The sequence below is a fragment of the Aeromonas sp. S15(2024) genome (assembly GCF_041402265.1).
Classification (GTDB): domain Bacteria; phylum Pseudomonadota; class Gammaproteobacteria; order Enterobacterales; family Aeromonadaceae; genus Aeromonas; species Aeromonas dhakensis.
Window position 1 is genome coordinate 461,374 of the sequence record NZ_JBGLQY010000003.1, and the last position, 115,343, is coordinate 576,716.

Sequence of the window (115,343 nt, forward strand, 5' to 3'; positions counted from 1 at the left end):
AGCCTGTTCCTGCTGCCCTTTTTCGCTTACCAGCTGACGGCCGGCCCCGCGGTCGACTGGGCCGTGCCCACCGCCTGGGCCAGTGTGCTGGCGGTCGGCATAGTCTGCACCGCCCTCGCCTACCTGCTCTATTTTCGACTGATCGCCGATATCGGCCCGCTGCGCAGCCTCACCGTCACCTTCCTCATTCCCCCTTTTGGCATCTTGTGGGGCGCGCTGGTGCTGGGCGAGACCTTGAACCAGGGCTTCGTGCTGGGGGGCCTGGTCGTCTGCCTCTCGGTCTGGCTGGTGACCAGCCAGGCCATCCCCTCGGCCGTTCAGGCCCGGGCGCAGCCTCAGGATCCGGACGCACGCTGAACCCGACAGGGGCTGCGCCGCTCGGCGTTCGCCCCGAACTGCGTTAAGATAGCGCCATTGATTTATGCCCCCTCCCCCAAAACGGGGCACACAGTGCAGGACCAGCCTTGAACTACCGCAACGAACCGAGTCAAAGCAGACAACAGCAGGTCTTTACCGTCACCCGCCTCAACAGCGCCGTGCGCATGATCCTGGAGCAGGATCTGGGGCTGGTGTGGTTGACCGGCGAGCTCTCCAACCTGGCGATGCCAAGCTCCGGCCACTGGTACTTCTCCCTCAAGGACATGTCGGCCCAGGTGCGCTGTGCCATGTTCAAGGGCAACAACCGGCGGGTGGCCTTTCGCCCACAGGATGGCATGCAGGTGCTGGTGCAGGCGCGGGTCTCCCTCTATGAGCCGCGCGGCGATTACCAGCTGATCATCGAATCGATGCAGCCGGCAGGCGACGGTGTGCTGGCGCTGCGCTTTGAAGAGCTCAAGCGCCGCCTTGGCGCCGAGGGGCTGTTCGACGAGGGGCGCAAGCGACCGCTGCCTCGCGAACCGCGGGCGGTGGGCCTCATCACCTCCGCCACCGGTGCTGCCCTCCATGACATGCTGACGGTGCTAAAACGGCGCGCGCCGGATCTGCCGGTGTTTATCTACCCGACCCAGGTACAGGGCAGCGCCGCCATCGGCCAGATCGTCTCTGCCATTGCCCTGGCCAACCGCCGCGCCGAGGTGGATGTGCTGATCGTAGGGCGCGGCGGCGGGTCGCTCGAAGATCTCTGGTGCTTCAACGAAGAGGCGGTGGCGCGCGCCATCGCCCACTCCGCCATCCCGGTGGTGAGCGCGGTAGGCCACGAGGTGGACGTCACCATCAGCGACTTTGCCGCCGACTTGCGCGCCCCGACCCCGTCGGCGGCGGCCGAGCTGGTGGCGCCGGATCAGAGCGCCCGTGCCCAGCGCCTCGCCCATCTCAAGCAGCAACTGCTGCAGGCGATGAACCGCCAGCAGACCGCGGCCCGCCACGATTTCATCCTGCTGCAAAAGCGGCTCGACCATCAGGATCCGAAGCGGCGGCTGGAGCAGCAATCCCAGCGCCTCGACGAGCTCTCCACCCGTTTGCAGCAGCTGATGAACCACAGATTGCATCAAGGTGAGCGGCGCCTCGCCAATCTGGAGCTGCGCCTGCAGGGCAAGAGCCCGGAGCGCTTGCTGGCCGCCGGCAAGCGTCGCCACCAGCTGGCCGAGGAGCGGCTTCATGCCCTCATTGCCAAGCGCCAGGATCTGGCGAGCCACCGCCTCGCCATGCTCAGTGCCCGCCTCGATGGGGTGAGCCCGCTCGCCACCCTGGGCCGCGGCTACTCCATCACCCGCACCCAAAACGGTGAGGTGATCAGCCGGGCCGCCCAGGTCGATGCCGGCCAGACGCTGGTCACCCAGCTTGCAGAGGGACAGCTGCGGGTGCGGGTGGAAGAGGTCCACCAGCCATAACGAACAAGGGGGCACATCAGGAGCCCCCTTGTTTATCATCCTCTCTTTGTCAGGCCCGCTCGGCCAGCGCACTCACACCAGCGAATGGCGCACCGCCTGCGCCGGATCGGCTGGCGCCGTACCCGACCCCGCCAGCGGGTTGAGCTGCAAGTATTCAAACAGCCCGGCCTGCAGATTGACGTTCCAGAAGCGCCCCGCCAGGGTGAGCTCGAGCCGATCCTCGCTCAGCGTCGCCAGCCCGTGCTGCTGCCAGGCCTCGAACAAGGGTTGCAGATGTGCCCGCAGCGACGTCGGCAAACGGGCCAGCGCTAGCCAGCCGCTGTCGAGCGCACCGCGCAGCAGATCATCAAGGCGGCCATTGGGATTGCGCCCCATCACCATGCCGGGGGCCCGCAGATCCGCCGCCAGCGCCTCGTGCCAGAGCGCCAGATCCCGGCCATACATGAGGCCGTGCCCATGCACGTTGCCGCCAGCCCCGGCCCCGAAGGGGAGGATCTCGGCGCCGCGCTTGGCCATCTGGTTGTAGCGGCTCTGCTCGGCCTCGCCGCGCCGCCAGTGGCTGCAGGAGAGCCGCTGCCAACCCCCCTGCTCCAGCGTCTGGGCGCCATAGGCATACATGGTGGCCCTCTGCTGGCCGTCGGCGGCCCAGCCGAGCTTGCCCTTCGCCTCGGCACGGGCCAGATGGGTGCCGGCCATGGCGATGAGCTGATAGAGATCCACTCCGTGCACCCCGCTCGCCATCACATCCGCGATGTCCTGACGCCACACCGCATCATCCTGGCCCGGCAGGCCGAAGATGAGATCGGCCACGATCACCGCGTCGTCGTGACGGGTCAGCTCCCCCAGCCGGGTCAGCAGAGTCTCCCGGTCGTCGAAGCGAGCCGCCGCCTGGCGTACCTCGGTATCAAAGCTCTGCACCCCGAACGAGAAGCGGTTGAAGCCGCCCGCCAGCGCACTGTGCCACTTGGCATCATCAAAGCCATTGAGGCGCCCCTCCAGGGTCACCTCCGCATCCGGGGTCAGGGGAAAACGACGGATGGCGGCGGCCAGCATCGCCAGCTCGTCGGCGCTCATGTCCGTCGGTGTGCCGCCCCCCACATAGACGGCCGAGAAGGGGCGGCTCTGGACAAACGGTGTCTCGGCGGCCCGGGCAAGCGCGCCGCAGAGCGCGTTGACATAACGGGTGATGCGGGCCGGGTTGGCACCATTTTCAAAGAAATTGCAGAAGCTGCAGCGCTTGCGGCAAAACGGGATATGGATATAGAGCGCCCGCTCGTCCGCCTCGCTCTCGCGGCGCCACCAGGCTTGCCAGTCGGCATGGTCGAGGGTGAACGGACGCACGCCGCCGCGACTGGCGTGGGCCGAGGTCTTGGCGCCAAAGGCGAACTTGAGGGGATCCGGGGTGGCAAGACCTGTCATGGTCGGGGTCAGCAGTGGTGTCATCGCAGGCAGGCTATCGAGTGAAATAATGCAAATGATAACCACTATCAATAAATGCCAAATTTGTGCTGGATCAACTCAATGACGAACAGCCCTCGTTTGCTACGCACCATTAACCTCTATCATGGATCCAGTTAACAGTTAATTTACTCAAGATGAGGTAGGGTGAGCCGATAGAGAACCATCTCCCCCGTTCTGATGAGCAAACGCGGGGAGAGTCATCAACCATTGACGATCGCTCACCTGCGCATGGACCTGCCAACGATGCAAAATCTGTCTCTGAACTGGAAAATCTTTCTCCCCCTCGCCCTGGTCATCGGCTGCACCTTCGCCCTCAGCTTCGAGCTTTCCGCCTGGCTGCAACGGGATCTCGCCATCCGGCTGGCAGGTGAAAAGGTGGAGAGCGCCGCCAACACCTACATGGATCAGCTCAACGTGCTGATGATGACGGGGGCCATCGCCAATCGCCAGATCGTGCAGACCAAGCTCAAGAGCGAGGCCGGCATCGTCGAGGCCCGCCTGATCCGCGCCCCGGCAGTGACCAGCCTGTTCGGCCCAGGCCACCCGGATCAGCAGATTGAAGACAAGCTGGACGAGCGCGCCATCAACCAGGGCGAGACCATTCTCGAGCAGCAGGGCAACCAGCTCACCCTGATCAAGCCCTTCAAAGCCTACAAGGAGTATCGCGGTACCCAGTGCACCACCTGCCACCAGGTGGCGGAAGGCACCGTCATGGGGGCGGTGCGCATCAGTTACGATCTCAGCCACACCTTTGGCGAGATCCATCGCAACAACCTGATCCTGAGCGGCAGCCTGGTGGCGGTGTTTGGGCTGGGCTTCGGCCTGCTGGGCTGGGTGCTGCAGCGCTACATCAAGCGACCGGTACGCCACCTGCAGCTGGCCATGACCCGCATGGCCAAGGAGAGGGACCTCTCCCTCCCCCTGGAAAACCCCAACCGGGATGAGCTGGGCGAGATGACCCGTGCCGTCAGTGCCATGGTGCAGGGGTTTCGCCACAGCCTGCAGGAGGTGGAGAGCGCCACCCACCAGCTCTATCAGGAGTCCAACCAGATCCGCCAGGTGGCGACCCAGACCGAAGGCTCGGCCCGTCAGCAGGAGAGCATGACGGTACAGGTGGCCGCCGCCGTGAGCGAGCTGGCCGCCAGCTCTCACGAGGTGCGCGAACACGCCCGCAAGAGCGCCGAGCTCTCCGCCCTCACCAACCAGGATGCGGCCAACACCAGTCGCCTCGCCCAGCACTCCATCAACGACATGGGCGAGATGTCGGCTGAGATCGAGCGGGTCGACAAGGTGATCCAGCAGCTCGACAACCGCTGCCTGGCGGTCGACGGGGTGCTGGAGGTGATCAAGGGGATCGCGGATCAGACCAACCTGCTGGCTCTTAACGCCGCCATCGAGGCGGCCCGGGCCGGCGAGCAGGGCCGCGGCTTTGCGGTGGTGGCCGACGAGGTGCGCGCCCTCTCCAACCGCAGCCGCGCCGCCAGCGAGGAGATCTCCCAGATGATCGCCGCCCTGCAGAACGAGGCCCAGAGCGCGGTATCGGTGATCGGGGATGCCAAGGCCAAGGCGGACGAGAGCATCCACAAGACAGAGGCGACCCTGGCCGCCATGCAGAACATCATCGGCCGCATCAGCAGCATCAACGATCTCAATGCCCAGATGGCGCAGTCCGCCGAGGAGCAGGACAGGGTCTGCAGCGAGGTGGACGGCTCGGTGAGCGACATTCGCAACACCTCCAACGACACCCTGGGCCAGGCCCACGCCGCCAATCTCGCCAGCGTCCAGCTGGTGGAGCAGTGCCGCAAGCTCGAGCAGCTGCTCAAGACCTACCGCTGGTGATCATGCCTGCCGCCCGCAGCGGCCAATAAAAAAGCGCGACCCAGGGTCGCGCTTTTGTTTTGTGTGTCGTAGCTCAGGCGCGCCACGTGGCGCAGCCTGCCCGAAATTAGCCTGCGTTGCGGGTGGCCACCGCATCGGCCAGATTGCGCAGCAGGGTCTCGGTGTCGGCCCAGCCGATGCAAGCATCTGTGATGCTCTGACCGAAGGTGAGTTCGCACCCTTCCACCAGATCCTGACGACCCTCCACCAGGTGGCTCTCCACCATGACGCCGAACACCGCCTTGCTGCCGGCGCGCAGCTGACCGGCCACGTCCTCGGCCACCAGCATCTGGTTCTTGAACTGCTTGCTGCTGTTGGCGTGGCTGAAGTCGATCATCACCTTCTGCGGCAGACCGGCCTTGTCCAGCCCCTTCACCACTTCGTCCACGTGGGCGGCGCTGTAGTTTGGCTCACGGCCGCCGCGCAGGATGATGTGACAGTCCGGATTGCCCCGGGTCGCGACGATGGCGGAGTGGCCATATTTGGTCACCGACAGGAAGTGGTGCGGCGCGCTGGCGGCGCCGATGGCATCGATGGCCACCTTGATGGTGCCGTCGGTGCCGTTCTTGAAGCCCACCGGGCAGGAGAGACCGGAGGCCAGCTCGCGGTGCACCTGGGATTCGGTGGTGCGGGCCCCGATGGCGCCCCAGCTCATCAGATCCGCCACGTATTGCGGGGTGATCATGTCGAGGAACTCGGAGGCGGTCGGCAGCCCCATGTCGTTGAGATCCAGCAGCAGCTTGCGACCGATGCGCAGGCCATCGTTGATCTGGCAGCTGTTGTCGAGGTAAGGGTCGTTGATCAGCCCCTTCCAGCCCACCGTGGTGCGCGGCTTCTCGAAATAGACCCGCATCACTATCTCCAGCTGGCCCTTGAGTTCGTCACGCAGCACCTTGAGGCGCTTGCCGTACTCCAGCGCGGCGGCCGGGTCGTGAATGGAACAGGGGCCGATCACCACCAGCAGGCGCTGATCTTCACCGGCCAGGATCTGATGGATGGCCTGACGGGATTCAAAGACGGTATTGGATGCGACCTCGGTGGCCGGAAACTTCTCAAGCACCGCAACCGGGGGTAATAACTCTTTGATTTCACTAATACGAACGTCGTCGGTTTGATGCTGCATGATAAGGCTTCCTGCTAGATGACTGCGATAAAGAAACTTCAATCTAGCCCGCACAAGCAGCGGTGTAAATAGAAAATTACATTATCGAATAAGGAATTTTCTTAACCTACCTTGCAAGTTTGAATAATGCTGCTAGGCGAGGATGAAGAGAGGGGGGTAGCAGAGCGGGACAGCCCAAAGAAACAGGCCCGCAGCGAGGCGGGCCTGGTTGACTCATGCACGCTGGCTGATGCTGGCCAGCTTGTCGAAGTAGTCCGGGAAGGTCTTGGAGGTACAACCCGGATCATTGATGGTGACGGCAGTATCGGACAGCGCCACCAGCGAGAAGCACATGGCGATGCGGTGGTCGTTGTAGGTATCGATGGCCGCATGCTTGAGCTGCGCTGGCGGGGTGACGGTGATGAAGTCACGCCCCTCCTCCACCTCGACGCCCAGCTTGCGCAGCTCGGTCGCCATGGCGTGCAGGCGATCAGTCTCCTTCACCCGCCAGTTGTAGATGTTGCGAATGGAGGTGGGCCCCTCGGCGAACAGCGCTGCCACGGCGATGGTCATGGCCGCATCGGGGATGTGGTTCATGTCCATGTCGATGCCGTGCAGCGGCGCCTGCTCCGCCTCGATGAAGTCATCGCCCCAGGTGATGCGGGCGCCCATCTTCTCCAGCACGTCGGCGAAGTGGATGTCGCCCTGAATGCTGTGCTTGCCGATGCCGGTGACCCGCACCTTGCCCTTGATGGCGCCCGCCGCGAGGAAGTAGGAGGCGCTGGAGGCATCCCCTTCCACCAGGAAGTCACCCGGGCTGACGTAGCTCTGGTTGCCCTTGATGTAGAACAGCTTGTAGTTGTCGTGCTCGATGACCACCCCGAACTGCTTCATGATGTGCAGGGTGATGTCGATGTAGGGCTTGGAGACCAGCTCCCCCTTGATATGGATGCGGGTATCGCCCGCCGCCATCGGCGCCGCCATCAAAAACGCCGTCAGGAACTGGCTGGAGACGGAGCCGTCGACATGGACATCGCCGCCCCACAGCCCCTTGGCATCCACCACCAGCGGCGGATAGCCGTCTTTCTTCAGGTACTGGATATGGGCGCCCGCTTCGCGCAGGGCATCCACCAGATGGCCGATGGGACGCTCTTCCATGCGCGGTTCCCCGCCCAGGGTGTATTCGCCGGAGCCCAGACACAGGGCGGCACACAGCGGTCGCATGGCGGTGCCAGCGTTGCCGAGGAACAGATTGACCGGCTCCTTCACCGCAAAACTGCGGCCCAGACCGTGCACGGTGCACTCGGTCTTGTCGGCGGAGAGCTTGTACTTGACCCCGAGCTGGGTCAGCGCCGCCAGCATGTGACGAATGTCATCACTGTCGAGCAGGTTGGTGAGCCGGGTGGTGCCACGGGCCAGGGCTGCCAGCAGCAGGGCCCGGTTGGACACGCTCTTGGAGCCGGGCAGATTGACCTCACCGGCCACACGAGAAATGGGTTCCAAACGCAACGAATTCATAGACTTCCTGTACGATCTCAAAAAAATGACCTGACCGGACGTTAGCAGCCCGCGCCCTGCTCGGCAAGACTGCACGTGGCACAAAAGCGGGCCGCGGGGACGGCCGGTCCGGCATCAGGGAAAAAACAGACGCCGGGGAGTCCCCGGCGTCGGCAATCGGGGAATAACGCCTCAGCCGTGGCGCTTGGCAAAACCGTCCATAAAGCTGACCAGCGCCTTCACCCCTTCCAGCGGCATGGCGTTGTAGAGGCTGGCGCGCATGCCGCCGACGATGCGGTGTCCCTTGAGCGCCAGCAGGCCGGCGGCTTCCGATTCGGCCAGGAACAGCTTGTCCAGCTCGGCATTTTTCAGCTGGAACGGGATGTTCATCCGCGAACGGCAGCTGGCATCCACCTGGTTGCCATAGAAGCTGGACTGATCGAGATAGCCATAGAGGAAATCGGCCTTCGCCTTGTTGCGCGCTTCCATCGCCTCGAGGCCGCCCTGTTCTTTCAGCCACTCGAACACCAGCCCGGCCAGATACCAGGCGTAGGTGGGCGGGGTGTTGAACATGGAGTCGTTCTTGGCGGTGAGCTGGTAGTCAAAGATCGACGGCACATCGGCGCGGGCCTGATTCAGCAGATCGTCGCGCACGATGGCGATGGCCAGCCCAGAGGGGCCAATGTTTTTCTGCGCGCCGGCATAGATGATGCCAAAACGGCTCACGTCGATGGGACGGGAGAGAATGGTGGAGGAGAGATCCGCCACCAGCGGCACCTCGCCGGTGGCCGGGATGTCGAACATCTCGATGCCATCGATGGTTTCGTTCGGGCAGTAGTGCACATAGGCCGCATCGGCGCGAAACGCCGGGGTCGGCAGCAGGTGGGAGATCCCCTGCTCGTTCTTGGCAACACCCTGGAAGGTCTGGATGTCGCCATACTTTTTGGCCTCATCCACCGCGCTCTGGGACCAGACCCCGGTCAGCAGGAAGTCGGCCTTTTTGTTGACGCCTCCCAGCAGGTTCATGGGCACCGCGGAGAACTGGCCGCGGCCGCCGCCGTGCATGAACAGCACCTTGTAGTTGTCCGGCACCGCCAGCAGTTCGCGCAGATCCGCTTCGGCCTTCTCGGCGACCGCCATGTAGGGCTTGCCGCGGTGGGAGAGCTCCATGACCGAGGCTCCCAGCCCCTGGAAATTACAAAATTCGCGCTGGGCGCGCTCCATGACTTCGACCGGCAACATGGCGGGGCCAGCGCAGAAGTTGTAAATCTGTTTGCTCATGACGCTTTCCGTGAGTGGATGAGTGTGATCGGGGACTTGTCTGGTTTTACACAAGTGCAGCCCCCGGATCAAAGGCTTTTTGGGAGCTGGCTCAACCTTTTGCCGACCCGCCGCCAGTGCTCTTGGCAGAAAAGAGCCCTGAACGGGTCAGGGCTTGCAGAGAACATGCGTGGAAATGGGCGTCTGCCGGGGCTCAATGCCCCAGGCCCCCTTTTTTCACCAGGTTACAGCTTGGCGGTGAGCTCCGGCAGCAAGGTGAAGAGATCCCCCACCAGCCCGTAGTCGGCCACCTGGAAGATGGGGGCCTCGCTGTCCTTGTTGATGGCGACGATCACCTTGGACTCTTTCATCCCCGCCAGATGCTGAATGGCACCCGAGATGCCGACCGCGATGTAGAGCTCGGGGGCCACCACCTTGCCGGTCTGACCCACCTGCAGATCGTTGGCGACAAAGCCCGCATCCACCGCCGCCCGCGACGCGCCCACCGCGCCGCCCAGCTTGTCGGCCAGCGCCTCGATCAGGGCAAACTGCGCCTTGGAGCCCAGCGCCCGCCCGCCGGAGACCACCACCCGCGCCGCCGCGAGCTCAGGTCTGGCGGAGCGCACGGCGCGCCGCTCGATGAGGCGGGTACGGCAAGTCACCTCGCTCACCGGCAACCGCTCTACCTCTGCCTGGCCGCCGCTCGCCGCCTTGGCGAAGGCGGTAGGCCGGATGGTGAGCACCTTGATGGGGGCGCTGCTCGCCACCCGGGCGATGGCGTTGCCCGCATAGATGGGACGCAGGAAGGTGTCGGCCCCTTCGATGCCGGTCACCTCGGAGAGCATCTCCACCCCGAGCCTGGCCGCCACCCGCGGCAGCAGATCCTTGCCCTGGGTGCTGGCGGCCATCAGACAGTGCTGATAATCCCGCGCGATATGGGCCAGCAGCGGATCGACCCCGTCGCTCAGCCCCTCCGCCAGGATGGGGTGCTCGGCCAGCAGCACACGATTCACCCCCTGCAGGGCGGCGGCCTGTTCGCCCGCCTCGGTCAGCCCCTGCCCCAGCAACAGCAGATGCACCTCGCCGCCCAGCTGGCCCCCAGCGGTGACCAGACGGGCCACGTTGTCGGCCAACTGGCCCTGATGATGTTCGGCAATGATCAATACGCTCATGACTGCCCCTTGTTATCGTCCGTTGATGTCCCTGCCTGTGTGCCCATCACGCCCCCGAGCTTGCTGCCGGCGGGCGGGGTTCTGTTGATTGCTGGCAGCATCAGAGTACCTTCGCTTCGTGCTTGAGTTTGTCCAGCAGCTCGTCCACCGAGCTCACCATGATGCCGGCGCTGCGGGCAGCAGGAGCCATCACCCCGAGCAGCCGGGTCTGGCCGGCCGGCTCGACACCGAGGTCGGCGAAAGGCGCGCTCTCGAGTGGCTTGCGCTTGGCCTTCATGATGTTGGGGAGCGAGGCAAAGCGCGGCTCGTTGAGGCGCAGATCCACGGTCACCACCGCCGGCAGCGCCATGCCGAGGGTCTCGAGGCCGCCGTCAATCTCGCGGGTCACCTGCAATTCCCCCTCCACCAGCTTGATGGCGGAGGCGAAGGTGGCGAGCGGCCAGTCATTGAGGGCGGCGAGCATCTGGCCCACCTGGTTGTTGTCGGAATCGATGGACTGCTTGCCGAGCAGCACCAGATCGGGCTTTTCCTGCTCGCATACCTGTTGCAGGGCGCGCGCCACGGTGAGCGGGGTCAGGGTCTCGCCGGTCACATAATGACGGGCCCGATCCGCTCCCAGCGCCAGGGCGTGACGCAGTTGTTCGGCCGCCGCCTCGGGGCCGAAGGTCACCACCACCAGCTCGCTCGCCACGCCGGCTTCGCGCAGCCTGACGCCCTCTTCCACCGCAATTTCACAAAACGGGTTGATCCCCATCTTGACGTTGGCCAGCTCCACGTCCGAGCCATCGCTCTTGACCCGGACCTTGACGTTGTAATCCAGCACCCGCTTGACCGCGACCAGCAGCTTCATGACGCGCATCCCTCGCTTCTGTTGAGTGAATCCATGAAAACCCTCACATTTTTTGCTTACATTTACTTTACGTTTACGTAAACTACCAGCACTACCCTAGGCCAAGTCGAGCACAGAGGCAAGATGGAACGCGAAGCAATGGAATTTGATGTCGTCATCGTCGGTGGCGGCCCGGCGGGACTCAGTGCCGCCATCGCCCTCAAGCAGCACAATGCCGAGCTGTCGGTCTGCCTGCTGGAAAAGGGAGCGGAGATCGGCGCCCATCTGCTCTCCGGCGCCCTGCTGGATCCCGTCGCCCTCAAGGAGCTGCTGCCAGAGAGCTGGCAACAGGCCCCGCTCGGGGTCGAGGTCAACGACGATCAGGTGCACCTGCTGCAAAGCGACAGCCGCGCCCTGCAACTGCCCAACTGGGCGGTGCCGCCGCGCATGCACAACGAGGGCAGCCGCATCATCAGCCTCGGCAACCTCTGTCGCTGGCTCGGTCAGCAGGCCGAGCAGCTGGGAGTCGAAATATACCCGGGTTTTACCGCAAGCGAACTCATCATGGAAGCGGGACGGGTCAAGGGTGTGATCACCGGCGATCTCGGGCTGGATCGGGCGGGCAATCCGAAAGCGGATCACGTACCCGGCATGGCGCTGCTCGGTCGCTACACCCTGTTTGCCGAAGGGGCTCGTGGTCATCTTGGCAAACAGCTGATCGCCGACTTTCAGCTGGAAAGCGCTGCCCAGCCGCAGCACTACGCCATCGGCTTCAAGGAGCTGTGGCAGCTCCCCCCCGGTCAGGGCAAACCAGGCCAGGTGCTGCACGGCAGCGGCTGGCCGCTCTCCGAGGGGAAGGAGGACAAGAGCCAGGGCGGCTTCTATCTCTATCATCTGGAGCAGGATCAGGTGGCGGTCGGGCTGATTGTCGATCTCAACTACCGCAACCCCTGGCTCAGCCCGTTTGACGAGTTTCAGCGCCTCAAGCATCACCCGCTCATCGCCGCGGCATTGCAGGGGGGCGAGCGCATCAGTTACGGCGCCCGCGCCATCGCCAAGGGGGGCTGGCACTCCCTGCCCCGCATGCACTTTCCCGGCGGCCTGCTCATCGGTTGCGATGCCGGCACCCTCGACTTCTCCCGCATCAAGGGGATCCACACCGCCATGAAGTCCGGCATGCTGGCGGCCAAGACAGTTGCCATGAGTCTGCGCGGTGGCGATGAAGGGGGCCGGGATCTGGCCGAATACGGCGATGCGCTGCAACAGAGCTGGCTGGCCCATGAGCTCAAAACGGCGCGCAACTTCGGCGCCGCCCTGCACCGCTGGGGCCCCTGGCTCGGTGGCGCCTTCAACTGGCTGGAGCAGCGGTTGTTTGCTCGCTCCTCGCCGTTCACCCTGCTGGACAAGGAGCCGGACTACCGCCAGCTGCGCATGGCCAGCCGCTGCCAGCCCATCGACTATCCCAAGCCGGATGGCAAGCTCAGCTTCGACAAGCTCTCGTCCGTCTATCTCGCCAATACCAGCCACGACGAGGATCAGCCCTGCCACCTGAAGCTGCAGGATGAGACGATCCCGGTGGCGGTCAACCTGCCCACCTGGGCCGAACCGGCCCAGCGCTACTGCCCGGCCGGGGTGTTCGAGATCCTGGGTTCGGAGAGCCAGCCCCGCCTGCAGATCAACGCGGCCAACTGCATCCACTGCAAGACCTGCGACATCAAGGATCCGAGCCAGAACATCGTCTGGACGCCGCCGCAAGGCGGCTGCGGCCCCAACTATCCCAATATGTAACAGGCCGGCCCATGCAGACCTGTGCAGACCTGTGCAGACCTGTGCAGACAGCAAGGATGCACACCGCAGGGCGGCTACGGCCCCAACTATTGCAATGTATGTGATGAAAGACGCGCGGCCGGGGGCTGTCGCAGGGCGCTCGGGAGCCCGCCATCCCGGCCGGTGAACCCAAGCCCTCCCGCCTATCAGGTTGAATAAAGGAGGCGACGCCGGGATCGCCCGTTTCGAGGTCGGCGCGGCTGCTCCGACCTCGCTGTTTTTTTGAGCGAACAGGCTGAACCTCCGATGAATAGGCCCTGACAAGCGCGGCCCGCCCCTGTATAGTTCGCCGCATTCAGGTTTTCCATCGGCCCGTTCAGCTTGTCCACGGGATCGCTTTCTACGCGCTCTAAGGCCGCATGACCTGTGCAACCATCCCTGATTACCCATGACTTCTTAAGGGGGGACAGATGATCACCGCCTACATTCTCAATAACAAGGTACTGGACATAGTCACGCTCGGGCCTGACGACATAGTGCCTGACAACACCGTCTGGCTGGATGCCTACAAGCCGGACACGGCGGAACGAGAATGGTTGACGGGCCTGTTTCTGGAAGAGGTGCCCGACAAGGAGGAGCTCGATGACATCGAAGCATCCGCCCGTTTCTACTGGGATACCGACGGTCTGCACATTCACTCCCTGTTTCCCCAGCGGATCGGCCGTGACACCAAGGGTGTGCACGTCTCCTTTACCCTGCGCAACAATTTGCTGATCAGCATCCGCGAGGATGACATCGGCCTGGTGCGCCTGCTGCGCCACTACATGCGCCAGGACCGGCTGGAGGTGGAAGACGCCCTCGACATCCTGCTGGAGGTGCAGAACCTGAAAGTGGAGTACCTCTCCGATCTTATCGAGGATGGCTACAAGACCCTGGAAAACACCGCTGATCAGATCTTCGAGCCGGACCAGATCAATCCCATGCTCAAGGAGTTGATGGCCCAGGAAGAGGCCAACGGCCAGATCCGTCTCTCCCTGCACGATACCCGTCGCGCCCTGCGCTTCTTGAAACGCAGCCTGCGCCAGCGCATGACGGGCGAGCAGAACAAGTGGATCGACGAGATGCTGCACGACGTGGAGTCCCTGCTGCCCCACACCCAGTTCCTGTTCGACAAGATCAACTTCCAGCTGGAGGCCTCCATGGGGGTGACCAACCTGGAGCAGAACAAGGTGATCAAGATCTTCTCGGTGGCAGCTGTCATCTTTCTGCCGCCAACCCTTATCGCCAGCATCTACGGCATGAACTTTGGTCGCATGCCGGAGCTCGCCTGGGAGTACGGCTATCCCCTCTCCCTAGTACTGATGGTGATGTCATCGCTCGGCACCGGTCTCTTCTTCAAGCGAAAAGGCTGGCTGTAACGCTGCTGTCTGACAAATAAAGAGTCGCGGATTGGGGGGGCCTGGCCCCCCGATTAATTCCCGCTCCCTGCCCCGCCTTGCAAAGGGCGCCTCATCGCCCCATATCCCCTTCATCCTTTGCACAGACGAACCCGGGCAACCATGACCCTCTACCCCGAACACAGATATGACGATCACGGCCAGCTGCGTCCCCCGCTCTGGTTCTGGCCCATCGCCCTCTTGCTGACCCGCTCGGTCTGGCTGTTTCTGATGGCCGGCGTCACCCGCGAGAGCGGCAGCGCCATCCTGACCCTCTTCTACCCGGACCGGCTCACCCTCTACATCAGCCTGCTGACCGACGTGCCCGCCATACTGGCGCTGCTCGCCTGCGGCGGCACCTATCAGCAGACCCACAGCCTCCGGGCCAAGCTCAGGCGCCACAGCCCCTTGCTGCTGCTCTGCTCTGCCATCAGTGGCCTGCTGATGCAACTGCACAGCCTCAATCTGCAGAAGTGGTCGTTCAGCTGGCCCACCGCCCTGGTGCTGGTCGCCACCCTCTGGTCACTCTGGTATCTGCTGCGCAGCCGCCAGTTGCGTGAATACGCGGTGGATCAACCCCACTGAAGGGCGAGTCGGCTCACTGGCGCGTGACCCGGATCTGCAGGGTCTGGCGATCGCTCTGACTGCCACTGCCCCCCTGCAACTGGGTACCCAGGCTGCTGCCCTGCTGCGCCGCGCTGGTGGATAGCTCCCCCACCGTCAACCACTGACCGGGGGCACCGCTCACCTCGGTGGCACTCTGCCCCCGGTTGATGGTGCCCTGCTCCAGCCTGGCCTGCTCGCTGCTGAGCGCTATCTGTACCCTGTCGCCAATCAGGGTGGCGGTGGCATAGAGGCCGTTCACCAACGGCATCAGCCCCACCACCTGGCCACCGCGCCACTGATAGAAGGTGACCGGCTGATAGGTGCCCATCTGCAATAGCACGGGTCGACCCGACAGGCCGCGTACCTGCCAGCTGTCGTTCTGGCTGCGCTGATACTGCTGGGCATTGCCCTCCAGCAACCACTGCCGCTTGGCCGCATCCCGGCCCAGCCCCACACCGGCCTGCTGGCCGCTGGAAGCGCCATCCACCCGCCACTCAATGAGCAGGCTCTGGGGCGGCTGGTTGAATTTGGCCAGCGCCGCTTCGGCCTCCTGCAGCTGGGCAGCGCTGCCGCTCAGCACCAGCTGGTTGCCCATGGCGCTCACCCCCAGCTCTGGATAGAGATCCTTGAGGGTCTGCACCGCCGCCTGCGTCTCGAATACCGGGATCACCTTCACTTCGGCCCGCAGCGGCAGGCACCAGAGCCCCCACAGCAGCCAGAGTCCAAACCCGTGCCATCTTCTCATCTTCTCCTCCCGTCCCACTCTGCGACCCTTCACGTCATCGGCCTGATCATCACCTGGTCATCATGGGCCATCCCGCTCGCTTTTCAATGATTTTGCCCGTGAGCGGTGAACGCCGTGCAGGTCAGGTCCTTCATTTTTCGATGAAAAGAGCGGAGATAGATCAAATAACACAAATAAAAATGATTACCATTTGTTGTCACGAAAAAATCGCTCGGATACAATTCGGTCTCATTTTTTCGAGCTTGCCGTCGATGAAGCCAGTGACCACCACCCCCGCCGCCATCCACCTTGCCCTGCTGGTCAACATGCTCTCCATGGGCAGCATGATGATGGTGATGCCGCTCGGGCCGGATCTGGTCATCAGCCTCGGCATGCAGCCGGAGCAGACCGGCTACTTCAGCGGCGGCGCCACCTTGGGGGCCGCCCTGATGGGCCTCATCGCCGCCCCCTGGCTCGATCGGGTCAATCGCAAGCCCGCCCTGCTGGTACTGCTCACCCTGCGTTTTCTGCTGCTGATGGCCTGCGCCCTGGTGCAAAACAGCCAGCAACTGCTGGTGCTGTTCGTCCTGTCCGGCTGTGTGGCCGGGCCGCTCGCCGCCATCTTGATGGCGGCCGTGCTGGATCTGGTGCCGCCCGCCGAGCGGGGCCGCCGCCTCGCCTACGTGGGCATGGCGTTCTCCCTGGCCGCCATTTTGGTGGTGCCCATCGCCCTGGTGCTGGCCCAGTGGTTTGGCTGGCAGAGCCCCTTCCTGCTGTTTGGTGTCTGCGGCCTGCTGCTGGCCCTGCTCTGCGCCACCCTGCTGCCTTCGCTGCCGGTCAGCCGTGCCCCTCACGGCAGCGGTCTGCGCCAGTTGCTGGGATCGCCGCTCTGCCAGGGGGCCCTGTTCATCCTCTGTTTGCAGATGTTCGGCCACTTTCTGCTGATCCCGCACTTTGCCAACTACTTCCAGTTCAACCTCGCCTTCCCGCGCGAGCAGATCGCCGCCCTCTATCTGTGCGGCGGCCTCGCCAGCATGGCCACCATGCGGCTGTGCGGTGGCTGGATTGATCAGGGCCGTGCCCAGGCCGCCATTCTGATCACCAGCCTGCTGCTGACGCTGATCACTTTGCTCGGTTTCGCCATGCCGGTCGGCGTGCCCGTCTACCTGCTGTTCACCCTCTTCATGGCGCTGAGCTCGGCCCGATCCAGTTCGACCCTCGCCATCACCGCATCCATCCCGGCCCCTCATCAGCGCGCCGCCTTCATGTCTTTTCAGGGCACGGTCACCAATGTGGCGGCCGGGCTTGGCAGCCTGCTCTCGGCCAGGGTGCTGGTGTCGGATCAGAGCGGCGCCCTGCACGGCTTTGCTGGGCTCGCCTGGATCAATATCGGCTGCGGTCTGCTGGCCTGCGGCGGTGTCTGGCTCCTGCTCAAGGGGCTGGCACAGACAAGGAACAACAATAACCCCGAGTCTGGCCCCGCCAGACAAGGAAGTCAGTGAGCCACCGGTCCCAGAGCCGGACCCCATAACCTCTGTTTTATTCATGGAGTTTTGACTATGCAGTTGCAGCCCGGCGTCTTTCGCCTGAACCCCATCCTGCTCTCCCTCGGTCTTATCGCCCTGCCGGGCCTGGCCCAGGCCGAAGCGCCCAAAGCCAACGAGACCCTGGTGGTCACCGCCACCCAGACCAAGCACACCGAGCTCTCCGCGCCGGCCAGCGTCTCCGTGGTGACCCGCGCCGATCTGGACAAGATGAACGCCAACAACATCGGCGAAGCGCTCAAGCACGTGCCCGGCGTCAACGTCATCGGCACCAACCCCACCGGCCGCAACGAGATCAAGATCCGCGGCATGGGCGGCGACTACACCCTGCTGCTGATCAACGGCAAGCGGGTCAACGCCCGCGAGACCCTGGGCAGCTCGTTTGGCAATGACTTCGACTTGAGCTCCATCCCCATGGCTGCCATCGAGCGCATCGAGGTGATCCGCGGTCCCGTCTCCTCCCTCTATGGCGCCGACGCCCTCGGTGGCGTGGTCAACGTGATCCTGCGCCAGGCCAAGGAGCAGACCGAGGCCGCCTTCGGCTACACCCACACCATGCCCACCAAGGGTGATGGCGGTGATGCCAACCGTGGCAACGCCTTCGTCTCCGGCGCCCTGATCGACAACAAGCTGCTCGGCAGCCTGGTGGTGGAAGGCTATCAGCGCGACCGCTGGCACAGCGATCAGTCCAACAACAAGGACGCCGATGCGCTGGAGAAACGGGAAGTGGTCAACATGCTCTCCAGCCTGAAGTGGCTGGTCAGCGATAACCAGGATGTGGAGTTCGATCTGGGCTACAACCAGAACGACATGGACAGCTACTTCAACAACGTGCCGCGCGCCCCCACCGCCCCGGCCACTCCGCACAACGTGCAAAAACTCGATCGCCTGAGCCTGGGGGTCACCCACAACGGCCGTTGGGAGCACTTCGACAGCCGGGCCCGCTACTACTTCGAGCAGACCGATCTGATGGATGACTCCCAGCTCAACGGCGGCTCGGCCGACGTCACCCAGACCAACCACACGGTCGACGGCCAGCTGAGCGGCTACCTCGGGGATCACCTGCTGACTTCCGGCGCGGAATTCCGCAAAACCGAGCTGGAACACAGCCGCAGCATCACCAACGGCAGCGTGGATGCGAGCCAAAGCGCCCTCTACCTGCAAGACGAGTTCGGCTTTGGCGATCTGGCGCTGACCCTCTCCGGTCGTCTGGATCACCACGAAACCTATGGCAACGAGTTCAGCCCGCGTGCCTATGCACTCTACAAGCTGAGCGACGAGTGGGTGATCAAGGGCGGCGCCGGCAAGGCGTTCAAGGCCCCGACCCTGGCCCAGTCCAGCGAAGGCTTCGCCACCACCGCCTGCCGCGGCGCCTGCAAGGTAGTCGGCAACCCGGATCTGAAACCGGAAACCGCCGTCAGCTACGAGCTGGGCACCGCCTATGAGGCAGAGCGCTTTGGCGCCGGCCTCACCGGCTTCCACAACGACATCGAGGATCTGATCCAGAGCGATCAGTGGGGCCCGGGCTATCGTCCGAGCGTGATGACCTACCTCAACGTCAAGAAGGCTCGGGTCAAGGGGCTGGAGCTGACCGGCTGGGTCGATGTGATGGACGACGTCAAGCTGACCGGCAACTGGACCATGCTGGACTCCGAAGACAAGAGCACCGGCGACGATCTGGCCAAGACCCCGGATCACACCGGCAACCTGAGCCTGGATTGGCAAGCCACCGAGATCGTCAGCACCAACCTGGCCTGGCAGTACGTGGGCAGCCAGTTCATCAAGGTGCCGATGCACAACTCCCAGGCGCTCAAGTCCGACAGCTACCAGACCCTGGACGTCAACACCAAGTGGAAGGTCACCCCGGCGCTCGACTTCAAGCTGGGCATCACCAACCTCACCAACACCAAGCGTGACCAGGTCGCCACCGACGCCGACTTCATTCTGGAAGGTCGTACCGTCTACGCCGGCGTGGATTACAAGCTGTAAGCCCCGCAGGGGAGTCCGTCAGGGCTCCCCTCTTTCTGCTGTTATTGCCTCGACATGAAGGAGTAGCCGGGTGCAGAGACACCAAACACACCTGTTCTGGCTGGGAGTGATCCTCCTGTTCCTGCTGATCTGTCTGTCACTGGCCACTGGCGCCGGTGTCTATGGTGGCCGCGAGGTCGCCGGTTTTCTGCTGGGCGATCCCGCCCTCGTGGCCGATGAAAAACTCGCCATGATAGTTCATACCCTGCGTCTGCCCCGCACCCTGTGTGCCCTGGTGGTGGGCGTCTCCCTGGCGCTGGCGGCCTCCATGCTGCAAAGCGCCACCCGCAATCCGCTGGCCGAACCCGGCCTGCTCGGGGTCAACGCCGGCGCCGTGTTCGCCCTGGTGATTGGCCTCACCTATTTTGGCGTCGAATCCGCCTACGGTTACCTGCTCTGGTCCGGCATGGGGGCCCTGCTCGGCAACCTCATCGTGCTGGGCCTCGGCCTGATGGTGGGGCGCTCCAACCCCCTCAAGCTCATCCTGGTGGGGGTAGCCCTCTCCGCCACCTTCGGCGGCCTCTCCAACTTCCTGCTACTCTCCAACCAGGTAGTGCTGGAGCAGTTCCGCTTCTGGAATCTGGGGTCGCTGGCCGCCTCGGATCTCGATGCGGTGCTCACCGTGATGCCCTTTGCCCTGCTCGGCCTGCTGCTGACCCTGGCGCTCTGCCGCCAGCTCACCCTGATGCAGATGGGTGACAACCAGGCGCTGGCGCTCGGCATCCGGCCGACCCGGGTGCGCATCGGCGTGCTCTTGGCCGCCACCCTGTTTACCGCCTGCGCCATCGCCATCGCCGGCCCCATCGGCTTCGTCGGTTTTCTCGCCGCCTACTGCGCCCGCCTGGTGGAGCCGGTGCGCCTCGCCATTCAGGTGCGCTTCTCCGCCCTGTTCGGGGTGCTGTTTCTGCTCGGTGCCGACATCCTGGCGCGCTGGCTGATCCAGCCGTTCGAGCTGCCCAACGGGGTGATCCTGGCGCTGATCGGTGCCCCCGTGCTCATCCTGGTGGTGCGCAGCGGCGGCTTCCGCTCCCTGCTGGCCGTCAAATAAGGTTGCCTGCCTCATGAACAATTCCATCCATCCCTCCCCCAACACGGCGCTTCCCACCGGCACCATCTGCCTGCGCATTGGCAGCCGCACCCTGTTGCTGCACCGCCGCGCCTGGCTCATCACGCTGGGGCTCCTGGTGGCCCTGGTGCTGCTTTCTCTGCTGGCGCTGACCCTGGGCTCCGGTAAGCTCACCATGCTGGGGGTGATCCAGACCCTGCTTGGCGAGGGCAACCGGCTGAGCGAGGTGACCGTCTTCAAGATCCGGCTGCCGCGCATCGTCGCCGTGCTGGTAGCGGGAGCGGCCATGGGCCTCTCCGGCTGCCTGGTGCAGACCCTCATTCGCAACCGCCTCGCCACCCCGGACATGATCGGGGTCAACGAGGGGGCCTCCTTGGCCATCATCGCCTTCTCCCTCTACCTGACCCTCGGCAGCTGGCCCTGGTGGGCCGCGCCGCTCGGCGCCCTGTTTGCCGCCGCCGTGCTCTATGCCCTGTGCAACAAGCCGGGGGAACAGGGCTACCTGTTCGTGGTGATCGGCATCGGCGTCTCCGAGCTGATGAACGCCATCGGCCAGTTCGTGATGTCCACCCAGTCGCTGGTGCACCTCACCAGCCTCTACCTGTGGAACATGGGCAACTTCGTCGGCCAGGGTTACAGCACAGTGCTGCCGGTGGGGATCCTGATCCTGCTGGTCTGCCCCTGGATTATCTATCTCTCCCGGGCCCTCGGCGTGCTGCGCCTCGGCCCCGTCACCGCCCAGAGTCTGGGGGTGAACGTCAATCGGGTGCAGCTCGGCGTGCTGGCCCAGGCCATCGTCGTCGCGGCGCTCGGCACCGCCATCGGCGGCCCGGTGGTGTTCATCGCCATGGCGGCCCCTGTGCTCGCCTCCTGGCTCAGCCGGGATCGCATCGTGCCGCTGTGGATTGCCGCCCTGTGCGGCGCCCTGCTGCTGCTGGCCAGCGACACCCTGGTACGGGTGCTGGCCAGCCCCCACGAGGTGGCCACCGGCATCATGACCCGCATTCTCGGCGGCCTGCTGCTGCTGTTCATCCTGCTCAAAGACCGCCAGAAGGCCGACTGACGATGCCATTCATCCATTTTCAAGACAGACCGAGGGCCACCTGATGACGCTCACCATCAATCACCTGCAATTTGGCTATCAGCACAAGCCCGTCTTCAAGGACATCTCCTTCACCATTCCCCAGGGCAAGCTGGTGGGGATCGTTGGCCCCAACGGCGGCGGCAAGTCCACCCTGCTCAAACTGCTGGCGGGCCAGGAGCAACAGCAGGCCGGCGAGATCCTGCTCAAGGGCAAGCCGCTGGCAAGCTACGGCAAGAAGGCGCTGGCCCGCGAGCTCGCCTACCTGCCCCAGCGCCCGCTGGTGCCCGCCGGCATCCAGGTCGAGCAGCTGGTGCAGTACGGCCGCCATCCCCATCAGGGCTGGTTCAATCAGTGGAGCGAGGAGGATGCCCGCATGGTACGCTGGGCCTGCGAGCGGATGCAGCTGGGCGACATTCTGCAGCAGAGCGCCAGCTCCCTCTCCGGCGGCCAGGCCCAGCGGGTGTGGCTCGCCATGGTGCTGGCCCAGGATGCGGACATCATCCTGCTGGATGAACCCACCAGCGCCCTCGACATCGGTCACCAGACCGAGGTGATGGAGGCCATCCACCAGATCACCGCCGAGGGCAAGACGGTGCTCATCGTCATCCACGATCTCGCCACCGCCGCCCGCTACTGCGACGAGCTGATCGCGCTGGGGGATGGTGGCATCCAGGCCATGGGGCCGGCCCGCGAGGTGGTGACCAAGTCCCTCATCGACCGCCTCTACCAAACCGACGTGGACATACTGCACGCCCCCGGCGACGGCGCCCCCATCATAGTGCCGCGCCGCAGGCCGCACGCCTTTGCCATGAAGCAGCAGGCCTGAGCCCCATCCAAAAACCACCGAGAGGCGGTTTTTGGATGTTTGCAGCTCGGCGCACCGCCACTCACAGCAGCAGGCTGGTGAGCACCCCGCCCGGCCGTGTTTGCCAGTGCCCTGTTTGCCAATGCAGTGCCTGCCAGTACATTGGCTGCCAGTAGAGCGTACAGCGCCAACCGGCGGGCAGTGTCGGGGTCAGCGAGTCCACGAGTTCGAGGGTGAGGGTCTGCTCCGTCATGGTCAGCCAGCGGGCATCGAGAAAATCAAAATAGCGCCCCACCCTGGGGTAGAGCGCCTTGAACAGGCTCTCCTTGGCCGAAAAGATCAAGGTGAGCGCCTCAGCCCTGCTCAGGCCGATGGCAGGGGCAGCGGCCGCCAGCCGGGCCCACTCCTCCCCGCTGGCAATGCCGGGCCAGAGCTCGCTCGCCTGCCCCTCTGCCAGCCAGCCCTCCAGATCCAGCCCCATCCCCGCCCGGCCGGGGCGCGCCGCACACAGGGCCATGCCGCGCCCTTGCAACAGGCTGTGGCTGATGCTGCCCTCAAACCCCGCAGGCCAGCAGGGTTCGCGGGCGTTGCCGATGGCCACGGGGTGCTCCGCGAGGTTGAAGGGGCGCAGGGCTTCGCGGGCCGCAAGACGCCCCGCCAGAAACTCCCCCAGCCGCTTGGGGGCCGCGCGCTGCAAGCTGGCGGGCAGCACCATGCCGGCCGCATCGTAACAGGCCGGGGTGAAGGCGGCGGGGTCAAAGCAGACCCGTTGCAGCGCCAGATGCGCCGCGCCGGGCAGCGGCAGGCTGTCGGCCTGCACGATAAAGCGGTCCAGTGAACAGGCTGGCGCGGTGGCAATGAACATCACGAAGAGCCCTTGGTGGATGAGCCCGCATGGTAGCAAATTGCTCCCTCCACACACCACAAACACAAATGACAATTCTTATCATTTGAATTTGTGGTAGCATGAGTTCGCCCGTTTGGGACCCAGTGTTCCACTGATTTCACCAAGAAGGATGTAACGATGAAGATCTCCTCTCCCCTGGCTGCCGTGCTGATGCTGGCCAGCCTGGTCGGCTTCCAGGCACAGGCCGGCAGCGAGACCCGTCAGGTGACCGATGCCGACGGCAAGACTCAGGTCGTACCGGCCCAGCCCAAGCGGGTGGTGGTACTGAGCGAAATCGATCTGGACAGCGCCCTGACCCTGGGGCTGCAACCGGTCGGCACCGTCAATGGCCGTGGCCAGTCCACCCTGCCCCGCTACCTGCTGCAACAGGCAGGCAAGGAGATCGCCGTGGTCGGCGATCTGGACAACCCCAACCTGGAGAAGCTGATCGATCTGGAACCCGACCTCATCCTCACCGGCCAGACCAAGCCCGAGCTGCTGGCCCTGCTCAAGGAGATCGCCCCCACCGTGGTCACCGGCAACTGGGGTGACTCCTGGAAAGAGATCTTCAATCGCAGCGCCCACGTGCTGAACCGGGACGCCGAAGCCAAGACCTTCCTCGCCCAGTATGACGCCCGCCTGCACCAAGCCCGCAGCAAGCTCGCCAAGCATCAGGGCGAGCGCCTGAGCATAGTGCGCTGGAACCCCAAGGGCCCGAGCTACATGCACAGCGGCACCTTCGCCAGCAGCGTGGTGGAAGAGATGGGGCTGACCCGGCCGACCCACCAGATCGGTGACAAGACCCCCCACTCCCCGGCCCTGAGCCTCGAATCCCTCAACCTGCTGGACGGCGACTGGCTGGTGATCGGCACCCTGAGCGCCAGCGGCGATGCGGTGGATGCCATGAAGCAGGCCGAACAGACCCCGGCCTTCCAGCAGCTCGGCGCCATCAAGAGCAAGCGCTTCGGCGCCGTGGATGGGTCGCTCTGGACCTCCACCGGCGGCCCCCAGGCGGCCCTCAAGGTGATCGACGACGTCGAGCAGCTGCTGGCCAAACCCGATGCGGCCCCCATCACCCAATAAGCTCTTGCGATGAGCGCCCACAAAGAAGCCCGCATCTGCGGGCTTCTTTTTTATCCATGGCTTTTAACGTCCAACTTATTCCGGCAAGGGCAGCGCCTTTCTGTCCAGCTTGCCGCTGCCGGTCTTGGGCAGGGCATCCAGCAGGATGAGCCGCGCCGGCACCATGTAGTGCGGCAGCGTCGCCTGCAGCCCCTTGCGCAGGGCCAGCCGGTTGAGAGTCACCCCGCTTTTCGCCTCCACATAGCCCACCAGCATGGCCTCGTCCCCCTCGCCCACCAGACGCACCGCCGCCTCCTGCACCCCGGCCTGACGGCGCAGCCCCGCCTCCACCTCGCCGAGCTCGATGCGAAAACCGCGCAGCTTGACCTGATCGTCGCGCCGCCCCAGATAGAGGAAATGGTCCGTCCCCAGCCGCCGTACCCGATCGCCGGTGCGATAGAGGCGATGGGTGGCAAGGCGCAGGAAGGCGGCGCGGGTCAAGGCCGGCTTGCGCCAGTACCCCTCGCACAGGGCCGGGCTCTCGATGCAGAGCTCGCCGCACTCTCCCTCTGCCACCGGCCGCCCCGCCTCGTCCAGCACCCAGTGCCGATAGCCGGGCAGGCTGTGGTTGATGGTGATCTGGCCATCAGTCGGTGGCCAGCGCACCTCGCTCACCAGCGACCAGACGGTGGCCTCGGTGGGCCCATAGCAGTTCCACAGCCGCCGGGTGCGAGCACAGAGCTGCTCGGCCAATCCCAAATCCAGCGCCTCGCCACCGCACAGGGCGGTGAGGGAATTGCGCCCCTGCCAGCCGGCCTTGAGCAGCATGCGCCAGCAGGCCGGGGTGGCCTGCAGCCAGTTGATGGAGGGGTCGGCCTCGAGCAACGCCTGCATCCCCAGCGGATCCTTGTTGTGCTCGCCGCCGGCCACCGTCAGCCGGCCACCGCCCCAGAGCGGCCCCAGCATCTCCAGCAGGGAGATGTCGAAGGCCGGGGTGGTGATGAAGAGCCAGTGGCAGCTCGGTGAGAGCCCGAGCCGCTCGCGGATCCCGTCGAGGAAGCAGAGCAGGGCCCGCCGGCTGATGACCACCCCCTTGGGCTCACCGGTGGAGCCCGAGGTGAACATCATGTAGGCAGCCAGGGCGTCATCCACCTGGGGCCAGGAGACGGGCCCTGCCGCTGCCGGCCCATCGAGGGTGCGCAGCGGACAGCCGAAGACGGGGGCCAGCCTGTCGCCATCGCAGATCACCGCCGACAGGCGCGCCTGGCGGGCGATCCCCTGCAGCCGCTCCACCGGAAAATCCGGTTCAAGGGGCACGAAGGTGAGACCGAGGCGCAGGCAAGCCAGCAGGCTGGCCACCAGATCAGGGCTGCGGGAGAGATAGAGGCCGACCCGCTCCCCCACCGCCAGCCCCTGCAAGCGGGCGGCAATTTGGGCCACGCGATCATTGAGCGCGCCGTAGCTGAGCCACTGCTCATCTGAGCCGCCCTCACTGATCCCCTCCCCGCCCATACGAATGGCGGGGGCCAGCGGGGTGGCAGCGAGGCAAGCCGCCAGCCGCGTGCCCAGGTTGGCCACCCCCTTGGGGGCGCCTCTCAGGGGTGACACGGCCGGGGCCTTATGCTTGATGGTCACCGTCATAGCACGGCCTCCGTTTGGCGCACCAGCCAGTGCTGATAGAGCCGGCTGGGGGATGGATGAGCCTTGAGGGTTTGCAGGGTGAGCTGCGCCCGATCCTGGCCAAACGCCTCGTTGATGGCCGCCAGCAGGGCGAGCTGCTGTACCGAATCCACCCCGAGTTCACACAGGGTCTGCTGCCAGATGCCGGGCACGCCGCACTGGCGCTCCCACAGGGCCACCAGCGCGCGGGCCTCGGCCGGTGGCTGAGCCAGGCCGGGCTCAGCTCTGGTGGCGGCCACTTGCGTGACTGTCGCTGCAGTGGCTGTCGATGGTGTGGCAGCCCCTTTCGCTGGGAACGGCGCGGCCGTCGCCACTCTGGCCGGCTGGCCCAGATCCGCCTGCGCCAGCCAGCCAAGCTCGGCCAGCCAGTCAGCAAGCACCGCCTCGGCCCGGGCCTCGGGGATCTGCTCGCCATCGAACTCGAGGCGCAGCTGGAGCGTCTCGCCCCGGCTGCTGACCACGAGCGACAGAGGAAGCTCCACCTTCTCCACCACGGCGCCAAAGCGCGGCACCAGCTGGTGGGGTTCGGGGGCGGCAGGGGCCGCCGGCATGGGGTAGTTCTCGAACACGAACAGGCTCTGGAACAGGCGCGCCCGACCTTTGGTCAGTGCCGCCAGCGACTGGGTGCCGTGCTCATTAAGCGCCATCAGATCGGCCTGCAACCGGGCGATATGCTCGGCCAGGGTCAGCTCGGTGCGCCACGCCAGCGCCAGCGGTAGGCTGTTGATGTAGAGCCCGACGCACGCGGTGATCCCCTCGATGGGGTAATCCCGGCCCGGGGTCACGTTGCCCACCAGGGTGACGGCATCACCAGAGCGGCGTGCCAGCAGACGGTGCCAGGCATATTGGGCCAACAGGCCAGCAGTCACGCCAAGGTCGCGGGCACGGCTCGCGAGCAAGGTTGCCACCTCGGTCGGCAGCATCGTGGCACACAGCGCCGGTCGCTGCTGGGTATGGCGCCCGCTTGAGCTAGCGTCCAGCGTCACCCCGAACAGGCAGGCGAGATCGTTGGGCTTGGCCAAGAGCTCGCCCCGCCCCTGCCAGTAGGCGTCGGCGCTGCGGGCTTGGCTGGCGATATGGCGACCAAATTCGAGCCAGGCGGTATCCGGCTCGCCCTGAGGCAACAGGCCGTTCATCAGCGCCTGATAGCCGCGATGCAGGGAACCCAGCAACACGGGGCCGCTCCAGCCATCCAGCACGCCGTGATGGGCGCTGAAGATCACCTTGTGGTGATCGGGGGCCAATTTGAAGCAGGCAAGACGCAGCAGGGGTGCCTGCTCCAGCGGGATCGGGCGGGCCAGATCCTGCTCGCGGTAGGCCTGGACCCGTGCCTCTGCATTTCCCACTTCAGACAAGTCCTCATAGTGGAATGGCAACTCGGCGCACTTCATGATGCGCTGCAGCGCCACCCCGTCCGCCAGCACCAGTTCGCTGCGAAGGGCTGGCCAGCGGGCGATCTGCCCCTGCCAGGCCTGACGGTAGACCGCCACGTCCAGCGGCTGGTGATAGTCGAACTCGGTCTGCAGGTGATAGGCGTGATCCCGGGGCAGCAACGCCCTGTGATGGAACATGCTCTGCTGAAGCGAGGTCATGGGCAGCAGGGTCTCCACCTCGCGCCCGCTCAGCACCCGATCGAGCGCGGCTTGCGAGAGAGCGATCCCCGGGAAGTCGCTCGGGGTGTGGCGCGGAGCCTTCACCGCGCAGCAGTGCTCCACCAGCGCCGTCAGGTTGTCCGCCAGCCGCGCCATCAGGGCGTCGCTCGCCTGCTGGTTGAGGGCGCCCACCTGGCGCAGGGTGAGGCGGCCGTTGTAGACGCCACCGTGCAGGCTCACAAGTTCGCGCGGCAGGTTGTCAGGGGACGTGGGAGCCCCCGGTGCCATCGGCAGGGGCTGCCAGGGCTGAGCAACCTCGCCCTGATGACTGACCCCCAGATAGTTGAAGACCACCAGGGCTTCGGGCAGCTCCCAACCACGTGGGTGGTGCAGCCGCAGGGCGTTGAAACCCACCCCCTTGTTCGGCACGGCGCGCAGCTGCTCCTTGGTGGCGCACACCAGCGCATCCCACGCCCCGGCATCCGCTAGCGCCAGCGGATAGGTGCTGGTGAACCAGCCGAGGGTACGGCTCACGTCCAGTTCCGCATCGATGGCCTCACGGCCGTGTCCTTCCAGCATCACGCAATGACGGCTGCCGTAACCCTGCTCGCTCAGGGTACGAGTCAGGGCCGCCAGCAACAGGTCGGGCACCCGGGTGAAGTAGGCCTGGTTGGCGGTGTCGATGAGACGAGCCGTGGTCTCCTGACTCAGCTGCAGCAGGCTGGCGGCGGCGCGGCCATCGGCGGCGCGCGCCGCTTCCAGCAGCTGACCCTGGCTGCCCTCCCCCTGCGCCAGCCAGAAGCCAAGCTGATCCTCTTCCCGTTTGGCGTAGGCCGCGAGCCCCTCACCCCACTGGCGATAGCTGCTGCCCTTGGCGGGCAGCGGCTCGCCCCTGCTCACCCGGGCCAGATCTTCGGCCAGAATGCGCCAGGAGACCGCATCGATCACCAGGTGATGGAAGGCGAGGAAGAGCCCCTCCACCGTCTCGCGATCCCCCTCGCGATCGCCCTCCAAGGAGAGATTGCGCAGGCGGGCCCAGGCCAGGGTGTGGCCGCTGGCAGGGTCGAAATCTCCCTGCAGCTCGGTCAGGCGGGCCTGCAGTTCGGCCTCATCGAGATTGGCGGCATCCAGGGTCGGTAGCGGCGGCAGCGCCAGCTCGGCCAGGTAGCGCTGGCCGGTCGGGGTCACCGCCAGGCGCAGGGCATCGTGGTGCTGGCGCAGGGTATCCAGCCAGCCGCGCAGGGCCTCATCGTCCACCCCGGCCGGCAGGCGCAGGATCACCCCCTGGTTCCAGTGACCGGGCCTGGCAAAGCCCTGCTCGAAGAACCAGTGCTGAATGGGGTGGAGCGGGAACTCGCCGGTCAGGCTGCCCTGCTCGCTCCTGTGGCTGACGGCCTGCTGCTGGCAGAGCTGGCGGCAGAGGCGGCGCACCGTCTTGGCTTCGAACACGTCCTTCACGCTGCAGTGCAGCCCCGCATCCCGCAACCGGGTAGTGAGCTGGATGCTGAGGATGGAGTCACCGCCCAAGCGGAAGAAGTCATCCTCCACCCCGAGCGGCTGCTTGAGCACCCCTTGCCAGATGGCAAGCACGGTCTGCTCCAGTGCGTTTTGCGGCTCGCCCTTGCTCTGCTGCCAGACGATGGCGGGCAGGCGGCGCAAGTCCAGCTTGCCGTTGGGGGTGAGTGGCATCTCGGGCAGCCAGCAGAGGCGCGCCGGCACCATGTATTCGGGCAGGCACTCGCCGGCCCGCTGCAGCAGGGCATCGCCGTCGGGCTCGCTCGCCCCGGCCTGCAAACAGGCATACGCCAGCAGGCGCCCCTCCTGCACCACCACCTTGATCTGACGAATGGACGGGCACAATTCGGCAAGCCGGGTCTCTATCTCCCCCGGCTCGATGCGATAGCCGCGCAGCTTGATCTGCTCGTCTATCCGGCCCAGATACTGGATGTTGCCATCGCGGCGCAGCAGGGCCCGATCGCCGGTGCGATAGAGGCGATATGTGCGTTCCTCATTCGTTGCATCAAAGGCCAGCTCGATAAAGGCCTCCTGGGTGCGCTCCGGCAGATTGAGGTAACCGCGGGCCAGCCCCAGCCCCGCCAGGCAGAGCTCGCCGGGCACCCCCACCGGGCAGAGGTTGCCCGCCTCATCCAGGATCAACGCCTTCAGGTGGTTGACGGGTCGACCTATGGTGATGGGCGCCCCCGGGGTGAGCCGCGCGCAGAGCGCGGTGACGGTGCACTCGGTCGGGCCGTACATGTTAAACAGCGCCACCCGCTCCCCCCAACGCTCCACCAGGCTGCTCGGGCACGCCTCGCCGCCAAAACCGATGGCCTTGAGGGAGCCGAGCTCCACCGGTGGCAGCAGGTTCGCGAGCAGGGCGGTCGGCAAAATCATATGGCTGGCACCCCGAGCGATCGCGGCACCGATCACCCCCTCGCCCGGCTCGCCGAAGTGCAGGGCCGCGCCGCAGTAGAGCGGCAACAAGGCGGTCATGTTGCCCGCATCGAACGAGAGGGACATGCAGTTGAACATGGCGCCACTCTGATCAATGGCGATGCGCTCGCCGTGATCCGCCATCAGGTTGACCAGGCTGCCCTGCTCCACCATGACTCCCTTGGGCAGGCCGGTGCTGCCGGAGGTGTAGATGATCTGGGCCAGCATGGCGGCGTCCCGAGGCAGTGCGGGCATGCTGGTTGGCATCTTGTCCAGCGCCAGCCCGTGCAGATCGTGATATTCGGCCGTCGTGCCCTTGATGGCCTCGGCAAGCCGCGGATCCGGCACGCCCCCCAGCACCAGGCTGATGGATGCATCGCCGAGGATATGAGCCAGCCGCTCAGCGGGATAGGCAGGATCCAGCGGCACATAGGCCGCCCCCGCCTTCCAGCAGGCGAGCAGGGCGATGACGAAGGCGACATCGCGTCTGGCCTGGATGCCGATGGCGGCGCCCGGGGTGACGCCCTGAGCCAGCAGCCAGTGAGCCAGCCGGTTGGCACGCACCTCCAGCTCGCCATAGGTCAACGATTGCGCGCCGTCGCTCACCGCCAGCGCGCCCGGCAACTGCGTGGCCCGCCGCTCGATATGGCAGAGCAGGGTGTCGCGGCTCGGGTAGTCCGGCGGCAGGTCGGCAAGCTGTGCGGCCAGCGCGGCTTGGTCGGTGCCCGCCTCCAGCGGCAGTTGCCAGATGTCGGTCTCGGGGGCCGCCACCACGGCGCGCATCAGGTGCAGCAGGCGATCGGCATAAGCCTGGATAGTCTCTCGCTCGAACAGGGCGGTGGCAAACAGCCAGTCCACCCGGACGGAGTCCATCAGCTCGGTCACCTTGACCGAGATGTCGGTCTTTGCCGGCAGCACAGGCGAGGTCTCCTCCACCAGCTGGCAGCCGGGGATGAGATCGTTGAAGTCCACCTTGGCCTGATAGACCAGCATGATCTGGAAGATGGGGTTGATGGCGGTGGTACGATCAGCGCCGATGGCCTCGGCCAGCGCCTCGAAGCGGTAGAGCTGGTGATCGAAGGCCGCCAGATCTTCCTCCCGGCACTGCTGCAGATAGTCAACAAAGCTGGGCTTGCCGCTGAGTTGAGTGCGCAGCACCAGGGTGTTGACGAAAAAGCCCACCAGCGACTCGATCTCGTGGCGCTCACGATAGGCGAGCGGGGTGCCGATCACCACCTCCTTCTCGCCGCTCTGGCGTACCATCAGCAGGGCAAACAGGGCGTGCAGACCGATGAAGTTGGAGGTGCTGTGGCGCTGACAGAGGCGCTTGAAGCTCTCCCACAGCTCATTGTCGATGGTGGAGAAGACCAGCTCGCCGCCACTGTCTTGATGGGCCGGACGCGGCTTGTCGAGCGGCAGACCGTGCACCTCGGGGCTGCCACCGAGCCGGTCGACCCAGAACGGCTTGAACTCGGCGTGATAATCGAGAAAACGCGGTGAGTTGAACCAGCGGGCATAGTCGATGTAGGTGAGCGGCAGCTCGCTCACTTGCAGGGGTTCGCGGTTCTGGTGGGCAAGAAAGGCGCGCTTGAGATCCGCGAACATGTTCTTGACCGACCAGCCGTCTGAGATGATGTGATGCTGGGTGATCAGCAGCACGTGCTCGCGGCTGCCCAGCCGAATAAGATGCACCCGGCTGAGATCCCCTTTGGTCAGGGAGAAGGGGCGGCCTATCTCCTCGCGCACTCGGCGGGCCACATAGGCCTCGCGCTCGGCTGCGGGCTCTGCGCTCACATCCTCAATCTGCAACTTGAAGGGCGTGTGGGGCAGGATCTCCTGCGCGCCCCTGCCCGCCTCGTCCTTGATGAAGCGGGTGCGCATGCTGGGGTGGCGCGCAAACAGGTGGTCGAAGGCAAACTCCAGCGCCGCCGTGTCCAGCTCTCCCTTGACGCGAAAATAGACCGGCATGTTGTAGAGGTGGGAGGCCTCTTCATACTGTTCGATAAACCAGAGCCCGCTCTGGGAGGACGAGAGCGGCCCCTGCCGGGCACCCTCGGCATCACGTTGCGCAAGAATGGGCGCCTCGAAGGCGGCACGGGCCGCCAGGCAGCGCACCAGCTCATCCTTGTGGGCCTTGATGGTGGCGCCGATGGCCGGCGTCACCGCCTCCTTGCTCGACTGGGAGATAAGCTGGCCCTTGTCGTTCAGCGCCAGCTTGACCCCCTGCCGTTCCAGCTGTTTCAACAGCAAAATCATATTGTTCATCTGTTTCTCAAGCCTCAGGCACTCAGGGTGGCGCCGCCGTCGACGACCAGATCCTGCAGCGTGATGTGGCTGGCCAGATCCGAGGCCAGGAAGAGGACGGTATGGGCGATCTCCGCCGGAGTGGCGACCTTGCGCAGGGGGATGCCGAGCTTGAACTGCTCCGGCAGCCCGGCAATGGTGCGGGCCATGGCCTCCTCGCTTGGCAGCATGCCGCGCAGCATGGGAGTATCCGTCGAGCCCGGCGACACCAGGTTGGCGCGCACGCCGAAGGGGGCCAGCTCCAGTCCCACCGTCTGGGTCAGGCTGGTGACCGCCGCCTTGGAGGCGCAGTAGGCCGCCATCTGCATGCGCGGCACATGGGCGGCGTTGGAGCCGATGGTGACGATGGCACCGTGCTGCTGCCCCTTGAAGTGGGGCACCAGGGCCCGCAGCAGATAGAAGACGCCGCTGGCGTTAACCGTCATGCAGTCGTGCCAGTCGTCATCGCTTAAGGTTTCGGTGGGGCCGAGGCGCAGTACCCCGGCCCCGTTGACCAGCACATCGAGCCCGCCGTCCGCCAGCAGCGCTGCGCAGCAGGCGTTGACCGCCTTCGAGTCGCCAATATCGAGCAGCCGGGTGGCATAGGGGTAGTCGGCTTCGGGAAACGCCAGATCCAGCCCCACCACGGCGGCGCCGGCCGCCACGAACTGCGTCGCCACCTCGCGGCCGATGCCGCGCCCGGCCCCGGTCACCCAGACCCGCTTGCCAGTGAAATCAAAGGCCATTGCTTGTTGCTCCTTATCCATCACCACACCATCTCCACGCTCTCTTCGTCCTCGGCAAGCAGGCCGTCGAGGAAACGGCAGAAGTCATCCAGCCGAGGGTGATCGAACACGTCGGAGACCTTGACCTGCACCCCGAACTCGGCGCCGAGCCGGTTGACTATCTGGATGGTCTGCAGGGACTGGCCCCCCAGTTCGAAGAAGTTGTCGGCAGGCGACATGGTGGCGAGCCCCAGGATCTGCTGCCAGGTGGCGCCGACCCGGTTCTCGGTCTCGCTGCCCAGGGTCAGGGCTTCGCCGCCCGCCTGGTAGGCGGCCAGCAGGGCCTTGCGATCCAGCTTGTTGGAGCCGGTGCGGGGCAGCTGGTCATAGTGGCGATAGTCGGTGGGGATCATGGCGGCAGGCAGCACCCTGGCCAACTGCGCCTTGATGACCCGGCTGTCGCGCTCCGCCCCCGCCACGAAGGCCACCAGCCGGCGCACGCTGCCGATGCTCACCCCCTGCACGCAGGCCTCATCCACCCCGGGCAGGGCCAGCAGCTGGGCCTCCACTTCGCCGGGCTGGATGCGATAGCCGCTTATCTTGAATTCGTTATCGCGCCGACCGAGGTAGACCAGCCGGCCGTCTACCAGCCGCACCTGATCGCCGGTGCGATAGACGGGCATCGGCTCAGCACCGACACGCAGGGTGCCAAAGCTCCCTTGTACGCCCCCCACATAGCCATTGGCCAGCTGCGGGCCGAGCAGCACCAGCTCGCCTTCCTCGGCAGGTTGCTCCCCCGCCCCCAGGATGAGCGCCTGCATGCCGGGCAACGGCAGGCCGATGGGCAACTGGGTCTGGCTCGGATCTTCCTGCTGCAGCTCCTGGGTGGTCACCACCACGGTCGTCTCGGTGGGGCCGTAGGTGTTGAAGAGGCGCACATCGGAGCGGCCCTGACGCTGCCACTGGACCAGCTGCTCGGGATAGACCGCCTCGCCGCCGATGATGACGGTGGTAAGCCCGGCAGGAATGTGGGCCTGACCCGCCGTCAGCGCCACCACCCACTCGTTCCAGAACGCGGTGGGCAGGTCGAGGTGGGTGATCCCCATCTGCTCCACCCCGGCTGCAAAGGCGGGCATGGATTCGAGCAGGGCGTCGGTGCGCAGCACCAGGGTGGCGCCGGCGCTCAGGGTGGCGAACACCTCCTCGATGCTGGCGTCGAAGTTGAAGGGGGCAAATTGCAGCATCCGCGCCTCTTCATCCAGAAGATAACGGCAGCGGGCCGCGGCGGCGAAGTGATCCAGCGCGCCGTGGCTCACCGCTACCCCCTTGGGCAGACCGGTCGAGCCCGAGGTGAACATCAGGTAGGCGACGGCGCGGCCGGCGGCCGGCTGGTTCAAGCGGTTATCGCTCACCAGATCCCCCGCCAGCAGGGTGCGCCCCTCAAACAGGCTGGCCAGCTTGTGACGGTACTCGGCCTGGGTGATCAGGGTCTTGACCTCCCCCAGCCGCAGAATATGGCCCTGGCGCTCCAGCGGCTGCTCGGGATCGAGCGGCACGTAGACGGCGCCCACCAGCAGCACCGCCAGCTGGGCGAAGATGGCCTGGGGGGTCCGGGCCAGCATGACCCCCACCTTGTCGCCAGGGGCAACGCCTGCGGCTTGCAGGGCAGCCGCCATCTGCTCGCAGCGGGCCAGCAGCGCCTCGTAGCTGAAGCGGGCCTCTCCCTGCGCCGTGCTCTGAATCAAGGCAATCTTGTCCGGGGTCTGGGCGGCGAAGTGGCAGAGCGCCTCCAGCACCGGCCGCGCCTTGATCACTTCATGGGCGGGGCCGGCGATCAGGCCGCTGGCTCGCTGCTCGGCCAGCCAGTCGGCCTTGAGCGCACCCAGGGTCTGGACGGGCTCGGCCAGCCAGCGCCCCAGCAGGGCAAACAGAGTATCGGCGATGGCCGCCAGATCCCCCTGCTGGTAGCAGCCGGGGTTGGCGTCCAGATCCAGTCTGGGCTGACCATCGACGCCGACCTGCACCTCTATGGTGAGATCCTCCACCGGGCCGGCGCTGATGTTGAGAATATGGGCAGATAGCGGCCCGAAGCGGCGAGCGTGATCGAACGGCATGATGTTGACCAGGGGGCCGAACAGGCGCTTGTCGCCCCCCACCAGGCCAAGGTCGCGGCGCAGCAGCTCGTAGCGGTAGTGCTGGTGCTTGCGCACCCCGCGCTTGGCCTTGGCCACGGCGCCGGCGGCTCCCGCCAGATCCAGCGTCTCATCAAGCGCAAGAGCCAAGGGGGTGATATTCATCTGCATGCAGGGCACGGTCAGCGACGCCGAGCCGATGCGGTTCATCATCATCAGGCCGAGCAGGGTCTTATCCTGGCCGCTCGCAAGCGACAGCTGGGCAGAGAGGCCAGCCAGCAGCAGATCGGGCCAGCCCAGCTTGTGCTCGTCGGCAAAGCCGGTCAGGGATTGCCAGAGCGCCGCTGGCAGCGGGCGGCTCTCGCGGATAAAGTCGGCGGCAATCGGCGCGCGGGTCTCGCCAAAGGACTTCACCTCGGGCCAGCCTTGCAGCTGCTCCTGCCAGAAGGCGCGGGCGGCGTCGTTCTTGCCGCTCTGCTCGCGGCTCGCCTCTTCGGCCAGCACCTCAGCCAACGAACCGAAGGGCGATGGGGAGTTCATCTCACCGGCCAGCCCCTCTGCATAGAGCTCGGCGATGCGCTGGAACAGCAAGGTGGTGCCAAAGCCGTCGAGGGCGATATGGTGCACGCAGCTGTAGAGATAATCGCGGCCGGGACCGCGCAGCAGGGCAAAACGGCAGGGCGCTTCTTGGGTCAGCTCGAACGGGCGGCGCAGATCGGCCCAGGCCCAGGCGCGGGCCAGCGTCTCGTCATCGCGCTCGAGGGAGACCTCTTCATAGGCCAGGGGCAGATCGGCCGGGACGAAGCAGACCGCCTCCTTATCGTCTTCGAAGTGGCCCTTGAGCGCCTCGCACTCCCCCACCGCCTTGGCAAGGGCTGCGACCAGCACGGCCGCCTCGACCTTGCCGTCGAAGGCGATGCACTCGGCGGTGTTGAACATCGCCTTGTCGTCATTGAGCAGATGTCCGGACCAGAGCCCCTGTTGGGGGATGGTCAAGGGGAAGCGGTTCATGGGGTCACCTCCAGCGCCTGAGCTGCCAGCTTGGCCTCGATGAGGCGCCACCAGCCGTTGAGGGTCGGCAGCTTGGCGAGATCCACGAAGCCGAGCTCCACCCCGGCGGCGCGCCACTCGGTGAGCAGGGCCATGATCCGTACCGAATCCAGACCGTAGTCGATGAGGTTCTCGTCAGGATCAAACTCCCCTTCGTCCTCGTCGATATGACTCAGCAGCCGCGCCTTGAGCCCCTCGTAGGTCAGTAATGGATTGGTCAGCAACGGATTGGCGGACAACGAATTGCTCTGGGCAGCAGAAGCGGACGCCGGGGCGAGCGCCAGCACCTCCTCGCAGCGGATCACCTTGCCGCAGCGGGTCGCCACGTAGTCGAGCGCCATCTGGTGATCGGCCAGGGAGAAGTCCGCCACCCCGTCCGCCAGGAAGAAGGGCTGGATGTCGCGCATGAAGGCGTCGCAGGCGGTCATCATGCAGCCGATATGGCCGTAGATGCCGCCGATGATCAGCTGATCCCGTCCCAACTCTTTGAGCATCTGCTCCAGCTCGGAGCGCTGGAAGGCGCTGTAGCGCCACTTGACCAGCACGGTGTCGTCACGCTCTGGGCAGAGTGCTGCCACCACCTGCTGCTGCTCGGGCCGCTTGTTGAGCCCCGGGCCCCACATGTCGTTGAGCAGGGCGCGATCTTCAGGGGATTGATCCTTGGGCTGGGCGGTGTAGAAGACCGGAATGCCGAGGGCCTTGCACTGCTTGCGCACGGCGGCCAGGCGCTCGGTGAGGGCTGCGATCAGCGGGCTGTTTTCACCATAGAAGGCGGTGAAGTACTCCTGCATGTCGTGGATCAGCAAGGCGGCGCGTTTGGGTTCCAGGGTCCAGTCGACCTTGTTGGCCTTCCACTGGCTGGGCATGGCGTAATTGTTCAGGGTTGGGATAGCCATAACGTCATGATTCCTTTTTAGTTTTATGCTGTTGTCAGGGACTGGTTGGCGGCGATGGCGTGCGCGATGCGCGCCCGCAGCCCCTGCTTGTCAATCTTGCCCACCGCCGTCATGGGCAGGGCGTCCAGGGTTTCGAAACGGTCGGGCAGCTTGAAGTCCGCCACCCCGCGCTCACGCAGAAACTTGCGCAAGGCCAGCGGCTTGAGCCCCGGCTCTGTGGTGACGATAAAGGCGCAGCTCTTCTCCCCCATGGCGCTGTCGGGCATGGAGACCAGGGCCGCATGGGTGATGGCCGGGTGGTGCAGCAGCTGGTTTTCCACCTCTTCCGCCGCGATCTTCTCGCCGCCCCGGTTTATCTGATCCTTCTGCCGCCCCACCACTGTGAGGTAGCCATCAGCATCCTGTACCACCAGGTCGCCGGAGCAGTAGAAGCCCTCGCTATCGAACACCCGGGCGTTGTGGGCCGGGCTCTGGTAATAGCCGCGGAAGGTATAGGGGCCGCGGGTGTGCAGGGCGCCAGGCTCGCCGGGGGCGACCGGGTTGCCCGCCTCATCGAGGATGCGCACCTCGTCGTCCGGGCTCATGGGGCGGCCCTGGGTGTGAATGACCTTCTCGTCGGGATCAGAGAGCTGGGTGTAGTTGACCAGCCCCTCCGCCATGCCGAACACCTGCTGTAGCCGGCAGCCAAGCAGCGGCCCAATCTTGCTGGCCACCGCCTCCCCCAGCTTGGCGCCGCCCACTTGCAACAAGTCGAGGCTCTCGAGCTGAGTGCGCGCGGTGGGGTCCGCTTCCGCGGCCTGCAGCCAGAGCGAGACCGCCGGCGGCACCAGCGAGGTGAGGTTGACCCGGTGGCGGGCGATCAGCGGGAAACAGCTGATGGGGCTGGGATCGGGCGCCAGCACCACGGTGCCGCCCGCCTCGAACACCCCCAAAGCGCCAGGGGAGCTCAGGGGGAAGTTGTGGGGCGCCGGCAGGGCGCACAGATAGCGGGTATGGGGGCCGAGGCCACATATTTCGTTGCTGCGGCGCACGCTGTAGTAATAGTCGTCATGGGTACGGGGAATGAGCTTGGGAGTGCCTGTGCTGCCGCCGGAGAGCTGGAAGAAGGCCACCTCGTCCGCGGGGGTCGGGGCAAAGGAGACGGATGGGGAGCTCCCCTCATCCCCCTCGCCGAACCAGCGGCTCAGCCCCAGCTCCCCCTCATCGCCATCCAGCAGCACCAGTTCGGCGCCTATGCTTGTCAGCAGCTCGCTCTCGCGACCCTTGCTCGCAAACAGTGGATGGGCCAGCGAGCCGACAAAGAGGCGCGGTGTGATCTGCTCGGCATAAGAGATGAGTTCCAGCCGGTTGTGGCTAAAGAGCGCATTGACCGGCGCAATGCCGGCCTTGAGCAGGGCGAAGAACACCAGATAGAACTCGGCCACGTTGGGGAGCTGCACCAGTGCGGTATCCCCAACCCCCAGGCCGTGGCGGGCCAGATTTGCGGCCAGCCGGCTCGAGGCGGCGTCCAGCTCGCCATAGCTGAAGCGCCGCTCACCGCAGAGGATGGCCTCGGCGTCGGGGGCCAGCTCGCACTGGCGCGCCAGCATGGCGGTCAGCGACTCGCCGCGCCAATAGCCCTTGGCGCGGTAGCGCTGGGCCAATTCGTCGGGCCAGCGGGTATAGGGCAGGAAGCGGTTGGTATCGCTCATTGCGCGACCTCCGGACTCAGGTCTAGGGCTTTCAGATTTGGCTGCCCACTCGGCCAGCCCAGATATTGAAGCTGCGTCATTGCGCCACCTCCAAATCCAGGCCCAGGGCCTTGAGCATGGTCCCCAGCTTGGTGCCGGTCTCGGCCCACTCCATGGCGGGATCCGAGCCCGCGACGATGCCGGCGCCGGCAAACAGCTCCACCTGATGGCCATCGAGTACGCCGCAGCGGATCACCACGGCCCACTCACCGTTGCCCTGGCTGTCGCACCAGCCGACGATGCCGCTGAACAGGGCACGCCGGAAGGGCTCCTGCTCGCGGATAAACTGGCGGGCAAGTTCGGTGGGATAGCCGCACAGGGCCGGGGTGGGATGCAGCTGGCAGGCCAAGGAGAGCACCGATGCCTCGCCGCCATTGAGCCGGCCGGCGATGGGAGTGCCCAGATGCCAGAGGGTATCCGTGCTCATCAGCGAGGGATGAGCGGGAATGGCCAGCTCGCGGCAGTGGGGGGTCAGCACCCGGCGGATCTCGTCGATCACCAACTTGTGTTCATGCTGATCCTTGCGGGAGGCCAGCAGATCTCGGGCGACCATTTCGTCTTGCGCCGGCTCGCTCGCCCGTCTGGCGGAACCCGCCAGCGGATGGGTGAACACCTCTCCCCCGCTGACCCGCAGCAGCAGCTCCGGACTGGCACCGAGCAGGCGGCGGCCCTGGCCGAGCGGCAGGGAGAAGTGGAAGGCGTAGGGATTCTGGGCCATCAGACGGCTCATCACCCGTTTCGGATCGGCGGGCTGATGCAAGGTGAGCGTCAGCTTGCGCGACAACACCACCTTGGACAGCCGGCCTTGTGCAAACGCATCCAGCGCCGCGCTGACCGAAGCCTGGAATTCGCTGGCCGGCGGGGTGCTCTGCACCGAGATGACCCGGTTGGCCTCGGCGGCCTGCTCGGCCGCTGTCACCGATGACGGCTCTGTCGGGGCCAGTTTATCGCCCCGCTTATAGCGGCCGGGCACATAGAGGCAGGAGGCCTCCGCCGGGTCGAACGCAAAGGCACCGATCAGCAGGGGGTTGCTCTGGCCGGCGGCGCTGGCCGCTGCCAGCGCGTCGGCAATCTGTTGTTCCAGCAAGGGCCATTCACAGGCGGGGGTGGTGATAGGCAGGCCCAGGTCAGTGGCACTGATCGTGCCCTGCCCCGAGGTAAACAAGAAATCGGGCGGTGACGCAGCCTGGGCAGGCGCGCTATTTTCCATCACAAGAGTATCCACGTTACACCCTCAAATATGATTCAAAATGATAATGATTATCAATTTGTATTTGTGCGGCGGTAAAATACTCGCTTTGAAATCCCCCGGTCAATGGGATTTTTGTGCCGATAAAACTGGAACTTATCTGTGGATATTGCCCGTCGTGGCCCGCCGTGCAGGGCCGACCCCTCTTGCCCGTATGAGCACCGCTGCCAACACCCCATATGAGGCTGCGACAAAAACCGCGGACTCACCGCCCGCGCTGGCAGCGAGCGCCATTTACCCCTAAGATGGCGCCATCTTCATGACCATTGTTTCAACCCACGGGATCCTCGATGTTAAAGCACCTGCTTCTGCTCCCCCTCAGCCTGCTGCTGGCGGCTTGTTCACTCACCCAGTACAACGTCAGCGAAGGGGAGATCAACCAGTACCTCAAAGAGAGGGTCGCCTTCGAAAAACAGCTGGGGATCCCCGGCATCATGTCGAGCAAGATCCGCCTCGATGAGATGCAAAGCCGCATCGGTCGCCGCCAGGCTGACCGGGTCGAGCTGGATGCCGCCGGCGACCTGCAGGTGATGAGCCCGCTCGGCAGCCAGCAGATGAAGATCCGCTTCTCCCTGAGCGCCCGCCCCGACTACGTGGCCGAGCAGGGGGCCATCTATCTGCGCGATCTCGAGCTGCTCTCGGTCAAGACCGAGCCGGCCGACGTGGGCACCGCCCTCACCCCGCTGCTGCCCACCTTCAACCAGTCCCTCTCCCTCTTCCTCTCCCAGACCCCCGTCTATCGGCTCGATGGCAGCCGTCAGAACGAGGCGCGGATCAAGGAGAAGGTCGAAGCGCTCAAGGTAGAGCCGGGTCGACTGGTGATCCCCTTCAAACTGATGTGATGCCTGCCGCCGCGCCCCTCTTCTCTTCAACTCCAGGGGCGCGGTTTTTTCTTCTCAAGCTCCCCCCTTTGCCTCATAATGCACACCATTCTCATTTAGATTCATGAGAAGCGTCATAATAAAATCAAACATATGGTGAGAAGGGACATGAGAAAAACCGTACTGGTCCAGGCGATCGCCTGCGCCCTCCTGAGCGGCGCCGCACACGCCGCCGTCAAGGTAGAAGACAAGACATTCAACACCGCCGCCAACATGCTGGCCTACACCGAATTCGAGCTCTCCGGCGAGCCGCTGGCCGAAGCCCTCGGTCTGGATCTGGATGTGCTGGACGCCAACCGCGCCGACGAGCCGACTCCGTTCGACTTCGCCGCCGGCATCGAATCCTATGAATACTCCGAAGAGGCGATGTACGCCCTCAACTATCAATCCGGCATGGGCCCGCACCTGGTGAACGGGCCGCAAAACCTGGCCCGTGGCGGCACCATGGCCACCCTTGGCCAGCGGGTGCTGGCCATGGCCGATGCGGTCGGCTTCCCGGCCGATGAAGTGCCGCAAGGCATGTATCCCCTCTCCCTGCCCTACGCCTCCGCCAATCCGGAGTTCGCGCAAGCCGTGAACGCCACCCCGGTCAACGGCGACCAGATCACCATCAAGACCGCCAAGGGCAACGAGAAGAGCGTCAAGACCCAGGTCCCCGCCTACTTCCGCGACTACGCCACCCTGCGCTGGAGCGGCAGTGACAACCTGCTGGTACCGGCAGCCGTGGGCGGCATCCTGCTCAAAGAGGTGATGTGGTCCCAGGACTTCCTCGGCGGCATGCACGTGGCCGAGACCGATGAAGAGGTGGAAGCCGCGTCCGCCACCATGGATCAGGACGGCAAGCACAAGCTGGGGGTCTCTGCCGCCGATGGCTTCAACGGCATGATGCTGACCGAGCAGTCCATCGACAAGCTGGCCATCCTGCAGGGTCAGCTCGGCTTTGACGGCAAGCAGCTGGGCGCCAAAATCACTCCGCAATACGATCCGGCCAAGGGCATCGTCTACTTCCCCCATCAGGTGAAAGTGACCGAGACGGCCAAGAACGAGGTCGGCGCCATCGGCAAATTGGAGGTGGTAGATGGCTCCGCCCAGCTGCGCGACGCCTGGATGATGCTGTGGCCGCTCTCCGAGTTCTACGCCTTCACCGATCAGCGCAGCGCCAACACCAACCAGAACCCGGCCTTCCACGCCGTGTTTGACGGTGCTCCGTTCGCCGCCGCACCGGCCGCCAACAAGGGCAGCGATGCCGCCAAGCTGGTAGCGGGTGACGATGCCTTCTCTCTGGCGCTGAACCTCTCCGGCATGGTGTTCAAGAACCTCAATGCCCTCCACTTCGAGCCCAAGGCCGGCACCCTGGTGGACAGCTGGCAGGCCGGCAAACAGGCCAAGCACGTCACCACCTTTGACGCTGCCTACAGCCTGGTCGCCCTGCAGATCTTCCAGCGCGCCCAGGATGCGCTGCCGGTGGGCTACGCCGCCGGTGACAATGGCGAGCTGAATCTGAAAACCGCCCAGGGCCAGCAGGCGCTGGTGCTGATCCGTCAGCAGGCCGACTTCATCCTCGCCAATCTCAAGGGCAAAAATGGGCTGGTGCACGATGGGATCACCCTGGGTGGCAAGCTCGATGCCGGCCAGTCCATCGACGCCCAGTTTGCCGCCATCCGCGGCCTGACCGCCACCTTCCTGGCCACCTCGGATGCCAAGTACCGCACCGCTGCGCGCGAGCTGTTCATCGCCGCCGACAAGGCCTACTTCAACCAGAAGGCCGGTACCTGGCTCGCAGGCAAACAGGGTGAATACACCCCCTGGACCCAGGCCGCCATCTCCGGCGCCCTGCGCTCCGCCATGCTGAACCTGCGCAACGAAGGCAGCGAGAAGGCCCCGGCGCTGGAGCTGGCCCAGCTGACCCAGCGCTACGTGAGCTGGTTCCGCGGCACCGTCAACGGCGGCATGCAGATGGCCGAGTGGATCGGCGACTCCGGCGAGAACGTCATCGAAGGGGCCGGTGGTGACACCGACGAAGATGGCGTCCCGCAAGTCACCGCCGCCGGTGGCAAGCACGGCACCGCCATGGTGATGGCCGCCAAGGCGCTGATCACCGAGAAATAATCAGCCACCGGCTGAACAGCAAAAGGGAGCCTTATCGGCTCCCTTTTTAATTGTGGCGTCTGGCGTTGGCAGTGACATCACCCCAGCTTGGCCAGCATCTCCTTGGTCACCAGCACTATGCCCTGCTCGGAGCGATAGAAGCGGCGGCTATCCTCGTCCGCGTTCTCCCCCACCACCAGGCCATCGGGCAGCTTGCAGCCCTTGTCCACCACCACCCGGCGCAAGCGGCAGCCGGAACCTATCTCGACCCCGGGGAAGATCACCGCCTGATCCAGGGTGCAGAAGGAGTGCACCCGCACATGGGTGAACAGCACGGAGTTGAGCACGAAGGAGCCGCTGACAATCGACCCCCCCGCAAACATGGAGTTGATGGTCATGCCGTGCTGGCCGTTGCGGTCCTGCACGAACTTGGCTGGCGGCGTCATGGTCTGGCTGGTCCAGATGGGCCAGTTCTCGTCATAGATGTCCAACTCGGGCACCACGGAAGCGAGATCCATGTTGGCCTCCCAGAACGAATCCAGGGTACCCACGTCCCGCCAGTAGGGTTTCAGCCCCTCCTTGGCCCCCACGCAGGACATGGTGAACGGGTGAGCAAACGCCTTGCCCTCCCCCACGATGCGCGGGATCACGTCCATGCCGAAGTCATGCTTGGACTCCTGGTTGTGGATGTCCTCCTCCAGCAGTTGATAGAGGTACTCCGCCTCGAAGATGTAGATGCCCATGGAGGCCAGGGAGACGTGCTCGTTACCCGGCATGGCGGGCGGATTGGCCGGCTTCTCCACGAAGGCGCGGATCTTGCGCTGCTCGTCGATGTCCATCACCCCGAAGGCGGAAGCCTCCGCCCGCGGCACCTCGATGCAGGCCACCGTCACCTTGGCGCCGAGGCGCACGTGATCGAGCAGCATGGCGGCATAGTCCATCTTGTAGATGTGATCCCCCGCCAGCACCACTATGTATTTGGGGCCGTAGTCACGGATGATGTCGACGTTCTGGTAGATGGCATCGGCGGTGCCGCGATACCAGTGCACCTCGTCCACCCGCTGCTGGGCAGGCAGCAGGTCGATGAACTCGTTCATCTGATAGCGCAGGAAAGACCAGCCCGATTGCAGGTGACGCAGCAGGCTGTGGGACTTGTACTGGGTCACCACCCCCACCCGGCGAATGCCTGAGTTGATGCAGTTGGAGAGCACGAAATCGATGATGCGGAACTTGCCGCCAAAATGGACGGCAGGCTTGGCGCGGTTGTCGGTCAACTGCTTCAGGCGACTGCCCCGTCCCCCCGCGAGCACCAAGGCCATACTCTGGTTCAATAGTTGCCGTGCTTTGGCAGTATTTACGGGTTCTAACAACATAATTACCTCTGCCTTGTTTTGATCCATTCTCGATTCATCTTCGCCTGTTTCCGGCGTCATGAAAGTGGTTTCACTCACATTTAACTGATTTCAATTGGCCCTTTTCCAGGAGTTGAGCAGGATCGCATGCTTTGCGATGCGAGCTTGGTTAGAATTTCAGCATCAACGACATCATCAAGGATGACACCATGTTGAACAAGCTCGGGAGCAACCAGCTGATGGTGATGGCTCTCATCTGTGCTCCCCTGCTGATGCTGCAGGGGCTCTGGCTCGCCTTCGTGAGCACGCCGCTCACCCTGCTGCTCATCCTCGCCACCAGCCTGCTCGGCTTTGGCCTGCTGATCCGGCTGGTGATGAGGCTGCAACAGGCGGATCGGGAGAGACAGGAGCAGGTGTGGTGCCGGGCGCTGCAACTGCGCGACCCCACCTGCCTGGAGACCCCGACAGCCCAGGCCGCCCTGCAGCAACTGCTCGCCCATTTCAACGAAGCCGAGCTCGATGCCCACCGCCAGATCAATGAACTGCACCACCAGGCGACCCAGGACGAACTGACCCAGTTGCAAAACCGTCACGCCTTTCGGCGCGACATGACCGAGCTGCTGCAGCGGGATCAGGATACCCAGACCGCCACCCTGGTGCTGGTCCGCGCCACCGAGCTTGGCAAGCTCAACGCCCAGCGCGGCTTTCAGTCGGGGGATGCCTACATCAAGGATATTGCCAACCTCATCACCAGGGTGGTGAACCGCTTTCCTGGCCATCAGGTCTACCGCATCTCGGGGGCCGACTTCGCCGTGCTGGTTCGGCCGGAGGCCAACATACCGCCTCCCCTGCTCGGGCGGGATCTGAAGATCGCCTTCGATCACTACCAGCAGGAGCATGAGCTGGAGAGCGCCGCCTACTCGGGGCTGACCCGGCTCAGCAGCGGCCAGAAGGTAGAAGCCATTCTGGCCCGGGCGGATCTGGCGCTGGCCCGCGCCCAGACCGAGGCGGTCAATGGTTGGGCCATCCAGCAGGATGACAACGTGGTGGAGCTGCAGGGGCAGCATCACTGGAAGCTGGTGCTGACCGAGCTGCTGGAGCAGGAGCGGATCGACTTTACCTATCAGCCAATCCAGCCGATGCACCGCAGCATGCTGGCCTACAACGAGATCTACCCCCGCTTCAGCAGCGCCGACGGTACCGTGCTGCCCACCGACACCCTGTTTGCCATGGCCCAGCGGCTGGACATGGTGATGCGGCTGGAGCAGATGCTGGTGACCCACTTCATGCGCCAGTACCGGGCCTTTGGCTCCAACCAGAGTCGCTGGGGCATCAACCTCTCCAGCAATCTGCTGCAAAACAGCGCCTTTCTGATCTGGCTGGACCGACAGCTGCTCAACGATCCCAACACCAGTGCCAACCTGGTGTTCGAGCTGGATGAGGAGCACCTGGAGCGCAACCTGACCGGGGCCAAGCGGGTGTTCGAGCTGCTCAGACGCAACGGCAGCCGCTCCGCCATCTGCAACTTCGGCAAGGGGATCGGCTCGTTCAATCTGTTTCGTGAGCTCAAGCCCGACTACATCAAGCTGGATCCTGCCCTCATCACCGGGCTGGAGCAGGATCTCACCAATCAGCAGTTCGTGCGGATGATCGTCGACGTGTCACACCGGATGGGGTGCCAGGTGATTGCGGAAGGGGTCGAGCAACTGGGCCAGAAGCAGCTGCTGCAGGGCATGTATGTGGACGGCTTGCAGGGCTATCTCATCGCCAGGCCCCAGCCGCTTCGGCCGGACATCAGCCAGCTCGGGCTCTTTACTGAGGATGCTTCAACTTCAACAGAGTCAGAATGATGTCGTTGAGCTGGCGATAGCGCTCCAGCTCCTTCTGATCGTAGCGGGTCGCCAGGGCGGTGGGATTGTGGCGATTCTTGAGGTAACGGTTGATTTGCAACCGGTTGAAGCCCGCCACCTGATAGACCTGCCCCAACAGGGCATTGAGCTCCTCGTTCTCAAGACCGGCCTTGGCGAGGTAATCCTCCTGGGCCGGGCTCTCCAGCTGGCAGCTCTGCTTGGCGATGCGGCCGGTCTCCTGCAGATAGCTGAGCCACTGCTCCAGATAGAGCGGCTTGCAACCCGCCAGCAGATTGAAGAAGCCCACCGCATCGCAGCGGCAGTCGGTCAGCAGCAGTACCGCCAGTCGATCGTCATCACAGTGAAAGGTGACGGGGCCGCTCTGTCCCCAGTCCAGCGCCTGAACCCGGATCTCGGCCCGCTCCCCCGCAGCGCCGGTGACGTCGAATACAAACATGGCTCCTCCCGCTCGGCAAAAGGTTGATGATGGACCATCCCTTTGGCGGGTGCAAAGGCAAATCGCCTTTTCATTCAGTATTCTGCAAGCCGGCCATAAAAAAACCGACATCCATTACGATATCGGTTCTCGTCACGCGGGCCAAGGCCCGGTTCAATGCAGCCTGGTTCAGGCGTCCAGTTCCACCAGCGCCTTGGCCAGCTCGATGGGTTCGAGCTCCTGCCCTTCCAGATCGGCGTTCCAGTTCGGGCCGACCAGCACGTCGTCTTCGTCCAGATCGTTGATCCAGATGTCGAGGAACTCTTCCAACTCGATCACTTCCGGCTCGTAGTCGGCCCACTCGTCCACGCAGTGCAGACGGGCGTCCTCTTCGGCGGACCAGAGCGGCATCACGTCCGCATCTTCGAATTCGGCAGAGCGGCAGACCACCCAGTCTTCACCGTAGCGCAGACCCCACACCTGACCCGACTCGCGGACTTCTTCGATGAACAGTTGGAAATTGGCGTCAAGATTGTCAGTTAACTTACTCATGGGGCTCTCTCTTTAATCGGGTGCTGCGGCCACGGCAGTGCCGAGTGGCAATGCGGTGGCCAAATGGTGTCGCAAAAGCGACATGGACTCAAGCATCTTGGGGGTTATCACACAAAAAACTGCCCGATGGCGGGTTTTACCTGACAAAACGCCTCCCGAAGGAGGCGTTTTCAGCGCAGAGGGCGGGATCAACGCTCCCAGTACACCTCTTCCAGGCTGTCTTCCTTCTCCGGCAGACCGCGCGACAGGCGCGGGCTGCTCTGGGCCAGCACCTCGTAGCTCACCCGGTTGGCGTACTTGCACACCTGGGAGAGGGAGGAGTAGGTGAGGAACTCGGCCACGTGCTTGGCGGAGTTGGGCACGGCACTGCGGTGATAGGCGTTGGCCACCATGTCGTGCAGCACGGCGGAGAGCGCCCCGTCCCCTGCCCCGTTGGTGTTCTTGATCTTCTCCGGCCCGCCCATGTAGGGGGAAATGTGGGAGTAGATGCGCTTGGGCACGCGGCAGCCGCTGCGGGTCATGGGGCGGCTGAACTCGTACATGTTGAACTCGGGGATGACGCCGGGCAGCAGCGGCAGCGTGGTTTCGCGCTTGAAGTCATCTTCGGTGTAGGCAGCCATGTAGAGCCCCACCGGACCTGCGGTGCAGAGCACCATGTCGGCCCAGTCCAGCGCCTTGTCGGCGGCGGCCAGGGGATCGGAGAAACCGGTCAGAGCCTCGCCCTCCTCCTCGTTCATGGCGAGCACGGTGACGTTCTCGCTGATGAAGTCGCGCCACCACTGGGGATCGGACTCGATGACGAAGCGGGTACCCAGGGTCAGCACCACAGGCACGCCGGCCTCGCGGGCATAGCGCACCGCAGCCATGGCCGCTTCCTTCATCGGAGTGCCATCTTCACCACGCACCAGGTAGGCGGTGATGACCAGGGCGGAGGACTCCTTGATGATCTCCTCAGGGATGTGGGCCACATCCAGATGGTCCATCTTGCCGGCATTGATGCCAAAGCTGCGTTCGCCCCCTTCGGTGATGAAGGTGAAGCAGCGGCCGACCGGGCCGTCTACCGGTTGCAGGTAGTCCAGGTTGACCCGCGACGAGGTGTTGCACAGATAGCGGTAGGCGTAGCTGCCAATGCGGATGTCCTGGCTCATGACGCCGAGCAGGATGGAGTGGGAGTCCGCCAGTACCGAGTAGTTGTGCATGGTGTTGCCGATGGTGCCACCGGCAAACTCGCTCACCACCATGTTGTTGCTCTTGAGCTCGTCGTATATCTGCTCCGCCACCTCGTCGGATATGAGCATGGAGTGGCCGCGGCTCAGGCCGTAACGCTCGAGAAACGCCAGGTCAACGTGCGCTTCAATGTCGACCAGCGTCTGGTCAATCCCGACCACATAGGCCTTGCCCCGCTCCGAGAGCTCCGCACTCTGGGAGATGAGGGGATCACGACGATCCACTGGAAAGTAGTGTTTGGACTTGCGCTGACCGGGAAATTTCATGGCAATGTTCTTGTGCTCTGGGGGAAAGAGGGGCGGGATTTTAACACAATCCGCCGCGCCGAAAAGTCGCCTGATTAAAATATGAAGTCAGTATAGACAAGGGTTGCAGAGGAAAACGTTTACCAAAACCCATCAAAAAAACCACCTCGCGAGGAGGTGGTTTTGGGGTCGGAGAAGACTCAGCCGGCGGCGAGCCCGCTGGCCAGTGCCAGCACCGAGAAGAGCCCGAGCGAGAGCCAGAAGAAGAGGGTGCCGAAGAGGCGCGGCATGTTCGGCGCCTTGGGGATCTGGATGCCGATGGCGTGCAGGATGCGCCCCACCAGCAACAGCACGCCGCCAAGGTGCAGCCAGAAGGCACCGACTCCCGCCAGCTCGCACAGCGCCATCAGCAGCAGGGTGAGCGGCACGTACTCGGCGAAGTTGCCATGGGCCCGGATGGCGGCGCGCATCTCCGGCGCCTCCCCTTCCCCAATCATCACCTTGAACTGGGCGCGGCGCTTGACCACCCAGAAGGAGAGCAGCAGAAACAGCAGCCCCAAGAGGCCGGCGTAAATCAGGGTGATATGCATCATGATGACACTCCTTCTCCTTGGATAACGAACAAAACACGGCCCGCTCCGGGGTACGGCACGGGCGGCGTGTCGATCAGGCCAGCTCGCGGCAGATCAGCGACACCATCATGCGGATGTGGGCCTGATCGCTGTTGAGGGCCGGAATGTATTCAAACTGCTCGCCACCAGCGGCCATGAAGATCTCCCGGTTCTGCACCTGGATCTCCTCCAGGGTCTCGAGGCAGTCGGCGGCAAAGGCGGGGCAGATCACATCGAGCCGCTTGATCCCGGTTGCCGGCAGGCCGCCGATGGTCACGTCGGTGTAGGGCTTGAGCCACTCCTCTTTGCCAAAACGGGACTGGAAGCTGGCGGTCCACTGGCTGGCCTCCAGCCCGAGCGCCTCGGCCAGCAGGGCTGCGGTGCGCCGGCACTGCTGACCATAGGGATCCCCTTCCCGCTCATAGCGCTCGGGAATGCCGTGGAACGACATCAGCAGGTGCTCGCCCTGGCCGTGCTGTTCCCAGTGGCGGCGCACGCTCATGGCCAGCGCCTGGATATATTCGGGGTGAGCATGGTAATCACGAATGAGCCGCACCACCGGCAGGTTGCGCTCTTTTTTCATCGCCCGGCTCCAGCCATCGAACACCGAGGCGGTGGTGCTGACCGAATACTGGGGATAGAGCGGCAACAGGATCACCCGGTTGACCCCCTTGGCCTTGAGCGCCTGCCAGCCCTCCTCCAGCGAAGGGGAGCCGTAGGTCATGGCCAGCTCCACCGGCACCTCGACCCCTTCGCGCCTAAGCTCCTGCTCCAGCGCCGCGCGCTGCTGCTGGCTTATCACCATCAGCGGCGAGCCCTGCTCGGTCCACACCTGCTGATAGAGCTTGGCCACCTTGGGGGAGCGGGTCGGCAGGATGATGAAGTGGAGCAGCGGGCACCAGAGGTAGCGCGGCAGGTCGACGACCCGCTGATCGTGCAGAAACTGGCTGAGAAACGCCTTGACGGCGGCCGTGGTGGGCGCGGCTGGGGTACCCAGATTGACCAGCAAGATCCCGGTTTTCGTGGTCACGTTTGCTTCCTGTCTTTCTGTTGTTATGTCTTATATGCAAGAAAGGGCCCTGTCGGGCCCTTGTCTCAATAGCACATTGCCGCTGGCCCCTGGGGGACGATGGCAATGGCGGGCTTAGCCCAGGATGGTCGCCAGCTGCTTGCTGACCAGTTCCACCGGCTGGGTGCCATCAATCTTGACGTAACGGGTGTTGCCCGCTTCCGCTTCCTTGCCGTAGAAGCCGATGAGCGGTGCGGTCTGCTGATGGTACACATCCAGACGCTTGCGCACTGTGGTCTCTTCATCGTCGGCACGGATCACCAGATCTTCACCGGTCACGTCGTCCTTGCCTTCCACTTTCGGCGGGTTGAACACCACGTGGTAGGTACGGCCGGAGCCGGAGTGAACGCGACGACCGCTCATGCGCTTGACGATCTCTTCGTCCGGCACGTCGAATTCCAGTACGAAATCCACGGCAACACCGGCGTCCTTCATGGCTTGCGCCTGGGGAATGGTGCGCGGGAAACCGTCCAGCAGGAAGCCGTTGGCGCAATCCGGTTGGGCAATACGCTCTTTGACCAGGCCGATGATGATGTCGTCAGAGACGAGCTGACCTGCGTCCATCACGGCTTTGGCCTTGAGGCCCAGCTCGGTGCCCGCCTTGATCGCGGCACGCAGCATGTCGCCGGTGGAGATCTGCGGAATACCGTGTTTTTCCATGATGAACTGAGCCTGAGTACCCTTGCCGGCACCCGGAGCCCCCAACAGAACAATGCGCATACACGCTCCTATTGATTGGTTATTCAATTCTTGAGAAGGCAAAAAACTACACGGTTTCGCTCATTTCCACAAGCTTGCCCCGTGTGAGTGACTTATTTTTCACCATTTTCCCGTCACGGCAATACGACCATTGGCGCAGATCCGTTTACGAAAAATGAGTGAAAATGCAGCAGCGCTGCACGCAACTGGCGCCCGCCCCAAACGGGGCAGGCGCCAGAAAAGAAAGAGCCCACTGCACGCAGTGGGCCCAAACATCATGCCTGGAGTAACAGACGGTTGATACGGGAGACGAAGCTCGCCGGATCATTGAGCCCGCCCTGCTCGGCCAGCTGAGCCTGTTCGTGCAAGAGGGTGACCCACTCGCCGAACAGTGCCTCGTCCTGGATGGTGTCGAGTTTCTTCACCAGGGCGTGGTCGGGGTTCAGTTCCAGAATGTACTTCTGCTCCGGCACCGGCTGACCGGCGGCGCGCATCAGCTTGATCATCTGGGTGCTCATGCCGTGGGCATCGGTGACGATGCAGGACGGCGAGTCGGTCAGACGGTGGGTGACGCGCACCTCTTTCACCGCCTCGCCCAGGCTCTGCTTGACCCGCTCCACCAGACCGGCGTTGGCCTTCTCGGCCTCTTCCTGTGCCTGTTTGGAGGCTTCGTCTTCCAGATCGCCGAGATCCAGCTCGCCACGGGTGACGGAGACCAGCTGCTTGCCGTCGAACTCGGTCAGGTGGCTCATCAGCCACTCGTCGACCCGCTCCCACATCAGCAGCACTTCGACGCCCTTCTTGCGGAAGATCTCGAGGTGCGGGCTGTTCTTGGCGGCAGCGTAGGAGTCGGCGGTGATGTAGTAAATCTTCTGCTGGCCTTCCTTCATGCGGCCAACGTAATCCTCAAGGGACACGGTCTGGGCTTCGCCCTCGCCGACAGTGCTGGCAAAGCGCAGCAGTTTAGCGATCTCTTCGCGGTTGGCGTAATCCTCGGCCGGACCTTCTTTCAGCACATTGCCGAACTCGCTCCAGAACTTGGCGTACTTCTCGGCATCGTCCTTGGCCAGCTTGGCCAGCATGGTCAGCACGCGCTTGGAGCAGGCCTTGCGCAGGGAGACGGTCACCTTGTTGTCTTGCAGGATCTCGCGGCTGACGTTGAGCGGCAGATCGTTGGAGTCCAGCACCCCTTTGACGAAGCGCAGGTAGGTCGGCATGAACTGCTCGGCGTCGTCCATGATGAAGACGCGCTGCACGTAGAGCTTGAGGCCATGCTTCTGCTCCCGGTTGTAGAGGTCAAACGGTGCACGGGCCGGCACGTAGAGCAGGCTGGTGTACTCCTGCGCCCCTTCCACCCGGTTGTGACCCCACAAGAGCGGATCTTCGAAGTCGTGGGCAACGTGCTTGTAGAACTCCTGATACTCCTCGTCCTTGATGTCCTTCGGGTTGCGGGTCCAGAGCGCAGTGGCGCGGTTGACCTGCTCCCACTCGCCCGGGGTGCCGACGATGATTTCACCGTCTTCTTCCCGATCCGGGGTGCCCTCTTTGAACATCTCCACCGGCACGCTGATGTGGTCGGAATATTTGCTGACCACGGAGCGCAGACGCCAGTCGTCGAGGAACTCGTCCTCTTCGGCACGCAGGTGCAGGATGACATCGGTACCGCGACCCTCTTTGGTCACGTCAGCCACGGTGAAGGAGCCTTCCCCTTCCGATTCCCACTGCACGCCCTGGCCCGGTTCGGTACCGGCGGCGCGGGAGACCACGGTCACCTTGTCGGCGACGATGAAGGCGGAGTAGAAGCCCACCCCGAACTGACCGATCAGCTGGGAGTCGCGGCCCTGATCACCGGAGAGGTTCTTGAAGAACTCGGCGGTGCCGGACTTGGCGATGGTGCCCAGGTGCTCAATCACCTGATCCCGGGTCATACCGATCCCGTTATCGGAGATGGTCAGGGTCCGTTTTTCTTTATCAACCACCAGGCGAACGCGCAACTGGCCGTCGTTTTCGAACAAAGAGGCATCGGAAAGCGCCTTGAAGCGCAGCTTGTCCGCCGCATCGGAGGCGTTGGAGATCAGCTCACGCAGGAATACTTCTTTGTTGGAATAGAGGCTGTGGGCCATCAGGCTCAGCAGTTGTTTGACTTCAGTCTGAAACCCGTGGGTTTCGGCATGAACGCTTTGGGTCATCGACACTATCCTCAGGCTATTCGGGTTGAACATATTCACGATCCAAGATGGGGCCGGCGATCGCCATTTCAAGGGGACAAATGCAACGAGCTGTGCGAGTGGCGATTTTTGCGCCAATCGAGGCCGTGGCCCCATCCTGCGCAAACAAAAAACCCGCCGAGGCGGGTTCTGGTATCGCAGGCTGAGTCGCGACGCAGGGCCTGTTGAAGAACAGATGCTGACTCAGTTGAGGGACTGACGCTGACTCAGTTGAGGGGCTGACGCTGACTCAGTTCAGGGGCTGGCGCCCCATCAGGGAGTGGGAGAGCGTGGTGCCATCCACCAGCTCCAGCTCGCCACCCACCGGCACCCCGTGGGCAATCCGGCTCACCTTGACGCCGGCGGCGCGGGCCATGTCGGCGATGTACCAGGCGGTGGCGTCCCCTTCGATGGTGGGGTTGGTGGCCAGGATCAGCTCGCTGATCGCCTCGTCTTTCAAGCGTCGCTCCAGGATCTCCAGCCCCAGCTCCTCGGGGCCAATGCCGTCCAGCGGCGAGAGGTGGCCCATCAGCACGAAGTAGCGGCCGGAGAACTGGCCGGTCTGCTCGATGGCGGCCACGTCCGCCGGGCTCTCCACCACGCACAGCAGGCCGTTCTCTTCGCGCTTGGGATTGGCGCAGATCTCGCAGCGCTCGTTCTCGGTGAAGGTGCGGCAGTGGCTGCAGTGGCCAATCTCGGTCAGGGCGCGAGAGAGCAGCTGGGCCAGCCGCAGGCCGCCGCTGCGCTCACGTTCGAGCAGGGTAAACGCCATGCGCTGGGCCGACTTGGGGCCGACACCCGGCAGCACCTGCAGGGCTTTCATCATCTCATCCAGCAGCGGGCTGAATTTCATGGGCTTGGTATCCTTTGACGCTGTGTCGGCCGCTGCGCCCTGACAAACAAGGAGCGCGACCGAACCTATCTTGTTGGCGCAGGACTATACCCGAGCCAACCCCGAGCGCCAATGGCCTTGTGCCCTCAGCCCTCTGCCGAAACGAGGGATGACGCCGCGCTCGCCAGCAGGATGCGCTGGCGGCCGCTGTAGATCTCGGCCCGCCCCGGGCGGCAAAAGCCCACCAGGGTAAGCCCGGTCTGCTCGGCCCGCTCCACCGCGAGCTCGGTGGCGGCCGAGATGGCGAGCAGGATCTCCACCCCGGCGCTGGCGCACTTTTGCACCATCTCGAAGCTGGCGCGGCTGGTCACCAGGATGGCGCCGTCGCGCCGGCCACTGCGCTGCAGGTGCCCCACCAGCTTGTCCAGCGCGATATGGCGCCCCACGTCCTCGCGAATGGCGAGGATGTTGCCCTCGCCGTCCACGTGCACGGCGGCATGGGTCGCCCCCGTGCTCTGCCCCAGCAGCTGGAGCGGGCGCAGTGCCGCCAGCACCTTGTCGATATGACCCACCGCAAAGCGTTGGCTGTCGGGCAGCCTTGGCTGGGCGCGCACCACCTGCTCCAGGCTCTCGCTGCCGCAGATGCCGCAGCCGGTGCGCCCGGCCAGGGTGCGCCGTTTCTCTTTCAGGCGATGAATGCAGCGATTGGCCAGGGTGATGTGCAGCTCGATGCCGCGGCAGGCGCGCTGCTGCTCGATGTCGTGGATATCGAGCAGGCTGTCGATGATCCCCTCGGAGAGCGAGAAGCCGATGGCGAAATCCTCCAGATCGGCGGCCGAGCACATCATCACGCTGTGGGCTATGCCGTTGTAGACCAGCGCCACCGGGGTTTCGCAGGGCAGCTGCATGGCGCTGTCGGTGGTGACGCCGCGCTGATGGTAATGGACCACCTCGCGATGGGCGCTGAGCGCCTGCGGGGTGTCGGGGTCGAGTTCAAGCAACATCTGGGGGCCCCTTAATTGAGGGTGCGGGGATCTTTGGCCGAGATCCCGAGCCGTTTCATTTTCGACAGCAAGGTGGTGCGCTTCATGCCGAGACGCTGGGCCGCGCCCCGCTCGCCGGCAACGATGCCGTTACACGCCTTCAGTGCCCGGATGATGCTGACCCGCTCATCCTCCCCTTGAGCCTCTTCACCCTGCGGCAAGGCGGGCAGCGGCTCGCGAAACAGCTCCCGGGCCGGCTCGTCATAGACCAGGGTCTCTATCTTGTGAAAGCCCTTGAGGGGCAGCAGCTCGTCCGGCGAGAGGTTGAGCACGTGGCCGCGGGTCATCACCACCGCCCGCTCGATGATGTTTTCGAGCTCGCGGATGTTGCCGTACCAGGGGAGCGACACCAGCATCTTCATGGCGTCGGCCGGGATGGAGGTGATGGTGCGGCGCATCCGCTTGGCGATCTTCTTGATGAAGAAGTTGACCAAGAGCGGAATATCCTCGCGTCGCTCGCGCAGGGGCGGCAGCTCGATGGGAAAGACGTTGAGCCGGTAATAGAGGTCGCTTCTAAAGCGCTTGTTCTTGACCATGGAGAGCAGATCGCAGTTGGTGGCCGCCACCAGCCGCACATCGATGGCAATGGGGTTGCTGTTGCCCACCCGCTCCAGCTCGTGCTCCTGCAAGACCCGCAACAGTTTGGGCTGCAGATCGAGCGGCATGTCCCCCACCTCGTCGAGGAACAAAGTGCCCTTGTGGGCCCGCTCGAAGCGGCCGATGCGCTGGGTCAGCGCCCCGGTGAAAGCCCCCTTCTCGTGGCCGAACAGATCGCTCTCGATAAGGCCGGTGGGAATGGCGGCGCAGTTCACCTTGACCATCTCGTGATCGTGGCGGGTACTCAGGGCGTGAATCGCCTGGGCGATCAACTCCTTGCCGGTGCCGGTCTCCCCCAGAATGAGCACCGTGCAATCGCTCTGGGCCACCAGCTTCACCTTCTCCAGCACCCTCTCCATCACGGCGCTCTGGTAGATGATGTTGGCAAAGTCCCCCTGCGGCGCGGGCCCGTCGACCCGAAGGGTCTTCTCCCTGGCACCGGTGGTGTTGGAGATCTCCTGCTGCGCCTGCACGTTGTTCATGGCAATCGCCGTGCGCGCCGCCACTTGTTCGAGCAGCGAGATGTCGAGGTCGGCGAAGAAATCCGCCTCGGGGTGGGAGAGGATCAACACCCCCAGCAGGTTGCCCCGATAGCGCAGCGGCAGGATGCAGGAGCTGTCGGCATCGGGGGGCAGGATCTGGGAGGTGAAGCGGCAGCTCGACTGACAGCCGTGGCCCTGCTCGCGATAGAGGAAAAAGGGCTCGCTGTGACCGAGTGCCCCCTGCAGACAGTTCTTCTCAAAACACGAATGGTTGATGATGCCGGGCTGTTCACGCTGCTGCTGATTGACCAGGTAGCTCTTGAAGCTGTCGGAGGTGGCGTTGTACTCGGCCAGGCACAGGCTGCTGATGCCAAAGTGGTGGTGCAGTATGGTGAACAGGCTCTGGGGCAGCTCGGCGATGCGCACCAGTTTGATCACCGCGTTGGTCACGTCCACCAGGATCTTGCAGCTGTCGCGCTCAAGGCGCAGGGAGTTGGCCTGCTCCAGGGTGCGCTCCTTGTCCAGCACGTTCTCCAGCGCAATGGCGACGATGGCCGCCAGCTGGGTCAGCTTGGCCAGGGTCTCCATCGGGAAGGCATTGGCCTCGCGGCTGATGAACTCCACCCCGCCCAGGTGGCTGCGGGCGGTGGTGATGGGCAGCTGGCAGTAGGAGTGCAAACCGTCATAGACAGGAGTGCTCGCCAGCTGTTCGCAGCGGTGGCGAAAGCGGCTTGCCGGCAGCACGATGGCCTGCTCGCGGGAAAAATGGAGATCGGCCTTGCGGCAGATGAGGTGAGCCGGCCCCTGCTCCCCCAGGTAGTAGAAGACCGCCTCCTCCCCCGTCCCCAGGTTGAGGATGAGGTTGACCCGATCCACCTGGCGAAAGCAGGGCTGGATCCGGTTCAGCTTCTTGATGAAGTCATCCAGGGTGACGGCGGAGAGCAGGTTCTTGGAGAGGAAGAGAAAGCCGTCATCCCAGATGGGTGAGATGTCGGTCAACGGAATGGCACTCACATTCAGCATTCAGGCCTCGCATTACATCTAGATGGGTACCCTTGCCGGCCAATTGCAGCACGGCAACAACGGTAAACAATGCATCAGCCATCGCAGTCAGATGTTATAATTAATTTTTAAAAAATTAACGCTTAATTATAAAAACTAACATGCAGCGAAATAGCATCGCGCAGATTATCGCAGGATGGCTGGCATAATAAGTTAGCCCCATCCCCATTACAACCAAGCCGGCCCTGGCACATATTACAGCTCCGTCAGCGGATATTTCCCGCCGCGCCCAAATATGGCGTCACTATCGCCGTCATTCGCCGCATATCGCCGCCAACTGGCCCATCCTCTGCCCCTGTTGCCGCTGTCGCAGGCTCATGAGGAGAGCAGCCGGTAGTTGTGCAGCTTCAGTCCGCCGAAGATGAAGGCGGCCGAAAAGAGCTGAAGCCCCAGCAATAACCCACTGATATTGTCAGCTATTTCCACCGACACCACCCGATGGGTGAGGTAGACCCCGAGCCCCAGCACGCCCGCCAGCAGGCAGTTGACCAGGGTGGTGGAGAGAAAGGCGATGAGCCAGGCCGCCTGCACGCTCAATGCTGCCAGCACGGCGCTCATGGCGATGCGCGCGGCGATAAAACAGCCGAAGAAGGCAAACCCCAGCAGAAATATCAATTCGTCGTGCCATAGAAAACACCCAACCCCTAACAACATCACCAGCAAATAAGCGGAGACATAAAAGATCCCGAACGAAATATTTAATTCATTTTTCATGATGGACACCTGCCAGCTGAAAAAAGGATGAGCGGATCCGGGCCCTGTATACAGAGCCTGGATCCACTTTATTAACGACGATTACCCTTTGGCGGCGCTGCGCAATTTCGCCTTGAGCGCGCTGTATTCAGTCTGGACGTACACTTCTGCCCCCGGCTGATCCTCGATACGCTCAATTTTCACTGCGCAGTACTTGTACTCCGGCGTGTAGGAGACGGGGTCCACGTGCTCGATGGTGAGCTCGTTGCAGGCCCCGATCCACCACTGGTAGGTCATGTAGACCACCCCGGCGTTGACCCGCTCGTTGTAGTTGGCCCGGGTGATCACCTTGCCACGGCGAGACGAGATCCAGACCAGCGCCTGATCCTTCACCCCCAGCTTCTTGGCATCGCTCGGGTGGATCTGCACATAGCCAGGCTCATCGGCCAGGGTTTGCAGCGCCGAGCAGTTGCCGGTCATGGAGCGGCAGGAGTAGTGGCCCACTTCGCGCACGGTGGAGAGCACCAACGGGTACTCGGCACAGGGCTGCTCCAGCGGCGGCCGCCACTCGGAAGCAATCAGCTGACCCTTGCCGCTCGGGGTGGTGAACACATTCCCCTCGAACAGGGTGCTGGTGCCCGGGTGATCCTCGGTCGGACAGGGCCACTGCACGCTCTTGAGATCGGCCATCTTGTCGTAGCTGACTCCGGCGTAGAGCGGGCAGAGTCCGCGCAGTTCGTCCCAGATCTGCTCGGTGTTGTGGTACTCCATGGGATACCCCATGGCGGTCGCCATCAGCGAGAAGATGGCCCAGTCGGGCTTCACGTTGTCCGGCGGCGTCACCGCCTTGTAGAAGCGCTGGAAGCCGCGATCCGCCGAGCTGTAGACCCCCTCGTGCTCGCCCCAACTGGTGGCGGGCAGAATGACGTCGGCCATCTCGGCGGTCTGGGTCATGAAGATATCCTGCACGATCACCAGCTCCATCCCCGCCAGGGTACGGCGGAACTGACCGAGGTCGGCCTCGGTCTGGGCCGGATCTTCCCCGAAGATGTAGAAGGCCTTGCACTTGCCCTCCTCCACCTTGTGACCAAGCTCGGTCAGCCGATAGCCGGGTTTCTGGGACAGAGACTCCACGCCCCACGCCTTGGCAAACTTGGCGCTGATGGCAGGGTCGCTCACCGACTGATAACCGGGGAACTGGTGGGGCAGCATCCCCATGTCGCAGGTGCCCTGCACGTTGTTCTGACCGCGTACCGGCCCGCAGCCGGTGCCACGGCGACCAAAGTTGCCGGTCAGCAGCGCAATCCCCGCAAGCCCCTTGACCACGTCCACCGCCTGACCGTACTGGGTCACCCCCATGCCCCACAGGATCATGGAAGCAGGCGATGCGGCATAGGTGCGAATGGCGGCGCGGATATCGGCGGCCTTGAGGCCGGTGATCCCCTCCACGTATTCCGGGGTGTACTTGGCCACAGTGGCCTTGAAGGTGTCGAACCCTTCGGTGTAGTTGGCGACGAACTCCTTGTTGTAGAGCCTTTCATTGATCAAGACGTTGGCGAAGGCGTTGACCAGCGCCATGTTGGAACCGTTTTTGAGCGGCAGCCACTGATCGGCGATACGGGCGGTCTCCACCATGCGGGGATCACACACAATCACCTTGGCCCCGTTGGCCTTCGCCTTGAGGATATGGCGGGCGACGATGGGGTGAGAGTCAGCAGCGTTGTAACCAAACACCAGCAGGCACTTGGTCTCTTGAATTTCGGGAATGGCGTTGCTCATGGCGCCGTTGCCAACAGTTGTCTCCAGACCGGAGACTGAGGGTGCGTGTCACACCCTCGCGCAGTGATCGACGTTGTTCGTCCCCAGCACCGCACGGGCAAATTTCTGCATCACATAGTTGGCTTCATTGCCGGGGCCACGGGCAGAGCCGGTGGTCATGATGGCGTCCGGGCCATATTTCGCCTTGATGGCAGAGAGGCGGCTGCTGGCAAACTCGATGGCTTCGTCCCAGGAGACGGCTTCGAGCTTGCCACCGCGCTCGCGGCGGATCATCGGGCTCTTGAGGCGGGGGGTCAGCAGGTTGGTGTCGTTCAAGAAATCCCAACCGTAATAGCCCTTGAGGCAGAGCTGCCCCTCGTTGGTCCGGCCGTTGGCGCCTTCGGCCCCCACCACCTTGTCGTTTTCAACCAGCAGGTTGATTTTGCAACCGGTGCCGCAATAGGGGCACACGGTAATGACTTTTTTCATGACTCACACTCTTGTTTGTTAACGAAAAACGGCTCGGCAAGCCCGCTCACACCCGGGCCGGCATTGCCAGCAGGGCCTCGGCACTGGCCAGCTGCTTCTGCCGGTTCAGGGTGTCAAGATGCGCCGGCGTGACCAGCCGCAGCGCCTGGGTCGGGCACACCTCGACACAGGCCGGGCCCGCCTCGCGGTGCTGGCAGAGATCGCACTTGAGCGCCTGCGCCTTGGTCTGCGGCCGCTTGAAGAGCGAATCGGCCGTGGGGGCCACCTCTTTCACCACCACCGCCATGGCGCCGTAAGGACAGGCCACCACGCAGGACTTGCAGCCGATGCAGCGCGCCTGCAGCACCTTGACGCAGCCATCCTCGGTGACGATGGCGTTGTTGGGGCAGGCCATGGCGCACGGCTTGTCTTCACACTGGCGGCAGAGCACCGGTGTAGTCACCTTGCTGCCCACGATCACCTTCAGGCGCGGCTGAAAATGGCTGTCCTTGGAGACCAGATGTCCATCCTCGATGGCAAGATGCAGGCCGCCCTCCCGCTCAAGGGTCCCGCTGCAGGACCCTGACTGGTGTGAAACGGCGCAGGCCACCTCACAGGTACGACACCCAATACAGAGACTGGGATCTGCAATCACGAAGCTGTTCATAGAGAGGGATCCTAAATGGTTCGTTACACCCGACCGCCCTCACCTGGCAGGCGACAACGCGGTCTGCCCCCACGAAGCATTTATCAGACCAACACCGGCAGATGGCCCGTCATAAAATCACAAGCATATGAAAATAAAGAGATAATCTTGATGATAAAGGCGGTATTAGTCGCAACTGACGAGGGTGACGAAGGGGCCAGCCTTCTGATCGACATGACAAAAGTGACGAGGTCGACACTGGCTGATAAAGAGGTACCACCCGGCGCTTTTTCAGCTAATGCGCACAAAAACGCGCCCATAAATAACAGATTTGTTGATCTTGGCCAGATTTCGCGCAGATCGCCCTTTTTACCCCTTACCCGATTGGATAGCATGCTTCAGTTGGCAACCAGCTCATTTCCATGCAGATAAGCGATCCGATTGAGCAGGTTAAAACAGCAGGTTGGAAGCTGGAACTTAGGGACCGAACTAAAGACGACTTTTCTATGTATGACATGTGCTACCAGTTATGTACTAGATTCACCAACTACATAATTTGTTTCCTTAAAAAGGATATAAATGTTCTCCCATTTAAAATCTAATCCCCCTCTATGTAGGATCAAAAACACAATGAGGTAGAAATGGAAAACCCAGGTAAATTAATTTGGAATATTGCATGTGATGAATCTGGTGTTGATGGTGCTAGATATTATGGTTTTGGTAGTATTTGGATGAAATGGCAACGTCGAGGTGACTTTTCAAAGTTAGTTTCAGATTTAAGAGAAAAACACAACTACCATGATGAAATAAAATGGCAGAAGGCACATAGTAAACAATTTAGAAGCTTTTACCTAGAGTTAATAGAACTGTTTTTTAAAAGAGAATGGCTTGCTTTTCATTGTATAATTATTAAAAAGTCAGATGTAAAGAAAGAATATCACCAAGGTGACTACGATTTAGCACGGCGCAAACACTTTAATTTATTACTAAACTCAAAAATTAAATCTGTATTAAAAGCGCATCCTAATCGAGAGTGCCAGTTTCGCGTAGTTGTAGATCCTATTGCATCAAGATATAAAAAAGCAGATGAAGCCTCCCACATTATTGTAAATAATCAGATAAACCAAGTAACCAGACTCTCCGATGTCATAGATAGCTATGTAACTAAAGACTCCAAAACGTCTGTTCAAATACAGTTGTGTGATTTACTACTTGGTGCTGTCATGGCTGCATGGCAAAAGAAAGCCACCTCTGAAGGTAAAATTTTAATTCAAAGAGAAATTTCAGATTATCTTGGATGGATAGATCTTGAGGCAGATACGAATCCATCCGAGCGTAAATTCAACATTTGGTATTTCTACGATAAGAACTTAGGGCCTAGAGAAGTTAAAACTAGAACCGTCAGATTGAAGTATCCACTACCACAGCGAGATACAAAGAATAAAATTCTGATAGATAATATCTGACACAGATACAACTCAACCTTCAAAATTATGGAGAACAGAATTTTATGGCAGTTACCTATTTAGAAATTTTAGATACCACCATCAAAATTGGACTTGGCGCACTAATTAGTGGCATAACAACTTGGCGAATCACTAAGCTTCAGCATAGAAATGATGATGAGAAGCAAAGAAAAATTAGAAGATTTGAGAACCTTGAACATGTAGCTGAACAGGTAGAATATTTTTCACATCATTCCATGATTTATTGGACAAAAATAGTAGATTTCACTCGTCGCCAAGAAAATAATGCTGAACACAGCGATGAACAACTAAAAGAGTTACGTGATGCTCGAACAAACGTGTATGGTTCATATAAAAATCTGAATAGTGCGGAGTCAAAGCTTCTACTACTTGGCCTATCCGAGTGCCAACAAACATTGCGGTCATTTGGCCAGTCTGTATCCAATTTTTATGCTGAAGTATATATTGGTGAGCATGGCAAGTCCCTAAATGAGGTAAAGCTCTGGCGTGAAGATATTCTAGAAAACCGCAGGATATTTTTTAAATATTTAAGCCTCGCTTACACTCACTCATGAAATCTCTTAAATATAAATTTATGTGATGCTAATAGACATTAAATTATGAATATCGTAGTAGCCGTAGGGTGCAATAAGCGCAGCGCATTGCACCTCTTGCATTTTTTAATTAGTGGTGCAATTCACTTCGTTCATTGCACCCTACTTGCTGTCTCTTGATAAATAAAGACTCCATCGCAGCCTTACTCCCTCTCTTTTACTGCCAGAGCCCCTCTTTATTGGCCAGCATTTTATCTTTTATTTCTTAGCCAGCTTGATGCAAAACGCTGGCAAAAATGGATAGCCAGCTAAAACAATCACTTGCAAGGGTCTGGACGGGGTATTTCAATCAGCGGCCAATTAATAATTTCGTTAGCCACCCCTTTTTGATTATTTATACCTGAGCATAAACCCACGACGGGTGTGTCATTATACCCTTAACGGCAGATGAACAGACTGTGTCCCATGATGAGCCTCTTTATATCCAGTTAGCTCCCTTTCCCATCGCAATCCATTAATGCGTTCCTGCGGCACCTGCCGCACGCCCGATAGACGGGGGCGACCCGTGCTGGCCAATCGTCACCATCAAACTGACAGACAACTTCATGAACGGTAATCACAAACAAGCCCTGTCCGGCGTTACGCTGGCGGCGATCGGCGTGGTCTATGGCGACATCGGCACCAGCCCGCTCTATACCCTGCGCGAGTGCCTCTCCGGCCAGTTCGGTTTCGGGGTGGAGCCCGCCTCCATCCTGGGCTTTCTTTCACTAATCTTCTGGCTGCTGATCCTGGTGGTCTCGGTCAAGTACCTCTCCTTCGTGATGCGGGCCGACAACGCCGGCGAAGGGGGCATCCTCACCCTGATGTCGCTGGCCACCCGCAACACCCCGGCCAAGTGGACCCCCTTGCTGATCATCCTGGGGCTGATTGGCGGCAGCTTCTTCTATGGCGAGGTGGTGATCACCCCGGCCATGTCGGTGATGTCGGCCATCGAGGGCTTGAACATCGCCGCACCCTCCCTCGACCCTTATATAGTGCCGCTCTCGGTGCTGGTGCTGACCCTGCTGTTCGCAATCCAGAAACACGGCACCGCCACCGTGGGCAAGCTGTTCGCCCCCATCATGCTCACCTGGTTCATCACCTTGGCGGTGCTGGGTCTGAACAGCATCTTCCAGCATCCCGAGGTGCTGGGGGCGCTCAACCCCGTCTGGGCGCTGCGCTTCTTTGCCAGGTACCAGAGCGCCTCCTTCTTTGCCCTCGGCGCCGTGGTGCTGGCCATCACCGGGGTGGAGGCGCTCTACGCCGACATGGGCCACTTTGGCAAGAGCCCGATCCGGCGCGCCTGGTTTATGGTGGTGTTGCCCTCCCTGGTGCTCAACTACTTCGGCCAGGGTGCGCTGCTGCTGAGCAATCCGGCGGCCATTGCCAACCCCTTCTTCCTGCTCGCCCCGAAATGGGCGCTGCTGCCATTGCTGCTCTTGGCGACCCTGGCGACGGTGATCGCCTCGCAGGCCGTGATCTCCGGTGTCTTCTCGCTCACCCGGCAGGCGGTGCGGCTCGGTTATCTCTCACCCATTCGCATCGTGCACACCTCAGAGCAGGAGTCCGGCCAGATCTATATTCCGGTCATCAACTGGATGCTCTATATCTCGGTGGTGATCGTCATCATGAGCTTCGAGCACTCCAGCAATCTGGCGGCGGCCTACGGCATCGCGGTGACCGGCACCATGGTGCTCACCTCCATCCTCTCCTGCTCGGTGGCCCGCCACAGCTGGCACTGGCACAAGTACCTGGTGGCCGCGCTGTTTATCGCGCTGCTGGCCATCGACGTGCCGCTGTTTGCCGCCAACCTCGCCAAGATCTTCTCCGGCGGCTGGCTGCCGCTCACTCTGGGGGCGGTGATGTTCACCGTGATGACCAGCTGGAAGAGCGAGCGCTTTCAGCTTATTCGCCGCCTCAACGAGCACGGAAACTCGCTGGAGCCGATGATCGCCTCGCTGGAAAAATCCCCGCCGACCCGGGTGGCCGGCACTGCGGTCTATATGTCGCGGGTGGTCAACGTGATCCCCCACGCGCTCCTGCACAACCTCAAGCACAACAAGGTGCTGCACGAGCGGATCATCCTGCTCACCCTGCGGGTGGAAGAGGTGCCCTACGTTCACAACGTGCGCCGGGTCTGCATCGAGCAGCTCTCCCCCACCTTTTGGCGGGTGGTGGCAAGCTACGGCTGGCGCGAGACCCCGAACGTGGAGGAGATCTTCCACCGCTGCAACGCCGAGGGGCTGAGCTGCCGGATGATGGAGACCTCGTTTTTCATGGCCCACGAGTCGCTGATCATGAAGGAGCGCCCCTGGTATCTCTACCTGCGCGGCAAGCTCTTTATGCTGCTGCAGCGCAACGCCCTGCGCGCGCCGGATCAGTTCGAGATCCCGCCCAACCGGGTTATCGAGCTGGGATCCCAGGTGGATATCTGATGGTGTGAGTTGCGCTAAAGAGAGAGGGAGGTATTGGCCTCCCTCTCTTGTTTCCGTTAACCACAATTACCGCCCCTCATCCCCGGCCCTTCTCCCGCAAGGGGAGAAGGGAGCACACCACCGCGAACATATTTGCAGAGCGGTGCAATTCACTTCGTTCTTTGCACCCTACTCCCGGCATGCTGCCGATATGTTTCCGTTCTCGTGCGTCCGATTACGCTTCGCTAATCGAACCTACGGTTTCAAAACAGACGGGCTCTATGCGAACAGACTCGCCGCCGTAGGGTGCAACAAGCGCAGCGCCGTGCACCGCAGCCATATGTAGGGGATCGGTGCAATTCACTTCGTTCTTGGCCCCCTGCTCCCCCCGATGCCCTACCGCAGACCCGTAACCCTTTCGCCCCTTGTCACGACCCCGCATTCAGCCATGCCGATACCGTTTTGCGGGGGTGACGAACCCTCTCCTACCCTTCGTCACAAGTGACGAACGTCACCCTTCGACAGTGGGACAAGCCCTCGACGCCCGTCGACGCTATTTTTAACATCATTTAAAAACAAACACTTACACACATCCAGCCAGGCAAAACCAAGCTGGCCCGTATCTTGCCAACCTGCCCCTATTCACTCCGTTCGCGACACGACAAGGTAGGCTATGAACCGCTTCGTTATCGCTGACCCCAAGCTTTGTATCGGCTGTGGCACCTGTATGGCGGCCTGCAGCGAGGTACACAAGGCGCAAGGTTTGCAACAAGCCCCCCGTTTAACCGTTATGCGACACGAGCAGGCGACCATGCCAGTTCAGTGCCGTCACTGTGACGATGCCCCCTGCAGCAAGGTGTGCCCGGTCGAGGCTATTCGCCAGACCGGTGATTGCGTGCAACTCAACGAGTCGCTCTGCATCGGCTGCAACCTCTGCGCCGTGGCCTGTCCCTTTGGCGCCATCCAGAGCGGCGGCAGCCGTCCGGTGGCCATGGCCACCAGTTACGACACCTATATTCCCAGCTCCATCCGCTCCAGCAACCCCTCCACCTCCGCGGGCCTGCGCTGCTTTGGCGAGGATCTGCTGAGCTGGGAGCCGGGGGTGCGCAGCATAGCTATCAAGTGCGACCTGTGCGAGTTTCGCGCCGACGGCCCGGCCTGTGTCGGTGCCTGCCCCTCCCAGGCGCTGAAGCTGGTCAATGACGGCGACACCGAACGCGCCGCCCGTATCCGTCGCCAGCAAGCGGCCAACACCAACCCGCAAGGGGCCTCCGCCTTCTCGGCGCCTGCCACGGCGCTCCCTGCATCCGATTTATCCACTACAGAGGGAGCGTGCTGATGTTGTCCCCCCTTGTTATGGCCACGCTCCTGCTCTTTTTGCTGGGCGCTGCTGCCGGTTTGCTCCTGCAAAAACTGCCCGCACTGGCCAACCGTCTCAATAGCGGTTTTGCCCTGCTGGGCTCGCTCGCGGGCCTCATCGCCGCCATCCAGACCTTTGCCCAAGGCGCCCCCGTCGACGGCCAGCTCTGGCTGCTGGGCTCGGTGCATCTCGGCTCTTTTTATCTAGACACGCTCTCCGCGCTGATGCTGCTGGTGATCAGCACGGTCGGCGTCGCCGTCGCCCTCTACTCCTTTGCCTATATCCGCGAATATCAGGGCAAGGGGGATGTGACCATCGGCGCGCTGATGAACCTCTTCCTCTTTGCCATGGTGGGCATGGTGCTGGCCGACAACGCGCTCGGTTTCTTGCTCTGCTACGAGCTGGTGACCCTCACCACCTACTGGCTGGTCAAAACCAACCCGGAGGCCGCCAAGCAGAGCAGGCTTTACCTGGTGATGAACCATATCGGCATGGCACTGGTGCTGATCGCCTTCTGGCTGCTCTGCCGCGACAGCGGCTCGCTGGAGTTCGCCGCGCTGCGCGAGCACCATCTGGCGGGCCCCCTGGCCTCCCTGGTGTTCCTGCTCAGCTTCTGCGGCTTTGGCCTGCGCGCCGGTTTCGTGCCGCTGCACGGCTGGCTGCCGGTGGCCGAGCCCGTCGCCCCCTCCCATATCTCGGCGCTGATGTCAGGTGTGATGGTGAAGCTGGGTCTGTTTGGCATCTTGCGGGTCAGCATCGATTTTCTCGGCGCCAGCCAACTCTGGTGGGGCTATGTGGTGCTGATCTTCGGTGCCTGCTCGGCAGTGCTCGGGGTACTGTTTGCGCTGGCCGAGCACGACCTCAAGCGGCTGCTCGCCTACCACACGGTGGAGAACATCGGCATCATCCTGATGGGGATAGGCATCGGCATGATCGGCATCGCCAACCAGCAACCGGCACTGGTGGTGCTGGGGCTGCTCGGCGCGCTTTATCACCTGCTCAACCACGCCATCTTCAAGAGCCTGCTCTTTATGGGCACCGGCTCTGTGATGTTCCGCCTGCACACCCGCGACATGGACAAGATGGGGGGTCTTGCCAAGCTGATGCCCTGGACTGCGCTGGCGTTCCTCATCGGCGCCATGGCCATCTCGGCGCTGCCGCCGCTCAACGGCTTTGTCAGCGAGTGGTTTATCTATCAATCCTTGCTCTCCATGACCAAACTCGGCACCTCTGTCGTTGCGCCGCTCGCGGTAGTGATGCTGGCGGTGACCGGCGCCATGGCGGTGATGTGTTTCGTCAAGGTGTATGGCATCTGCTTCTGCGGCGCACCGCGCAGCGAACACGCGAGCCACGCCCGCGAAGTACCGGGCGCCATGGTGGCAGGCACCCTGCTGCTGGCCGCCGTCTGTCTGGTACTGGGTCTGGGCGCCCCCTGGATTGCCCCCCATATCGCCAGCTATGGCCAAGCCTTGGTAAGCGGCCAAATGAACGTGGCCAGCGGCGCCACCCTGCTGCCGCTCGATAGCTCACAAGCGATCCTCTCACCACCCGTTATCGCCATCACCCTGCTGGGGCTGTTCCTGATTCCGCTGCTGGTACTGGCCATCTTCAAGGGGCCCAAGCTCGGTCGTCGTCACGCCGGCACGCCGTGGGCCTGTGGTTACGCCTATGAGGAGCGCATGAGCCTCACCTCCGGCGGTGTCACCCATACCTTGCGCCAACTCTGCGCGCCGCTCTATCGCAAGCAGCCGCAGCTCGATCTGGCCAGCGCCCTGCACGGGGTGAGCGATGCCAACGGCAACACCGGCTGGCCGCTGCTCTCTTTAATAAATGGCATTGTGCTGGTGCTCTTTATCCTGATGGCTGTAGGAGTCTGATATGCCTGTTCTTGAAATGCCGAGCTGGGGCATGGTTGCCCTCGCCCTGACCCAGGCCATCGCCATGCTGGCGCTGGCGCCGCTCGCCACCGGTTTCAACCGGGTGCTGCGAGCCAGGATGCACTCCCGTCAGGGGCCGGGCCTGCTGCAGGATTACCGGGATATCGCCAAGCTCCTGCGCCGTCAGGAGGTGACCCCCGAGCCTGCCGGCATCCTCTTCAACCTGATGCCTGCGCTGCTGATCGCCGCCCTCTTGCTGGTAGGGATGGCGCTGCCAACCCTGACTCACGAGTCCCCCTTCCCCATCGCCGGGGATCTCATCACCGACATCTATCTGTTCGCCATCTTCCGCTTCTTCTTTTCGCTCTCGGGGCTCGACAGCGGCAGCATGTTTGCAGGTATTGGTGCCCGCCGCGAACTGACCCTCGGCATTCTGGTGGAGCCCATTCTGGTGCTCGCCTGCTTCATCATGGCGATGATGGTGGGCAGCTCGGATCTGGGCAATATCAGCAGCTATGTGGCGACCCGGCCGCTGGCCGCGCCCATCGCCACCCTGTTGGCGGGCGCCGCCTGCGCCTTCGCGGTGTTTGTCGAGATGGGCAAGCTGCCCTTTGACTGCGCCGAAGCCGAGCAGGAGCTACAGGAAGGGCCGCTCACCGAGTATTCCGGTGCGGGACTGGCCCTGCTCAAGCTCTCCATCGGCCTCAAGCAACTGGTAGTGGTGCAGCTCTTTCTGGTGATTTTCCTGCCCTTCGGCAAGGCGGCCAACTGGAGTCTGCCGGCGCTCATCGGCGCGGCGCTGATCCTCGCCTGCAAGCTGCTGGTGGCCTTTTTGCTGGCTGGCATCATCGAAAACGCCATGGCCCGCACCCAGTTCGTGCGCACCCACAAGCTCACCCGCTACGGGTTGGGGCTGGCCCTGCTGGCGCTGCTCGCCTATCTGGTCGGGGTCTGAGCCATGCCCGCCAGCACAGCAACTTTTTCCGATTTCATCATTTTCGAATGCTCATTCCCGAACATTAAAGTGAGAACTGCATGACCATCGCCATTTCGGATCGCATCGGCTGTGACTACATCCAGCAGGTGCGAGCACAACTGCCCCACGCCATCGTCGACGAGGAGTGGCAAACCGCCGATCAGGCCACCATTACCGTCAAGCCCACCAGTCTGGTCGAAACGGCCAGCCTGATCTTCCATCAGCTGGGGGGCTGGCTTCCGCTCTCCTTTGCCAATGACGAGCGCAGCCTCAACGGCCACTTCGCCGTCTACCACGTCTTCTCCATGGAGGGCGACACCAAGTGCTGGATCACAGTCCGGGTGCTGGTGGATGCCGATACCCAGGAGTACCCCTCCATCACCCCGACCATTCCGGCGGCGGTGTGGGGCGAGCGGGAGATCCGCGACATGTACGGCCTGCGCGCCATCGGTCTGCCGGATGAACGCCGTCTGGTGCTGCCGGATGACTGGCCGGAGGATATCCATCCCCTTCGCAAGGACGCCATGGATTACCGCCAGCGCCCGATGCCCACCACCGACACCGAGACCTACCCCTTCGTCAACGAACTCGGCAGTGATGCCAACCGCATCGTGCCGGTCGGCCCGCTGCACATCACCTCGGATGAACCGGGCCACTTTCGCCTGTTCGTCGATGGCGAAGACATCATCGATGCCGACTACCGCCTCTTCTATGTCCATCGCGGCATGGAGAAGCTGGCGGAAACCCGCATGGGCTACAACGAAGTGGCGTTTCTGACCGACCGGGTCTGCGGCATCTGCGGCTTTACCCACAGCGTCGCCTACACCACCTCGGTGGAGAACGCCATGGGCATTGTGGTACCCGAGCGGGCCAAGATGATCCGCGCCGTGCTGCTGGAGGTGGAGCGCCTGCACAGCCATATCCTCAACATCGGCCTGTCGAGCCACTTCACCGGTTTCGACACCGGCTTCATGCAGTTCTTCCGGGTGCGGGAGAAATCCATGACCCTGGCCGAACTGCTGACCGGCGCGCGCAAGACCTACGGCCTCAACCTGATTGGCGGGGTACGCCGCGACATCTTCAAGGAAGATCGCATCAAGGGTGCCCAGCTGGTGCGGGAGCTCCGTGATGAGCTCAAACCCCTGGTGGCCATGCTGCTGGATACCGCCAACATCTCCTCCCGCCTCATCGGTATCGGCAAGCTCGACCCGCAAATAGCCCGCGATTTCAGCTGCGTCGGCCCAATGGTGCGGGCAAGCGGCTTCAAGCGCGACGTGCGTCGGGTCCACGACTTTGCCGGTTACCGCGAGCTGCCGATGGAGATCCAGACCAAGGCGGGTTGCGACGTGCAATCCCGGGTGCTGGTGCGCATCCACGAGCTCTACGACTCCCTCGACATGATTGAGTTTGGTCTTGAGCACCTGCCGGAAGGGCCACTGCTCACCGAAGGGTTCACCTACCAGCCGGGCAAGTTTGCGCTGGGCTTTACCGAGGCGCCCCGCGGCGAGAACGTCCACTGGAGCATGACCGGGGACAACCAGAAGCTGTTCCGCTGGCGCTGCCGCGCCGCCACCTACGCCAACTGGCCCGCCCTGCGCTACATGCTGCGCGGCAATACCGTGGCGGATGCACCGCTCATCATCGGCAGTCTGGATCCCTGCTACTCCTGTACCGACCGGGTCACCCTGGTCGACCCCAGGAAGGGCAAATCCACCGTGGTCTCCTACAAGGAGATCGAGCGCTACGGCATCGATCGCAAAAACTCTCCGCTGAAATAAGGGGTCATCATGATCAAGCTGTTCAAGACCATCCTCAAGGCTGGCACCCCAACCGCCAAGTACCCCTTCGCCCCTATTGAGGTGAACCGGGATTTTCGCGGCAAACCCAAATATCAGGCGGATCAGTGCATCGCCTGCGCCGCCTGCACCAAGGCCTGCCCGGCCAACGCGCTGGTGATGGAAGTGGACATGGAGACCGGCGAACGGCGCTGGGAGATCTCCATGGCGCGCTGCATCTTCTGCGGCCGCTGCGAAGAGGTCTGCCCGACCCGCGCCATCGCTCTCTCCCCCGAGTTCGAACTGGCGGTAACCAACAAGGCGGATCTCTATGAGGAAGCCCGCTTCGCGCTGGCCCCCTGCACCCTGTGCGGCACCTACTTTGCCCCGAGCAAGCTGGTGGCGCTGGTGGAGGACACCCTCAAGCAGGCGGGTACACCGCTCGCTCGCGATGCCAAGCCGCTGGCGCCGCCAGAGCGACTGCACCACTGCCCCGACTGCAAACGAAAACAGAGCATGCTGAGCCAGCCTGACTCGGCCCTGATCACACCGATAGCCACACCGATGGCCGCACAAAAGGAGTGGATGTGATGAGCAAGATCAAAGGCATAGAACCGGTTGTCGGCCATGCCCATACCCGCGCCGTGCCGCTGGCACAGGATCCCGAGATCACCAAACTCAAAAAAACCCTGCTCAAAGACATTCGCCGCTCGGCCTATGTCTACCGGGTCGATTGTGGCGGCTGCAACGCCTGCGAGATCGAGATCTTCGCCACCATCACCCCGCTGTTCGATGCCGAGCGTTTCGGCATCAAGGTGGTCGCCTCCCCCCGTCACGCCGACATCCTGCTCTTTACCGGCGCGGTGACACGGGCGATGCGGGTACCGGCCCTGCGCGCCTACGAGGCGGCGCCCGATCCCAAGATCTGCATCGCCTACGGCGCCTGTGGCTGTGACGGCGGCATCTTCCACGATCTCTACTGCGTCTGGGGCGGCACCGACAAAATCGTGCCGGTGGACGTCTATATCCCGGGCTGCCCACCGACGCCGGCAGCCACCATCTACGGCTTTGCGGTGGCGCTCGGTCTGCTTGAGCAGAAACTCAAAGCCACCAGCCACGAGGTGCAACCGGGTGAGCGGGTCGAGCTGCGCCACACCGGCATCCCGAGCGAAATTCGGGTGATGATCGAGCGCGAAGCGCGCCGCATGGCCGGTTACCGGCAGGGGCGGATCATCGCCGACGAATTCATGGCCCTGCTCGAAGGGGCGACCCAGCAGGATGTGGATCTGCGCATCCAGAGCTACCTCGATCAACACGACGACCCGCGCCTGGCGGAGATCGTCAACAACCTGGCGAACGCCTGCCTCAACCGGGCAGCCGGCAAGGGAGAGGCGCTGCATGGCTGACGAGGTTTTCTTCTATCGCCTCTCGCGCAAGTTCGTCGACGAGCAGTTCGACGTGCCGGAAGAGGCCAGGGAGGTGATGTACTACAGCCTCGCCATCGGCCACCACCTCGGCATCGTCGATTGCCTGCGAGCAGACCTGGTCTGCTCGCTGACCGGTTATCGCAACTGGGTGGCCAAGCTGCCAGAGGGGAGCGAAGCGCGCCGCAAGATGGAGGGGTTTCTCACCTTTGGCGAGATCACCATCTATCGCGAGCACTGCCATATGCTGGCCTGCGCCTTCGACCGACTGCGCAAAGCCGACAATGTGCTCGATGAGCAGGAGCTGGGCTGGACCAACATTTTTATGGATCAGCTCACCGCCCTCTATAACGACCCCCATATGTACCTGATGGTAAGGAGCCGCTGATGGGCTGCAATCTCGTGTTGACCGTGGGCAATGCCATGATGGGGGACGACGGTGCCGGCCCCTATCTCGCTGACAAACTGCAGGCCGCCCCCCTGCCCGGCTGGACTCATATCGACGGCGGTATCGCGCCGGAAAATGTGGTCCATAAGGTGCGGGAGCTGCAACCGGAGCGGGTGGTGCTGGTGGATGCCGCCGAGATCGGCGAGAAGGCGGGAACCCTGCAGGTGATCCCCCCCGAGACCATCGCCGAGATGTTTATCTTCTCGACCCACAACATGCCGCTCAATTTCCTGATCGACGAGATCAAGACCTTTGTGCCCGAGGTGATCTTTGTCGGGGTGCAACCGGCCATCGTGGCGTTCTCCTTCCCGATGACCGAGATGGTGAGTGAGGCGATAGATTATCTTTATCAGCACCTTGATACTGCCAAGGATACCAGCTTGTTAATAGAGAGACTGGACCATTGGAATATCACCAACGCGGAGTCAGATTATTTGCCAGCTTGTTAACAGCAGCGTTGAATTATCCAGGTAAAGGCATATAAAAACGCCCGATGTTAAATTAAAAACATCGGGCTAATTGCCATGAAATTGATATACATCAACGCGCAGACATTTTTCATAAAATCAGCCAACTCGCTATTTTTAAACATAAAAAATCGTTGCCAGTCACGAAAAATTGCCACAAAATGGTGGCTATTGCGGAAGCTGATGGGGTCTGGTGGCCTCCTCGGTCTTCAAAACCGATGAGAGCCGAGAAGGCTTTGGCAGGTTCGATTCCTGCCTCTTCCGCCAAATTTCATATATTGGAGAGAAACCGTCAACTCTGTTTCAGGCTGGTTGACGACTGTTTCACACATTGTTCTAACAAGGCGCCTGTCGCATTGCCAATATAATCTGAATGCGCTCCAACACGCTTATTACTCTGCTCAACAATTAATTTATCCATTCGCCTTTTTTATTAATTCATGAATGGTGGACAGCAGCAAATAAGCAGCGTCGAAGCGGCCTTCCCCGGCAAGGCGGCGTGCATGTCACTCCCACGCACAGCCCGGGTCATCCCATGCCAACTCCGTCTGACGTATCCTCCCTCGCCCCCAGCGCCTCTTATGCCGCGACTCAAGCAAACCAGCGCCGCCTACCACAAGTGGAACAGCTGCTGCAGCAACCCTTTCTCGCCGGTTTTATTGATGAACTGAGCCGCCCGCTGGTGACCCAGGCGGTGCGCGACACCCTGAGCGAGCTGCGCCAGAGCGAGGATTTTCGCCAGCACGGCGTTGCCCCCGAGCAGATCGAGGCGCTGATTGCCAAACGCTGCCGACAGCAGTTGCGCCAGCGTCAGACCCGGGTGATCAACGCCACCGGCACCCTGGTGCATACCAATCTGGGCCGTTCGCCGCTCTGTAGCGAACTGTGGGACGAGGTGCGCGACCTCAACACCGGCTACAACAATCTGGAGCTGGATCTCGCCACCGGCAAGCGCGGCGGGCGCAAGGGGCTGATCGCCCCTCTGCTCCGTTGCCTCACCCAGGCCGAGGATTCACTGGTGGTCAACAACAACGCCGCGTCGCTCTTTCTGTTGCTGCAGGAGGTGGCCAAGGGGCGCGAGGTGATCGTCTCGCGCGGTGAGCAGATCCAGATTGGCGGCGGCTTTCGCATTCCCGACATTCTGGCGCTCTCCGGCGCCAAACTGGTGGAGGTGGGTACCACCAATATCACTACCGCCAAAGACTACCTCGATGCCATCACCGATCAGACCGCGCTGGTGCTGATGGTACACAGATCCAATTTCGCCATTCGCGGCTTTACCGAATCCGCCGACATCGGCGAGCTGGCCCGCGCCCTGCCCGAGCAGGTGGTGCTGGCAGTGGATCAGGGCTCGGGCTTGACCACCGAGGAGTTTGCACCGGACGAAACCTCGGTGCGCCAGTACATCAAGGCGGGGGCGGATCTGGTCTGCTACTCCGGCGACAAGCTGATGGGCGGGCCTCAGTGCGGCATCATCAGCGGCCGTGCGGACCTTATCAAGCGGTTGGAAAAACACCCCATGATGCGCACCTTCCGCTCGAGCCGCATCATCCACTCCCTGCTGGAACGCCTGCTCATCCACAAGCTCAACAAGTCCCCCGTCGGCGAGGGTATCGCCCAACGGACTTTAAGCAACCCGGCCGCCATGCAGGCCAGAGCCTCCCAGCTGATGGCCACCCTGCCCGACTGCTTTGTGCCGGTTCCCGCCCAGCTGGTGGTGGGCGGCGGCACCTTGCCGGACGAGTTTTATCCAGCCCCTGCGCTGGAGTGCACCGACCCGCGTCCGGCCCAACAGTTGCTCGATGATTTGCGCGAACTGCCAGTACCGGTCATCGCCACCGTGCGCCAGCAGAAGGTACTGCTCAATATGGCCACCCTGCTCGACGAGGACATGGAGCTGCTGATCGCCCAGCTTAAGCAACTGCTGCTACCCACCCCGATCACTGCGAGCCAGGAGCCTTGATCCCATGACTTCCTATCGCGCCGTTATCGGCCTTGCCGGTCACGTGGATCACGGCAAGACCTTGCTTATCAAGGCTCTCACCGGCATCACCACCGCCCGCGCCCATGAGCAGGCCATCGGCATGACCCAGGATCTCGGCTTTGCCCACTTTAACGACGGTCAGGGCAACACCATAGGCGTCATCGACGTGCCCGGCCACGAGCGCTATATCCGCAATATGGTGGCGGGGCTCTGGAGTCTGGATCTGGTGTTGCTGGTGATTGCCGCCGACGAGGGGTGGATGCCGATGACTGGCGATCACCTGCGCCTGCTCAAGGCGATGGGGGTGCCGCGCCTCTTGGTCTGCATCAACAAGTGCGATCTGGTAACGCCCGACGAGCTGGAACTCCTTGAAGAGAGCCTGCTGGAGCGGGTGATGGACGAGAGCGGCATGGTGCCCGATATCGTCAGCGTCAGCGCCAAAACCGGCGAGCATATCGACGCCCTGCACGCCGCCATCGTGCGCCAGCTGGCCGATCTGCCAGCATCGCTCGCGGCCCTCGAACAGGGCGCCCCCCGCCGCGATCGTGAAGAGGCGCCACCCCGCCTCTATGTGGATCGGGTCTTTACCGCCAGCGGCACCGGTACCGTGCTTACCGGCACCCTGCAGCAGGGCAGCCTCAAGGTGGGGGACAAGCTCCTGCTCCAGCCCGCCGGCCGCGAGGTGCAGATCCGTTCCCTGCAGGCCTATCACCAGAGCGTCGATGAGATCGGCGCCGTCTGCCGGGTGGCCGTGGGATTGAAAAAGGTGCCCCACAAAGAGGTGGCCCGCGGTCACTGCCTGACCCGCGCCGATGGCCAGTGCGAGGCGGCCACCCACCTTATCGTGCGGCTAAATGAGGTCGGCGGCAGCATCCGGGAACAGCGCAACCGCGAGGTCGAAGTGGCCCTCGGCAGCTGGCATGGCCGGGCCCGTTTCGTGCCCATCAAGGATACCCGGCTGGCACGGCTGATCTTTACCAGCCCCATTCCCTGCTTCTTCGGCCAGCCGCTTGCCATCATTCGCCACGGCAGCAGCGAACTACTGCACGGCGCCCGCATCGTCTGGTGCGGTGACATCCACCCCGCCAGACGCAAGGCTCTGCACGCCCTGCTGGGCGAGCTGCCAGATGAGCTCGAGCACTACAACCCCGCCACCCTGCAGCTGGGGCTCAATGGCTATGTGCTGGCCAGCCGTTTTGATCAGCGGCCAGAGCAGGTCACCCCCCTCGGTGAGTGGTTGCTGGATAGCTGCTGGCTGGCCCAGAGCCGCGATCAACTGCTGGCAACGCTGGCAAACGAACCGCTGAGCACCGCCGAGCTCACGACCCGCTTTGGCATCGCCCTGCCGGTCACTCAGGCCCTGCTCCAGCAGCTCAAAAGCGAGCAGCTTGTTCGCCTGCACCATGACAAGTGGCAGCCGGGCAGCGGCGAGTCGGAAGATGATCTGGGAGAAGAGGCGCTGCTGGTGCTCAAGGTGGTGCGAGATCAAGGCAAGGAGGGTTACGAGCCCGGTAAACTGGGCCCCGGCGGCGTGGCGCTGGACCCCTTTATCACCCAGAAACTGCCCGCCGCCCTGCAGCAGGGTTTGCAGCAAAAAGGCGCTTTGCAAAAGCAGCTGCGCAACTTGGCGCGACTCAAGTATCTGGTGCAGCTCGATGGCCCCATCTACTACGACGCCGCCCTTTACAACCAGATGGTCGCCGCCGTGCTGGCGGGCCAGCAGGTGGGAGATCTGATCGACATGGCATCCTTCAAGGAGATCACCGGTTTGTCGCGCAAATACGCCATTCCGTTCTGCCTGCGCATGGAGATGGATGGCTGGGTGCGGCGCGAGGAGAACGAACGCCGGGTGCTGCGTCTGCCAGCCACTCAAGATGAGATGGAGCCGGCATGAGCGCCACCATCGCCCCCTCTTGCTCCCCCAATCCTGTGGCCAGCCGGCTGCGCCGCGAATTTCATATCGATGGTATCGTGCAGGGGGTCGGCTTTCGCCCCTTCGTCTATGGGCTGGCGCTGCGCCACGGCCTTGCCGGTTATGTGTTGAACGATTCCAATGGCGTCACTATCGGCGCCGAAGGATCGCCTGAGCAGCTCGCCGCCTTTGCCCGCGAACTGCGGGAACTGGCGCCGCCACTTAGCCGCATCGATCATTTCAGCGAGCGGGAACTGCCCCAAGAAGATAATCCCGACTACGACGGAGCCTTTCATATCAAGGCCAGCCAGCAGCAGAGCGCCGCCACGGTGGCCATCTCGCCGGATCAGGGGATGTGCGAGGCGTGCGCCCGGGATGTGGCCAACCCCAACGATCGCCACCACTGCTACCCCTTTACCAACTGCACCCACTGCGGCCCGCGCTACACCATCATCCGCCGCCTCCCTTACGACCGCCCCCACACCGCCATGGCCGACTTTGCCATGTGCCCGCGCTGCGCGGCGGCCTATGAAAATCCGCTGGACAGACGCTACCACGCCCAGCCGGTGAGCTGCCCCGAGTGCGGGCCCCACCTCATTTGGCGCAGCGGCCGCGGCGATGCCCTGGCCGAGCGCGAGGATGCGCTGCAAGCAGCAGCAAGCGCTCTGCAAGCGGGAGCTCTGATTGCGGTCAAGGGAATGGGGGGGTATCACCTGATATGTGATGCCCGCAGTGAGTCTGCTGTGGCGCGGCTTCGCCAGCTCAAGCGGCGCGCGCGCAAGCCGCTGGCGGTGATGATGGGCTCCCTTGCCGAGGCCAAACTGCATGTCACCGGCAGCGAAGACGAGTGGCAACTGCTCGCCTCTCAGGCCAGGCCCATCACCTTGCTGCGCAAGCGCATTAACGATGATTGGCTCTCAGAATCCAGACAATCAGCCGCGCCGCTGGCCGAGGGGATAGCCCCCGGTATCCCCTACCTCGGTGTCATGCTCCCCTATACCCCGCTCCACCAGCTGTTGCTGGACGCCTGCGCCATGCCGCTGGTGGCCACCAGCGCCAATGGGCGCGGCAGCCCGATCCTTATCGAGTGCGAGGCGGTGGTCAGGGAACTCGGGGGCGAGATTGACGGCATCCTGGATCACAACCGCCCCATCCTGCACCCCTGCGACGACAGTCTGGTGCAGTGGGCCGGCAGGCGACGCCAGACGTTGCGGCTCGCCCGGGGCTATGCCCCCTGCACCCCCAGCCTGAAAGAGGCGGTCAGGGTGCCGCTCTTGGCGGTCGGGGCGCAGCAGAAGAACCAGCTGGCGCTCGCCTTCGGCCGCCAGCGCATCTACAGCCCCTATATCGGCGATCTGCACAGCCTGCCGATGCAGGGCCACTTCGAGCAGACCCTGGCGACCTTTCGCGATCTCTACGATCTCAAACCCGAAGTTCTGGTCTCGGATCGCCACCCGGGCTATCTCAGCCATCAGTGGGCCAGGGACTACAGCCGCGATCAGGGGGCAACCCACCTCGAGGTACAGCACCATCACGCCCACCTGCTGGGAGTGATGGCCGAGCACAACATCACAGGCCCTGTGCTGGGGGTTGCCTTCGATGGCACCGGCCTTGGCGATGACGGCACCCTCTGGGGTGGCGAGCTGCTGCTGGCCGATGTGAAGGGCTTCGAGCGCGTTGCCCACCTCAAACCCTTCAAACTGATCGGCGGCGAGGCGGCGATCCGCGAGCCGGTGCGCCAGTTGCTGGGGCTGCTGTTCGAGTCGCACTGTCCTGAAGAGATCAGCGCCCTCGATATTCCGTTGATCAAGCAACTGCCACTTAAGCGGAGCAGCAACCTGTACCAGCTCTGGCAGCTGGGTCGCAACGCCCCCCATACCAGCTCCATCGGTCGGTTGTTCGATGCGGTGGCGGCGCTCTTGGGGGTGATCGATACCCCGGATTACGAGGGCGAGGCCGGGCTCCTGCTGGAGGCGGCCGCCCTCACGCTGACCCCCGATGAACAGCCCTTCCCCCTCGCCTTTGATCTCAGCCAATCAGCAGAGGGACCACTGCAGATCCAGTGGGCCGAGCTCATCAATACCCTTGTCTGCGAGCGGCGCAAAGGCACCCCCACCGCCAGCCTGGCCGCCGGTTTTATCCGCGCCATCAGCAATCTGGTGGTTGCCCTTGCCGAGCGCTTCCCCGGCTATCCGGTGGCGCTGGGGGGCGGCGTGTTTCAAAACCGGGTGCTGATGGACCAGCTGGTGCCCGCTCTCGAAGCCGCCGGCCGGCAGGTATTGACCAGCGAAACCCTGCCGCTCAATGACGGTGGCATCGCCGCCGGTCAGCTCTGGTTTGCCATCCATCATATTGCCACGCATCAGCCTGTCACCACCGGTTGTGCCACCTTGTCGGAGTCCTGAAATTCATGTGTCTATCCATCCCCTCTCAGGTGGTGCAACTGCACCCCGAAGATAACTGCGTCACCGTCGACACCCTGGGGGTGCAGCGGCGCGTCAGCTGCATGCTGCTCGAAGAGCCCCTCCAGGTGGGCGACTATGTGCTGCTCCATATCGGCTTTGTGATGAGCAAGATTGACGAAGCGGAGGCGCAGGCCAGCCTCGAGAGCTTCCGCCAGATGGTGGCCCTTATCCCTGCGCAGGATATCTTGCCATGCTGACCTTGAATGATCTGTTTCAGGGCTTTCGCCAACCCGAGGTGATCCGCGCCCTCGCCGCCCAGATCACCGAACTGGCCAACGATCTGCCCGAACCGCTGCGGGTGATGGAGGTGTGCGGCGGCCATACCCATACCATCATGAAGTACGGCCTGCACCAGCTGCTGCCGGCCAGCATAGAGTTTGTCCACGGCCCCGGCTGCCCGGTCTGCATCATGCCCAAAGAGCGCATCGATCAGGCCATCGAGCTGGCTTGCCAACCGAACGTCATTCTGGTCACCCTGGGGGACATGATCCGGGTGCCGGGCTCCAAAGGCACATTGGCCCAACAGCGCGCCAAGGGGAGCGATATCCGACCCGTCTATGACCCCCTCGACGCCCTGCGTATCGCCAAAGAAAACCCGGACAAAACCGTGGTCTTCTTCGCCATCGGTTTCGAGACCTCTACCCCGATGACAGCAGCGCTGCTGGCAGCCGCTGAAGAGCAAGGGATTGAGAACCTCTTGTTTCATATCAACCATGTGCTGGTGCCCCCCGCCATTCATGCGGTGATGGCCGACGGGGTGGCCAAGGTGAACGCCTTTATCGGCCCCTCCCACGTCAGCGTCATCACCGGCGCCGATATCTACCTGCCTATAGTCGATCGCTATCAGGTGCCGGTGGTGGTGAGCGGCTTCGAGCCGGTGGATGTGATGGAGGCGCTCTTGATGATGGTGCGCCAGAAGGTGGAGGGTCGCTACGCGCTGGAGGTGCAGTACAGCCGCGCCGTCACCGCCAGTGGCAATAAAGCCGCCCAGCGGCTGGTCGAGCGCTTTTTCGAGACCCGCGAGCACTTTCGCTGGCGAGGTCTGGGCGATATCAACGCCTCCGCCCTGCGCCTGCGCGATGCCTTTGCCAAACGCGATGCGGAGCACCACTTTCAACTCAATCAGACTCCCATCGATGACCACAAGGCATGCCAGTGCGCCGATATCCTGCGCGGCCTGGCCAAACCGAATCAGTGCAAGGTCTTTGGCCGGGGCTGCACCCCGACCCAGCCCATGGGCAGTTGCATGGTCAGCTCCGAGGGGGCCTGCAATGCCTACTACCGATATATGGGGATCCAGGAACGATGAGAGAAATCCAACTTAGCCACGGTGGTGGCGGCGTCGAGATGAACCAGCTGATCAATCAGCTCTTCTTTCGCCACTTTGGTAACGAGATCCTGCTGCGCGGTGAAGATGCCGCCCTGCTGCCGGTAGAGGGCCCCGTCGCCTTTACCACCGACAGCTTTACCGTCTCGCCGCTGTTCTTCGAGGGGGGCGATATCGGCAAGCTGGCCATCGCCGGCACGGTCAACGATCTCGCCATGATGGGGGCCAAGCCCGAGTATTTGAGCTGCAGCTTTATTATCGAGGAGGGGTTCCCCTACGCCGATCTCGCCCGCATCGTCGAGTCGATGGCAGCAGAGCTTGCCAAGAGCGGCGCCCGCATCGTCTGCGGCGACACCAAGGTGGTTCCCAAGGGAGCCGCCGACAAGATCTTCATCAACACCAGTGGGGTCGGCACCTTCCCGCTGCCTGAGCAGAGCCGGGGCATCTCGGTACGCAACCTCAAGGCCGGTGACGCCATCCTGGTATCGCGGGATATCGGCAGCCACGGCGCCTGCATCCTGATGGCCCGCGACGCCCTGCAACTGGGATCTGATCTCAAGAGCGACTGCACCACCCTCTGGCCGCAGGTAGAAGCGCTCCTGCAGGCCGGCATTACCCCGCACGCCCTGCGCGACGCCACCCGCGGTGGCCTTGCCGCCGTGCTCAACGAATGGAGCTGCGCCTCCGGTGTTGCCATCGAGCTGGAGGAGTCTGCCATTCCGGTGTGCGATCCGGTGCGCGGCCTGTGCGAGCTCTACGGTTTCGAGCCCCATGATCTCGCCAATGAAGGAACCATGGTGCTGGCCCTGCCTGCCGAACAGGCGCAGGACGCGCTGGGCATCTTGAGGCAATTCAACTCCGCCGCCAGCCAGATCGGCGTTGTGCAGGCGAGCGATCGCCACAAGGTGATCCTCAACAACCCCTGGGGAAGCCGCCGCTATCTGGAGCTGCCGCAGGGGGAGCTGCTGCCGCGGATCTGTTGAGCAACCATGCCGTTCCGTCAATTACAGGGAGGAGTCACTGCTCCTCCCCATATCGGTTAAGGAGCCACCATGCACGAAATGTCTCTGGCCATGGCCGCCATCGATCTGGCGGCCGAGCAGGCCACCCAGCGGGGCTTTACCAGGGTGACCGCCCTCTGGCTCGAGGTCGGCAGCTTCTCCTGCGTCGACCCGGACACCATTGCCTTCTGTTTCGAGGCTGCCGCCAAGGGCACCGTGGCCCAAGGCGCCCAGCTGCACTTTCAGCACCAGGCGGCAGAGGCCTGGTGTTACGACTGCAACCAGACGGTCACCCTCACCGAGCGCGGGCAGGCCTGTCCCGAGTGTGGCGGATGCAAATTACGAGTCGCGCAAGGGAACAGCCTGCGCATCACCGACATCGAGGTAAGTTGATATGTGTAGCGTATGCGGATGCGGCCAGGCGCGGATCGCCGGCCATGAGCACGATCATGAGCATCATCACGAACATGAACATCACCATGAACATGGTCATGAACACGACCATCATCATGCTCATGACGCCCAGCACCATCATGGCCATGAGCAGAGTGCGCCGCGCACCCTGATCATTCACCACCACTATCACCATCAGGGGGATGTCCATCACCACTACCACGTGGTGCGGGCTCCCATAAGCCATGAGGGACATAATCACCCCCACGACCATCATCATGAACATGCCCACTCTCATGACCACGGGCATTCCCACGTGCATCCCCATGACCACAGCCATGACCATCATCAGGGTGATCTTCACTACGGCAAGGGGGGAGCGGGATTGTCGGTGCCCGGCATGGGGCAGCGCCAGCTGATCGCCATCGAGATGGATGTGCTGGCCAAAAACAACGCGCTGGCGGCCCACAACCGCGAACACTTCACAACCGCAGACCAGCTGGTGCTCAATCTGGTATCTAGCCCGGGTTCAGGCAAAACCACCTTGCTGTGCGAAACCCTGCGCCTGCTGGCCGACAAGCGCCCTTGCGCGGTAATCGAAGGGGATCAGCAGACCAGCGCCGATGCGGATCGCATCCGTGCCACAGGCGTTCCTGCCGTGCAGATCAACACCGGCAAGGGCTGCCATCTGGACGCCAAGATGGTTCACGATGCCTGCCACCAGCTGCCCGCCAATCCCGGGGGCATCCTCTTTATCGAGAACGTGGGCAATCTGGTCTGCCCCGCCAGCTTCGATCTCGGCGAGAAGTACAAGGTGGCGATCCTCTCTGTCACCGAGGGGGAAGAGAAGCCGCTGAAATACCCGGACATGTTCGCCGCCGCCCAGCTGATGGTGATCAACAAGATCGATCTGCTGCCCTACGTCAGCTTTGACGTGGCCCGCTGCATCGAGAACGCCAAACGGGTCAACCCCTATATTCAGGTGATCCAGGTCAGCGCCACCACGGGTGAAGGGATGGATGCCTGGCTCAACTGGCTGGCCACGGCCTGAACCAGAACCGGTTAAATGCCGCTGATAACGGTAGAAAACAAGAGAGGGAGGCTGATGCCTCCCTCACTTTTATCTGCGCGCTTTGCCAACGATTCTCTCTGTACAGAATGGCCAGTGTTTCATCCTCGCGCCCCCTCACCCTAGCCCTCTCCCCAGGGAGAGGGAACCGGTTCATGGATGCCGCATTCCGTTCCCGTCTCAACATGGAAAAGGGAACCTATTCGTGGATACAGGCAATATGCTGCAACAATACGACTCCCTCAACCCCCTCAGGGAGGCTTCGAGCATAACAACCAGCCATATTTTCAAACCCCGAATTTTTCCAAACCCTAACTCCGGGCGGGTGAGATGGCACCGTCTGCCCCCTTCTCCCCTTGCGGGAGAAGGGCTGGGGATGAGGGGGAACTAACCCTCAGGCCGCATTTTCAGCCAATACACCAGTCACGGGCTGCATCTCACCAAAGCGCAGCACCCGATGACAGATCTGGCGCAGCAGCGCCTGCTGGTGACTGAAGACAAGCATGCCAAGCCCGCGCTGCTCGCACTCCATCATCAACTCCCGCCAGAGTTGACGCTGGATTTGCGGATCCAGCTGGGCGGTCACCTCGTCGGCAATCAGCAGACGGGTGCGGGGATCGAGGGCGCGCAGCAGCGCGATACGGGCCAGCTCGCCGCCGGAGAGCTGACCGGGTTTACGAGCAAGCCACTCGGGTTTGACCATAAAGCGGGCCAGCATGGCGTCATCGGGGCGCCATACATCCCACAGCGCCTGCCCGGTGGTGCGATAGGGATTGAAGGTGAGTTCCGGGTGCTGGGGTACCAGCTGGATGGGGTTATAACCTTTTCCCTGTTCAGGCACAGGCTGCCCATCCAGCAGGATCTGCCCGCCAGTCCCAATCGGTTGCCAACCGGCCAATACCCGCCCCAGCGTGGTTTTACCATAACCGCTAGGCGCAGAGATGCCGAGCCGCTCCCCCGCTTTCACCGTCAGCGATAACCCCTGCCAGAGGGGGCGTTCCCCCTGGGCGATGGTGAGATTTCGTACTTCAAACATCAGGAAACCTCCGGCACAGAGAAGAGTGCATTGAACTCCGGCAGCGCCTGCCAGTGGGCTCTGAGCATCTCGCTCCCCTGTCCCTGGCGCAGATGGTGACAGCTCAAGGTGTCGCTCACCTGGCCCTGATGCAGCGCCACGATGCGATCGGCAAAGCGGGCCGCCAGCGCCAGATCGTGGGTGACCCAGAGGATACCGCTGTCCTGATTGGCCAATTCACGCAACTGGCTGAGCAGCTGGCAGGCCAGCCCCTCGTCGAGCCAGGCGGTGATCTCGTCCGCCAGAATGTAGCGGGCGCCGCCAAGGGCCGCGGTGCAGGCCAGAATGCGCTTGGCCATGCCGCCGGAGAGCTGGCGCGGATAGCTGTCCAGGGTGGTCGCGGGCAACTGGTAGCGCAGCAGCTGCTGGCCGAGCCGCTCGCGAGAACCGCTCTGGCCGCAGAGGCGCGCCGCACGGCCCAACTGACGCTCCACCGTCAGCAACGGATTGAGGGCACTCACCCCCTGCGGCACATAGCAGAGGGTGTGGCCGCGCAGACGGGCCCGGCTGGCATCACACAGGGGCACACCATCGAGGGAGATGGTGCCGCGCATCCGCAGATTGTCCGGCAGCAATGTCAGAGCGCTTTGCAGCAGCAGGCTCTTGCCCTCGCCGCTCCCCCCCACCAGCGCCACGATTTCGCCGGGCGCCAGTTGCAGGCTGATATCGGTCAACAGCGGCCGCCAGCTGCGCCGCCCCAGCCAGGAGTAGTGAGCCGCCTCTATGGTCACCTGGTCAAAACTCAGCATGGTTCACCCCCAAACCAGAGTTGTTGCAATGCTCGGGTAGCCTGATCAAACAGCAGGACCAACGTCAGCAGCATCAGCCCGGGGAAGAGGGCCAGCCACCAGCCGCCGCCTGCCAGATAACGCAGGGCATCGGCCAGCAGCAGACCCAGCGAGGCCTCGTGGGCCGCCAGACCGAATCCCAAAAAACTGAGCGCCGCGCTGTGCAGCACCGCATGGGGAAACATCAGCAAGGTGCCGATAAACCACTGGGGCAACAGCCCCGGCAGCAAGTGGGTGCGCCAGCGACGCAGCGCCCCCATCCCCTGACAGCGGGCCAGCACCACATAGTCGCTGCAGGCGATCCGCCGCGCTTCTGCGCAAAGAATGAGTGCCAACTTGGGCCAGTGGGTCAGTGCCACCGCCAGGATCACTCCGCGCATGCCGCCCCCTGCGGTAAAGCAGATCAGGATCAACAGCAGCATATGGGGCAGCGCCAGCATGGCGTCGATCACCATTCGCACCGCCGCATCACATCTGGGGTGAATGAGCGACACGCTTGCCGCCACCATGGCCAGCAGGCCACTGCAGAGCGCCGTGCTGATGCCAAGCTCCAGACTGGTGAGGGTGCCCTGAAAGGCCCGCAACCAGAGATCCCGTCCCATCTGATCGGTGCCGAACCAGTGGGTCAGCGAGGGGGGCTGCTGGCGCGCCAGCAGATCCATCGGCACATCCTGATGAGAGAGGCTCCAGCCATAGCTGGCCAGCAGCAGCAGGCAGATCAGCGCAAAGCCAAGACGCAGCAAGGAGGGGAGCGGATTAAACAGCATGCACACCCTCCCAGCCGCGGTTGATGCGGGCCAGCAGTACCCGCGCCGCCATGTTGCCCAAAAAGACCAGCAGGGTGCAGAAGAGCACGATTCCCATCAGCAGGGGGATATCCCCTCTCAACCCCGCATCCACGGTGGCCTGGCCGAGCCCCGGATAGGAGAAAACCTTCTCTGCCAAGAGCGATCCACCGATAAGCTCACCCAGCGAGGCAAACTGCAGGCAGATCGCCGGGGTCAGGGCGTGGCGCAGCACGTGAAAGCGCAGCATGGGCCAGCCCCCATCCCCCTGGGCGCGGGCGTAGCGAATAAAATCGCTCGCCAGCACCTCGGCCACCCGCTCCCGGGTGTGCAGGGCGATATTGCCAAGCCCCAGCAGCGCCAGGGTGGTCACCGGCAGCAACAGATGACGCAACCGCATCAGCCAGTCCACCTCATCGGCAGCGAGCCCCGGCGTCCAGGCGCAGCAGACCGGAAGCCAAGGCCAGTGCACCGCAAATAGCGCCAGCAGCAACAGGCCGACCCAGAAGGTGGGCAAGGAGGCGAGCAGGTAGGCAAAGCGGCAGATAAGGCGATCGGGCCCGCGGTTGAGATAGCGACCGGCGCAGAGCCCCAGCAAAATCCCGAAAAAGCCGGAGAGCAGCCAGGCGCCCGCCAGCAGCAGGAAGGAGGCAGCAAAGCGCTGGCCAATGACCTCGCTCACCGGCGCGTTGTAGAGCATGGAGTAACCGAGATCCCCTTGCAGCACCTGGGTGAACCAGTGCCAGTAACGCAGCCAGAGCGGCTGATCCAGCCCCCAGCGGGCGGCGATGCGGGCATACTGCTCGGGCGGCACATGGAGCAGATCATTGCCGATATAGGCCTTGATGGGATCGATGGGGGAGTAGCTCAGCAGCACAAAGGTGGCAACAGAGACCAGACAGAGCAGCCCTGCCAGTCGCAGCAGGGCTTTCAGTGTTGCAGTCATCATGGTGGACGAACTTAGCGGCACGTCCACCGCCAATCCTGCAGGTTGTTGAGCAGCGACCAGCTACCGTGAATTTCCGGCGCCCCCTTGCCAAGATCGATGCAGCGGTTGGCCAGATATGTGTGCTGCACATTGAGCAGCCAGGCCCAGGCGGCATCCCCCTGAACCCCGGCGCCACGCTTGCCATCCCACTCCACCTGCTGCCAGAACGGCACGGCCGCCTGCCAGTTCGGGGCATCCAGCGCCTGCTTGAGGTGGCCATCCACCACCGGATTCTGGTAATAGCCCGGGTTGTAGAACTCCACGCCGGCGGAACCGCTCTGGTAATGGTGATAGAGCTCCATGGGATCCAAGCTCCCCCACCCCATCAGCACCGGATTGGCGTGCATCTCGCGCTCCACCTGCTCCCAGCTGCCGGACTTGAGGCTCACCTCAAGACCGATGGGCCCCAGCATGGCCCGCACCGCTTCCGCCAGATCCCGGCGGGTGCTGTCGCCACTGGTGTACCAGAGGGTAAAGGCAGCGCGCCGGGAGCCCTTGTGGCGAATGCCGTCGTTGCCCATCTGCCAGCCTGCCTCATCGAGCAGGGCGTTGGCGTGAGCCGCATCGCCATCCTTGAAGGCGGTCGCCTTGTTCAGCCAAGGCAGGCCTTCTACCGCGCTGTAGGCGGGAATGGCGTGTCCTTCCAGCAGTTGATCGGCCAGCAGCTTGCGGTCGATGGCGTAGTTGATGGCGCGGCGCACCGCCACGTCCGAGGTCACGTCGTTGCCGATGGGATAACCCTTGGCATCTTTTTTACCCGAAGGAGGAATTGGGAAGACGATGCCGCGGTTCTCCACGCTTGGCCGCACCCACAGCTTGAGGGCGTCGGGTACGGTAGGCGCCAGCGACGGGGCGATGCGCACCAGGTCGAGCTGGCTGCTCTGGGCGGCGGCATAGGCGCTCTCTTCATCGATAAAGACAAACACCAGCCGCTTGAAGTCATTGCTGCCGCCGGCGTAATGGGGGTTGGCCTCTACCACCAGCTGCTGGCCGGGCAGGAAGCTCACCAGCCGGTAAGGGCCGGCGCCGACGGGATGGCGGGCGTAAGCTTTTGCGTCGTAATCCCGCTTCGACACTATCCCGAGCGATCCCAGCACGTTGACGAAGGTACTCTGGGGGGCGCTTAAAGATATGGCAACCTCGGTAGGTGAGAGCACCTTGGCCGAGACAAAGTTGCCCATGTCGATCTTGCCGCCGCCCTGGGCTGCGCTGTTGTAGGTAAAGGCGACGTCTTCGGCGGTGAGCGGCGCGCCGTTGGAGAACTTCAAATCCGGCTTGAGGCGGATAAGCCACCCCTTGCCATCCTGGTTCGGGGTCACTGCTTGGGTGAGCAGGTTTTGCCAGCTGAGGTCGGCGTTTTGTTTGAGCAGCGGGCTGTGCAGCAGCAGGTAGCTGCCGTGGCTCCAGCCGAGCAGAGGGTCAAACCCTTCGGTGGGCTCACTGCCAATGGCGAGCTTGAGTTCGGCGGGGACGGGCTGGGCAGCCAGCGCGGCGAAAGAGAAACCGCCCGAGAGCAGGGCCAGCAAGGCGGCCGCCGTGACAGAGAGGCCTTTGCGGCGGCCGGCGTTGCTGCCTGAATGGCAGCCAAAGCATTGAATGGTCATAAGATCCCTTGTTCGTTTTACCACTCACTACCCAAAAAACAGGGGCACGACAGAAGCGAGTGAGGGGCCAAAACGGCCCCTATTCTAAACCTGATTGCAGATGAGACCTAGCGCTGGGTGTCGCCCACAGGGTCGCCACGCCGGCCGCTGAACAGGCGACGCCGGCTCAAGTTCACGCCGCCCTCCCCCTGCTGCACCGGAAGCGAAAGCAACATCTTGAGGGTGCTGCCCACCAACGCTCGCCCCTCGTCGGCCCCCAGATGCGGGTCGATGGGGGACATGAGCGAGCAGGCCAGCAACTGCCCCGTCTCGGGCAATGCCCCCACCATAAAGGTCAGGTTGCCGCAGGGGAGCTGCAGGGCGAGCCGAGCGCTGCTGCTGCGTACCGGCCAGAGTTGCTCGGGCCCCGGCAGCACCACCACGCTCAGCATCCAAGGGGTGAGCACGCAGCCGAGCCACTGCCCTTCAAACAGGGTGCACTCGGCGACTATGGGCATGGCCGGGTGATAGAACGGCAGGGCCTGCATCTCTTGCTGCGCGATCCGCTCGTACTGGGCTACCAGCAGCGGCGCGGGATTGGTGGCAAAACCGGCAAACTCCTGCGCCGGCTCTTTCGCGGCTTCGTTCACTGTCTTGTTCACTACCTCATTCACAATGGATTGCGCCATACGCCCTCCCGCGCTCGCTCGGCCTTTTCCTGCTCGGAGAGCGGGATGGCTGGAGCCCCCAGGCTGGCCAGCAGAGTCAATATCCGATCTGTCGCCTCCCCCAGCGCCGCCTCCACCACAGGGGTGAGGCCGATGCGGGGTTCGAGGGATTCGGGTTCGACGCCGATCAGGGTGAGCCGCCTGGGGGATTCCCCCGTCATGTGAAGCGCCGAGAGCACGTCCGCCAGCCCCAGCTGATGGGGAGAGATCTTGCGACCGAACAGGGTCGGGATCTCCTCATCCTTCAGGGTCACCACGGTACCCGGCGGATTGCCGCTGCGCACCGCGTCCGCCAGTATGATGTGGTCGCGACTGGCCATGGCTTCGAGCAGCTCCATGCCGGCGGTGCCGCCGTCGAGCAGCTCGATGCCGGGGGCGAAGCGGTAGTCGCGCTCCAACGCCTCGACGATACGCACTCCGATCGCCTCATCGCTCAACAGCAGGTTGCCCACGCCCAGGATCAGGGTGTTCATCACAGCACCTTCACCTGAGTCGTTTCACCGCTCTGGGTGTCCACCACGTGCACCGCGCAGGACATGCAGGGGTCGAACGAGTGGATGGTGCGCACCACCTCCAGCGGCTTGGCGGGGTCGGCTACCGGGGTGCCCACCAGGGATTGCTCGTAGGGGCCGGGCTCGTCGTTGAAGTTGCGTGGGCCCGAGTTCCAGGTCGACGGCACCACCGCCTGATAGTTCTCGATCTTGCCGCCCTTGATGACTACCCAGTGGGAGAGCATGCCACGCGGCGCCTCTTCAAAGCCCACCCCGCGAAACTCTTTGTCCGCCGGGATCTCGGTCTTGATGTAGGCGGTTGTATCCCCCTTGCCGATGTTGTCCACCAGCGCCTTCCACTGATGAGACAGGGTGTCTTTCAGCACACAGCAGCGTACCGCCCGGCCTATGATGCGGCCCAGGGTGGAGTGCAGCTGTTCGGTCTTGATGGCCGAACCGGTCAGCGCCTTGTAGAGGCCGTTCAGCTGATCGAAGTGTGCCACCGTCTCCGGGTGCTTGGCGGCCAGCTTGACCAGCAAGTCTGCGAGCGGCCCCACCTCCACCACCTTGCCGTAGAAGGTGGGGGATTTGACCCAGGAGTACTTGCCGTCATCCTGCCAGCCGGTGTAGTTGGGCTCGGTCTTGCCCTCCCAGGGCTTGAGGGGTTCGTCATCCTTGTACCAGGCGTGCTTGTTGCTCTCGGCGATGCCGTCCATCAACCAGGCATCCTGATGGCTCTCGATGGGGCGATAGCCGGCCAGATCGCCGTTCTCGATGTAGCCACCCGGCATCAGGAAGCTGCCGCCGTCACCGTCGGTGGGGAGCTCAGGCACGCTCAGGTAGTGCCTGGCCCCCTGCCCCAGGTTCAGCCACTCGGGGTAGTGGGCGGCTATGATGGCGGCATCCACCTTGTAGACCTGCTCGATAAACTCGCCGAGCCGATCGATGAAGCTCTTCACATACATGAGGCGCTCGAGGTTGAGCACGCTCGGCGCATCCAGGTTGATGGGGTTGGCCACACCGCCCACCGCCAGGTTCTGGATGTGGGGAGTCTTGCCGCCGAGGATGGCGACGATGCGGTTGGCATCGCGCTGGCACTCCAGTGCCTGCAGGTAGTGGGCCACGGCGATGAGGTTCACCTCCGGGCTCAGTTTCATCGCCTTGTGGCCCCAGTAGCCGTTCGCAAAGATGCCGAGCTGGCCGCTCGCCACCAGGGCGCGGATCTTGTCCTGCACCTTGGAGAGCTCCTCGGCGCTGTTGAGGGACCAGGTCGATACCCCCTTGAGCATGTCCGCCGCCTTCTGCGGGTTGGCCTGCAGGGCCGCGGTGATATCCACCCAGTCCAGTGCGGAGAGCTGATAGAAGTGGACGATGTGATCGTGGATGTTGTGGGCCGCAATGATCAGGTTACGGATGTACTGGGCGTTGACCGGCACCTTGGCGCCGATGGCGTTCTCCACCGCCCGCACCGAGGCGATGGCGTGAATGGAGGTGCACACCCCGCAGATGCGCTGCACTATCATCCAGGCATCGCGCGGGTCGTTGCCCTTGACGATCTCCTCCATCCCGCGCCACATGGTGCCGGACGACCAGGCCTTGGTGACGACGCCGCCTTCGATTTCACAGTCGATACGCAGGTGACCCTCGATGCGGGTGATGGGGTCTATGGTGATACGTTGGCTCATACGTTGGCTTTCCCTCGGGCCTGATAATCTTGGTGAACACGTTCAAGTGATGGCAGTACCGGCAGCAGCCGGATCAGCAGCAAATAGGCACACACCTCGATGGCGACGAAGCCCAGGGAGATCAGCACTTCCGCCGCGGAGGGGAAGTAGTGGTAGCCATTGCCGGGGTTGAAGGCGAGCAGGGAGTAGTCCAGTCGCCAGAGGGCGGCGCCCAGCAGCATGCTGAGGGCCCCCAGGAACAACATGCGCGAATCGCGGCGGCTCTTGTCCCAGTGGAACACCAGCAGCGGGAAGATCATCAGCGCGATCTCGCTCCAGAACATCAAGGCGTAGCGATTCCACTGGGAGAGGTACTCCGACTTGTCGTTGATGACGATCTCGGCAAAGCGCAGCGCCACGAACAGGATCAGGAAGATGTCGATCACCTGGGTCAGCTTGTAGAAGAGCGACTTCTCATTGGGGCCGCGCCCCGCCAGTCCCGCCTGCACCAGGGAGCCTTCAAACACCACGATGGAGAAGCCCATGATGAAGGCGGTCAGAAGCGAAAAGACCGGCAGCAGCTCGTAGCTTTGCCAGAGCGGATGGATCTTCTGCCCCGCCACTATCATCAGGGATCCCATGGAGGATTGGTGCATGGTGGGCAGCAGGGCCCCCAGTGCCAGGATGAAGAACATGATCTTGTTGAGCCGCGCCATGGAGGCCTTCCAGCCGAACTTCTCCAAGAGCACGGGGGCAAACTCCAGCGCCATCACCCCGATGTAGATGGTCATGCAGACCGCCGTCTCGAACAGCACCGAGGAGGTGTTGAAGAAACCCGGAATGTAGAAGTAGGGCAGGTTCCAGTAACGGCCGACGTCGATGGTGATGGAGAGGCCGCCCAGGGAATAGCCGAACAGGCTCGCCAGCAGGGCCGGTCGCACCAGGGGGTGATACTCGCCCCGGTTGAAGACGTAGACCGCCCAGGCCAGCGCCCAGCCGCCGCAGGCGAAACCGGTGCCGATCAGCAGATCGAACGAGATCCAGAGCCCCCAGGGGTAGCCGCCGTTGAGATCGGTGACCGAGCCCAGCCCGAAGATGAGGCGTTTGAGGATCAACATGCCGCACAGGATAACGAACGGCGCCAGCACCATGACCGGCCAGCTGACCAGCCTGCCCCCCAGCGGATGTGCCTTGTGATTACTCATGGGTTTTGCCTCCCGATTGCTTGTCATGGCCCGCGTGCGAGTCATGATCGTCGCCATCCTGATGGTCCTTGGTGTTGCGGCGAATGAGCACCGACAGCCCGGTCAGCACCACCAGCGGCAGCACCATCCCCTTGTAGAGGGTGTGCTGGATGTGCTCGGAGCGGGCACCGGAGGAGAGCTCCGGCAAGTCAGGCATGTCGAGCTTGGTGTAGGGCACCCCGGCCAGCACCAGCACCTGGGTACCGCCCCCCTCCTTCTCGCCATAGACGTAAGGCTGGTAGTTGGGCACCTCATGCAGGTAGGGATCGTTGGCGCTGAAGGTCTGGCGCGGGTAGGCATATTCGCTGCCCGGGGTGGCCAGCAGCCGGCGCTTGGCCTCGGCCATCAGCGCCTCGCGGGTGCCGAAGATGACGGCGCCGGTGGGGCACACCTCGACACAGCCGGGCAATTTGCCCTGATCGATGCGCTCAAGCCCCTTCTGGTTGCAGAGCTCGCACTTGTGGATCGCCCCGAACGGGTTGTCGTAGTCATATTTGGGCACGTCGAACGGGCAGCCCACCATGCAGTAACGGCAGCCGGTGCAGACGTCCGGGTCGTAATGGACGATACCGGTCCTGGGATCCTTGGTCAGCGCCTGCACCGGGCAGACGGAAACGCAGTTGGGATCGACACAGTGCATGCACTGCTTCTTGATGTAGGCATAGCCATCCACCAGCTGATCCTTGTGCTCACCCGTGCCGCTCTTCCACACCTGAATGATGTTGTTGGTGTAGGGGCTCAGCTTGTCGTTGTTGGACCAGGTCGCTTCCCCGGCGGGATTGGCCGGGTTGCCGTTGAGCCGCTGACACTCCGCCACGCAGGCCTGGCAGCCGATGCAGAGGGTGGAGTCATATAACATACCGAGCGACCCGGGGATCGGCGGCTTGTTCTCGGCCGCCGCCAAGGCAGTGCCGGAGACGGTGGTGCCCGCCGCCAGCGCACCGACGGAGGCAAATTTGAGGAAGTTGCGTCTGTTCACGGTCACTCCTCCCGTGAGGTGTGCTGCCCGGCTTCATGGCGCTTCTGCTGGCGACCGAGCTCGCGCACCGTCATCAGACTCACCCCGACCAGCACCCCGAGCGCCCCACCAATAAGGCCGGTGGCGGTGGGCGACATGTGTCCTCCCTCCTGGATGGCCACGTCGGGCTTGTTCACCCGCGGAGTGGGATTCTCCACCTTGGCGAGCTGGAAGATCCCCTTGCTAAAACCCACTCCCTGCTCGTTGCAGCCGTAGCAGGGGTGGCCGATGCCCACCGGCCAGATGCCGCCCCCCACGTCGCAGAACTCCAGGGTCGAGCAGTTGCCGTAGGTCTCCGGCCCCTTGCAGCCCAGGTGATAGAGACACCAGCCCTGACGGTGGCCCTCGTCGCCAAACTCCTTGGCAAAGCGGCCGGCGTCGAAGTGCGGGCGGCGCTCGCAGTTTTCGTGGATGAGCCGTTCATAGGCAAACAACGGCCGCTTCCTGGCATCGAGCGCCGGCAGCTTGCCGTAGGTGATGTAGTAGGCGACCGTGGTGAGGAAGTTGTGGGGGTTGGGCGGGCAGCCCGGGATATTGATAATCGGTGTGCCGAGGTTGCCGAGGGCCTCTTCCAGGCTGACGGCGCCGGTGGGGTTGCCGCCGCTGGCGGGCACTCCGCCCCAGGCGGCGCAGGATCCGATGGCGATAACGGCGGCCGCGTCACTGGACGCGCGGCGAATATGGTCGACGATGGGTTCACCGGCCACCATGCAGTAGATGCCGCCATCTTTAAGCGGGATGGAGCCATCCACCACCAGCACATACCTGCCCTTGTAGCGTTCCATGGCGTTGTGCTTGTTCTCTTCGGCCTGATGACCGAAGGCCGCCGAGAGCACCTCGTGGTACTCCAGCGAAATGGTGTTGAGGATCAGGTTCTCGATGTTGGGGTGGGTGGCGCGCAGCAGCGACTCGGTACAGCCGGTACACTCCTGCGCGCCGATCCAGATCACCGGTGGCCGCTCGGGGCTGGTGAGCGCGGTAGCCATCTTGGCCACGGCGTTTTGGCTTAATCCAAGGGTTGCAGCCATCCCGGCGCACAATTTCATAAAGTCACGGCGATTAATTCCATGAGCCGATAAAAAAGTATCCTCGACCATTCTTTTTATTCCCGTAGTGAGCATTGTTTGACAAATGCTTAATAGCGGAAATGCTAAGTACTCCCCCCAGACATTGTGTTGATCTCCATCAAGTGACGGGACATTACTCAAATAGAAACTCATCACAATTAATTTAAAAACTTCATATGCGGCATATACTTACAAAACCCTTGTGAAGATGCAAAAATACCCACTAGGGGGTATTTTTGCATTTTAAAGAATTAACACCATTTAAATTACCCGTTAATTTGTGATGTTAAATAATCAGAATGAAAGCGTTGTCACACTATTTGACAGGATCTTTATGTTACCAGCCATAGGCTATTTCACCTCGCCAAAAGTGGTTGATAATATATACCTTTATATTTGTATGAGTGTATGTAAACAAGTGGAATGGACGCACGAACGATATTTATTATCAGCTTTTAAGAAATAACTCACCCTGCTGTTCAAGGCTGATTTTCGCCGCCTGATTAATTAACCGACCCATATTCATGCCTCACCATCCCTGGCCACGGATGATCTGCCTCCCCCGGCCGCGTGCGCCACCAAACCGGCCACCAGCCTTCTTGGTGGCGTACACCACTCACCGGCTCGACGGGGTGCCCTCTTCATCCGGCAGTGCCACCTTACACCTCCCATGGATCTGGCAGCCTGCTTTTCTCCTCTGCCATGCGCCTGCCCGCACCTTTGCCAGGGGTCGGCAACCCAGTCTGCGCGCAGCCGGTGCAAAAAACCGCCAGCAATGTGCGAAAAAGGCGCGATCCCCCTTCCGTTTTAAGGGGCAAAACCAGTGATAAATATTGCCCGATAGGGAGCCAGAGAAAGCGTCGGCAGGCGAATTTATACAGAGTAATATCCCGTATTTTGCCCATTTTCACATTCCCATTCGCCACATAATTTACCAACCAAAAAACAACTGATAACATCTTTTCACAATTTAAAGCATATAAAACAACATGGTTCGGTGACCCCCCGTTTGCCCGTCGCAGCCGCTTGGATCACCGGATCAGGATTGAGACCAGCAGCCAACTTCTCATCGAGCAGACACCCGACCCCATGATGAACACAGTTACGGCCAGCATCGATCTCGATGCACTTCAGCACAATTTTGCCGTGGCACGCCGCCACGCCCCCCACAGCAAGATCATCGCGGTACTCAAGGCCAATGCCTATGGTCACGGGCTGCTGCCGGTGGCCCATGCCCTCGCCCAGGCCGATGCCTATGCCGTGGCCAGGGTCGAGGAGGCACTGGTGCTGCGTGCCAACGCCATCACCAAGCCCATTCTGGTGCTGGGGGGCTTCTTCAGTGCCGAGGCGCTGCCGCTGCTGGCCAAACACGATCTGCAGACCACCCTGCATACCTGGGAGCAGTTGGCGCTGCTCGAGCAGACCGCTCTGCCCGCCCCCATCAAGGTGTGGCTCAAGCTCGATACCGGGATGAACCGGCTCGGCCTGCGCGCCGAGGAGCTGCCCGCCTTTATCGAGCGGCTGAGTCATTGCCACAACGTGGTGCAACCGTTCCAGCTGATGACCCACTTCAGCCAGTCCGATGAGCAGGATACCCAGGCCACTCTGCTGCAGATCGAGGAGTTCAACCGCCTCTCTGCCCATCTGCCGGGCGAGCGGGCCATGGCCAACTCCGCCGGCATCCTCGCCTGGCCGGCCTCGCGCGGTGACTGGATCCGCCCCGGCCTCATGCTCTACGGCGCCTCCCCCTTTACCGGCCAGCTCGCCGCCGACCACGACCTGCGTCCGGTCATGACCCTCAAGAGCCAGCTCATCGCCACCCGCGCCTGCCTGCAGGGCGAGGCAGTCGGCTATGGGGGTCACTGGGTGGCGAATCGGGACACCACCCTCGGCGTGGTGGCGGCGGGATATGGCGATGGCTACCCGCGCATGGCTCCCGAAGGGACCCCCATGCTGATCAATGGCCGTCGGGTGCCCATCGTGGGTCGGGTCTCCATGGACATGATCACCGTCGATCTGGGCCCGGCGGCCAGCGACAAGGTGGGGGATGCCGTTACCCTGTGGGGAGAAGGGTTGCCGGTGGAGCAGGTAGCCGAGAAGATAGGCACCATCCCCTACGAGCTGCTCACCCGCCTGACCAGCCGGGTGCATCTCGCGCATTGCGACAGCCGCGAACAGATGCCGATGTTGAAGCTGGCCTGAGCAATCAGGCTGAGGGCGGCCACCGCGAGGTGACAATCCGGCCCCTGATAAGCAAAAGGCCCTGTCTTGCGACGGGGCCTTTGCCTGATGGGGAATTCAGGAGCAAGGTGCCACGACCTTATCCGCATGGACTCAGCGAATCCCCTCCAATGACTTGAACCAGGCGAGGCTGGCCTGCCACAGGGGCGTGGCAGACTTGCGAAAATAGCCCATATGGCCGATTGCTCCATCCAAAGTATGAGGAAAGAGATCAACACGCGTCACGGGAGCATTACTGTAGTGCTTCATGAAGGCGTCGCGTGATGCGGGCATCGCCCAGCGATCGTCCAGCGCATTGGCCGCCACAATGGGAGTCTGGACGCTTTGGTAAGCACGCTCGATGCCACGCATCGCCGGGTCGTCAAAGAAATAGTGACGAAAACGGCACCAGTACCGCCATTGTACAAAGGCGCCTTTTGGCAAATCTTCTCCCATGCCCAGCAGGCTCCACGCGCAATAGCCTTTCCACCAGGTCAGCAGCGGCAGCACTGTGTTCCACATGGTGAGCACCTTGAGCTGCTCGCTGAAGGGCATATAGCCGTGCCACCCGGCCCCGGTGCCGAAGACATAGAGCCCGGAGACTTTCCGATGATTGGGGAGCAGGCCGAAGGCGTGCCCACCATAGGAATGGCCGATGACGAACAGGGGGAGATCGTCCCCGCTCATGGTTTCCACTGCGGCGGCCAGATCGCGCCTTCCCCAATCGAGCAAATCCATCTCGAAGCCTTTGAGTGACGCGGGTTTTGACGCGCCTATGCCCCGGTAGTCAAAAGTCAGGGTGGTAAACCCTTGCTCACTGGCGAACTCGGCAAAGCGACGATAGAAGCCCTGCGGCACGCCAGTAGCCCCCGCGACGATGATCTTGCCCTGCACCTGCCCTGTTGCCGGGTACAGTTGCCCCTGGATCAGATAGTCATCGTCGGTGTGAAACGAGATAGCAGCCATATTCCTCCCTGAAGTATGACGATTGTCATAGTCATGCTCCGAACGCTATACTATGACACTCGTCATAGCAAGAGGGTGCAGCGTGAAAGAGTGCACATCGACCGGGCGTCAACGGGTGATTGAGGCCGCTGCCGCCATGCTGGCACGGCATGGTTTGAGAGGGATCAGCATCCGTGAAGTGAGCAAGTTCGCCGATGCACCCCTGGGTTCCACGTATCATCATTTTCCCGGCGGCAAGAATCAGATAGTGACGGAGGCAATACACTGGGCCGGCGCCCAGGCATCCGAGCAACTGCAGCGCTGCCTGCAGGCCGATGCCAGGCAGGGTCTCGGTCTGTTTGTATCCCACTGGCGTGAGCGGTTGACGCAATCTCACTTTCGCGCGGGGTGCCCGATCGTGGCAGCGGCCATCGAAGCGCAGCATGAAGAGGATGGGGAGCCAATCAAGGAGGCGGTGGCCCAGGTCTTTGGCCACTGGCAACAGCTGATTGCCGATCACCTGATGGCACAGGGGCAGGCCGACGCCTCTGCCAGAGCCTGTGCTCTGGGGATCATCGCCAGCATAGAGGGCGCCATCGTGTTGTGCCGTGCCCATCAAAGCAGCGAGCCCCTGGATGCGGTATTGGCATGCTTACCCAGATTGATGGGCACCGCCGAGTGATGGCACGCCTTGGCACCCAATAACGGGGCTATAGAGCACGGAGCAGCCCGGATACATGTCCGGCGGGGAAATCACTGCCCCTCGTTCCCAGGGGGATGATGCCGAGAGATTCATGACTAAATAAAACAAAAGGCCCCGTCTTGCGACGGGGCCTTTTGTTTTATTTGGCGGTGAGGGAGGGATGATTCGCCACTGCGTGGCTCACCCCTTCGGGGCGGCCTGCGGCCGTTCATCGCAGCAAGCTGCTCTGCTCGAACCCGGCGAGGGTTCTCACCCTCCCTCTTCGAGATGAGCTGATGACTCTTCAAAACAAAAAACCGACCATCGGGTCGGTTTTAACATCTGAGGATGGGTCGGGATTGACTCGCACCGTCCCTGGCGCTCGCCCTGCGGGCGACCTCTGGCCGTCCATGCGGGCTATCCTGCCCGCCTGTCGAACCAGGGTCCGAACCAAGCCGCCCATCATCGGATAAAGCAAAAGGCCCCGTCGCAAGACGGGGCCTTTTGCTTTATTTGGCGGTGAGGGAGGGATTCGAACCCTCGATACGTTGCCGTATACACACTTTCCAGGCGTGCTCCTTCAGCCACTCGGACACCTCACCAAATTTTTACTTCTTGAAGTGGCTTTCGGAGCACGCTGCGCGCGCATCTTGCCGACTTCGTCGGTGGGCAGCCTCTCGGTCACCTCACCAAATTTTGGTCTGTTGTTTAACGTGCTCAGCCAGCACGATGTTCGCTGCGCTGTTGCGCTGGAACGGGCGTAATTTAGGGGAAAGCCCCGCCGGCGTCAACGGCTTTTTGCATCAGACGAACCGTTCGCACATTTAACGCACAAATCAGTGCACAGACTCCGGCGCAACCTGGATTTCCGGCAGATTCAGGAAGCCCAACCGCTCGCATTCGGAGACCACTTCATGGGTCGCGGCTATGGTGCTTTCGACAAACAGCAGGAACTGCTCGACGGAGAGCCCCGCCTTGGTAAAGACGGTATGGCCCACCACCAGTCGCGGCAGGTTGTCATCGATGATGTCGAGGAACACCTTGAGCGACGGGTACTGCATGTTGAGGCGACCCAGCTCGGCCACCAGCGGCAGCAAGGCGGAGGGACGCACCTCCAGCTCGGATGAAAACAGCACCCCTTCCTCTTCAACGAAGATCCGGCTCTCCTGGATGCCCTCGACGGACTGCAGGGAGACGATGTGGATACCATGGCACTGATCACAGACATAGTGCTCGATACGAGCCTGCTGCAACCAACGCATTATCATTTCGGAGCTGGGAATATTCATCATTTCCACGACACAATTGGGATCAAGGGGCGCAGTCTAAACCAATTTTCCGGCAACCAAAAGCGCACTGGCTGGATAAGCACGGCCCTCGCTTCTTTTTGGCAAGCAGCCTGCATATACTCAGCCCATTCCAGCGCCACACTCGCCCCACAGGGGGCTAAATGACCATCCAAGAAAAGTACCGTCTGCATCTGAAATCCCTCTCGGATGAGCTCTTGATCCTGCAAAAGCCCATCCGCATTCTGGATGCCATCAAGTGGCCCCGTCACCTGCAGGCCGACTTTCTGGCCAGCGGAGGGCGCACGCTGCCGGCCGTCGACAAGGCCTTCTATGATGGCCTTCCCCTCGGTTTCGATCCCCGCAACAAGTACCTGGAGCTCAAGGAGCTGCGGGACAGGATCCGGCGCCGGCTCGGTCCCCAGGATGAGCTTGGCCGCATCCTGCAGGAGACGGTGGATCAATACATGGTGGTCATCGAGATGCTGCGCCAGCGCGGGCAGCCGGACTTTCTGCGTTACAGCCGGCTGCTCTACGGCTCGGCCGGCGATCACCTGCGCGGCGATCGCAAGACCCTCAAGGAGCTGGGGGCCAGGCTGTGCGACATCTTCTCCCTGCCCGGCGCCCGCCACCTGGTGCGCCCCTACCCCAAGGAGTTCGAGGGGGAAGCGGCGGTGGCCAGGTTGCAGAGCAAGCTGTCGAACTATTTCAGTGACGCCACAGTGCAGGTCAAGCTGAGCGATGGCATCGTCTCGGACGCGGCGGCCGGCGGCGATTACATCAAGCTCAACTCCCACGCCCGCTTCTCCGAGCTGGATCTGCAGGTGCTGGAGGTCCACGAGGGCTGGGTACACGTGGGCACCACCCTCAACGGCCGCCAGCAACCCTATGCCACCTGGCTCAGTGCCGGCTCGCCGCGCATCACCGCCTGCCAGGAGGGGCTGGCGGTACTGATAGAGACCCTCACTTTCAGCTCCTTTCCGGACAGGGCCAAGCGCATCTCGGATCGGGTGATGGCCATCGATATGGCGGAGCGCGGCGCCGACTTCATCGAGGTGTTCCGGCATTTCGTCGATCAGGGTGCCAGCGAGCACGATGCCTACAAGATCACCCAGCGGGTGTTTCGCGGCGGTATGGTCGAGGGGGGCGCCTGCTTCACCAAGGATCTCTCCTATGTGAAGGGTTATGTGGAGACGGTCAACTTCATCCGCAGCGCCGTGCTGGAGGGAGTCCCCGAGATCCTGCCCATGCTGTTTGTCGGCAAGGTGACCCTGGACGACATCCCCGTGCTCTATCAGCACTATCTGGAGGGGCTCATCAGTGCGCCCCGTTATCTGCCCCCCATGTTTCGCGATCTCACCGGCCTCTACGTCTGGTTCGGCTTCGCCTCCGGCATGTCGCTGGTGGATATCGGCCGGGTGCAGCAGCACTTTCGCCAGCTGTTCCACCGCCTGCCGGTGGCCGATCCCATCATCGCCCCCGTCGATATCGAGATCGATTGACCCCTCGGAAACAAACAAGGCGCCAGATTGGCGCCTTGCTTGTTCATGTTATCCCCATCAGCCGCGGGTTATTTGAAAGCCCGCCCTTCCAGGTAGTGCTTGCGGCACAGGGAGACATAGCGATCGTTGCCGCCGATCTCCACCTGCTCGCCATCTCGCATCACCTGGCCTGCTTCATTGACCCGGGAGTTCATGTGCGCCTTGTTGCCGCACCAGCAGATGCTTTTCAGCTCCTCGAACTTGTCGGCCAGGCAGAGCAGATGATAGGAGCCGGGAAACAGCTCGCCGCGAAAATCGGTCTTGAGGCCGTAGGCGATCACCGGAATGTCCTGCTCGTCGACGATACGGGCCAGCTGATAGACCTGCTCCCTGGTCAGGAACTGGGCCTCATCGACGATGAACACATCGATACGCTTCTCGGCATGACGGGCTTTCACCATCTCGAACAGATCACAGCGCTCTCTGAACACTTCGACTTTCAGCTCCAACCCCACCCGGGCGCTGATCACCCCGACCCCGAAGCGGTCGTCGATGGCGGGTGTCATGGCCAAGGGATGCATGCCCCGCTCCAGATAGTTGAAGTGCGCCTGAATGAGCTGGGTCGATTTGCCTGAATTCATGGTGGCAAACTTGTAGTGCAGTGAAGCCATGATACTGTTCCGAAACTGAATTTATGGGGCGCATGCTAACCAAAGCACCTAACAAAACCAAGGGGCCTTGCGGCCCCTTGTACGTTTTAAGCAACAGCCAGGCCCGCCTGGGACCTTGCCTTGCGCAAATGGTAGCTGGAGAAGATGACGAACCAGAGGGCGCTCACGCTGAAACCCGCCAGCACCGAGTGCATCAGCCCCATCACCAGATAACCGAGGGCGGCGCCGAAGGCGATGGCCAGGGCATAGGGCAGCTGGGTCATCACGTGATCGATGTGATGGCAGCCGGCACCGGTGGCCGACAGGATACTGGTGCTGGAGATGGGCGAGCTGTGATCCCCGAACACCGACCCCGCCAGCACGGCGGCCAGCATCGGCAACATCAGGGCCGCATCGCTGGCCGCCGCCATGTCACCCGCCAGCGGCAGCATGATGCCGAAGGTGCCCCAGCTGGTGCCGGTGGCAAACGCCATGGCGCAGGAGAGCACGAACACCACGGCCGGCAGCACTTCCACCGGCAGATTGCCGTTGGCCAGGGAGGCCAGGTACTTGCCGGTCTCCACATCGCGCACCACGGCGCCAATGGTCCAGGCAAACAGCAGGATGTTGATGGCCGGCAGCATGGCCATCACCCCTTGCGGCGCGGCCTTGAGCCAGTTCTTGGCACCGAGCTTCAGACGCATGGCCAGACCGATGGAAACCACTAGGCTGCACAGGGCGCCGTAGACCAGGGAGGAACCCACGTTGGTATTTTCGAACGAACCGAGCACGCTGAACGGCTCGCCATTGGCGGCCAGCACGGCAGCGCCGGAGTCGATCATGAAGTAGACGGTGGCCGCGGTCAGGGTCAGGATCGGCAGCACCATGTCGATCATGCCGCCGTTGCTCTCCTCCGGGCTCTCCATGTCCAGACCGATGGGGCGGCCTTTGGACTCATCCCACAGCTTGCCTTCCAGCGCCCACTGCTCGTGCTGGCGCATCGGACCGATATCCAGCTGAAACGCGATCACCACCAGCACCATGATGAGGGTAAACACCGCATAGAGGTTCATCGGGATCATCTCGACGAAGGCGGAGATGGGGCTCTGCCCGGTGATGCCATGAGCCGTCATGATACCGCCCACCAGGGCGATGATGTAGGCCCCCCAGGAGGAGATGGGCATCAGCACGCAGACCGGCGCCGCGGTGGAGTCCAGCAAGTAGGCCAGCTTGGCGCGGGAGATCTGGAAGCGGTCGGTGACCGGACGGCAGATGGCCCCCACCGACAGGCTGTGGAAGAAGTCGTCGATGAAGAAGGCAAACACCATCATGCCGGTAAGCGCCTTGGCCCCCTTGCGGGTCCTGGCACGCTTGGCGGCCCACTCGGCAAACGCCCGGGTCGCGCCGGAGACGCTCATCAGGCTGATGAGGCCGCCCAGCAGCAGCATGAACAGCAGCATATTGATGTTGTCACGGTTGAGCGCCCCGTCGACCCAGAAGATCTTGAGCACTGTGTTCAGCATGTAATGCAGGGAGTCGAGGGGAGAAAACTGGTTCAGCAGCAGGCTGCCGGTAACGATACCGACGCCCAGCGACAGCAGCACACGGCGGGTGAGGATCGCCAGTGCGACGGCCAGCAGAGGGGGAATGATTGACCAACCGGAGTCGGCGTAGTGAACGATGTCCATGATCTCTTTGCACCTAAAGACAGCAGGTGGAGATCTACCGAGAGGATAAAGAAACAAAACCCATGGGGAGGTAATACTCCTCAGCCCCTTCAGGTAGCGCTCCATAGTGGATGACTATGGCAGTCCTGCACCTATTAGATGCAGAACCAGCAGCCCGGTATGATGGCCTGGCCACTTCGGCGCTGACTCCTTTCCTTGTGCATCATCGGCATCACCCTCCGCACAAGTAGTCATAGGCAGCGCGCCTCTACTTAAAGGTATTCGAGGCACATTTTATCGTGCCGACACGTTATAGCAAGTTTTTTGATTAAATCCCCAAACAAGCCAGATCAAAAGGGCAAAGAGGTAGTCAAATGGTGCAAACATTATGATTTTGTCGCTATTTTCATCTACTTGGAACTCAGTCGAGTATGCCACTGGCCAATATTGCTGAATCGGGCCTGAATTCAATTGCATTACTTAATTCCAGGCATGAATTTATTAATTCGACTCGCTTGACTTAATCCCGAACGGCCGTATAAATTAGCCAAAATAACTATTTTTATTTAATTCACTCTTTTGCTCGCGTGGTGAACACTATGAACGAATTTTTGAAAGTACTGCTGAATATCCGTAGCCTGCGCGCCGCTTGCCGTGAGCTGACGCTGGAACAATTGGAAGAAGGCCTGGAAAAGCTCTCCGCGATCGTCGGCGAACGCCAGCAGGATGAAGCCGCCGAGCGTCAGGCTCGTGAAGAACATCAGCGCAAAATTAATGAATATGCCGAAATGCTGAAAGCCGCCGGTATTGATCCGGCAGAACTGGTTGGCACAGTCGCAGCCGAACCGGCCAAGGCGACCAAGAGCAAACGTGCCCCTCGTCCGGCCAAATATCGCTATATGGACAACGGCGTGGAAAAAACCTGGACCGGTCAGGGTCGCATGCCGTCCGTGATTGCCAAGGCGGTCGCCGAAGGTAAATCCGTCGAAGACTTTGCCATCTGATAAAGCAGAATAGGCTCAATAAAAAACCTCGCCTTGCGAGGTTTTTTATTGCCTGCGGCCTGCCGTCAGCCCCGCTCTGCCGCCTTGACCCAGAGCACTTCGGGCGTCGCGGTACAGGCCAGCAGGTAGCGGGCTATGGTGAAGAACCAGTCACTCAGTCGGTTCATGTAGGGCAGAATGGCCGGGTTGAGCTGTTCGCTACGGCCCAAAGTCAGCAGCAGACGCTCGCAGCGCCGGGTCAGGGTGCGCACCACATGGGCTTGCGCTGCCGCCCGGGAGCCGCTGGGCAGAATGAAATTGCGCAGCTGCGGCAAATTGGCGCTGTAGGCATCGATCTGTTGTTCCAGTCGCAGGGTCCACTCGTTATTCACCTGCCAGATGGCAGCCTCCTGAGCGTCACTGGAAAATGCCAGCTCCCCGCCAAGATCGAACAATTCCTGTTGCAGCAATAACAGGTCTGCCAATAATCCGGTTTCCGCTGCGGGCACCTCGGCAATAAGAAGACCTATATGAGAATTTAATTCATCGATATAGCCGTAGGTTTCCACGCGCATATCGTCTTTGGCCAGTTGCACGCCATCGGCCAGCCGAGTCATGCCCTTGTCGCCCTGCCTCGTATATATTCTCATACCGACATCCTGTTAATAATGGGAACAATCATGGATTCCAGCCCGTTGAGCTTGATTTCATAGGCAAGCGCCAGCGTTTGACCAAGCGATCCGGCCGGGAAACCGGTACGGGCCAGCCACACCAGATAAGGCTCCGGAATATCGATGATGCGGCGCCCCCGATATTTGCCGTAGGGCATCTTGTTGGCCAGAGACAGCAAGACCCGCTCGTCGGACAACCACTCCATTTCAATCGATATCCAGATATTTGTGGGTCTGGATGGAGAGTCGCCAATTGCGGGCAATGCAGGTTGCCATGGCCAGCTGGGTCGCCCTGGGTTTCTGGCTGATGGGTTGCAGTGCAATCACCACGTCGTCGCGCAAGCGGGCGGTGGCCAGCAGCACATCCAGCTCCTCCACGTGGCGCTCGGTGGCTACCGGATGCTTGATCTCGTTGGCGCGCTCAAGGGCCGAGACCAGCACCGGCAACCCACCCTTCATATTGATCTTGGGGGATACGGTGACCCAGGTCTGCTCATGGGTTTTGATCTCGCTGGTACCACTGGTTTCGATCTGCACCTGATAGCCTGCCGCAATGAGGGCGGTAGAGAGATCCTGCAGGTCATAGAGGCAGGGTTCGCCCCCGGTGATCACCACGTGACGCGCCTGATAGCCAAGTTGCTGAAAGCTGGCCAGGATCTGCGCCGTGCTCATCTTGCTCCAGCCATCGGATTCGTTGGAGCAATCGAGCACCGCCTGCACGCCCACTTCACGAGCAGGATCGACCACCCAGGTATGACGGGTATCGCACCAGGGGCATCCCACCGGGCAACCCTGCAGGCGAACGAAAATGGCGGGCAGGCCGGTGAAGACCCCCTCCCCCTGGATGGTCTGGAATATCTCGTTGATTGGGTAATGCATCTTGGTCACGGCTGGTTGCAAAAGTCGCGGATTATACCCCAAGCATGGCCGAGACGCAGGCTCAGCATCCGCTTTTCTCACCGAGCCCGGTTTTTTGGTGCAGACGCGCCATCACGCCCGCCTTGTCGGCCAGGTACTGCTGCAGGCCACGGCTGCGCAGATCGCAGGCCGGGCAGGCGCCGCAGCCATCGCCGGCAATGCCGTTGTAGCAGGTGAGCGTTTGCTGGCGCACGGTATCGAGGTGGCCGTAGTGATCCGCCAGCGCCCAGGTCTCGGCCTTGTCGAGCCACATCAGCGGCGTCTCGAAACGAATGGTGCGATCCAGCCCCAGCGAGACAGCCTGATTGAGCGCCTTGACGAACTCGTCGCGGCAATCGGGGTAACCGGAGAAATCCGTCTCGCACACCCCGGTGATCACCGCCTCGGCGCCCACCTGATAGGCGTAGATGGCGGCCAGAGTCAAAAACAGGATGTTGCGGCCCGGCACGAAGGTATTGGGCAGGCCATTTTCCTGCAGCTCGAAGCTCACCGGGATCTCGTCCCGGGTCAGGGCCGAGATGGCAAGCTCCCCCAGCATGGTCACGTCCATCACCTTGTGGGCGGCGATGCCGAGCCGGTTGGCCAGACGGCGCGCCGTCTCGATCTCTTCACTATGGCGCTGGCCATAATCGAAGGTGATGGCGTGCACCTCGTCATAACGAGACAAGGCCTGGACCAGGCAGGTGGTACTGTCCTGACCACCACTGAATACCACGACGGCTTTTTTCACGTATGTCACTCCTCTGGGCAGTTCAACTGCGTCGGCCCTGGGCAAAATCATGCCACTGCCGGTTCAAATGGGTAAAAAGGGTCATCAGCGGGGCGAAGCGATCCGGTGCGCCCTCCCACTGGGACAACAGATGGTAGCCCGCTTCCAGGGTCGACAGCGCCTCTGGAAACGGCTTCTTGCGAATGGAGTACTGTCCCGAGACGGCATCCAGCCCAATTCGTGGCAACTGCTGCAACTCGGGGTTGCTGTGCAGCATCCGGTAGGCCTTGCGCCAGGTGCCATCGAGCAGCAGAAAACAGACTCGGCGAGCCGGCTCGGCCGTCTCCCGCTCTCGCACCTCGGCAAGGGTGATGGCCTCCTCATCCGGCCACAGCAGATAACACTGCAGCGCGGGATCGGCCAACAAGGCCGCCAGCTCGGGGAGATCGGTCACCTGTTCACCCACATGCAGACGGGCCTGCGCCAGCGAGGCGGCCAAGAGGACGGCAGTCCCCTTGGGATGACCCACCTCCCCCGGATGCTGCAGGATGTGCAGGGGCGCATGGGGTGAAACCGGCCGAATATAATCGCACAGACAGGCTTTGAGGGCTCTGGTGCAACGTGTACAGTATCGACTCTTGTTGTCGTCGGACTGTTTCATGTTGTCAGAAAAATCAGGATTGCTCTGGGTCATCACGCTTTCACTCGCCAGTTTGCTGCTCTTTTTCACCGTGCCGAATCACCAGCTCTCCTTCGATCGCACCCTGATAGCCCAGGGTGAAGGGTGGCGCATCATAACAGGCAATCTGGCCCACACCAATCTGTGGCACCTGTTGCTCAACCTGAGCGGGCTGTGCGTGCTCTACAGCCTGTTTCGCGAATACCTGACAGGCTGTCGCCTGCCGCTGCTGCTGCTGTTGCTGGGGAGCACCGTCGGGCTCGGCATCTGGTGGTGGTGTCCGCAGACCCAGTGGTACATGGGGCTGTCGGGAGCGTTGCACGGCCTGTTCGTGTGGGGCGCGCTGCAGGATATCCGCTATCGCCGTCACTCCGGCTGGTTGATGCTGGCAGGGGTAGCGATCAAGCTTGGGGTGGATTTCTACAGTGCGGGGGAAAGTCCGGTGTCCGCCCTCATCGGGGCCAGGGTACACATTGAATCACATCTGATTGGCTCGGGCGCCGGCCTGTTGCTCGGCCTGCTGCCGGTCACCTTGCGCCCCCACGCCGTCAAGGAGTGAGCCAGCACCGGATGCAATGCCGACCCCATCGGGCCGGCATTCTCTTTATCAGCGACCCGCCAGCTCCGCGTTGATGCCGGCCAGCATGGCGGCAGGATCGGCCGCCTGGGTGATGGGGCGGCCAATCACCAGATAGTCGGCACCCGCCTCCACCGCCGCCAGCGGCGTCATGACCCGGCGCTGATCCCCGGCAGCCGAACCGGTGGGGCGGATCCCCGGCGTCACCAGTTTGAACTCGTCACCGAGCAGCGCCTTGAGCTCGTGCGCTTCGTTGGCGGAGCAGACCACCCCGTCCAGCCCCGCGTCTTTGGTCAATTTGGCCAACCGGATCACCTGCTCGGCCGGCGTCACATCAAGACCCAGCGGCGCCATGTCGGACTGCTCCATGCTGGTCAGCACGGTCACCCCGATGAGCAGCGGCGCCTTGTCACCATAAGGCAGTAGCGCCTCCTTGGCGGCCCGCATCATCCGCTCGCCACCGCTGGCGTGCACGTTCACCATCCAGACGCCGAGTTCGGCACTGGCGGCGACCGCTTTGGCGACGGTGTTGGGAATGTCGTGAAACTTCAGATCCAGAAAGACATCGAACCCCTTGGCAACCAGCTGACGCACGAACTGGGGGCCAAACAGGGTGAACATCTCCTTGCCTACCTTGAGACGGCACTGGGCCGGGGAGATACGTTCAATGAAGGCGAAGGCATCGGCCTCGTGCTGATAATCCAGCGCAACCAGTACTTTGGGATCTAGCATCTCACTTCCTATCGATGGTTATGCGCCGTCCGGAGTGAGTCCGGCCCGGCCTGAAAAAACCAGGCCACAGGGGCCTGGTTGATGACATTGTCGTGGCTCTTACTCCCCGTCCAGACCGCGGATCGGCTTGATGGCTCCCCACTGGCGGCAGGAGGGGCACTGCCAGAACAGGGAGTGGGTGGCAAACCCGCACTGCCGGCACTTGTGGGTGGATTTGATCTTGATCTGCTCGTCGACCAGCGCCTTGAGCATGGTCAGGCTCTCCTTGGCCTGCCCCTCTTCGGCACCACGCAACTGCAGCGCCATCAGGTGCTGGAAGCCGCGCAGCGACGGCGTGCGCCGCAGCTGGCGCAGCACCAGCTCGGAGGCTGCCTCGCGCCCGTTGTGGCGCTCTACATAATCGGCCAGCCGCAAGGTGACCGGGAAGCCGGCCCTCGCCTCCTGGGCCTGGCCGAGCAGCTCGGGGATACGCGCCTCCTCGCCGCACAGCTCCAGGCTCTCGCACAGGGGTTCCAGCACTTCGCTCGCGAAATCGATGTCCTGGGTAAGCACTCGCTCAAACTCGCGAGCCGCCTGGCGCGGATCGCCCTCCCCCTTGGCCAGCCAGCCGAGGCCGAGCGAGGCACGTACACAGTTGCCATCGGCGGTCAGGGCCTTGCGAAAACGCAGCTGGGCCTGCTTGCGATTCTCTTCGCGCAGGGCCATGTCGGCCAGCTCGCACTGGTAATGGGCGATGGTGGGAGCCAGCTTCTTGCCCTGGAATTTTTGCAACCGCTCACTCACCGCAATCGCTTTCTCCCAATCACGCAACTGCTGATATATAAGCTGCAACTGGGCCAGCGCGGTCTCCTCATACTCCCCGTCCTCGGTGAGCTCGAGCCACAGCTTCTCGGCCCGATCGAGCAGGCCGGCGGCGAGGAAGTCCCGCGCCAGCTCCTGCAAGGCAAGCTGACGCTGCTCCATGGTGAGCTGGCGGGTGATGAGGTTCTGGTGGATCTTGATGGCCCGGTCTACCTCGCCACGCTGGCGAAACAGGTTGCCGAGGGAGAGGTGGGTTTCGATGGTCTCGCTGTCCACTTCCAGCAGCTGGATGAAGAGATCCACCGCCTTGTCGGATTCGTCGGACAGCAAATAATTGAGACCCGCCACGTACTGGCGGGAAAACTGGTTACTCTGTTTCTGGGTGTCCTGGCGAACACTCCTGCGCCCCATATACCAGCCGTAGCCGGCGGCAATGGGCAACAGCAGGAAAAGCAGTTCAAGCATCGAGGGACATTATTCCTTGGCAGCCGTTCGGGCCAGCTCCAATTCACGGGATTGACGGCGCATGGTGCGATTGAGGGTGCGGTTTTGCATCTTGAGGCGCAAGAACAGCAGACCGAAGACCAGCCAGCCCAGCAGGAAGCCACCACCAAAGAAGAATCCCAGCAACATGGAGAGCGAGAACTCCCCTTGGGCAATCAGATAATTGAACTGCACCAGCTGGCCATTTTGCGAACCGATGGCCAGCGTCAGGATAAACACCAGCACCAGTGGAATGAGGGCCAAGATACGCTTCATAGGAGCTCCCTGTCAGTAGCTAATGAGAGGCTGATTATCCTTAAAATCACCGGCAGACTCTAGAGCGAATGGGAAAAGACTTGGCAAAACCGGACAATTGCCACAATAGAAACCGTAAAAACAAAAAAGGCATACCCAGGTATGCCATTTTCTGCATTATTCGATGATGTTCACGCGCTCGCGTAACTCTTTGCCGGGCTTGAAATGCGGAACATATTTCCCGGTCAATTCAACCTTGTCCCCGGTCTTGGGGTTGCGGCCCACACGGGGTGCACGATAGTGCAGTGAAAAACTTCCAAATCCGCGGATTTCAATCCGGTCGCCGTTTTGCAAAGTCGACGCCATTTGCTCAAGGATCTCCTTGATGGCGGCTTCGACATCTTTGGCCGGCATATGCATGCGGCTGGCAGCCAATTGTTCGATGAGATCTGATTTGGTCATAACGTTAAATCTCCTTCCCCGATCACATGCAATATTCATTACGCCAAGATAAAAAAGGGCGGCGTGACACGCCGCCCTTTTCTTGCATCAAGGATTATTCACCCTTGGCGGCTTTGAACGCTTCAGCCATGGCATTGCTGAACACAACTTCTTCTTGTTGGTTCAGGTTGTCGATGGCAACACGCTCGTCAGCCTCGTCCTTGGCGCGGACAGACAGGCTCACGGTGCGGTTCTTGCGATCAACGCCCATGAATTTAGCTTCAACTTCGTCACCAACAGACAGCACCAGAGTGGCGTCTTCTACGCGGTCACGAGCAGCGTCGGAGGCACGCAGGTAGCCTTCTACGCCGTCAGCCAGTTCGATCACGGCACCCTTGGCATCAACCTCGGTAACCTTACCCTTCACAATAGCACCTTTCTTGTTGTCAGACAGGTACTTATTGAACGGGTCTTCTTCGATCTGCTTGACGCCCAGAGAAATGCGCTCACGCTCCGGGTCAACTTGCAGAACAACGGCTTCGATTTCGTCGCCTTTCTTGAATTCACGAACTGCTTCTTCACCCTGGTTGTTCCAGGAGATGTCAGACAGGTGAACCAGGCCGTCGATACCGCCGTCCAGACCGATGAAGATACCGAAGTCAGTGATGGACTTGATCTTGCCGGAAACACGGTCGCCCTTGGCGTGAGTTTCGGCAAACAGCTGCCACGGGTTGGATTTGCACTGCTTCAGACCCAGGGAGATACGACGACGCTCTTCGTCGATGTCCAGAACCATCACGTCAACCACGTCGCCAACGTTAACAACCTTGGACGGGTGGATGTTCTTGTTGGTCCAATCCATCTCGGATACGTGTACCAGGCCTTCAACGCCTTCTTCGATTTCAACGAAGCAGCCGTAGTCGGTCAGGTTGGTCACGCGGCCAGACAGACGGGTGGTCTCCGGGTAACGCTTGGCGATAGCAACCCAGGGATCTTCGCCCAGCTGCTTCAGACCCAGGGATACACGGGTACGCTCGCGGTCGAACTTCAGAACCTTGACTGCGATCTCGTCGCCAACGTTGACGATTTCGGAAGGATGCTTAACGCGCTTCCACGCCATGTCGGTGATGTGCAGCAGGCCGTCAACACCGCCCAGATCTACGAATGCACCGTAGTCGGTCAGGTTCTTGACGATACCCTTAACTTCTTGACCTTCTTGCAGGTTAGCCAGCAGGCTTTCGCGCTCGGAGGTGTTCTCGGTCTCGATCACGGCACGACGGGAAACAACAACGTTGTTGCGCTTCTGGTCCAGCTTGATGACTTTGAACTCGAGTTCTTTGTTTTCCAGGTGAGCGGTGTCACGGATCGGACGCACGTCAACCAGAGAACCCGGCAGGAAGGCACGGATGCCGTTCAGTTCAACGGTGAAACCACCCTTGACCTTGCCGTTGATGATACCGATAACGGTAGCTTGCTCTTCGTAAGCTTTTTCAAGCTGCAGCCAGGCTTCGTGGCGCTTGGCTTTTTCGCGGGACAGCTTGGTTTCGCCGAAACCATCTTCGATAGAGTCCAGAGCCACGTCAACGGAGTCGCCTACGTTGATTTCCAGCTCGCCCATGGCGTTCTTGAATTCTTCAGCCGGGATAGCGGACTCAGATTTCAGACCGGCGTCAACCAGTACGAAACCATTTTCGATAGCAACGACAGTACCCTTGACGATGGAACCTTGACGGGTTTCAACGGCATTCAGGGACTCTTCAAAGAGTTGAGCAAAAGATTCGATCATTGTTTATGTCACAAATGAAACATCCACTTGTCATCCAGCACAAGCGGGGTTGTTTTAAATAATCTGCGCCATCCATGGTGCAGACGACCGGATGTCAGCTTGCGCTGGCATCGCCGAGTTGTTGCTCCGCATAGGCGAGCACCGTTGCCAGCACTTCGTCTATGGACATGGCGGTTGAATCCACCACGAGAGCATCTTCTGCCGGTTTCAGGGGGGCAACGGCACGATTTCTGTCGCGATCGTCACGCTCCCGAATCTCGGTTAAAAGACGCTCAAAGTTAACATCAAAGCCCTTATCTTGCAACTGCTTATAGCGGCGAGCCGCCCGTTCTTCGGCGCTGGCGTCGAGGAAAATCTTCACTTCCGCCTCGGGGAAAACCACGGTGCCCATGTCGCGACCGTCGGCGATGAGGCCAGGGGCCTGGCGAAAAGCGCGCTGACGGCGCAGCAGAGCTTCGCGCACCCGCGGGAAGGCGGCAATCTTGCTCGCGGCATTGCCCACTTCCTCGGTACGAATGGTACGGGAAACATCCTCCCCTTCCAGCACGACCTTCACCTGCTCGGCATCGACCTGAAACTGCACGTCCAGATTGGCGGCCAGGGGAACCAGCGCGGCTTCTGAATCGAGCTCGACATCGTGATGCAAGGCCGCCAGGGCCAGCACCCGGTAGATGGCGCCGGAGTCGAGCAGGTGCCAACCCAGTTTTTCAGCCAGCAACTGGCACAGGGTGCCCTTGCCGGCACCACTTGGGCCATCAATTGTCATCACGGGGGCCATCTGCGGCATAACGTCTCTCCTGCACACTTGTTGCACACATCCCGGGAGGGATGGGGTAATGGGCGCCGATTATACCCAAATGTGCCGAGCCTGGCAGTCGCCAGCACACACAATTGCGCAAAACCGGTCGCAACTGTCCTCTTTGTGTACAACGGGGCAAGCCATTAAACAGTGCAAGGTTTTGTTCTTATGGTTGTTCCGGACAAGGCGCGCTAAACTGGCCGCCCTTTTTTAAGCAGCTGTAGTAAGGAGCAACCTATGAGCAGCGTTACCCTCGTGGCCAAATCCAAGTTGCCAACCCCCTGGGGCACCTTCACGCTGGTCGGTTTTCAGGAAACCGGCACCGGCAAGGATCACGCCGCGCTGGTGATGGGCGATATCACGGGTGATGAGCCGGTGCTGGGCCGAATTCACTCCGAATGCCTGACCGGCGATGCCCTGTTCAGTCTGCGTTGCGACTGCGGCTTCCAGCTGCAGGCCGCACTGGAAAACATCGCCAAGGCGGGCCGTGGCGTCTTGCTGTACGTGCGTCAGGAAGGACGCGGTATCGGCCTGCTCAACAAGATCCGGGCCTATCATCTGCAGGATCAGGGCGCCGACACCGTTGAAGCCAACGTGGCGCTCGGCTTTGCCGCCGACATGCGCGACTACACCATCTGCGCCGACATGCTCAAGCAGCTGGAGGTGAAATCCCTCAAGCTGATGACCAACAACCCGCGCAAGATGAAGGCGATGGAATCCTTCGGCATTCCGGTGGCTGAGCGGGTTCCCCTGCAGGAAGGGCGCAATCCCCACAACGAGTTCTACCTCTCGACCAAGGCCAGCAAGCTGGATCACATGTTCAAGAAGTGATCCCGCCTCGCCGCTCGTTGCCATGAAAAACGCCTCCCATCGGGAGGCGTTTTTTGTTGCTCTCGTATCGCCGCGGCGCTAGCGGATGGGCAGCTCGATATCGGCAAACATGGCATCCACGTCGTCGCTGGAGCGCAGGGCAATGGCCCGCTCCACCACGTCCCGGGTCAGATGGGGGGCAAAGCGGGTCATGAAGTCATACATGTAGGTGCGCAGGAAGGAGCCCTTGCGAAAGCCGATCTTGGTGGTGCTGTGGGCAAACAGGTGGCTGGCATCGAGAGCCACCAGATCGGTATCGACCTGGGGATCCAGCGCCATGGTCGCCATCACGCCGATCCCCACCCCCAGCCGGACATAGGTCTTGATCACGTCCGCATCGGTGGCGGTGAAGACGATGTTGGGCTCGAAACCGGCCCGGTTGAAGGCGGTATCGAGTTCGGAGCGGCCGGTAAAGCCGAACACATAGGTCACCAGCGGGAAGCGGGCGATGTCGGCGATGGAGAGCTTGCCGACCTGGGTCAACGGGTGGCCCTTGGGGACGATCACGCTGCGGTTCCAGTGATAGCAAGGCAGCATGATGAGATCTTCGTACAGGTGCAGCGCCTCGGTGGCGATGGCAAAGTCCGCCTGTCCCTTGACCACGGCTTCGCTGATCTGGGTCGGCGTGCCCTGGTGCATGTGCAGGGAGACCTTGGGAAAGCGCTTGATGAAGCCTTTTATCACGTCAGGCAGTGCATAACGGGCCTGGGTGTGGGTCGTCG

97 protein-coding genes, 2 tRNA genes, 1 other RNA gene, 1 pseudogene and 1 riboswitch (2 of these 102 only partly in view) are annotated in these 115,343 nt (G+C 62.4%); of the genes and pseudogenes, 42 read left to right on the forward strand and 59 right to left on the reverse strand.

Annotated elements, in window-relative coordinates; translation table 11 throughout:
* Positions 1 to 357, forward strand: the end of a protein-coding gene (locus tag ACB033_RS09360) for a DMT family transporter (RefSeq protein ID WP_139724783.1). The gene continues 573 nt to the left of window position 1, outside the view; the window shows 357 of its 930 coding nt (coding positions 574-930); the start codon falls outside the window, past its left edge; the stop codon is at positions 355 to 357.
* 107 nt (positions 358 to 464) lie between these two features.
* Positions 465 to 1,829, forward strand: coding sequence for an exodeoxyribonuclease VII large subunit (gene xseA, locus ACB033_RS09365; protein ID WP_139724781.1), 1,365 nt, complete (start codon positions 465 to 467; stop codon positions 1,827 to 1,829).
* 72 nt (positions 1,830 to 1,901) lie between these two features.
* On the opposite strand, the gene hutW is transcribed toward xseA, so the two are convergent.
* Positions 1,902 to 3,272, reverse strand: coding sequence for a heme anaerobic degradation radical SAM methyltransferase ChuW/HutW (gene hutW / locus ACB033_RS09370; protein WP_162519832.1), 1,371 nt, complete (start codon positions 3,270 to 3,272; stop codon positions 1,902 to 1,904).
* A 261-nt stretch (positions 3,273 to 3,533) separates the two neighbouring features.
* On the opposite strand from hutW, the gene ACB033_RS09375 reads away from it, so the two are divergent.
* Entirely contained in the window at positions 3,534 to 5,129 is a 1,596-nt protein-coding gene (locus ACB033_RS09375) for a methyl-accepting chemotaxis protein (protein ID WP_005301603.1), read from the forward strand.
* A 106-nt stretch (positions 5,130 to 5,235) separates the two neighbouring features.
* Here ACB033_RS09375 and aroG read toward each other — a convergent pair whose 3' ends face one another.
* From aroG to ACB033_RS09400, 5 genes are all read right to left on the reverse strand, one after another.
* Positions 5,236 to 6,291, reverse strand: coding sequence for a 3-deoxy-7-phosphoheptulonate synthase AroG (aroG, locus tag ACB033_RS09380; protein WP_017765809.1), 1,056 nt, complete (start codon positions 6,289 to 6,291; stop codon positions 5,236 to 5,238).
* 213 nt (positions 6,292 to 6,504) lie between these two features.
* Positions 6,505 to 7,788: a 3-phosphoshikimate 1-carboxyvinyltransferase gene (aroA, locus tag ACB033_RS09385; protein WP_010633771.1), complete on the reverse strand. Its 1,284-nt coding sequence runs from the start codon at positions 7,786 to 7,788 to the stop codon at positions 6,505 to 6,507.
* A 171-nt stretch (positions 7,789 to 7,959) separates the two neighbouring features.
* Positions 7,960 to 9,048 (reverse strand): 3-phosphoserine/phosphohydroxythreonine transaminase, encoded by a 1,089-nt coding sequence (gene serC / locus ACB033_RS09390; RefSeq protein ID WP_139724777.1) that lies wholly within the window; start codon positions 9,046 to 9,048, stop codon positions 7,960 to 7,962.
* Positions 9,049 to 9,272: 224 nt separating this feature from the next.
* A complete protein-coding gene (locus ACB033_RS09395; RefSeq protein ID WP_139724775.1) occupies positions 9,273 to 10,199 on the reverse strand; it encodes an electron transfer flavoprotein subunit alpha/FixB family protein in 927 nt (308 codons plus the stop codon).
* A 100-nt stretch (positions 10,200 to 10,299) separates the two neighbouring features.
* A complete protein-coding gene (locus tag ACB033_RS09400; protein ID WP_162513062.1) occupies positions 10,300 to 11,049 on the reverse strand; it encodes an electron transfer flavoprotein subunit beta/FixA family protein in 750 nt (249 codons plus the stop codon).
* A 123-nt stretch (positions 11,050 to 11,172) separates the two neighbouring features.
* Between ACB033_RS09400 and ACB033_RS09405 the strand changes: the two genes are divergently transcribed.
* The 3 genes from ACB033_RS09405 (at position 11,173) to ACB033_RS09415 (ending at position 14,816) form a co-directional block, all read left to right on the forward strand.
* Positions 11,173 to 12,816 carry an electron transfer flavoprotein-ubiquinone oxidoreductase gene (locus ACB033_RS09405; RefSeq protein ID WP_139724773.1) on the forward strand — a complete coding sequence of 548 codons (1,644 nt, stop codon included), beginning with the start codon at positions 11,173 to 11,175 and terminating at the stop codon, positions 12,814 to 12,816.
* Positions 12,817 to 13,265: 449 nt separating this feature from the next.
* Complete coding sequence (gene corA, locus ACB033_RS09410) at positions 13,266 to 14,213, forward strand: magnesium/cobalt transporter CorA (protein ID WP_005301617.1); 948 nt, start codon at positions 13,266 to 13,268, stop codon at positions 14,211 to 14,213.
* Positions 14,214 to 14,354: 141 nt separating this feature from the next.
* Complete coding sequence (locus ACB033_RS09415) at positions 14,355 to 14,816, forward strand: DUF2919 domain-containing protein (protein WP_162519831.1); 462 nt, start codon at positions 14,355 to 14,357, stop codon at positions 14,814 to 14,816.
* 13 nt (positions 14,817 to 14,829) lie between these two features.
* Here the strand turns inward: ACB033_RS09415 and ACB033_RS09420 are convergent, their stop codons facing one another.
* Positions 14,830 to 15,582, reverse strand: coding sequence for a hypothetical protein (locus ACB033_RS09420; protein WP_139724769.1), 753 nt, complete (start codon positions 15,580 to 15,582; stop codon positions 14,830 to 14,832).
* A gap of 251 nt (positions 15,583 to 15,833) precedes the next feature.
* Here ACB033_RS09420 and ACB033_RS09425 point away from each other — a divergent pair, with 251 nt between their 5' ends.
* The 5 genes from ACB033_RS09425 to ACB033_RS09445 all read left to right on the forward strand — a co-directional run bounded on the left by ACB033_RS09425 (position 15,834) and on the right by ACB033_RS09445 (position 22,109).
* On the forward strand, positions 15,834 to 17,063 hold the full coding sequence (locus ACB033_RS09425; protein ID WP_162519830.1) for a siderophore amonabactin export MFS transporter: 1,230 nt from the start codon (positions 15,834 to 15,836) through the stop codon (positions 17,061 to 17,063).
* Between the two features lie 57 nt (positions 17,064 to 17,120).
* Entirely contained in the window at positions 17,121 to 19,094 is a 1,974-nt protein-coding gene (locus ACB033_RS09430; protein ID WP_139724765.1) for a siderophore amonabactin TonB-dependent receptor, read from the forward strand.
* 70 nt (positions 19,095 to 19,164) lie between these two features.
* On the forward strand, positions 19,165 to 20,181 hold the full coding sequence (locus ACB033_RS09435; protein ID WP_042050569.1) for an amonabactin ABC transporter permease subunit 2: 1,017 nt from the start codon (positions 19,165 to 19,167) through the stop codon (positions 20,179 to 20,181).
* A gap of 13 nt (positions 20,182 to 20,194) precedes the next feature.
* Positions 20,195 to 21,262 (forward strand): amonabactin ABC transporter permease subunit 1, encoded by a 1,068-nt coding sequence (locus ACB033_RS09440; RefSeq protein WP_162519829.1) that lies wholly within the window; start codon positions 20,195 to 20,197, stop codon positions 21,260 to 21,262.
* A 43-nt stretch (positions 21,263 to 21,305) separates the two neighbouring features.
* Positions 21,306 to 22,109, forward strand: a complete 804-nt coding sequence (locus ACB033_RS09445; protein ID WP_139724761.1) for an amonabactin ABC transporter ATP-binding protein — start codon at positions 21,306 to 21,308, stop codon at positions 22,107 to 22,109.
* A gap of 61 nt (positions 22,110 to 22,170) precedes the next feature.
* Here ACB033_RS09445 and amoD read toward each other — a convergent pair whose 3' ends face one another.
* Positions 22,171 to 22,956 carry an amonabactin biosynthesis phosphopantetheinyl transferase AmoD gene (gene amoD / locus ACB033_RS09450; RefSeq protein ID WP_162519828.1) on the reverse strand — a complete coding sequence of 262 codons (786 nt, stop codon included), beginning with the start codon at positions 22,954 to 22,956 and terminating at the stop codon, positions 22,171 to 22,173.
* A gap of 156 nt (positions 22,957 to 23,112) precedes the next feature.
* Here amoD and ACB033_RS09455 point away from each other — a divergent pair, with 156 nt between their 5' ends.
* Positions 23,113 to 24,057: an amonabactin ABC transporter substrate-binding protein gene (locus ACB033_RS09455; RefSeq protein WP_139724757.1), complete on the forward strand. Its 945-nt coding sequence runs from the start codon at positions 23,113 to 23,115 to the stop codon at positions 24,055 to 24,057.
* A 75-nt stretch (positions 24,058 to 24,132) separates the two neighbouring features.
* Here ACB033_RS09455 and amoH read toward each other — a convergent pair whose 3' ends face one another.
* The 7 genes from amoH to ACB033_RS09490 form a co-directional block, all read right to left on the reverse strand.
* On the reverse strand, positions 24,133 to 25,677 hold the full coding sequence (amoH, locus tag ACB033_RS09460) for an amonabactin biosynthesis glycine adenylation protein AmoH (RefSeq protein WP_139724755.1): 1,545 nt from the start codon (positions 25,675 to 25,677) through the stop codon (positions 24,133 to 24,135).
* Positions 25,674 to 32,006 (reverse strand): amonabactin biosynthesis non-ribosomal peptide synthetase AmoG, encoded by a 6,333-nt coding sequence (gene amoG, locus ACB033_RS09465; RefSeq protein WP_139724753.1) that lies wholly within the window; start codon positions 32,004 to 32,006, stop codon positions 25,674 to 25,676. The genes amoH and amoG overlap by 4 nt, the downstream gene beginning before the upstream one ends.
* 14 nt (positions 32,007 to 32,020) lie before the next feature.
* Complete coding sequence (amoA, locus tag ACB033_RS09470) at positions 32,021 to 32,770, reverse strand: amonabactin biosynthesis protein AmoA (protein WP_139724751.1); 750 nt, start codon at positions 32,768 to 32,770, stop codon at positions 32,021 to 32,023.
* 20 nt (positions 32,771 to 32,790) lie between these two features.
* Positions 32,791 to 35,892 (reverse strand): amonabactin biosynthesis non-ribosomal peptide synthetase AmoF, encoded by a 3,102-nt coding sequence (amoF, locus tag ACB033_RS09475; protein WP_371140478.1) that lies wholly within the window; start codon positions 35,890 to 35,892, stop codon positions 32,791 to 32,793.
* Positions 35,889 to 36,827 (reverse strand): amonabactin biosynthesis bifunctional protein AmoB, encoded by a 939-nt coding sequence (amoB, locus tag ACB033_RS09480; protein ID WP_371140479.1) that lies wholly within the window; start codon positions 36,825 to 36,827, stop codon positions 35,889 to 35,891. The genes amoF and amoB overlap by 4 nt, the downstream gene beginning before the upstream one ends.
* 23 nt (positions 36,828 to 36,850) lie before the next feature.
* Complete coding sequence (locus ACB033_RS09485) at positions 36,851 to 38,518, reverse strand: (2,3-dihydroxybenzoyl)adenylate synthase (protein WP_139724745.1); 1,668 nt, start codon at positions 38,516 to 38,518, stop codon at positions 36,851 to 36,853.
* A 76-nt stretch (positions 38,519 to 38,594) separates the two neighbouring features.
* Positions 38,595 to 39,782, reverse strand: coding sequence for an isochorismate synthase MenF (locus ACB033_RS09490; RefSeq protein ID WP_139724743.1), 1,188 nt, complete (start codon positions 39,780 to 39,782; stop codon positions 38,595 to 38,597).
* A gap of 314 nt (positions 39,783 to 40,096) precedes the next feature.
* On the opposite strand from ACB033_RS09490, the gene ACB033_RS09495 reads away from it, so the two are divergent.
* Together ACB033_RS09495 and ACB033_RS09500 are read left to right on the forward strand one after the other, a co-directional pair.
* Entirely contained in the window at positions 40,097 to 40,648 is a 552-nt protein-coding gene (locus ACB033_RS09495) for a lipoprotein (protein ID WP_017778915.1), read from the forward strand.
* 147 nt (positions 40,649 to 40,795) lie between these two features.
* On the forward strand, positions 40,796 to 42,796 hold the full coding sequence (locus ACB033_RS09500; protein ID WP_139724741.1) for a hypothetical protein: 2,001 nt from the start codon (positions 40,796 to 40,798) through the stop codon (positions 42,794 to 42,796).
* A 77-nt stretch (positions 42,797 to 42,873) separates the two neighbouring features.
* Here the strand turns inward: ACB033_RS09500 and glgC are convergent, their stop codons facing one another.
* On the reverse strand, positions 42,874 to 44,148 hold the full coding sequence (gene glgC, locus ACB033_RS09505) for a glucose-1-phosphate adenylyltransferase (RefSeq protein WP_005301813.1): 1,275 nt from the start codon (positions 44,146 to 44,148) through the stop codon (positions 42,874 to 42,876).
* A 188-nt stretch (positions 44,149 to 44,336) separates the two neighbouring features.
* Here glgC and ACB033_RS09510 point away from each other — a divergent pair, with 188 nt between their 5' ends.
* Positions 44,337 to 45,977: an EAL domain-containing protein gene (locus ACB033_RS09510; RefSeq protein ID WP_017765834.1), complete on the forward strand. Its 1,641-nt coding sequence runs from the start codon at positions 44,337 to 44,339 to the stop codon at positions 45,975 to 45,977.
* On the opposite strand, the gene ACB033_RS09515 is transcribed toward ACB033_RS09510, so the two are convergent.
* The 13 genes from ACB033_RS09515 to ACB033_RS09575 all read right to left on the reverse strand — a co-directional run bounded on the left by ACB033_RS09515 (position 45,940) and on the right by ACB033_RS09575 (position 60,625).
* Positions 45,940 to 46,434, reverse strand: coding sequence for a hypothetical protein (locus ACB033_RS09515; protein ID WP_017765835.1), 495 nt, complete (start codon positions 46,432 to 46,434; stop codon positions 45,940 to 45,942). The genes ACB033_RS09510 and ACB033_RS09515 overlap by 38 nt on opposite strands.
* Positions 46,435 to 46,602: 168 nt before the next feature.
* A complete protein-coding gene (locus tag ACB033_RS09520) occupies positions 46,603 to 46,965 on the reverse strand; it encodes a DUF2750 domain-containing protein (protein WP_005301823.1) in 363 nt (120 codons plus the stop codon).
* Positions 46,966 to 47,153: 188 nt separating this feature from the next.
* Entirely contained in the window at positions 47,154 to 48,458 is a 1,305-nt protein-coding gene (locus ACB033_RS09525; protein WP_010633745.1) for an inosine/guanosine kinase, read from the reverse strand.
* Positions 48,459 to 48,637: 179 nt separating this feature from the next.
* Positions 48,638 to 49,030, reverse strand: a complete 393-nt coding sequence (locus tag ACB033_RS09530; RefSeq protein ID WP_005301828.1) for an MAPEG family protein — start codon at positions 49,028 to 49,030, stop codon at positions 48,638 to 48,640.
* A gap of 73 nt (positions 49,031 to 49,103) precedes the next feature.
* Complete coding sequence (gene hemH / locus ACB033_RS09535; protein ID WP_005301832.1) at positions 49,104 to 50,078, reverse strand: ferrochelatase; 975 nt, start codon at positions 50,076 to 50,078, stop codon at positions 49,104 to 49,106.
* A gap of 114 nt (positions 50,079 to 50,192) precedes the next feature.
* On the reverse strand, positions 50,193 to 50,837 hold the full coding sequence (gene adk / locus ACB033_RS09540; RefSeq protein WP_005301834.1) for an adenylate kinase: 645 nt from the start codon (positions 50,835 to 50,837) through the stop codon (positions 50,193 to 50,195).
* A gap of 254 nt (positions 50,838 to 51,091) precedes the next feature.
* The gene (gene htpG, locus ACB033_RS09545) at positions 51,092 to 53,005 is read right to left on the reverse strand and encodes a molecular chaperone HtpG (protein WP_371140480.1); all 1,914 of its coding nucleotides are present in this window, start codon (positions 53,003 to 53,005) and stop codon (positions 51,092 to 51,094) included.
* 268 nt (positions 53,006 to 53,273) lie between these two features.
* The gene (gene recR, locus ACB033_RS09550) at positions 53,274 to 53,876 is read right to left on the reverse strand and encodes a recombination mediator RecR (RefSeq protein ID WP_010633741.1); all 603 of its coding nucleotides are present in this window, start codon (positions 53,874 to 53,876) and stop codon (positions 53,274 to 53,276) included.
* A gap of 125 nt (positions 53,877 to 54,001) precedes the next feature.
* The gene (gene fdhD / locus ACB033_RS09555) at positions 54,002 to 54,859 is read right to left on the reverse strand and encodes a formate dehydrogenase accessory sulfurtransferase FdhD (RefSeq protein WP_139724737.1); all 858 of its coding nucleotides are present in this window, start codon (positions 54,857 to 54,859) and stop codon (positions 54,002 to 54,004) included.
* A gap of 11 nt (positions 54,860 to 54,870) precedes the next feature.
* Positions 54,871 to 57,000 carry a sigma 54-interacting transcriptional regulator gene (locus tag ACB033_RS09560; protein WP_371140481.1) on the reverse strand — a complete coding sequence of 710 codons (2,130 nt, stop codon included), beginning with the start codon at positions 56,998 to 57,000 and terminating at the stop codon, positions 54,871 to 54,873.
* A gap of 354 nt (positions 57,001 to 57,354) precedes the next feature.
* On the reverse strand, positions 57,355 to 57,753 hold the full coding sequence (locus ACB033_RS09565; protein ID WP_371140482.1) for a hypothetical protein: 399 nt from the start codon (positions 57,751 to 57,753) through the stop codon (positions 57,355 to 57,357).
* Between the two features lie 81 nt (positions 57,754 to 57,834).
* Entirely contained in the window at positions 57,835 to 59,979 is a 2,145-nt protein-coding gene (gene fdhF, locus ACB033_RS09570) for a formate dehydrogenase subunit alpha (protein WP_371140483.1), read from the reverse strand.
* Between the two features lie 46 nt (positions 59,980 to 60,025).
* Complete coding sequence (locus ACB033_RS09575; protein WP_005301859.1) at positions 60,026 to 60,625, reverse strand: 4Fe-4S binding protein; 600 nt, start codon at positions 60,623 to 60,625, stop codon at positions 60,026 to 60,028.
* Positions 60,626 to 61,245: 620 nt separating this feature from the next.
* On the opposite strand from ACB033_RS09575, the gene ACB033_RS09580 reads away from it, so the two are divergent.
* The 19 genes from ACB033_RS09580 (at position 61,246) to hypA (ending at position 82,486) form a co-directional block, all read left to right on the forward strand.
* Positions 61,246 to 62,070 (forward strand): DUF3800 domain-containing protein, encoded by an 825-nt coding sequence (locus ACB033_RS09580; RefSeq protein WP_371140484.1) that lies wholly within the window; start codon positions 61,246 to 61,248, stop codon positions 62,068 to 62,070.
* Positions 62,071 to 62,114: 44 nt separating this feature from the next.
* The gene (locus ACB033_RS09585) at positions 62,115 to 62,645 is read left to right on the forward strand and encodes a hypothetical protein (RefSeq protein ID WP_155270288.1); all 531 of its coding nucleotides are present in this window, start codon (positions 62,115 to 62,117) and stop codon (positions 62,643 to 62,645) included.
* 584 nt (positions 62,646 to 63,229) lie between these two features.
* Positions 63,230 to 65,098 (forward strand): low affinity potassium transporter Kup, encoded by a 1,869-nt coding sequence (kup, locus tag ACB033_RS09590; protein ID WP_371140485.1) that lies wholly within the window; start codon positions 63,230 to 63,232, stop codon positions 65,096 to 65,098.
* A 652-nt stretch (positions 65,099 to 65,750) separates the two neighbouring features.
* Entirely contained in the window at positions 65,751 to 66,416 is a 666-nt protein-coding gene (locus tag ACB033_RS09595) for a 4Fe-4S dicluster domain-containing protein (protein WP_371140486.1), read from the forward strand.
* Entirely contained in the window at positions 66,416 to 68,314 is a 1,899-nt protein-coding gene (hyfB, locus tag ACB033_RS09600) for a hydrogenase 4 subunit B (protein ID WP_371140487.1), read from the forward strand. The genes ACB033_RS09595 and hyfB overlap by 1 nt, the downstream gene beginning before the upstream one ends.
* Position 68,315: 1 nt before the next feature.
* Positions 68,316 to 69,269 (forward strand): respiratory chain complex I subunit 1 family protein, encoded by a 954-nt coding sequence (locus ACB033_RS09605; protein WP_124249915.1) that lies wholly within the window; start codon positions 68,316 to 68,318, stop codon positions 69,267 to 69,269.
* Between the two features lie 80 nt (positions 69,270 to 69,349).
* Positions 69,350 to 71,068 carry an NADH-quinone oxidoreductase subunit C gene (locus ACB033_RS09610; RefSeq protein WP_061477421.1) on the forward strand — a complete coding sequence of 573 codons (1,719 nt, stop codon included), beginning with the start codon at positions 69,350 to 69,352 and terminating at the stop codon, positions 71,066 to 71,068.
* A gap of 9 nt (positions 71,069 to 71,077) precedes the next feature.
* Positions 71,078 to 71,656, forward strand: a complete 579-nt coding sequence (locus ACB033_RS09615; RefSeq protein ID WP_258117064.1) for a formate hydrogenlyase complex iron-sulfur subunit — start codon at positions 71,078 to 71,080, stop codon at positions 71,654 to 71,656.
* Positions 71,656 to 72,471 carry an NADH-quinone oxidoreductase subunit B family protein gene (locus ACB033_RS09620; RefSeq protein ID WP_124249913.1) on the forward strand — a complete coding sequence of 272 codons (816 nt, stop codon included), beginning with the start codon at positions 71,656 to 71,658 and terminating at the stop codon, positions 72,469 to 72,471. The genes ACB033_RS09615 and ACB033_RS09620 overlap by 1 nt, the downstream gene beginning before the upstream one ends.
* Complete coding sequence (locus tag ACB033_RS09625) at positions 72,464 to 72,877, forward strand: formate hydrogenlyase maturation HycH family protein (protein ID WP_117403334.1); 414 nt, start codon at positions 72,464 to 72,466, stop codon at positions 72,875 to 72,877. The genes ACB033_RS09620 and ACB033_RS09625 overlap by 8 nt, the downstream gene beginning before the upstream one ends.
* Positions 72,877 to 73,386, forward strand: a complete 510-nt coding sequence (hycI, locus tag ACB033_RS09630; protein WP_117403332.1) for a hydrogenase maturation peptidase HycI — start codon at positions 72,877 to 72,879, stop codon at positions 73,384 to 73,386. Before ACB033_RS09625 ends, hycI begins: the two co-directional genes overlap by 1 nt.
* 193 nt (positions 73,387 to 73,579) lie before the next feature.
* A tRNA-Sec gene (locus ACB033_RS09635) sits at positions 73,580 to 73,671 on the forward strand.
* A gap of 268 nt (positions 73,672 to 73,939) precedes the next feature.
* A complete protein-coding gene (selA, locus tag ACB033_RS09640; RefSeq protein WP_117403330.1) occupies positions 73,940 to 75,367 on the forward strand; it encodes an L-seryl-tRNA(Sec) selenium transferase in 1,428 nt (475 codons plus the stop codon).
* 4 nt (positions 75,368 to 75,371) lie between these two features.
* The gene (gene selB / locus ACB033_RS09645) at positions 75,372 to 77,282 is read left to right on the forward strand and encodes a selenocysteine-specific translation elongation factor (RefSeq protein ID WP_258117074.1); all 1,911 of its coding nucleotides are present in this window, start codon (positions 75,372 to 75,374) and stop codon (positions 77,280 to 77,282) included.
* Positions 77,279 to 79,705, forward strand: a complete 2,427-nt coding sequence (hypF, locus tag ACB033_RS09650) for a carbamoyltransferase HypF (RefSeq protein WP_258117075.1) — start codon at positions 77,279 to 77,281, stop codon at positions 79,703 to 79,705. The genes selB and hypF overlap by 4 nt, the downstream gene beginning before the upstream one ends.
* A 5-nt stretch (positions 79,706 to 79,710) precedes the next feature.
* Entirely contained in the window at positions 79,711 to 79,962 is a 252-nt protein-coding gene (locus ACB033_RS09655) for a HypC/HybG/HupF family hydrogenase formation chaperone (RefSeq protein WP_042008204.1), read from the forward strand.
* A complete protein-coding gene (gene hypD, locus ACB033_RS09660) occupies positions 79,956 to 81,074 on the forward strand; it encodes a hydrogenase formation protein HypD (protein ID WP_244364188.1) in 1,119 nt (372 codons plus the stop codon). Before ACB033_RS09655 ends, hypD begins: the two co-directional genes overlap by 7 nt.
* Positions 81,071 to 82,075 carry a hydrogenase expression/formation protein HypE gene (gene hypE, locus ACB033_RS09665; RefSeq protein ID WP_371140488.1) on the forward strand — a complete coding sequence of 335 codons (1,005 nt, stop codon included), beginning with the start codon at positions 81,071 to 81,073 and terminating at the stop codon, positions 82,073 to 82,075. Before hypD ends, hypE begins: the two co-directional genes overlap by 4 nt.
* Before the next feature lie 69 nt (positions 82,076 to 82,144).
* Positions 82,145 to 82,486: a hydrogenase maturation nickel metallochaperone HypA gene (gene hypA, locus ACB033_RS09670; protein ID WP_371140489.1), complete on the forward strand. Its 342-nt coding sequence runs from the start codon at positions 82,145 to 82,147 to the stop codon at positions 82,484 to 82,486.
* Here the strand turns inward: hypA and ACB033_RS09675 are convergent.
* Positions 82,464 to 82,835, reverse strand: a complete 372-nt coding sequence (locus ACB033_RS09675) for a hypothetical protein (protein WP_279613556.1) — start codon at positions 82,833 to 82,835, stop codon at positions 82,464 to 82,466. The genes hypA and ACB033_RS09675 overlap by 23 nt on opposite strands.
* Between ACB033_RS09675 and hypB the strand changes: the two genes are divergently transcribed.
* A complete protein-coding gene (hypB, locus tag ACB033_RS09680; protein ID WP_371140508.1) occupies positions 82,725 to 83,537 on the forward strand; it encodes a hydrogenase nickel incorporation protein HypB in 813 nt (270 codons plus the stop codon). The genes ACB033_RS09675 and hypB overlap by 111 nt on opposite strands.
* A gap of 412 nt (positions 83,538 to 83,949) precedes the next feature.
* Here hypB and ACB033_RS09685 read toward each other — a convergent pair whose 3' ends face one another.
* From ACB033_RS09685 to hybO, 11 genes are all read right to left on the reverse strand, one after another.
* The gene (locus tag ACB033_RS09685) at positions 83,950 to 84,591 is read right to left on the reverse strand and encodes an ATP-binding cassette domain-containing protein (RefSeq protein ID WP_371140490.1); all 642 of its coding nucleotides are present in this window, start codon (positions 84,589 to 84,591) and stop codon (positions 83,950 to 83,952) included.
* A complete protein-coding gene (locus tag ACB033_RS09690) occupies positions 84,591 to 85,379 on the reverse strand; it encodes an ATP-binding cassette domain-containing protein (protein ID WP_371140491.1) in 789 nt (262 codons plus the stop codon). The genes ACB033_RS09685 and ACB033_RS09690 overlap by 1 nt, the downstream gene beginning before the upstream one ends.
* Positions 85,373 to 86,185, reverse strand: coding sequence for an ABC transporter permease (locus tag ACB033_RS09695; protein WP_371140492.1), 813 nt, complete (start codon positions 86,183 to 86,185; stop codon positions 85,373 to 85,375). The genes ACB033_RS09690 and ACB033_RS09695 overlap by 7 nt, the downstream gene beginning before the upstream one ends.
* Positions 86,175 to 87,179 (reverse strand): ABC transporter permease, encoded by a 1,005-nt coding sequence (locus ACB033_RS09700; protein ID WP_371140493.1) that lies wholly within the window; start codon positions 87,177 to 87,179, stop codon positions 86,175 to 86,177. Before ACB033_RS09700 ends, ACB033_RS09695 begins: the two co-directional genes overlap by 11 nt.
* Positions 87,164 to 88,795, reverse strand: coding sequence for an ABC transporter substrate-binding protein (locus ACB033_RS09705; RefSeq protein WP_371140494.1), 1,632 nt, complete (start codon positions 88,793 to 88,795; stop codon positions 87,164 to 87,166). Before ACB033_RS09705 ends, ACB033_RS09700 begins: the two co-directional genes overlap by 16 nt.
* 107 nt (positions 88,796 to 88,902) lie before the next feature.
* Entirely contained in the window at positions 88,903 to 89,463 is a 561-nt protein-coding gene (hybE, locus tag ACB033_RS09710; RefSeq protein WP_117403299.1) for a hydrogenase-2 assembly chaperone, read from the reverse strand.
* On the reverse strand, positions 89,445 to 89,975 hold the full coding sequence (locus tag ACB033_RS09715; RefSeq protein WP_371140495.1) for a HyaD/HybD family hydrogenase maturation endopeptidase: 531 nt from the start codon (positions 89,973 to 89,975) through the stop codon (positions 89,445 to 89,447). Before ACB033_RS09715 ends, hybE begins: the two co-directional genes overlap by 19 nt.
* Positions 89,975 to 91,678 carry a hydrogenase 2 large subunit gene (hybC, locus tag ACB033_RS09720; RefSeq protein WP_371140496.1) on the reverse strand — a complete coding sequence of 568 codons (1,704 nt, stop codon included), beginning with the start codon at positions 91,676 to 91,678 and terminating at the stop codon, positions 89,975 to 89,977. Before hybC ends, ACB033_RS09715 begins: the two co-directional genes overlap by 1 nt.
* Positions 91,675 to 92,862: a Ni/Fe-hydrogenase cytochrome b subunit gene (hybB, locus tag ACB033_RS09725; protein ID WP_139752756.1), complete on the reverse strand. Its 1,188-nt coding sequence runs from the start codon at positions 92,860 to 92,862 to the stop codon at positions 91,675 to 91,677. The genes hybC and hybB overlap by 4 nt, the downstream gene beginning before the upstream one ends.
* Complete coding sequence (hybA, locus tag ACB033_RS09730; protein ID WP_139724682.1) at positions 92,855 to 93,880, reverse strand: hydrogenase 2 operon protein HybA; 1,026 nt, start codon at positions 93,878 to 93,880, stop codon at positions 92,855 to 92,857. Before hybA ends, hybB begins: the two co-directional genes overlap by 8 nt.
* A gap of 2 nt (positions 93,881 to 93,882) precedes the next feature.
* A complete protein-coding gene (gene hybO / locus ACB033_RS09735; protein WP_139724679.1) occupies positions 93,883 to 95,016 on the reverse strand; it encodes a hydrogenase 2 small subunit in 1,134 nt (377 codons plus the stop codon).
* 1,059 nt (positions 95,017 to 96,075) lie between these two features.
* Between hybO and alr the strand changes: the two genes are divergently transcribed.
* Positions 96,076 to 97,188 carry an alanine racemase gene (gene alr, locus ACB033_RS09740; protein ID WP_193557961.1) on the forward strand — a complete coding sequence of 371 codons (1,113 nt, stop codon included), beginning with the start codon at positions 96,076 to 96,078 and terminating at the stop codon, positions 97,186 to 97,188.
* A 132-nt stretch (positions 97,189 to 97,320) separates the two neighbouring features.
* Here alr and ACB033_RS09745 read toward each other — a convergent pair whose 3' ends face one another.
* Entirely contained in the window at positions 97,321 to 98,172 is an 852-nt protein-coding gene (locus tag ACB033_RS09745; protein ID WP_010633704.1) for an alpha/beta fold hydrolase, read from the reverse strand.
* Between the two features lie 52 nt (positions 98,173 to 98,224).
* On the opposite strand from ACB033_RS09745, the pseudogene ACB033_RS09750 reads away from it, so the two are divergent.
* Together ACB033_RS09750 and ACB033_RS09755 are read left to right on the forward strand one after the other, a co-directional pair.
* Positions 98,225 to 98,416 (forward strand): annotated as a pseudogene (locus tag ACB033_RS09750) (TetR family transcriptional regulator); the annotation flags it as partial.
* A 3-nt stretch (positions 98,417 to 98,419) separates the two neighbouring features.
* Positions 98,420 to 98,833 (forward strand): TetR family transcriptional regulator C-terminal domain-containing protein, encoded by a 414-nt coding sequence (locus tag ACB033_RS09755; protein WP_240041739.1) that lies wholly within the window; start codon positions 98,420 to 98,422, stop codon positions 98,831 to 98,833.
* Positions 98,834 to 98,998: 165 nt separating this feature from the next.
* Here ACB033_RS09755 and ACB033_RS09760 read toward each other — a convergent pair.
* The 3 genes from ACB033_RS09760 to ACB033_RS09770 form a co-directional block, all read right to left on the reverse strand.
* A non-coding RNA gene (locus ACB033_RS09760) (RtT sRNA) lies at positions 98,999 to 99,127 on the reverse strand.
* Positions 99,128 to 99,347: 220 nt separating this feature from the next.
* A tRNA-Ser gene (locus ACB033_RS09765) sits at positions 99,348 to 99,435 on the reverse strand.
* 234 nt (positions 99,436 to 99,669) lie between these two features.
* Entirely contained in the window at positions 99,670 to 100,125 is a 456-nt protein-coding gene (locus ACB033_RS09770; RefSeq protein ID WP_005299960.1) for a YbjN domain-containing protein, read from the reverse strand.
* Between the two features lie 158 nt (positions 100,126 to 100,283).
* Between ACB033_RS09770 and ACB033_RS09775 the strand changes: the two genes are divergently transcribed.
* Positions 100,284 to 101,621, forward strand: coding sequence for a flavohemoglobin expression-modulating QEGLA motif protein (locus ACB033_RS09775; RefSeq protein WP_139724675.1), 1,338 nt, complete (start codon positions 100,284 to 100,286; stop codon positions 101,619 to 101,621).
* 68 nt (positions 101,622 to 101,689) lie between these two features.
* Here the strand turns inward: ACB033_RS09775 and ACB033_RS09780 are convergent, their stop codons facing one another.
* On the reverse strand, positions 101,690 to 102,271 hold the full coding sequence (locus ACB033_RS09780; protein WP_005299956.1) for a thymidine kinase: 582 nt from the start codon (positions 102,269 to 102,271) through the stop codon (positions 101,690 to 101,692).
* Between the two features lie 86 nt (positions 102,272 to 102,357).
* Positions 102,358 to 103,938 (reverse strand): Na+/H+ antiporter NhaC family protein, encoded by a 1,581-nt coding sequence (locus ACB033_RS09785; RefSeq protein WP_005299954.1) that lies wholly within the window; start codon positions 103,936 to 103,938, stop codon positions 102,358 to 102,360.
* Positions 103,939 to 104,024: 86 nt separating this feature from the next.
* Positions 104,025 to 104,196: riboswitch (Lysine riboswitch) on the reverse strand.
* A 320-nt stretch (positions 104,197 to 104,516) separates the two neighbouring features.
* Between ACB033_RS09785 and ACB033_RS09790 the strand changes: the two genes are divergently transcribed.
* Complete coding sequence (locus ACB033_RS09790) at positions 104,517 to 104,921, forward strand: H-NS family nucleoid-associated regulatory protein (protein ID WP_005299952.1); 405 nt, start codon at positions 104,517 to 104,519, stop codon at positions 104,919 to 104,921.
* 65 nt (positions 104,922 to 104,986) lie between these two features.
* Here the strand turns inward: ACB033_RS09790 and ACB033_RS09795 are convergent, their stop codons facing one another.
* The 5 genes from ACB033_RS09795 to ACB033_RS09815 form a co-directional block, all read right to left on the reverse strand.
* Positions 104,987 to 105,550 carry a cob(I)yrinic acid a,c-diamide adenosyltransferase gene (locus ACB033_RS09795; protein ID WP_139724671.1) on the reverse strand — a complete coding sequence of 188 codons (564 nt, stop codon included), beginning with the start codon at positions 105,548 to 105,550 and terminating at the stop codon, positions 104,987 to 104,989.
* Entirely contained in the window at positions 105,547 to 105,777 is a 231-nt protein-coding gene (locus ACB033_RS09800; RefSeq protein WP_005299948.1) for a DUF3820 family protein, read from the reverse strand. Before ACB033_RS09800 ends, ACB033_RS09795 begins: the two co-directional genes overlap by 4 nt.
* Before the next feature lies 1 nt (position 105,778).
* Positions 105,779 to 106,450: a 7-carboxy-7-deazaguanine synthase QueE gene (gene queE / locus ACB033_RS09805; RefSeq protein ID WP_162519826.1), complete on the reverse strand. Its 672-nt coding sequence runs from the start codon at positions 106,448 to 106,450 to the stop codon at positions 105,779 to 105,781.
* Between the two features lie 61 nt (positions 106,451 to 106,511).
* On the reverse strand, positions 106,512 to 107,219 hold the full coding sequence (gene queC / locus ACB033_RS09810; protein ID WP_139724667.1) for a 7-cyano-7-deazaguanine synthase QueC: 708 nt from the start codon (positions 107,217 to 107,219) through the stop codon (positions 106,512 to 106,514).
* A 22-nt stretch (positions 107,220 to 107,241) separates the two neighbouring features.
* Positions 107,242 to 107,928, reverse strand: a complete 687-nt coding sequence (locus tag ACB033_RS09815; protein ID WP_139724665.1) for a tRNA-uridine aminocarboxypropyltransferase — start codon at positions 107,926 to 107,928, stop codon at positions 107,242 to 107,244.
* On the opposite strand from ACB033_RS09815, the gene rrtA reads away from it, so the two are divergent.
* The gene (rrtA, locus tag ACB033_RS09820; protein WP_240041736.1) at positions 107,858 to 108,436 is read left to right on the forward strand and encodes a rhombosortase; all 579 of its coding nucleotides are present in this window, start codon (positions 107,858 to 107,860) and stop codon (positions 108,434 to 108,436) included. The two genes, ACB033_RS09815 and rrtA, sit on opposite strands and share 71 nt — an antisense overlap.
* 48 nt (positions 108,437 to 108,484) lie before the next feature.
* On the opposite strand, the gene pyrF is transcribed toward rrtA, so the two are convergent.
* The 6 genes from pyrF to cmk form a co-directional block, all read right to left on the reverse strand.
* Positions 108,485 to 109,186 carry an orotidine-5'-phosphate decarboxylase gene (gene pyrF, locus ACB033_RS09825; RefSeq protein WP_017785432.1) on the reverse strand — a complete coding sequence of 234 codons (702 nt, stop codon included), beginning with the start codon at positions 109,184 to 109,186 and terminating at the stop codon, positions 108,485 to 108,487.
* A 99-nt stretch (positions 109,187 to 109,285) separates the two neighbouring features.
* Positions 109,286 to 110,452, reverse strand: coding sequence for a lipopolysaccharide assembly protein LapB (lapB, locus tag ACB033_RS09830; protein WP_010634251.1), 1,167 nt, complete (start codon positions 110,450 to 110,452; stop codon positions 109,286 to 109,288).
* A gap of 9 nt (positions 110,453 to 110,461) precedes the next feature.
* Positions 110,462 to 110,746 carry a LapA family protein gene (locus ACB033_RS09835; RefSeq protein WP_005299936.1) on the reverse strand — a complete coding sequence of 95 codons (285 nt, stop codon included), beginning with the start codon at positions 110,744 to 110,746 and terminating at the stop codon, positions 110,462 to 110,464.
* 156 nt (positions 110,747 to 110,902) lie between these two features.
* Positions 110,903 to 111,187 carry an integration host factor subunit beta gene (gene ihfB / locus ACB033_RS09840; RefSeq protein WP_005299934.1) on the reverse strand — a complete coding sequence of 95 codons (285 nt, stop codon included), beginning with the start codon at positions 111,185 to 111,187 and terminating at the stop codon, positions 110,903 to 110,905.
* Positions 111,188 to 111,281: 94 nt separating this feature from the next.
* Entirely contained in the window at positions 111,282 to 112,952 is a 1,671-nt protein-coding gene (gene rpsA, locus ACB033_RS09845) for a 30S ribosomal protein S1 (RefSeq protein ID WP_005299919.1), read from the reverse strand.
* 94 nt (positions 112,953 to 113,046) lie between these two features.
* Positions 113,047 to 113,739 (reverse strand): (d)CMP kinase, encoded by a 693-nt coding sequence (gene cmk, locus ACB033_RS09850; RefSeq protein WP_010634252.1) that lies wholly within the window; start codon positions 113,737 to 113,739, stop codon positions 113,047 to 113,049.
* Positions 113,740 to 113,988: 249 nt separating this feature from the next.
* Here cmk and ribA point away from each other — a divergent pair, with 249 nt between their 5' ends.
* The gene (gene ribA, locus ACB033_RS09855; protein WP_005299914.1) at positions 113,989 to 114,582 is read left to right on the forward strand and encodes a GTP cyclohydrolase II; all 594 of its coding nucleotides are present in this window, start codon (positions 113,989 to 113,991) and stop codon (positions 114,580 to 114,582) included.
* A 78-nt stretch (positions 114,583 to 114,660) separates the two neighbouring features.
* Here the strand turns inward: ribA and cysB are convergent, their stop codons facing one another.
* A protein-coding gene (gene cysB, locus ACB033_RS09860; protein WP_010634254.1) for an HTH-type transcriptional regulator CysB crosses the window boundary here: on the reverse strand, positions 114,661 to 115,343 show its 3' portion. It continues 292 nt past the right edge of the window; only the last 683 of its 975 coding nucleotides appear in the window; its start codon lies beyond the right edge, outside the window — the gene reads right to left on this strand; its stop codon occupies positions 114,661 to 114,663.

Bases quoted from the DNA above. Each gene is read 5' to 3' on its own strand.
- ACB033_RS09400 (WP_162513062.1), bottom strand. From the start codon at position 11,049: ATGAAGCTGCTGGTCGCGGTCAAGCGGGTGCTGGATTACAACGTCAAG.
- ACB033_RS09775 (WP_139724675.1), top strand. From the start codon at position 100,284: ATGACCATCCAAGAAAAGTACCGTCTGCATCTGAAATCCCTCTCGGAT.
- lapB (WP_010634251.1), bottom strand. From the start codon at position 110,452: ATGCTTGAACTGCTTTTCCTGCTGTTGCCCATTGCCGCCGGCTACGGC.
- ACB033_RS09835 (WP_005299936.1), bottom strand. From the start codon at position 110,746: ATGAAGCGTATCTTGGCCCTCATTCCACTGGTGCTGGTGTTTATCCTG.
- ACB033_RS09705 (WP_371140494.1), bottom strand. From the start codon at position 88,795: ATGACCATTCAATGCTTTGGCTGCCATTCAGGCAGCAACGCCGGCCGC.
- hypA (WP_371140489.1), top strand. From the start codon at position 82,145: ATGCACGAAATGTCTCTGGCCATGGCCGCCATCGATCTGGCGGCCGAG.
- ACB033_RS09800 (WP_005299948.1), bottom strand. From the start codon at position 105,777: ATGGAGTGGTTGTCCGACGAGCGGGTCTTGCTGTCTCTGGCCAACAAG.
- ACB033_RS09785 (WP_005299954.1), bottom strand. From the start codon at position 103,938: ATGGACATCGTTCACTACGCCGACTCCGGTTGGTCAATCATTCCCCCT.
- amoB (WP_371140479.1), bottom strand. From the start codon at position 36,827: ATGGCTATCCCAACCCTGAACAATTACGCCATGCCCAGCCAGTGGAAG.
- ACB033_RS09745 (WP_010633704.1), bottom strand. From the start codon at position 98,172: ATGGCTGCTATCTCGTTTCACACCGACGATGACTATCTGATCCAGGGG.
- ACB033_RS09605 (WP_124249915.1), top strand. From the start codon at position 68,316: ATGCCTGTTCTTGAAATGCCGAGCTGGGGCATGGTTGCCCTCGCCCTG.
- ACB033_RS09780 (WP_005299956.1), bottom strand. From the start codon at position 102,271: ATGGCTTCACTGCACTACAAGTTTGCCACCATGAATTCAGGCAAATCG.
- ACB033_RS09625 (WP_117403334.1), top strand. From the start codon at position 72,464: ATGGCTGACGAGGTTTTCTTCTATCGCCTCTCGCGCAAGTTCGTCGAC.
- ACB033_RS09445 (WP_139724761.1), top strand. From the start codon at position 21,306: ATGACGCTCACCATCAATCACCTGCAATTTGGCTATCAGCACAAGCCC.
- hyfB (WP_371140487.1), top strand. From the start codon at position 66,416: ATGTTGTCCCCCCTTGTTATGGCCACGCTCCTGCTCTTTTTGCTGGGC.
- corA (WP_005301617.1), top strand. From the start codon at position 13,266: ATGATCACCGCCTACATTCTCAATAACAAGGTACTGGACATAGTCACG.
- hycI (WP_117403332.1), top strand. From the start codon at position 72,877: ATGGGCTGCAATCTCGTGTTGACCGTGGGCAATGCCATGATGGGGGAC.
- ACB033_RS09415 (WP_162519831.1), top strand. From the start codon at position 14,355: ATGACCCTCTACCCCGAACACAGATATGACGATCACGGCCAGCTGCGT.
- adk (WP_005301834.1), bottom strand. From the start codon at position 50,837: ATGCGCATTGTTCTGTTGGGGGCTCCGGGTGCCGGCAAGGGTACTCAG.
- aroA (WP_010633771.1), bottom strand. From the start codon at position 7,788: ATGAATTCGTTGCGTTTGGAACCCATTTCTCGTGTGGCCGGTGAGGTC.
- glgC (WP_005301813.1), bottom strand. From the start codon at position 44,148: ATGTTGTTAGAACCCGTAAATACTGCCAAAGCACGGCAACTATTGAAC.
- ACB033_RS09795 (WP_139724671.1), bottom strand. From the start codon at position 105,550: ATGAGAATATATACGAGGCAGGGCGACAAGGGCATGACTCGGCTGGCC.
- ACB033_RS09495 (WP_017778915.1), top strand. From the start codon at position 40,097: ATGTTAAAGCACCTGCTTCTGCTCCCCCTCAGCCTGCTGCTGGCGGCT.
- amoH (WP_139724755.1), bottom strand. From the start codon at position 25,677: ATGACGGTGACCATCAAGCATAAGGCCCCGGCCGTGTCACCCCTGAGA.
- ACB033_RS09520 (WP_005301823.1), bottom strand. From the start codon at position 46,965: ATGAGTAAGTTAACTGACAATCTTGACGCCAATTTCCAACTGTTCATC.
- htpG (WP_371140480.1), bottom strand. From the start codon at position 53,005: ATGACCCAAAGCGTTCATGCCGAAACCCACGGGTTTCAGACTGAAGTC.
- ACB033_RS09420 (WP_139724769.1), bottom strand. From the start codon at position 15,582: ATGAGAAGATGGCACGGGTTTGGACTCTGGCTGCTGTGGGGGCTCTGG.
- ACB033_RS09530 (WP_005301828.1), bottom strand. From the start codon at position 49,030: ATGATGCATATCACCCTGATTTACGCCGGCCTCTTGGGGCTGCTGTTT.
- hybC (WP_371140496.1), bottom strand. From the start codon at position 91,678: ATGAGCCAACGTATCACCATAGACCCCATCACCCGCATCGAGGGTCAC.
- cmk (WP_010634252.1), bottom strand. From the start codon at position 113,739: ATGCCGCAGATGGCCCCCGTGATGACAATTGATGGCCCAAGTGGTGCC.
- ACB033_RS09580 (WP_371140484.1), top strand. From the start codon at position 61,246: ATGGAAAACCCAGGTAAATTAATTTGGAATATTGCATGTGATGAATCT.
- rpsA (WP_005299919.1), bottom strand. From the start codon at position 112,952: ATGATCGAATCTTTTGCTCAACTCTTTGAAGAGTCCCTGAATGCCGTT.
- serC (WP_139724777.1), bottom strand. From the start codon at position 9,048: ATGAGCAAACAGATTTACAACTTCTGCGCTGGCCCCGCCATGTTGCCG.
- selA (WP_117403330.1), top strand. From the start codon at position 73,940: ATGCCAACTCCGTCTGACGTATCCTCCCTCGCCCCCAGCGCCTCTTAT.
- hypF (WP_258117075.1), top strand. From the start codon at position 77,279: ATGAGCGCCACCATCGCCCCCTCTTGCTCCCCCAATCCTGTGGCCAGC.
- ACB033_RS09485 (WP_139724745.1), bottom strand. From the start codon at position 38,518: ATGAGCGATACCAACCGCTTCCTGCCCTATACCCGCTGGCCCGACGAA.
- ACB033_RS09715 (WP_371140495.1), bottom strand. From the start codon at position 89,975: ATGAACACCCTGATCCTGGGCGTGGGCAACCTGCTGTTGAGCGATGAG.
- ACB033_RS09790 (WP_005299952.1), top strand. From the start codon at position 104,517: ATGAACGAATTTTTGAAAGTACTGCTGAATATCCGTAGCCTGCGCGCC.
- ACB033_RS09405 (WP_139724773.1), top strand. From the start codon at position 11,173: ATGGAACGCGAAGCAATGGAATTTGATGTCGTCATCGTCGGTGGCGGC.
- ACB033_RS09510 (WP_017765834.1), top strand. From the start codon at position 44,337: ATGTTGAACAAGCTCGGGAGCAACCAGCTGATGGTGATGGCTCTCATC.
- amoF (WP_371140478.1), bottom strand. From the start codon at position 35,892: ATGAACCGCTTCCCCTTGACCATCCCCCAACAGGGGCTCTGGTCCGGA.
- ACB033_RS09770 (WP_005299960.1), bottom strand. From the start codon at position 100,125: ATGATGAATATTCCCAGCTCCGAAATGATAATGCGTTGGTTGCAGCAG.
- alr (WP_193557961.1), top strand. From the start codon at position 96,076: ATGATGAACACAGTTACGGCCAGCATCGATCTCGATGCACTTCAGCAC.
- ACB033_RS09375 (WP_005301603.1), top strand. From the start codon at position 3,534: ATGCAAAATCTGTCTCTGAACTGGAAAATCTTTCTCCCCCTCGCCCTG.
- ACB033_RS09455 (WP_139724757.1), top strand. From the start codon at position 23,113: ATGAAGATCTCCTCTCCCCTGGCTGCCGTGCTGATGCTGGCCAGCCTG.
- ACB033_RS09575 (WP_005301859.1), bottom strand. From the start codon at position 60,625: ATGAACAGCTTCGTGATTGCAGATCCCAGTCTCTGTATTGGGTGTCGT.
- ACB033_RS09610 (WP_061477421.1), top strand. From the start codon at position 69,350: ATGACCATCGCCATTTCGGATCGCATCGGCTGTGACTACATCCAGCAG.
- ACB033_RS09615 (WP_258117064.1), top strand. From the start codon at position 71,078: ATGATCAAGCTGTTCAAGACCATCCTCAAGGCTGGCACCCCAACCGCC.
- rrtA (WP_240041736.1), top strand. From the start codon at position 107,858: ATGTTGTCAGAAAAATCAGGATTGCTCTGGGTCATCACGCTTTCACTC.
- ACB033_RS09690 (WP_371140491.1), bottom strand. From the start codon at position 85,379: ATGCTGAGTTTTGACCAGGTGACCATAGAGGCGGCTCACTACTCCTGG.
- ACB033_RS09595 (WP_371140486.1), top strand. From the start codon at position 65,751: ATGAACCGCTTCGTTATCGCTGACCCCAAGCTTTGTATCGGCTGTGGC.
- ACB033_RS09440 (WP_162519829.1), top strand. From the start codon at position 20,195: ATGAACAATTCCATCCATCCCTCCCCCAACACGGCGCTTCCCACCGGC.
- queE (WP_162519826.1), bottom strand. From the start codon at position 106,450: ATGCATTACCCAATCAACGAGATATTCCAGACCATCCAGGGGGAGGGG.
- pyrF (WP_017785432.1), bottom strand. From the start codon at position 109,186: ATGCTAGATCCCAAAGTACTGGTTGCGCTGGATTATCAGCACGAGGCC.
- amoG (WP_139724753.1), bottom strand. From the start codon at position 32,006: ATGAACAATATGATTTTGCTGTTGAAACAGCTGGAACGGCAGGGGGTC.
- hybB (WP_139752756.1), bottom strand. From the start codon at position 92,862: ATGAGTAATCACAAGGCACATCCGCTGGGGGGCAGGCTGGTCAGCTGG.
- hybO (WP_139724679.1), bottom strand. From the start codon at position 95,016: ATGGTCGAGGATACTTTTTTATCGGCTCATGGAATTAATCGCCGTGAC.
- selB (WP_258117074.1), top strand. From the start codon at position 75,372: ATGACTTCCTATCGCGCCGTTATCGGCCTTGCCGGTCACGTGGATCAC.
- ACB033_RS09695 (WP_371140492.1), bottom strand. From the start codon at position 86,185: ATGCTGTTTAATCCGCTCCCCTCCTTGCTGCGTCTTGGCTTTGCGCTG.
- hypE (WP_371140488.1), top strand. From the start codon at position 81,071: ATGAGAGAAATCCAACTTAGCCACGGTGGTGGCGGCGTCGAGATGAAC.
- ihfB (WP_005299934.1), bottom strand. From the start codon at position 111,187: ATGACCAAATCAGATCTCATCGAACAATTGGCTGCCAGCCGCATGCAT.
- ACB033_RS09500 (WP_139724741.1), top strand. From the start codon at position 40,796: ATGAGAAAAACCGTACTGGTCCAGGCGATCGCCTGCGCCCTCCTGAGC.
- ACB033_RS09675 (WP_279613556.1), bottom strand. From the start codon at position 82,835: ATGATGGTCATGGCTGTGGTCATGGGGATGCACGTGGGAATGCCCGTG.
- aroG (WP_017765809.1), bottom strand. From the start codon at position 6,291: ATGCAGCATCAAACCGACGACGTTCGTATTAGTGAAATCAAAGAGTTA.
- hypD (WP_244364188.1), top strand. From the start codon at position 79,956: ATGCTGACCTTGAATGATCTGTTTCAGGGCTTTCGCCAACCCGAGGTG.
- ACB033_RS09525 (WP_010633745.1), bottom strand. From the start codon at position 48,458: ATGAAATTTCCCGGTCAGCGCAAGTCCAAACACTACTTTCCAGTGGAT.
- ACB033_RS09560 (WP_371140481.1), bottom strand. From the start codon at position 57,000: ATGCTGAATGTGAGTGCCATTCCGTTGACCGACATCTCACCCATCTGG.
- hybE (WP_117403299.1), bottom strand. From the start codon at position 89,463: ATGGCGCAATCCATTGTGAATGAGGTAGTGAACAAGACAGTGAACGAA.
- ACB033_RS09565 (WP_371140482.1), bottom strand. From the start codon at position 57,753: ATGAAAAATGAATTAAATATTTCGTTCGGGATCTTTTATGTCTCCGCT.
- ACB033_RS09585 (WP_155270288.1), top strand. From the start codon at position 62,115: ATGGCAGTTACCTATTTAGAAATTTTAGATACCACCATCAAAATTGGA.
- fdhD (WP_139724737.1), bottom strand. From the start codon at position 54,859: ATGTTGCTTGAACTCGACCCCGACACCCCGCAGGCGCTCAGCGCCCAT.
- kup (WP_371140485.1), top strand. From the start codon at position 63,230: ATGAACGGTAATCACAAACAAGCCCTGTCCGGCGTTACGCTGGCGGCG.
- ACB033_RS09425 (WP_162519830.1), top strand. From the start codon at position 15,834: ATGAAGCCAGTGACCACCACCCCCGCCGCCATCCACCTTGCCCTGCTG.
- hutW (WP_162519832.1), bottom strand. From the start codon at position 3,272: ATGACACCACTGCTGACCCCGACCATGACAGGTCTTGCCACCCCGGAT.
- ribA (WP_005299914.1), top strand. From the start codon at position 113,989: ATGAGCAGCGTTACCCTCGTGGCCAAATCCAAGTTGCCAACCCCCTGG.
- ACB033_RS09620 (WP_124249913.1), top strand. From the start codon at position 71,656: ATGAGCAAGATCAAAGGCATAGAACCGGTTGTCGGCCATGCCCATACC.
- ACB033_RS09655 (WP_042008204.1), top strand. From the start codon at position 79,711: ATGTGTCTATCCATCCCCTCTCAGGTGGTGCAACTGCACCCCGAAGAT.
- ACB033_RS09515 (WP_017765835.1), bottom strand. From the start codon at position 46,434: ATGTTTGTATTCGACGTCACCGGCGCTGCGGGGGAGCGGGCCGAGATC.
- ACB033_RS09395 (WP_139724775.1), bottom strand. From the start codon at position 10,199: ATGAGCGTATTGATCATTGCCGAACATCATCAGGGCCAGTTGGCCGAC.
- ACB033_RS09430 (WP_139724765.1), top strand. From the start codon at position 17,121: ATGCAGTTGCAGCCCGGCGTCTTTCGCCTGAACCCCATCCTGCTCTCC.
- recR (WP_010633741.1), bottom strand. From the start codon at position 53,876: ATGAAATTCAGCCCGCTGCTGGATGAGATGATGAAAGCCCTGCAGGTG.
- ACB033_RS09685 (WP_371140490.1), bottom strand. From the start codon at position 84,591: ATGTTTGAAGTACGAAATCTCACCATCGCCCAGGGGGAACGCCCCCTC.
- amoA (WP_139724751.1), bottom strand. From the start codon at position 32,770: ATGGCCTTTGATTTCACTGGCAAGCGGGTCTGGGTGACCGGGGCCGGG.